Annotated in this window: 105 protein-coding genes and 1 pseudogene (2 of these 106 running past the window's edge); 49 read left to right on the forward strand and 57 right to left on the reverse strand. The window is 40.8% G+C overall.

The window, feature by feature from the left end; all coding sequences use genetic code 11:
- From QOL76_RS06420 to QOL76_RS06430, 3 genes and pseudogenes are all read right to left on the reverse strand, one after another.
- Positions 1-597, reverse strand: the 5' portion of a protein-coding gene (locus QOL76_RS06420) for a D-alanine--D-alanine ligase (protein WP_283412209.1). 393 nt of this gene lie to the left of the window's left edge; the window shows 597 of its 990 coding nt (coding positions 1-597); its start codon is at positions 595-597; its stop codon lies beyond the left edge, outside the window.
- Positions 598-806: 209 nt separating this feature from the next.
- Positions 807-1180 (reverse strand): annotated as a pseudogene (locus QOL76_RS06425) (GxxExxY protein).
- Between the two features lie 339 nt (positions 1181-1519).
- The gene (locus tag QOL76_RS06430; protein ID WP_283412210.1) at positions 1520-1759 is read right to left on the reverse strand and encodes a hypothetical protein; all 240 of its coding nucleotides are present in this window, start codon (positions 1757-1759) and stop codon (positions 1520-1522) included.
- A 105-nt stretch (positions 1760-1864) separates the two neighbouring features.
- Between QOL76_RS06430 and QOL76_RS06435 the strand changes: the two genes are divergently transcribed.
- A complete protein-coding gene (locus tag QOL76_RS06435) occupies positions 1865-2344 on the forward strand; it encodes a C40 family peptidase (protein ID WP_283412211.1) in 480 nt (159 codons plus the stop codon).
- Between the two features lie 353 nt (positions 2345-2697).
- Here QOL76_RS06435 and QOL76_RS06440 read toward each other — a convergent pair whose 3' ends face one another.
- From QOL76_RS06440 to QOL76_RS06465, 6 genes are all read right to left on the reverse strand, one after another.
- Positions 2698-3759, reverse strand: a complete 1062-nt coding sequence (locus tag QOL76_RS06440) for an HmuY family protein (protein ID WP_283412212.1) — start codon at positions 3757-3759, stop codon at positions 2698-2700.
- A 23-nt stretch (positions 3760-3782) separates the two neighbouring features.
- Positions 3783-6047 (reverse strand): TonB-dependent receptor, encoded by a 2265-nt coding sequence (locus QOL76_RS06445; RefSeq protein WP_283412213.1) that lies wholly within the window; start codon positions 6045-6047, stop codon positions 3783-3785.
- 53 nt (positions 6048-6100) lie between these two features.
- The gene (locus tag QOL76_RS06450; RefSeq protein ID WP_283412214.1) at positions 6101-7147 is read right to left on the reverse strand and encodes a hemin-degrading factor; all 1047 of its coding nucleotides are present in this window, start codon (positions 7145-7147) and stop codon (positions 6101-6103) included.
- A gap of 2 nt (positions 7148-7149) precedes the next feature.
- Entirely contained in the window at positions 7150-7959 is an 810-nt protein-coding gene (locus QOL76_RS06455) for a heme ABC transporter ATP-binding protein (protein WP_283412215.1), read from the reverse strand.
- Complete coding sequence (locus QOL76_RS06460; RefSeq protein WP_283412216.1) at positions 7959-9017, reverse strand: FecCD family ABC transporter permease; 1059 nt, start codon at positions 9015-9017, stop codon at positions 7959-7961. Before QOL76_RS06460 ends, QOL76_RS06455 begins: the two co-directional genes overlap by 1 nt.
- A gap of 97 nt (positions 9018-9114) precedes the next feature.
- Positions 9115-9966, reverse strand: a complete 852-nt coding sequence (locus QOL76_RS06465; protein WP_283412217.1) for a heme/hemin ABC transporter substrate-binding protein — start codon at positions 9964-9966, stop codon at positions 9115-9117.
- A gap of 298 nt (positions 9967-10264) precedes the next feature.
- Here QOL76_RS06465 and atpD point away from each other — a divergent pair, with 298 nt between their 5' ends.
- Together atpD and atpC are read left to right on the forward strand one after the other, a co-directional pair.
- Entirely contained in the window at positions 10265-11767 is a 1503-nt protein-coding gene (atpD, locus tag QOL76_RS06470; protein ID WP_283412218.1) for a F0F1 ATP synthase subunit beta, read from the forward strand.
- A 116-nt stretch (positions 11768-11883) separates the two neighbouring features.
- Positions 11884-12129 (forward strand): ATP synthase F1 subunit epsilon, encoded by a 246-nt coding sequence (gene atpC / locus QOL76_RS06475; protein ID WP_057936785.1) that lies wholly within the window; start codon positions 11884-11886, stop codon positions 12127-12129.
- A gap of 168 nt (positions 12130-12297) precedes the next feature.
- On the opposite strand, the gene QOL76_RS06480 is transcribed toward atpC, so the two are convergent.
- A complete protein-coding gene (locus QOL76_RS06480; protein WP_283412219.1) occupies positions 12298-13680 on the reverse strand; it encodes an alpha-L-fucosidase in 1383 nt (460 codons plus the stop codon).
- A 104-nt stretch (positions 13681-13784) separates the two neighbouring features.
- Here QOL76_RS06480 and rpsU point away from each other — a divergent pair, with 104 nt between their 5' ends.
- From rpsU to QOL76_RS06500, 4 genes are all read left to right on the forward strand, one after another.
- On the forward strand, positions 13785-13979 hold the full coding sequence (gene rpsU, locus QOL76_RS06485; protein ID WP_091692504.1) for a 30S ribosomal protein S21: 195 nt from the start codon (positions 13785-13787) through the stop codon (positions 13977-13979).
- Positions 13980-14108: 129 nt separating this feature from the next.
- Entirely contained in the window at positions 14109-14993 is an 885-nt protein-coding gene (locus tag QOL76_RS06490; RefSeq protein ID WP_283412220.1) for a tyrosine-type recombinase/integrase, read from the forward strand.
- Between the two features lie 36 nt (positions 14994-15029).
- A complete protein-coding gene (hpf, locus tag QOL76_RS06495) occupies positions 15030-15335 on the forward strand; it encodes a ribosome hibernation-promoting factor, HPF/YfiA family (protein WP_283412221.1) in 306 nt (101 codons plus the stop codon).
- Between the two features lie 71 nt (positions 15336-15406).
- Complete coding sequence (locus QOL76_RS06500) at positions 15407-16915, forward strand: ArnT family glycosyltransferase (protein WP_283412222.1); 1509 nt, start codon at positions 15407-15409, stop codon at positions 16913-16915.
- A 1-nt stretch (position 16916) separates the two neighbouring features.
- On the opposite strand, the gene QOL76_RS06505 is transcribed toward QOL76_RS06500, so the two are convergent.
- The gene (locus QOL76_RS06505; protein ID WP_283412223.1) at positions 16917-18587 is read right to left on the reverse strand and encodes an ArnT family glycosyltransferase; all 1671 of its coding nucleotides are present in this window, start codon (positions 18585-18587) and stop codon (positions 16917-16919) included.
- A gap of 119 nt (positions 18588-18706) precedes the next feature.
- On the opposite strand from QOL76_RS06505, the gene QOL76_RS06510 reads away from it, so the two are divergent.
- The 3 genes from QOL76_RS06510 to QOL76_RS06520 all read left to right on the forward strand — a co-directional run bounded on the left by QOL76_RS06510 (position 18707) and on the right by QOL76_RS06520 (position 21848).
- Positions 18707-19693 carry a glycosyltransferase family 2 protein gene (locus QOL76_RS06510; RefSeq protein WP_283412224.1) on the forward strand — a complete coding sequence of 329 codons (987 nt, stop codon included), beginning with the start codon at positions 18707-18709 and terminating at the stop codon, positions 19691-19693.
- 22 nt (positions 19694-19715) lie between these two features.
- Positions 19716-20597: a lysylphosphatidylglycerol synthase transmembrane domain-containing protein gene (locus tag QOL76_RS06515; RefSeq protein WP_283412225.1), complete on the forward strand. Its 882-nt coding sequence runs from the start codon at positions 19716-19718 to the stop codon at positions 20595-20597.
- A 75-nt stretch (positions 20598-20672) separates the two neighbouring features.
- Positions 20673-21848 (forward strand): ATP-binding protein, encoded by a 1176-nt coding sequence (locus QOL76_RS06520; protein WP_283412226.1) that lies wholly within the window; start codon positions 20673-20675, stop codon positions 21846-21848.
- A gap of 21 nt (positions 21849-21869) precedes the next feature.
- Here the strand turns inward: QOL76_RS06520 and QOL76_RS06525 are convergent, their stop codons facing one another.
- Both QOL76_RS06525 and QOL76_RS06530 read right to left on the reverse strand, forming a co-directional pair.
- Positions 21870-22316, reverse strand: a complete 447-nt coding sequence (locus tag QOL76_RS06525; protein ID WP_283412227.1) for a hypothetical protein — start codon at positions 22314-22316, stop codon at positions 21870-21872.
- A complete protein-coding gene (locus tag QOL76_RS06530) occupies positions 22313-22897 on the reverse strand; it encodes a hypothetical protein (protein WP_283412228.1) in 585 nt (194 codons plus the stop codon). Before QOL76_RS06530 ends, QOL76_RS06525 begins: the two co-directional genes overlap by 4 nt.
- 371 nt (positions 22898-23268) lie before the next feature.
- Between QOL76_RS06530 and pyrF the strand changes: the two genes are divergently transcribed.
- The 5 genes from pyrF to QOL76_RS06555 all read left to right on the forward strand — a co-directional run bounded on the left by pyrF (position 23269) and on the right by QOL76_RS06555 (position 28061).
- Complete coding sequence (gene pyrF / locus QOL76_RS06535; protein WP_283412229.1) at positions 23269-24084, forward strand: orotidine-5'-phosphate decarboxylase; 816 nt, start codon at positions 23269-23271, stop codon at positions 24082-24084.
- 99 nt (positions 24085-24183) lie between these two features.
- Positions 24184-25479, forward strand: a complete 1296-nt coding sequence (locus tag QOL76_RS06540) for a DUF2851 family protein (RefSeq protein ID WP_283412230.1) — start codon at positions 24184-24186, stop codon at positions 25477-25479.
- A gap of 55 nt (positions 25480-25534) precedes the next feature.
- The gene (locus QOL76_RS06545; RefSeq protein ID WP_283412231.1) at positions 25535-26170 is read left to right on the forward strand and encodes an acetyltransferase; all 636 of its coding nucleotides are present in this window, start codon (positions 25535-25537) and stop codon (positions 26168-26170) included.
- Positions 26171-26226: 56 nt separating this feature from the next.
- The gene (gene trhO / locus QOL76_RS06550; protein WP_283412232.1) at positions 26227-27195 is read left to right on the forward strand and encodes an oxygen-dependent tRNA uridine(34) hydroxylase TrhO; all 969 of its coding nucleotides are present in this window, start codon (positions 26227-26229) and stop codon (positions 27193-27195) included.
- A gap of 8 nt (positions 27196-27203) precedes the next feature.
- Positions 27204-28061: a nucleoside phosphorylase gene (locus tag QOL76_RS06555; RefSeq protein ID WP_283412233.1), complete on the forward strand. Its 858-nt coding sequence runs from the start codon at positions 27204-27206 to the stop codon at positions 28059-28061.
- Between the two features lie 12 nt (positions 28062-28073).
- On the opposite strand, the gene QOL76_RS06560 is transcribed toward QOL76_RS06555, so the two are convergent.
- The 3 genes from QOL76_RS06560 to QOL76_RS06570 form a co-directional block, all read right to left on the reverse strand.
- Positions 28074-28349: a hypothetical protein gene (locus QOL76_RS06560; RefSeq protein WP_283412234.1), complete on the reverse strand. Its 276-nt coding sequence runs from the start codon at positions 28347-28349 to the stop codon at positions 28074-28076.
- Between the two features lie 110 nt (positions 28350-28459).
- On the reverse strand, positions 28460-29095 hold the full coding sequence (locus tag QOL76_RS06565; RefSeq protein ID WP_283412235.1) for a response regulator: 636 nt from the start codon (positions 29093-29095) through the stop codon (positions 28460-28462).
- On the reverse strand, positions 29088-31079 hold the full coding sequence (locus tag QOL76_RS06570) for a tetratricopeptide repeat-containing sensor histidine kinase (RefSeq protein WP_283412236.1): 1992 nt from the start codon (positions 31077-31079) through the stop codon (positions 29088-29090). Before QOL76_RS06570 ends, QOL76_RS06565 begins: the two co-directional genes overlap by 8 nt.
- Positions 31080-31352: 273 nt before the next feature.
- Between QOL76_RS06570 and QOL76_RS06575 the strand changes: the two genes are divergently transcribed.
- The 3 genes from QOL76_RS06575 to QOL76_RS06585 all read left to right on the forward strand — a co-directional run bounded on the left by QOL76_RS06575 (position 31353) and on the right by QOL76_RS06585 (position 35234).
- Positions 31353-33791: a TonB-dependent receptor gene (locus QOL76_RS06575; RefSeq protein WP_283412237.1), complete on the forward strand. Its 2439-nt coding sequence runs from the start codon at positions 31353-31355 to the stop codon at positions 33789-33791.
- A 28-nt stretch (positions 33792-33819) separates the two neighbouring features.
- Entirely contained in the window at positions 33820-34536 is a 717-nt protein-coding gene (locus tag QOL76_RS06580; RefSeq protein WP_283412238.1) for a DNA alkylation repair protein, read from the forward strand.
- A gap of 95 nt (positions 34537-34631) precedes the next feature.
- Positions 34632-35234 carry a nitroreductase family protein gene (locus tag QOL76_RS06585; protein WP_283412239.1) on the forward strand — a complete coding sequence of 201 codons (603 nt, stop codon included), beginning with the start codon at positions 34632-34634 and terminating at the stop codon, positions 35232-35234.
- A gap of 68 nt (positions 35235-35302) precedes the next feature.
- On the opposite strand, the gene QOL76_RS06590 is transcribed toward QOL76_RS06585, so the two are convergent.
- On the reverse strand, positions 35303-35833 hold the full coding sequence (locus QOL76_RS06590) for a DinB family protein (RefSeq protein WP_283412240.1): 531 nt from the start codon (positions 35831-35833) through the stop codon (positions 35303-35305).
- A 75-nt stretch (positions 35834-35908) separates the two neighbouring features.
- Between QOL76_RS06590 and gldD the strand changes: the two genes are divergently transcribed.
- Positions 35909-36484, forward strand: a complete 576-nt coding sequence (gene gldD / locus QOL76_RS06595) for a gliding motility lipoprotein GldD (RefSeq protein ID WP_283412241.1) — start codon at positions 35909-35911, stop codon at positions 36482-36484.
- Here gldD and QOL76_RS06600 read toward each other — a convergent pair.
- Positions 36481-38256, reverse strand: a complete 1776-nt coding sequence (locus QOL76_RS06600) for a sodium:solute symporter family protein (RefSeq protein ID WP_283412242.1) — start codon at positions 38254-38256, stop codon at positions 36481-36483. The genes gldD and QOL76_RS06600 overlap by 4 nt on opposite strands.
- Positions 38257-38543: 287 nt before the next feature.
- Here QOL76_RS06600 and QOL76_RS06605 point away from each other — a divergent pair, with 287 nt between their 5' ends.
- Positions 38544-39608, forward strand: a complete 1065-nt coding sequence (locus tag QOL76_RS06605) for a phosphotransferase enzyme family protein (protein WP_283412243.1) — start codon at positions 38544-38546, stop codon at positions 39606-39608.
- A gap of 86 nt (positions 39609-39694) precedes the next feature.
- Positions 39695-41788 (forward strand): ATP-dependent DNA helicase RecG, encoded by a 2094-nt coding sequence (gene recG / locus QOL76_RS06610; RefSeq protein WP_283412244.1) that lies wholly within the window; start codon positions 39695-39697, stop codon positions 41786-41788.
- A gap of 8 nt (positions 41789-41796) precedes the next feature.
- On the opposite strand, the gene QOL76_RS06615 is transcribed toward recG, so the two are convergent.
- From QOL76_RS06615 to pdhA, 7 genes are all read right to left on the reverse strand, one after another.
- A complete protein-coding gene (locus tag QOL76_RS06615) occupies positions 41797-42099 on the reverse strand; it encodes a HigA family addiction module antitoxin (protein ID WP_283412245.1) in 303 nt (100 codons plus the stop codon).
- A gap of 4 nt (positions 42100-42103) precedes the next feature.
- Positions 42104-42385 (reverse strand): type II toxin-antitoxin system RelE/ParE family toxin, encoded by a 282-nt coding sequence (locus QOL76_RS06620; protein WP_283412246.1) that lies wholly within the window; start codon positions 42383-42385, stop codon positions 42104-42106.
- A gap of 49 nt (positions 42386-42434) precedes the next feature.
- Positions 42435-42761 (reverse strand): DUF6787 family protein, encoded by a 327-nt coding sequence (locus QOL76_RS06625; RefSeq protein ID WP_283412247.1) that lies wholly within the window; start codon positions 42759-42761, stop codon positions 42435-42437.
- 61 nt (positions 42762-42822) lie between these two features.
- Positions 42823-44142 carry an aspartate kinase gene (locus QOL76_RS06630; protein ID WP_283412248.1) on the reverse strand — a complete coding sequence of 440 codons (1320 nt, stop codon included), beginning with the start codon at positions 44140-44142 and terminating at the stop codon, positions 42823-42825.
- A gap of 28 nt (positions 44143-44170) precedes the next feature.
- The gene (gene ribH, locus QOL76_RS06635; RefSeq protein WP_283412249.1) at positions 44171-44647 is read right to left on the reverse strand and encodes a 6,7-dimethyl-8-ribityllumazine synthase; all 477 of its coding nucleotides are present in this window, start codon (positions 44645-44647) and stop codon (positions 44171-44173) included.
- 231 nt (positions 44648-44878) lie between these two features.
- A complete protein-coding gene (locus QOL76_RS06640) occupies positions 44879-45592 on the reverse strand; it encodes a tetratricopeptide repeat protein (protein WP_283412250.1) in 714 nt (237 codons plus the stop codon).
- Between the two features lie 115 nt (positions 45593-45707).
- The gene (gene pdhA, locus QOL76_RS06645) at positions 45708-46727 is read right to left on the reverse strand and encodes a pyruvate dehydrogenase (acetyl-transferring) E1 component subunit alpha (RefSeq protein ID WP_283412251.1); all 1020 of its coding nucleotides are present in this window, start codon (positions 46725-46727) and stop codon (positions 45708-45710) included.
- Positions 46728-46819: 92 nt separating this feature from the next.
- Between pdhA and recF the strand changes: the two genes are divergently transcribed.
- A complete protein-coding gene (gene recF, locus QOL76_RS06650; RefSeq protein ID WP_283412252.1) occupies positions 46820-47929 on the forward strand; it encodes a DNA replication/repair protein RecF in 1110 nt (369 codons plus the stop codon).
- 29 nt (positions 47930-47958) lie between these two features.
- On the opposite strand, the gene QOL76_RS06655 is transcribed toward recF, so the two are convergent.
- Complete coding sequence (locus tag QOL76_RS06655) at positions 47959-48864, reverse strand: sugar phosphate nucleotidyltransferase (protein WP_283412253.1); 906 nt, start codon at positions 48862-48864, stop codon at positions 47959-47961.
- Between the two features lie 276 nt (positions 48865-49140).
- Here QOL76_RS06655 and QOL76_RS06660 point away from each other — a divergent pair, with 276 nt between their 5' ends.
- The 5 genes from QOL76_RS06660 (at position 49141) to QOL76_RS06685 (ending at position 54981) form a co-directional block, all read left to right on the forward strand.
- Positions 49141-49479: a P-II family nitrogen regulator gene (locus QOL76_RS06660; RefSeq protein WP_283412254.1), complete on the forward strand. Its 339-nt coding sequence runs from the start codon at positions 49141-49143 to the stop codon at positions 49477-49479.
- 35 nt (positions 49480-49514) lie between these two features.
- Complete coding sequence (locus QOL76_RS06665; RefSeq protein WP_283412255.1) at positions 49515-50744, forward strand: ammonium transporter; 1230 nt, start codon at positions 49515-49517, stop codon at positions 50742-50744.
- Between the two features lie 364 nt (positions 50745-51108).
- Positions 51109-52557, forward strand: coding sequence for a BatD family protein (locus QOL76_RS06675; RefSeq protein ID WP_283412257.1), 1449 nt, complete (start codon positions 51109-51111; stop codon positions 52555-52557).
- Positions 52557-53642, forward strand: a complete 1086-nt coding sequence (gene aroC / locus QOL76_RS06680) for a chorismate synthase (RefSeq protein ID WP_283412258.1) — start codon at positions 52557-52559, stop codon at positions 53640-53642. The genes QOL76_RS06675 and aroC overlap by 1 nt, the downstream gene beginning before the upstream one ends.
- 10 nt (positions 53643-53652) lie before the next feature.
- Positions 53653-54981 carry a dicarboxylate/amino acid:cation symporter gene (locus tag QOL76_RS06685; RefSeq protein WP_283412259.1) on the forward strand — a complete coding sequence of 443 codons (1329 nt, stop codon included), beginning with the start codon at positions 53653-53655 and terminating at the stop codon, positions 54979-54981.
- A gap of 77 nt (positions 54982-55058) precedes the next feature.
- Here QOL76_RS06685 and fumC read toward each other — a convergent pair whose 3' ends face one another.
- From fumC to mazG, 4 genes are all read right to left on the reverse strand, one after another.
- A complete protein-coding gene (gene fumC / locus QOL76_RS06690) occupies positions 55059-56459 on the reverse strand; it encodes a class II fumarate hydratase (protein ID WP_283412260.1) in 1401 nt (466 codons plus the stop codon).
- 74 nt (positions 56460-56533) lie between these two features.
- The gene (locus QOL76_RS06695) at positions 56534-57019 is read right to left on the reverse strand and encodes a hypothetical protein (RefSeq protein ID WP_283412261.1); all 486 of its coding nucleotides are present in this window, start codon (positions 57017-57019) and stop codon (positions 56534-56536) included.
- A gap of 6 nt (positions 57020-57025) precedes the next feature.
- Positions 57026-57406 (reverse strand): RidA family protein, encoded by a 381-nt coding sequence (locus tag QOL76_RS06700; protein ID WP_283412262.1) that lies wholly within the window; start codon positions 57404-57406, stop codon positions 57026-57028.
- Positions 57407-57488: 82 nt separating this feature from the next.
- Entirely contained in the window at positions 57489-58292 is an 804-nt protein-coding gene (gene mazG / locus QOL76_RS06705; RefSeq protein ID WP_283412263.1) for a nucleoside triphosphate pyrophosphohydrolase, read from the reverse strand.
- 72 nt (positions 58293-58364) lie between these two features.
- Between mazG and QOL76_RS06710 the strand changes: the two genes are divergently transcribed.
- The 3 genes from QOL76_RS06710 (at position 58365) to QOL76_RS06720 (ending at position 61354) form a co-directional block, all read left to right on the forward strand.
- A complete protein-coding gene (locus QOL76_RS06710) occupies positions 58365-58595 on the forward strand; it encodes a hypothetical protein (RefSeq protein WP_111609983.1) in 231 nt (76 codons plus the stop codon).
- Positions 58596-58653: 58 nt separating this feature from the next.
- Positions 58654-60048, forward strand: a complete 1395-nt coding sequence (gene glmM, locus QOL76_RS06715; protein WP_283412264.1) for a phosphoglucosamine mutase — start codon at positions 58654-58656, stop codon at positions 60046-60048.
- Between the two features lie 163 nt (positions 60049-60211).
- Positions 60212-61354 carry a cysteine desulfurase family protein gene (locus QOL76_RS06720; protein ID WP_283412265.1) on the forward strand — a complete coding sequence of 381 codons (1143 nt, stop codon included), beginning with the start codon at positions 60212-60214 and terminating at the stop codon, positions 61352-61354.
- A 59-nt stretch (positions 61355-61413) separates the two neighbouring features.
- On the opposite strand, the gene QOL76_RS06725 is transcribed toward QOL76_RS06720, so the two are convergent.
- Positions 61414-62157, reverse strand: a complete 744-nt coding sequence (locus tag QOL76_RS06725) for a DUF4488 domain-containing protein (protein WP_283412266.1) — start codon at positions 62155-62157, stop codon at positions 61414-61416.
- Between the two features lie 129 nt (positions 62158-62286).
- Between QOL76_RS06725 and QOL76_RS06730 the strand changes: the two genes are divergently transcribed.
- The 3 genes from QOL76_RS06730 (at position 62287) to QOL76_RS06740 (ending at position 66235) form a co-directional block, all read left to right on the forward strand.
- Entirely contained in the window at positions 62287-62613 is a 327-nt protein-coding gene (locus tag QOL76_RS06730; RefSeq protein ID WP_283412267.1) for a Rieske (2Fe-2S) protein, read from the forward strand.
- Positions 62614-62714: 101 nt separating this feature from the next.
- A complete protein-coding gene (locus tag QOL76_RS06735) occupies positions 62715-63983 on the forward strand; it encodes an APC family permease (RefSeq protein ID WP_283412268.1) in 1269 nt (422 codons plus the stop codon).
- Between the two features lie 134 nt (positions 63984-64117).
- Positions 64118-66235, forward strand: coding sequence for an outer membrane protein assembly factor BamB family protein (locus tag QOL76_RS06740; RefSeq protein WP_283412269.1), 2118 nt, complete (start codon positions 64118-64120; stop codon positions 66233-66235).
- A gap of 10 nt (positions 66236-66245) precedes the next feature.
- Here the strand turns inward: QOL76_RS06740 and QOL76_RS06745 are convergent, their stop codons facing one another.
- The 10 genes from QOL76_RS06745 to QOL76_RS06790 form a co-directional block, all read right to left on the reverse strand.
- On the reverse strand, positions 66246-66656 hold the full coding sequence (locus QOL76_RS06745) for a DoxX family protein (protein WP_283412270.1): 411 nt from the start codon (positions 66654-66656) through the stop codon (positions 66246-66248).
- A 155-nt stretch (positions 66657-66811) separates the two neighbouring features.
- On the reverse strand, positions 66812-67531 hold the full coding sequence (locus QOL76_RS06750) for a sugar transferase (protein ID WP_283412271.1): 720 nt from the start codon (positions 67529-67531) through the stop codon (positions 66812-66814).
- A gap of 167 nt (positions 67532-67698) precedes the next feature.
- Positions 67699-68616, reverse strand: a complete 918-nt coding sequence (locus QOL76_RS06755; protein ID WP_283412272.1) for a glycosyltransferase family 2 protein — start codon at positions 68614-68616, stop codon at positions 67699-67701.
- 3 nt (positions 68617-68619) lie between these two features.
- Positions 68620-70320 carry a right-handed parallel beta-helix repeat-containing protein gene (locus QOL76_RS06760; RefSeq protein ID WP_283412273.1) on the reverse strand — a complete coding sequence of 567 codons (1701 nt, stop codon included), beginning with the start codon at positions 70318-70320 and terminating at the stop codon, positions 68620-68622.
- 8 nt (positions 70321-70328) lie between these two features.
- Positions 70329-71321 carry a glycosyltransferase family 4 protein gene (locus QOL76_RS06765; protein WP_283412274.1) on the reverse strand — a complete coding sequence of 331 codons (993 nt, stop codon included), beginning with the start codon at positions 71319-71321 and terminating at the stop codon, positions 70329-70331.
- Positions 71318-72535, reverse strand: coding sequence for an O-antigen ligase family protein (locus tag QOL76_RS06770; protein WP_283412275.1), 1218 nt, complete (start codon positions 72533-72535; stop codon positions 71318-71320). Before QOL76_RS06770 ends, QOL76_RS06765 begins: the two co-directional genes overlap by 4 nt.
- Complete coding sequence (locus QOL76_RS06775) at positions 72532-73743, reverse strand: glycosyltransferase family 4 protein (RefSeq protein WP_283412276.1); 1212 nt, start codon at positions 73741-73743, stop codon at positions 72532-72534. The genes QOL76_RS06770 and QOL76_RS06775 overlap by 4 nt, the downstream gene beginning before the upstream one ends.
- 27 nt (positions 73744-73770) lie before the next feature.
- Positions 73771-74847: a glycosyltransferase gene (locus QOL76_RS06780; RefSeq protein ID WP_283412277.1), complete on the reverse strand. Its 1077-nt coding sequence runs from the start codon at positions 74845-74847 to the stop codon at positions 73771-73773.
- A complete protein-coding gene (locus tag QOL76_RS06785; RefSeq protein ID WP_283412278.1) occupies positions 74847-75791 on the reverse strand; it encodes a glycosyltransferase family 2 protein in 945 nt (314 codons plus the stop codon). The genes QOL76_RS06780 and QOL76_RS06785 overlap by 1 nt, the downstream gene beginning before the upstream one ends.
- A complete protein-coding gene (locus QOL76_RS06790; protein WP_283412279.1) occupies positions 75778-77325 on the reverse strand; it encodes a lipopolysaccharide biosynthesis protein in 1548 nt (515 codons plus the stop codon). The genes QOL76_RS06785 and QOL76_RS06790 overlap by 14 nt, the downstream gene beginning before the upstream one ends.
- A 226-nt stretch (positions 77326-77551) precedes the next feature.
- Between QOL76_RS06790 and QOL76_RS06795 the strand changes: the two genes are divergently transcribed.
- The 6 genes from QOL76_RS06795 (at position 77552) to argJ (ending at position 84711) form a co-directional block, all read left to right on the forward strand.
- The gene (locus QOL76_RS06795; protein WP_283412280.1) at positions 77552-78745 is read left to right on the forward strand and encodes a polysaccharide pyruvyl transferase family protein; all 1194 of its coding nucleotides are present in this window, start codon (positions 77552-77554) and stop codon (positions 78743-78745) included.
- Positions 78746-78882: 137 nt separating this feature from the next.
- Entirely contained in the window at positions 78883-80028 is a 1146-nt protein-coding gene (locus QOL76_RS06800) for an ATP-binding protein (protein WP_283412281.1), read from the forward strand.
- A gap of 294 nt (positions 80029-80322) precedes the next feature.
- On the forward strand, positions 80323-81135 hold the full coding sequence (argB, locus tag QOL76_RS06805) for an acetylglutamate kinase (protein WP_283412282.1): 813 nt from the start codon (positions 80323-80325) through the stop codon (positions 81133-81135).
- Positions 81136-81141: 6 nt separating this feature from the next.
- Positions 81142-82335, forward strand: a complete 1194-nt coding sequence (locus QOL76_RS06810; RefSeq protein ID WP_283412283.1) for an aspartate aminotransferase family protein — start codon at positions 81142-81144, stop codon at positions 82333-82335.
- Between the two features lies 1 nt (position 82336).
- Entirely contained in the window at positions 82337-83380 is a 1044-nt protein-coding gene (gene argC / locus QOL76_RS06815; RefSeq protein WP_283412284.1) for an N-acetyl-gamma-glutamyl-phosphate reductase, read from the forward strand.
- Positions 83381-83499: 119 nt separating this feature from the next.
- Positions 83500-84711: a bifunctional glutamate N-acetyltransferase/amino-acid acetyltransferase ArgJ gene (gene argJ / locus QOL76_RS06820; RefSeq protein ID WP_283412285.1), complete on the forward strand. Its 1212-nt coding sequence runs from the start codon at positions 83500-83502 to the stop codon at positions 84709-84711.
- A 66-nt stretch (positions 84712-84777) separates the two neighbouring features.
- Here argJ and QOL76_RS06825 read toward each other — a convergent pair whose 3' ends face one another.
- The 5 genes from QOL76_RS06825 to QOL76_RS06845 form a co-directional block, all read right to left on the reverse strand.
- Positions 84778-85386 carry a Uma2 family endonuclease gene (locus tag QOL76_RS06825; RefSeq protein WP_283412286.1) on the reverse strand — a complete coding sequence of 203 codons (609 nt, stop codon included), beginning with the start codon at positions 85384-85386 and terminating at the stop codon, positions 84778-84780.
- Positions 85387-85462: 76 nt separating this feature from the next.
- On the reverse strand, positions 85463-86710 hold the full coding sequence (locus tag QOL76_RS06830; protein ID WP_283412287.1) for an NAD(P)/FAD-dependent oxidoreductase: 1248 nt from the start codon (positions 86708-86710) through the stop codon (positions 85463-85465).
- Positions 86711-86791: 81 nt separating this feature from the next.
- A complete protein-coding gene (locus QOL76_RS06835) occupies positions 86792-87796 on the reverse strand; it encodes a 4-hydroxyproline epimerase (RefSeq protein ID WP_283412288.1) in 1005 nt (334 codons plus the stop codon).
- Between the two features lie 167 nt (positions 87797-87963).
- On the reverse strand, positions 87964-89418 hold the full coding sequence (locus QOL76_RS06840) for an aldehyde dehydrogenase (NADP(+)) (RefSeq protein ID WP_283412289.1): 1455 nt from the start codon (positions 89416-89418) through the stop codon (positions 87964-87966).
- Positions 89419-89538: 120 nt separating this feature from the next.
- Complete coding sequence (locus QOL76_RS06845) at positions 89539-90429, reverse strand: dihydrodipicolinate synthase family protein (protein WP_283412290.1); 891 nt, start codon at positions 90427-90429, stop codon at positions 89539-89541.
- 130 nt (positions 90430-90559) lie between these two features.
- Here QOL76_RS06845 and QOL76_RS06850 point away from each other — a divergent pair, with 130 nt between their 5' ends.
- From QOL76_RS06850 to QOL76_RS06860, 3 genes are all read left to right on the forward strand, one after another.
- Positions 90560-91426 carry an AraC family transcriptional regulator gene (locus tag QOL76_RS06850; RefSeq protein WP_283412291.1) on the forward strand — a complete coding sequence of 289 codons (867 nt, stop codon included), beginning with the start codon at positions 90560-90562 and terminating at the stop codon, positions 91424-91426.
- 210 nt (positions 91427-91636) lie between these two features.
- Entirely contained in the window at positions 91637-92170 is a 534-nt protein-coding gene (locus QOL76_RS06855; protein ID WP_283412292.1) for a hypothetical protein, read from the forward strand.
- Between the two features lie 13 nt (positions 92171-92183).
- A complete protein-coding gene (locus QOL76_RS06860; RefSeq protein ID WP_283412293.1) occupies positions 92184-92393 on the forward strand; it encodes a hypothetical protein in 210 nt (69 codons plus the stop codon).
- Between the two features lie 39 nt (positions 92394-92432).
- Here the strand turns inward: QOL76_RS06860 and QOL76_RS06865 are convergent, their stop codons facing one another.
- Positions 92433-96077 carry an ABC transporter permease/M1 family aminopeptidase gene (locus QOL76_RS06865; protein ID WP_283412294.1) on the reverse strand — a complete coding sequence of 1215 codons (3645 nt, stop codon included), beginning with the start codon at positions 96075-96077 and terminating at the stop codon, positions 92433-92435.
- A gap of 9 nt (positions 96078-96086) precedes the next feature.
- Entirely contained in the window at positions 96087-96974 is an 888-nt protein-coding gene (locus tag QOL76_RS06870) for an ABC transporter ATP-binding protein (RefSeq protein WP_283412295.1), read from the reverse strand.
- A 408-nt stretch (positions 96975-97382) separates the two neighbouring features.
- On the opposite strand from QOL76_RS06870, the gene QOL76_RS06875 reads away from it, so the two are divergent.
- Complete coding sequence (locus tag QOL76_RS06875; RefSeq protein ID WP_283412296.1) at positions 97383-99065, forward strand: DUF885 family protein; 1683 nt, start codon at positions 97383-97385, stop codon at positions 99063-99065.
- Positions 99066-99153: 88 nt separating this feature from the next.
- On the opposite strand, the gene QOL76_RS06880 is transcribed toward QOL76_RS06875, so the two are convergent.
- From QOL76_RS06880 to gltX, 6 genes are all read right to left on the reverse strand, one after another.
- The gene (locus tag QOL76_RS06880; protein ID WP_283412297.1) at positions 99154-99909 is read right to left on the reverse strand and encodes a Spy/CpxP family protein refolding chaperone; all 756 of its coding nucleotides are present in this window, start codon (positions 99907-99909) and stop codon (positions 99154-99156) included.
- Between the two features lie 10 nt (positions 99910-99919).
- On the reverse strand, positions 99920-100231 hold the full coding sequence (locus tag QOL76_RS06885; protein WP_283412298.1) for a hypothetical protein: 312 nt from the start codon (positions 100229-100231) through the stop codon (positions 99920-99922).
- Positions 100221-100715: an RNA polymerase sigma factor gene (locus tag QOL76_RS06890; protein ID WP_283412299.1), complete on the reverse strand. Its 495-nt coding sequence runs from the start codon at positions 100713-100715 to the stop codon at positions 100221-100223. The genes QOL76_RS06885 and QOL76_RS06890 overlap by 11 nt, the downstream gene beginning before the upstream one ends.
- Before the next feature lie 101 nt (positions 100716-100816).
- On the reverse strand, positions 100817-101494 hold the full coding sequence (locus tag QOL76_RS06895) for an outer membrane beta-barrel protein (RefSeq protein ID WP_283412300.1): 678 nt from the start codon (positions 101492-101494) through the stop codon (positions 100817-100819).
- Between the two features lie 136 nt (positions 101495-101630).
- Positions 101631-101834 (reverse strand): hypothetical protein, encoded by a 204-nt coding sequence (locus QOL76_RS06900; RefSeq protein WP_283412301.1) that lies wholly within the window; start codon positions 101832-101834, stop codon positions 101631-101633.
- Positions 101835-101845: 11 nt separating this feature from the next.
- Complete coding sequence (gene gltX, locus QOL76_RS06905) at positions 101846-103384, reverse strand: glutamate--tRNA ligase (RefSeq protein ID WP_283412302.1); 1539 nt, start codon at positions 103382-103384, stop codon at positions 101846-101848.
- Between the two features lie 289 nt (positions 103385-103673).
- Here gltX and QOL76_RS06910 point away from each other — a divergent pair, with 289 nt between their 5' ends.
- The 3 genes from QOL76_RS06910 (at position 103674) to gldJ (ending at position 109124) form a co-directional block, all read left to right on the forward strand.
- A complete protein-coding gene (locus QOL76_RS06910) occupies positions 103674-104216 on the forward strand; it encodes a hypothetical protein (protein ID WP_283412303.1) in 543 nt (180 codons plus the stop codon).
- A 150-nt stretch (positions 104217-104366) separates the two neighbouring features.
- Positions 104367-107720 carry a transcription-repair coupling factor gene (gene mfd / locus QOL76_RS06915; RefSeq protein ID WP_283412304.1) on the forward strand — a complete coding sequence of 1118 codons (3354 nt, stop codon included), beginning with the start codon at positions 104367-104369 and terminating at the stop codon, positions 107718-107720.
- A 177-nt stretch (positions 107721-107897) separates the two neighbouring features.
- Positions 107898-109124, forward strand: a complete 1227-nt coding sequence (gldJ, locus tag QOL76_RS06920; RefSeq protein ID WP_283412305.1) for a gliding motility lipoprotein GldJ — start codon at positions 107898-107900, stop codon at positions 109122-109124.
- 73 nt (positions 109125-109197) lie between these two features.
- Here gldJ and QOL76_RS06925 read toward each other — a convergent pair whose 3' ends face one another.
- Positions 109198-109803, reverse strand: a complete 606-nt coding sequence (locus QOL76_RS06925; RefSeq protein WP_283412306.1) for a DUF1684 domain-containing protein — start codon at positions 109801-109803, stop codon at positions 109198-109200.
- 196 nt (positions 109804-109999) lie between these two features.
- Here QOL76_RS06925 and QOL76_RS06930 point away from each other — a divergent pair, with 196 nt between their 5' ends.
- The 3 genes from QOL76_RS06930 (at position 110000) to QOL76_RS06940 (ending at position 113812) form a co-directional block, all read left to right on the forward strand.
- The gene (locus QOL76_RS06930) at positions 110000-110989 is read left to right on the forward strand and encodes an N-acetylmuramoyl-L-alanine amidase (protein WP_283412307.1); all 990 of its coding nucleotides are present in this window, start codon (positions 110000-110002) and stop codon (positions 110987-110989) included.
- Positions 110990-111200: 211 nt separating this feature from the next.
- Positions 111201-111761: a type 1 glutamine amidotransferase domain-containing protein gene (locus tag QOL76_RS06935; RefSeq protein WP_283412308.1), complete on the forward strand. Its 561-nt coding sequence runs from the start codon at positions 111201-111203 to the stop codon at positions 111759-111761.
- A gap of 167 nt (positions 111762-111928) precedes the next feature.
- Positions 111929-113812 (forward strand): DUF4139 domain-containing protein, encoded by a 1884-nt coding sequence (locus QOL76_RS06940; RefSeq protein ID WP_283412309.1) that lies wholly within the window; start codon positions 111929-111931, stop codon positions 113810-113812.
- 84 nt (positions 113813-113896) lie between these two features.
- On the opposite strand, the gene QOL76_RS06945 is transcribed toward QOL76_RS06940, so the two are convergent.
- Together QOL76_RS06945 and QOL76_RS06950 are read right to left on the reverse strand one after the other, a co-directional pair.
- Complete coding sequence (locus QOL76_RS06945; protein WP_283412310.1) at positions 113897-115120, reverse strand: alkaline phosphatase family protein; 1224 nt, start codon at positions 115118-115120, stop codon at positions 113897-113899.
- 77 nt (positions 115121-115197) lie between these two features.
- Positions 115198-115343 carry the 3' end of a hypothetical protein gene (locus QOL76_RS06950; RefSeq protein WP_283412311.1) on the reverse strand. Its footprint extends 364 nt past the window's final position, so the window shows 146 of its 510 coding nt (coding positions 365-510); its start codon lies off the right edge, out of view; the stop codon is at positions 115198-115200.

A 115343-nucleotide genomic window follows, 5' to 3' on the forward strand; every position in this document is an offset into this window, starting at 1 on the left:
GACAAACTCTTCTACCAGCACCTGTTTATCTTCCGCAAAAGCCTTATCCAAAGCCTCAGGCAATTCTTCCCAGGTTTTTACTTTACTCATACCGATAGAGCTTCCTCCATTATTTGGTTTGATAAAAAGAGGCAAAGTCAGCTCATCTTGTACCCGCTTTAGGTTTTTAGCAGAGTTTTCAAAGAGCTGAAGTGATTTAGCAATATGCAGCTCCTCGATGTCGTCTACAATTGCTTTTGTATAGCCCTTGTTCATTGTAATGGCAGAGCTCAGCTGATCACAAGTAGTGTATGGAATACCGATCATGTCGAAATAGCCCGCAAGCTTTCCATCTTCTCCCGGAGAGCCATGAAGAATGTTGAACACTCCGTCAAAGGTGATTTTGTCATCACCGATTCTTATACTGAAGTCGTTTAAGTCCACTGGAATTTTTTCTCCTGAGGCAGACAGAAAATGCCAATCTCCAGGATAAATCAGGATTTTGTAAACGTCGTAAAGATTGCGGTCAATGGTTTTTTCTACCACAGCAGCACTTTTTAAAGAAATGACAGATTCTCCGGTATATCCACCTGTAACCAGGGCAATTTTTCTCTTCATGGTATCAGAATTAACGATACGAATTACTCGAATTTTTGGGAATTTCCCGCAAAGCTACTTCCTTTCCTACTAACTTTCGGGGCTATTTCCCGCAGATGTTCGCAGATAACTAACGCAGATTGTAGCGGATCTTTAAAACAAAAAACAATTATGTCAATCAAAAATCTGCGCAACTCAGCGTTTTTTTTCTGCGAACATCTGCGGGAAACCTAAAGGTTATTGACTTTCCTGATAATTCCTTCAGTAATATCTTCCACATTGAAATTAACCAATAGTCCGAGTTTTAATCCTGATAGTCTTAGATAAGTAATGATTTGCTTATGGTGTACCTCCAAAAGGTTTTCAATTGATTTAATTTCGACTATGACCTTTCAACTATTAAGTCAATCCTATAGCCAACATCTAACTTAATCGTATCATAAACTAACGGAAGACCTACTTGACGTCTTACATTTAGCCCGTCTTTTTCTAATTCATGAGTTAAAGCGAGTTCATAAGCAGATTCCAATAATCCTGGCCCTAGGCGGTTGTATACTTTAAAAATACATCCTCGTATTCTATAAGAAATATCGTTTTCAGTCATTTTGTCTGATTTAAAAAGTGTGTCTAATTTACTGAATATCAGTCGAATTTAGTTCATATTTCCCGGAGATGATTGTTGATATTTCCCGCAGATCTACGCAGATAATTAACGCAGATTGTCGAGGATCTTGAACTATCAAAAGAATCTCTGCTCCTAAAAAAGCTCTGTATATCATCGAGAGGCTTATTTGATGCAGTTTGTTTTCCCGAAAATAACCTCAAATTCAATCCGAGATAATCTATAGTACAACATCAAAAATTTGCGCAACTCAGCGTGTTTTTTCTGCGTCAATCTGCGGGAAATTATTCTATGCAAATTGGTTTTAATCTGCGGGAAATATCATGCTAACTTTATCTGATCCAAATAGAACTTCATTCGAGTATGATCTCGTGGCAAAAAGTCAATTTTATCAATTTTATCCTGTTTGTGATTATAGAAAACTTCGATGTATTCGTTTTCGAGAAGATAAAGATTCACCTTATGCTTGTAATAGCGTATACCCACCACAAATGTACCCTCGGTGTAGAGGGTATTTATTTTTTTGTGGAAAGGGAGGTTGGTGAATTCTTCTTTACTCATAATCTTCAAATGCACTCGTTAAGTTACTAAAATGAATTCCTTTTTGATCAAAAAAGGTTGATTCCTGATTGGCTTCGTCTTATACTTGAGAGAACAAAAACCACTATGCTGCTCAAACAATTCCGTTTTACCGCTTTTTTTCTCGTTTTGGGATTGATGCTCGGTACTTCTTGCGCATCCAAAAAGAAAGTTGCCAGCGAGCCATTCAATACTGTCATTCAGACTGCTAGAAGTTATACAGGAACACCTTATCGTTATGGAGGAACCACTCGTGCTGGAATAGATTGTTCAGCCTTGGTTTATCATTCGTTTTATTCTGTGGGAATTACGATGCCGAGAATCTCAACGGATCAAAGTAAAATGGGTAAGAGTATCCGGACTAATGAGATCAAGCCTGGTGATGTACTGTTTTTTGCCACAGGTAAAAGAAGAAAGCAGGTGACTCACTCGGGTATAGTGACAGAGACCTCACGGGGAGATGTTCGTTTTATTCATTCTTCTACCTCGCTTGGCGTGTCGGAAGATTACCTGAGTAATAATTACTGGTCAAAGGCATTTTTGTTTGCACGACGGATACTGGATTGAGTGGTTTTAACCGCTAAGGGCACAGAGTTTTCTGCAGAGGACGCAAACTGTAATTGAACGTTATATTGCAGATCAAACCCTTTTGATTTTGGCATTTAGAATTTTCAGTCGGCTGCGCAACGGCGCAGCATTCGACTTCGCTATTTCTTGGTGCTCTTTGTGGCTAAAAAATCAACGTTGAATCCAGTTTACACACGCTTTTAGATCCAGCTTCTCCAGAAGTAGGACAGTATATAAAATTGTGCACTCCGCGCAAACCTCCGCGACCTCTTTGCGGTAAAAAATATGGCATAAAAAAACCAAGAACAGCTTTCGCTATCCCTGGCCTTTCCGAAATAATTGAACCTAATAGTTTATAGATCTTCTGATACAAGTTCAAACTCTAAGCTCGGCTTTCCTCTTTCTCCGTCTTTGGTCAAAGAAAGGAATCTAACTTTGTAAATGTTTTCATCAGCATCTTTGATGATATAATAGATATCATCTTTCACCGCTGGTGAGCTGGTTGGGCCACCACCGTTTCTCCAAGTTGACCCGATAGCCAGTCTATCGCTTGAATCAAATGTAAGTGAATTAACATCCTGTTCGGTGAAATCAGCATAAGCTATATCTGCCTCTAATACTGATGCCGCTCCAACCCCACCATAGATATTTTGGTAAACTAAATCCTGGAAGAAGTAAGCCAAAATTCCAGTAGTCGCGGCTGGATACGGTGTAGATGATGTGCCAGCAGTCCACGAGATATCCCAGGAATCTTTCGCTGGCTCCACGTCCACAATTCCATTTTCAAAACTGAAATAAACAAAATTATGATCATTGTCTTTGACTACGTCCACAGAGATAAAATCAGCAGCGTCGGCATCAGCATGCTGAAGCGTATAACCTTCACCATTTCTGGTGATTCTGATTTTCTTAAGAGACTTTGCTTCGACACCACTAGCACCTCGGGAAAGAATATAAACTTCATTACTTGCTTCAGTGGAGTTAACGGCTGCAATTGCAGGCTTAGAAAGTGGCATAGAAGGATCATCTACATGTAGAATACCTTCAAGATTTGTAAAGCTTAAAACCAAAGCTGCAGAGTCAGCTGCACTCATATCTGCTGAAGAAACCACATTGATATCAGTTTCTCCGGTAGCAGAAGCCATGGCGCCCGTGGTGCCGTTAATCAGGACTTTGAATTCAGATCCTGTAGCGAAGGCAAGATCCCATGATTCTCTGGCCACTGCTGTCTGAGTGCCAGTTCGGAATTGGATGTATGCGGTATTCGGATAAGTGGCCCCGCCACCATCTACTTCGATGATTCCTGATTCTGTAGGCGGTACTACTACCGGCTCTGGATCGTCATCACTGCAGGATGAGAAAAGTGTCACGCCAGCCATTAAGGCTGTAAGAGTTAGAAAACGATACTGTTGCATTGTGTTTAAATTTGGGGGAATAGTTATTTATTTAATTGATAAGTGAGACCGAGGAAGTAGGATCTTCCATAGCCTACGGGTCTTTGGGTTCCACCTCCATGGGCATCTCCACCTCCGGAAGTACTACTGATTTGCTTTACGTCTAGGATATTTCTAGCTCCGGCATTCACAGATAGATGCTTGCCAAAATCCTTCTTGAAAGAAATATCAATCCAGTGGTAGCCGTCCAGCATTATTTCAGTTGCGGAAGGGTTTCCCTCAGAATCAGTGATTGTTTCATAGCCGGGCAGCGCTCCAGTCCATTTGTAGAAGAGCGTCGCAGTAGTTCTCCATGGCAAAATCAGATAAGTAAGATTTGTATTCACCTCTGGAGTCCAGCTCATATCGGGAACTATAGTCTGCTCTTCAGAAAGTAGGTTGTAGCGTCCGATGTAAGAGAACCCAACATTTGCAGTCAGGTTTTTGAAGGAATGGCTATTGTTCAGCGTAAGACCAGCCGTTTTGTATCGCTCCACATTGAACAAGGTAGTCACCTGAATGTCGCTTGGATCTTGACCGTAAGCGATTCTGTCTTTTACATCATTGTAAAAAGCGCCCAGCACAGTTGAAATTTTCCAGGTTGGGTTAACTTGAGCTTTCCAATCCAATGATCCATTGAAACTATTGGAAGTTTCCGCTTTCAAGTCTGGGTTTCCAGTGATACTGTGACTTGCGTCAAAGAAGTTGAAATACAATTCACGGATAGAAGGAGCTCTGAATCCGTTGGCATAGGCCAATCTCAGATCCAAGTTTTCATTCAAGGCAAATTTTGTGTTCAACGAAGGAATCAAAGCAGGTGTTTCGTAAGCAGAATTCCAGCTTTTGCGTAGTCCCGGTTTGATTTTAATGGTAGAAACTGGAGACCATTCTCCGGAAAGGAAAATTGCATAATCCTGAATTCCTTCATTCTCGTCTATTCTCTCGCCAGAACCTTGCTCCAGATTCAGGTCGATTCCGGGTTGCAATTTGAATTTATCAGCAATCTTCCAATCGCCGATCATTCTCCAGCTAAATCCAGTGTAATCGATGGTAGAATTAGCTCCGGGAGCTTGGGATTGATAATGCTCACCTGTCCGCACATTGGTCACCCAAGTCTGGCTTTCTCTGGCATAATCTGTAAATGCTCCTTGCCAGGTAAACCCGAATTTGGAATTGGTATCCCATCTACCGCTCAGCCTATGCATCCAGCGGGAAGTGATGAATTCCTGATCCAGCATCTCCAAACGTGCTTCTGGCCCATAGGAGAAAACAGTCTCATCCAAGAAATCTAGCTGATATTCCAGATTTAGAGATTCATTGCCCCAACCTGCTTTGAGGTTTAGGAAATTCTGATCTTTAGGAAGCCATTCGTACTCTCTGCCTGTTTCTTCGCCTTTCCAACCTCCGAAGTTGTTCTGAGAAAATGAAGCTCCAAAATCCCAATTTTTCAAGCGGTAACTTCCAGTCACACTTCTTATATGAGTGCCTTTTCCATCAAAGGGGCTGTATTCATTCCCTACAGTTTCCTCCTGCACCCGAGCTTTCACATCGAATTTTTCTGATGCGTCAGATTTGGTGATAATATTGATTACACCAGCAAGTGCATCTGCTCCGTATACAACTGACATCGGTCCCTCGACGATCTCCACCCGCTCGATCCGGTTGATATCGATCTGGTTGATGTTAATTTCATTGGAGGTTCCCTGACGACCGACCATCGGAATGCCGTCAATTAAGATCTTCACATTTTGGCCAGACATACCCAGCAGCTCCATATTGCTTGAGCCTAAGGCGTTGTCCTGCGAAAAGCGAATTCCCAGCTCCGTGCTCAAAACCTCCTGAATATTACTTGGTGCTCGATTTTTAATGACTTCAGCACCGATGGTCCGCACCTGATAGACAGACTGCCTGGCAGACTGAGGCTCGAAATTCCCTGTGACCACAACAGTTTCCAAATCAGAAGTCGAGGAAGTCAAAACGAATGTTTCTGTAGTTTTTCCCGACGGCCAAGTTGCCCAGATCGTCTCAAATCCCACCGCTGAAATTTTGAGTTTCCCTTCTGATGGCAATTCGGCAAGTGAGAAAACACCCTGTTCGTCGGCTACTTCTCCCTTAAGGTCTGCCAGCCAGATCGTAGCATGAGACACCGCATTGCCATGGGAATCCACCACTTTTCCTTGCAACACAGCTTGAGCTTGCGCCATAATTGGCATAGCCAGAAATAGCAAAGAGCAAATGATGAAGTATTTATTTAGATCAAATCTATGCATGTGCATAAAAATTTTTGAGATGGCGGGAGGTAAAGCTCCCGCCGAAATTTGTATTAAAGGCTATCTACCAAAGCTTTCCACTCAGGTTTCTGAGGAAGTCCCGGCTTTCTCAATCCGAAGAACTGAGCGACCATTTCGCCTTCTTTATCGAAAAGCTCAACAGCAGATACCAACCCATCTTCCGTGTTTTTATGAACTACATAGGCTTTGTCAACCACATTTTCATTCAAATGCATGTTGAAATCAGGATCAAGTACATTGAGCCAATCACCCATCTGGCGAATGGTCTGCACCTTACCTTGGTGGATTTGGATGTTGCCTTTATTCCCAGCGAAAATCATGATAGGAAGCTTGGTCTCAGCGGCAGTTTCTACGATTTTACGTGCAGAAAGCCTGTCGATCTCATAAGCCCATTTGTCGTCAATCCACTTCACCGCATCTTGTCTGTTTAGCTTGTATTTGCGAAGCATACCAAAGAAATCATGCGTATCCTTCATCGTTTCCCAGTCTTTGGAGAATCCTTCGAAGTCCAATTCTTCTCGGGACACATATTCCGGAGTTGGAAAAGCTTCAAGCTCCAACTCAGCAGACTGGTCTTCTGCTGTATTATTATTTACCAATTCCTCGTAAGCTTCTGGATTTGATTTCTCCTGCAAATAGACTTTCATTACAGCTTCACCAGCTTTGTCGAAGTATTGCAAGCTTTTCATAGTGCCACGAGGAGTCTCGGTAGTCACTGCAAAACCAAATTTCCAACCTGCGAAAAATACTCGCTGCTCGATTGGGCCAATCACAGTAGCGATTTTGTGCGGTCCGGCAGCATGCATTTCAATTTTCTGAAAGGGTCCCTTGTGCTCCAATACACAGCCTTCGCTTCTTGTCAATGACATCACGCGGCCTAGTTTTGGGAATTCTTCCAGTTGCTCGGTAAAATTGTCAGTCAGACGAATCACGTTTGCGCCGATTCCAGTGGCTAAAAGTTGAGCTTCAGTCACACCAAGTTTAGCGGCAGCATCACGGATTCTAAGTTGAGGCTCAGATTCTTTCAGATTCTCCCATGCTTGCTTCAGGGATTGTGCGGATTCTTGAATAGTTTCCATTGTTACGCTTGTTTAAATGTGGGTATGGATGTTTGTACCTGTGCCTGTGCGGTTGCTGATATGAGGAGTCCACCTGTAACAGGGTTTTGAATTAATTGAATCGGGTGATCAAAAACGTATTCTAGGATTTCTTCCTCTAATACTTCTTTTACCGTTCCTGCTTTTGCGATCATGCCATTTTTCAGTAAGGCAATTTTATCTGCGTATTGTGCCGCAAGGTTCAGCTCATGAAGAATTACCAAGATTCCAATATTTCTTGATTTCAGCGTTTGAAGGATTTTCAATACTGCATGCTGCTGCGCAATATCCAAGCTGGAAGTTGGTTCGTCAAGGAGCAAATACCTTGGAAAAGGCTTTGTCTCCCAGATTTGTACCAGTACTCTTGCGAGTTGCACGCGCTGCTTTTCTCCGCCGGAAAGGTGATTGAAAACCTGATCCTTCAAGTGGGAAGTATTGGTAGCTTCCAAAACTTCTTGAATGAGTTTTGCTGGTTGCATTACTTTGGTGCTGATCAGCCCAAGCTCCGCAACTTCCTGCACGGTAAATGGAAAATTAACTTGTGTATGCTGAGGCATTACAGCTCTCACCGCAGCCAAATCACGGGCTTTTAGTTTATGAATATCGTGGCCATTGTAGCCCACAGCACCATGTTTGCATTTGATCTCTCCAGAGAGGATTTTGAAGAAAGTGGATTTCCCAGCGCCATTTGGGCCTAGAACCGCCAAGATTTCTCCTGGATTCAATTCCAAACTAACCTCATCTACGATAGGTCTTTGGCGAATGCAAAAATGTACTTGTGAAGCTTGAAGCATTAGTTTTTGGATTTATTCAGGTTGAAAATAAGCCAGATAAAAAATGGTGCACCGAGGAGTGCGGTGATCACGCCTATAGGCATTTCGGCGGGAATTACGATCACTCTTGCGATGAGATCGGCAAAATTTAACAAAATCGCACCTAGAAGAAATGATCCAGGCAACACCAGTCTATGATCCGCTCCAAACAGAATTCGAATCAAATGCGGTACTACCAAACCTACAAATCCGATCATTCCCACCATGGAAACTCCAACTCCAACGACCAAAGCACTACAAATAAGCAGTCGGATTTTGACTTGCTGCACGTTTACACCCATGTGGAAAGCTTCTTGCTCTCCTAACGCTAGCGCATTCAATTGTCTGGAATTTAATAATAGTAGAACTGATGGAACACCTATAAGCATCAGGCTTACTGGGACTTTTGCCCAAGTAGCACCACCCAGATCTCCTAAACTCCAGAAAGTGAAGCTTCGCAAAGCGGAATCATCTGCAAAGAACAGCACCAAACCAATTAGTGCTGCTGCCAATGCATTGATCGCTACACCCGCCAAAATCAAAGTTGCGGTATCTGTCCTTCCTTGGGATTTTGACAGTTGATAGACAGCCGTCACACAAATCAAACCTCCAATAAATGCAAAAAGAGGCAAGCCGAGAGTTTTGATCCAAGCCAAAGAGGAAACTGTAGGCACCAATACCATGAAAATCACAGCAAATAAGGCGGATCCTGTACTTACACCGATCAACCCTGGTTCTACCAAGGGATTTCTAAACATGCCTTGCAATGCTGCCCCGGCTATGCCTAATCCTCCTCCTACTAGCATGGCCATCAGCACACGCGGCATGCGGATTTGGAGAAGCACATTGGCTTGTTGCACTTCAAAAGTTCCTAGTTGAATACCGATTTGGTCAAATAAGATCGCAAGCGTCTGAGGAAATGGTATGCTAAAGGCGCCCAAAGAAAGGGAAGCTAGCACTACCAAAACCAACACAAACCCAAACCCGAGGAGGGTGAGGTTTTGACTCTGGATCTTAGTATGATTCAATGCGGTGATCATTTATTTATATGGCTGGAAGACCGAAGACGGGAGACCGAAGCGGCTTCAATGCTTGATTTTAACTTTACTTTCTAAGCTTTATCTTATACTTATTTAATTATTGCCTTACGGCTTTGGCTAGTTCTAATGCTGCTTTTCCCACTCTTGGTCCAAAACCGGAAAGGTATTGGCCATCTAAAGCAACGATTTGATTTTCTTTAAAAGCTGTGGTTTGGTCGATTCCTTGTATCGCTATCAAGCCATCTTTTCCACCTACACTTTGGATTCCTGATTCGAAAAACACCAAATACTCAGGATTCATAGACACCAAGGATTCTGGAGTCATAGGAGCAAATTCGTCAAAGCCTGTAGCTGTTCCTTCGATCTCAGCCAATTCAAACATTTCTGCTGCAAAGGTTTTGTCTCCAGCGATAAATACTGTCTCCGGGCCGCGGGCCATTACGAAGATTGCTTTTGGCTTAGATTCCTCAGATTCCAAATAGCTGTTCAGTGCAGCTATATCAGCATCAATTGCGGCATTTACTTCCTTTCCTTTATCCTCTTCCTCAAAGAAAGTTGCCAACTCCGTGACCAATTTCTTGGTGCCTTCTACTGTAGTTGGTTTCGTGAAAACCTCAATATTAACTTGAGCTGCTTTCAATTGAGTCACTACATCAGGATTGAGGTAACCTTCTTCTATAAGCACCAAATCAGGACCTAGCGCAAGAATCCCTTCTGCTTTGATCTGGTTTCTATACCCAATGGAAGGAAGATCCTGCATGGATGCCGGGAAAGTCGAGGTTATGTCGGTTGCGATGATAAGATCGCCATATCCTAGTGCATCCACGACTTCTGTAATGGTACCGCCAGCAGTAATGATCTTACGCTCGGCGGTTGTTTCTTCCTCTTTAGAAGGAGCGGAACATGCAGCCAAAACTACAAGGATAAGAGGTAGATAGCGTGTTAACATTATTTAGATTAAGTTTAGATAAAGAACAAATGTAATCTTAATTAGATTAATTCCAAATAAAGAATTCTAAGAACTAGGTAAAAATTTCTCGAATTCAAAAATGTAAGAAAGAAGAAAACATGTGCTACATTCTTGTTTATATAGTTGACTGCTAAACAAAAAGATTGTTTAGACGGAAGTCATTAAAAATTGGGGGTTTAGGATATTAATTTCCCAAATATCCTTTGGGTTTAGGCATTATTGGTTAATTTTGCGGTCGAATTCAAAAAGCACATCCTTTTTACATTTCAATTATCAAATGGCAAATATTGGAAAGATAACTCAAGTGATCGGGCCCGTAGTGGACGTTTCCTTTGAAGGCGGCAAGCTGCCAAACATCCTTGACGCGGTAGAAGTTACCAAAGAAAATGGCCAAGTGGTCGTAATGGAAGTTCAACAGCACTTGGGTGAAGATCGAGTGAGAACTATTGCAATGGACTCATCTGAAGGGATGGTTCGTGGCATGGAAGTAAGAGACCTTGGTGAACCTATTTCTGTTCCAACAGGTGAGGGCATCAAAGGCCGTCTTTTCAATGTAGTTGGAGAGCCTATCGATGGTTTGCCTGCTATTCCAGTTGGTAAGAGACTTCCTATCCACAGATCTGCTCCTCGTTTTGAGGATCTTTCTACAGCTACAGAAGTACTTTTCACAGGTATCAAAGTAATTGACTTGATCGAGCCGTATGCAAAAGGTGGTAAGATTGGTTTGTTTGGTGGTGCTGGTGTTGGTAAGACTGTATTGATTCAGGAATTGATCAACAACATTGCGAAAGCATATGCTGGTTTATCTGTATTTGCAGGTGTAGGTGAAAGAACAAGAGAAGGAAATGACTTGTTGAGAGAAATGATCGAGTCAGGCATCGTTACTTACGGTGATGACTTCATCCACAGCCTTGAAGAAGAAGGTGGGTGGGATCTTTCTAAAGTTGATTTGAAAAAATTAGAAGACTCTAAAGCAACCTTTGTTTTCGGTCAGATGAACGAGCCTCCAGGGGCACGTGCTCGAGTTGCCTTGACAGGATTGACTTTGGCAGAATATTATAGAGATGGTGACGGCGAAGGAGCAGGTAAGGATATCCTATTCTTTATCGATAACATCTTCCGATTCACTCAGGCAGGTTCCGAAGTGTCCGCACTTTTGGGTCGTATGCCATCTGCAGTAGGTTACCAGCCAACTTTGGCTACTGAAATGGGAGCAATGCAAGAACGTATTACTTCTACAAAGCGTGGTTCAATTACTTCTGTTCAGGCTGTTTATGTACCTGCTGATGATTTAACTGATCCGGCTCCAGCGACGACTTTCGCTCACTTGGATGCTACGACTTCACTTTCACGTAAGATTGCAGAATTAGGAATTTATCCAGCAGTGGATCCTTTGGAATCTTCTTCTAGAATCATGTCTGCGGACATTATTGGAGACGAACATTACAATTGCGCACAGCGTGTGAAAGAGATTCTTCAGCGTTACAAAGAATTGCAGGATATCATTGCGATTTTGGGTATGGAAGAACTTTCTGAAGAAGATAAGCAAGTCGTACACAGAGCGAGACGTGTACAGCGTTTCTTATCTCAGCCATTCTTCGTAGCAGAGCAATTTACAGGCTTAAAGGGAGTATTGGTAGATATCAAAGACACCATCAAAGGCTTCAACATGATCATGGACGGTGAGTTGGATCATCTTCCTGAGGGAGCTTTCAACTTGGTAGGTAGCATCGAAGATGCAATCGCTAAGGGAGAGAAAATGATGGCAGAAGTTAGATAAATTTTAGTTGTCGGTTTTCGGTTGTCAGTTTTGATAACCGAAAACCTGTAACATTTAATAGTTTAACGGAGAGCTTCACTTTTTCTAAGAGAAGTCTCCAAATGATATAAAATTCCATGCATTTAGAAATCGTCACACCGGACAAAAAAGTATTTCAGGGTGAAGTATCCGAAGCCAGTTTCCCTGGCGCCAATGGATCATTTCAGGTGCTGAATAATCACGCTCCGATCGTTTCGGCTTTGGCAAAGGGAACTGTTTCCTTTACCACTCCTGAAGGGAAGCAATCCATGATCGTGGATGGCGGAGTAGTAGAAGTAAAAGATAATGTGATAGTATTGCTAGCTGAGAAAGTAGTGGCTTAAGCAATTCATCAAATCAAAGTGAAAAAGGTCTCCTGTGCAAATGGGAGACCTTTTTTGGTTTATTGCTTAGTCAGGAAGATTTTAAAGAAAGCTCGAAGTAGTTGATTTATTTTCCAATTAAGAATATCGAATGATGAATATTGAACTCAACTTTCAGGAAAGAATATCTTAATTACTCTCTATCACCTGACCTTTTTCCCGATACAGATCCACAGGACCATCAAGCAAGACCGCCAAAACAGTGATGTCCTTGTCATAGACGTTGTCTGGAATGTCAATGTATTTCATTCCTGGGACAGCGCTCCAGTACATTTTGCCCACTTCCCTGGATTGGAGTTTAGTACCATTTCCTACTACCCAGACCCGTTGGATTTTATTTTTTAGTCCTTTGATGGCTAGAGACTCATTTACCTTATAATCCAAATAGATATAAAGGATTGTCTTATCCTTCGAAAGAGTAGTAGGAGCATATACATGGCCATCTGGGATGCCCGCTTGAGTGTCATAGATCGCTGACTCATGCTTGGATGTCCAGCGCCCAAATTCATTCAAAATGTTTTCAGCTTCCTCTGGGATAGTACCATCTGGCTTTGGCCCGAAATCCATCAGGAGATTTCCGCCCATGTGAAGGCAATCCACAAAGATTCGAAGCAATTCACTTGGACTTTTGTACTGATCATCATTGCCTTGGTACCCCCAGCTGTTGTTCATAGTCATACATAATTCCCAGAACTCACTGCTCGGTCTCGTTACTGGAACTCCTTGCTCTGGGGTGTCGTAGTCACCAAAGCCTTTACCTAATCGGGAGTTGATGATCACATTTGGATTGTAGTTCTGCAGTTTCTTTTTAAGTTCTGCACTTCTCCATTCCTCTGGCTTATGTTCCCAATCCCCATCAAACCAATATAAATCTGGATTGTATTGTTCGGATAGTTCACTTAGTTGAGCAAAGTTGAAATCTGTGAACTTTCTGAATCTCTCTGGATCATTCTTGTATCGAAAAGTCTCTCTCGTGTTTCTGTCGTAATCTGGGTGTGACCAATCCAATACAGAAAAGTAGATTCCTTTTTTAATTCCTTCTTTCTCCAAAGCATTCATCAATGGCCCTACCAAATCTTTTCCGGCAGGAGTTTTCTTCACGACAGAAAGATCAGAAGCTTTTGTATCCCAAAGAGCCACCCCATCGTGATGCTTGGCTGTAAGTACAGCATATTTTGCACCGCTGGATTTAATCAGCTTTGCCCACTTAACTGGATCGTATTTGGAAGCAGTAAAACCTGAAAGCTGTTTCATGTAGTCATCGTAGCTAATGTAATCATTGAAAAATGACCAGGATTCGTCAATTCCATTGACTGAATAAATGCCCCAATGAATGAAAATGCCCAATTTGGCATCAGCAAACCATTCCATTCTCTCAGGGGTTTCCTGAGAAAATGCTGCAGTAGATTGAGTGAAAAATATAGTTAGAATGCCTAGTGCTAGTAGGTAGCTTTTGAAGGAAGTGCTGATGTTCACGTCGTAATTAGTAAGATTTAGGATAAAATTAGGCAAAACGCCCTATATATCAAGCGGTAGAAAAGAGTTTATTACGAGTGGAGATATTGTATTCTGAATATTATCCCTACCTTTGTGCCCACGAAAGGGGGTGTATAGATATGATCATAGTTAACGTAAAAGAGAACGAATCAATCGAGAAAGCGCTAAAGCGTTTCAAAAAGAAGTTTGACAAGACTGGTGCAGTCCGTGAACTTCGTGCGAGACAAGCTTTCACTAAGCCTTCCGTAGTAAGAAGAGCACAAGTCATCAAAGCAGCTTACAAGCAGCATCTTCAAGAAGAAGCAGCGAAGTAATCAGTTTTGACTTCCAATATCAAACGCACTTGCCATCAGGCAGGTGCGTTTTTTTTATGACCATTTACGATTTTGCTCAGCGATAATTCACATTTTTTCGTCTAACTTATCTTCCGAGTTACGTGATATATGATCGATTCTTTCATCAATTATTTAGAGTTTGAGAAAAAAGCCAGTCCGCATACAGTAGAGGCATATCGTCGGGATTTGACCCAGTTTGAGGAGTTTTTGGCGCTTTCTTTCGAAATAAATGAAATTTCTGAAGCCCAGCATCCAGAGCTCCGGGCATGGGTGATTGACTTGGTAGATAGCGGGTTAAGTACTACCTCGGTAAACCGTAAAATCGCCACTCTGAGGTCTTATTACAAGTTTTTACTCAGATCACAGATCATTTCTAGCGATCCAACGTATAAGTTAAAAGGTCTTAAAAACCCGAAGAAACTTCCTGAGTTTGTACAGGAAGAGACGATTCTTGCCGTTTTAGACGAAAGTGTTTACGAACTGGATTTCGATGGGCAGCGTGACAAGATGGTGATGGAATTTCTTTACCTCACCGGAGTCAGGCTTTCAGAGTTGATAGGATTAAAATGGTCGGATGTCAATCTCATCGATGATTCGGTCAAGGTACTTGGAAAAAGAAAAAAGGAAAGAATTATTCCTATCACAAAAGGCTTAAAACAGAATATTTTGCTGTATAAAAAAGTATTTGAGGAAAGGTTTTCTAAAGTTGGTCAAAGTGACTATTTTATTGTCAGCAATCAACAAAAGCAAAGTTACCCTATGATGATTTTTCGCATCGTCAGGCACTACCTAGATCTTTTTGCGCAGACATCCAAGCGCAGTCCTCATGTATTGCGACATACTTTTGCCACCCATTTACTCAACAAAGGTGCTGACCTGAACGCAGTAAAAGATTTGCTAGGTCATGCCAATCTTGCGGCCACTCAGGTGTACACGCACAATTCCATGGAAAAACTTAAGGCTGTGTTTGAACAGGCACATCCGAAAGCATAAAATAAACTATTTGTTCACCACTAAATGCAAATGAATATGAAACTGCAGATGCACTCCATCCATTTTGACGCTGATCGAAAACTGATCGACTTTATTCAGAAAAAAGCTGATAAACTGGATACTTACTATGACCAAATCATAGACGGAGAGGTTTTTTTGAGGCTTGACAAAAACGACAATAACTCGAATAAAATTGTAGAAATCAAGATGAATGTACCAGGAAAGCAATTTTTCAGTAAAAGCCAATCTGACTCATTCGAGGCGGCTTCTGATGATGCCATCGAAGGATTGAGACGTCAAATCAAAAAACACAAAGAAAAAGTAGTGTTGGCTAAGCAGTAATAAGCTAGCCTAGCTAAATTTGCGGCATCTCTCAGTAATGGGAGATGCCTTTTTTATTCAAACCAAACTCAATGCAAAGGTCTACAAGCTATACTATCTATTTCTGGGTTATTTCACTCTCGCTTGTAGTTGCTAAAATACTATTTGCCCTAAGGCCAGAAATTGACCTGTTTACTGAGGAGGCGCAATACTGGCTTTGGTCACAGAATATGGCTTGGCATTATTATTCCAAGCCCCCGCTAGTAGCTGTTCTAAATTACATTAGCACAGGTTTTCTGGGAAATACTGAGCTGGGAGTGCGTATAAATGCGATTTTATGTGGTGTAGGAATGTCTTGGGTGACGTTTTTATTTGGCCGACATCTATATTCAGCTAAAGTTGGATTTTGGGCTGCGATGATACTTCAGGCCATGCCTATGTGGTGGCTTGCCTCTACTTTTCACATGACTGACAGTTCCCTTACCTTCTTCTGGGCGCTGAGCATTTATCTGGCTTATCGAGGTATGGAAGATGGGAAGAAATCCTGGTGGATTGGGGCTGGGCTGGCTGCTGCATTTGGGTTGATGGCTAAGATGGTCATGATTCTGATCTTTCCACTTCTTCTTTTGTATCTTATTTATACTAAAAGCTGGAAGGCACAGAGTCAGAATTATATTCTCTTTGTGTTAATCACTTTATTAGGTTTCATCCCTGCTTTGATCTGGAATTGGCAGAATGACTTTGACACGTTTAAGCACTTGGCTGCCCTCAGCGGTGGTGGAGGCGGTGAATCCAAAGCTTTTGATGTAGGAAAGTCTTTCGGGCAATTCTTCGAATACCTAGGAGGTCAACTGGCGATGATTTCCATATTTCTTCTTCCTCTATTTGTGGGAGCTTTTAGAAAAGTGATTCAAAACCAAGACCGAGCAAAGGTCTATTTGCTTTTACCTGCTTTGATGTCTTGGGCTGCTTTCGCAGGATTGAGTTTCTTGACTTCCATAGAAGTGAATTGGCCGGTATTTGCCTACGGAAGTTTGGCCATTCTGATGGCGGCTTGGGTGTGCGAGCAAAGTCTGAGATGGCAGAGAATCAGGAATTGGGGTGTAGGCTTAAGTATCGGTTTACCGCTGTTTTTTCTGCTTCCTGATTTTACTTTGATGAAAAGTATTACTCCTATCAAAAAGGCTGAGAAATCTGCTTTCAGAAGAATGGCAGGCTACGAGCCTTTAGCCGAAAGACTCGTCACATTACGAGATAGTTTGGGTATTGAAGATGCGTATATCTTTTCAGAAACCTATCACATGGCCTCCGAGCTTTCCTTTTACCTTCCAGATCATCCACAAACGTATATGTTAAACATGGGGGCAAGAAAGAATCAATTTGATCTTTGGCCAGGCTTGGAGCAGTTTGTAGGAAAAAATGAAGTGGGGATTTTCGTGAGTTGGAATTATGATTCTCCAGGAGAATTTGCAGATTTTCAGGAATTGATTTATGAAGAGCAGTTGCCAATTACATTTCGAGAGGAATCACTTCGTGTAGCGACAATTCAGGTTTGGAGAAAGCTAGAGCGGTTTAATCCATATTTGCCAGATACGTATTAATTCACCTTTTCTCCAGCCAATAGTATATCTTCCCATTTTCCTTCACCAATGAATCAAAGGCTGGGTTGCTGAGATTTTGAAGGAGAAAAGGAATTTGTTTGGAATTCCAGTTGACCGAACCCACAGAGATTTCGTACTGGTTTTTTGGAATTAGTTCTAAAAATTTATCCTCGACTATTAAATAAGTATAATGGGCAGCTTCACGGAGTAACTCTTGATCGGTGAGTTTTTTCTCGCCGGATATATCAGTCATGTAATAATCAGGTCCTAAAAACACCCTAATTTTACTGCTGGTGTGGATATTTCCGATAAATCCGATTTCCCCTTTTGGATCTATGTCATTAGCTGCTACAAATGCTTCAATTTGCTCACCTTGCTCTGGCAGAGATATTTTTGCAGTGACAGTGGATAGGAGGAAAAACAACAATAGAAATGAATAAGAAAGTGCTTTCGGAAGTTTCTCGCTTCTAATAGTCAGCATGAAGAGGTAGGACAAAATGGCGAATCCCGCTGCTAGCTGAAGATAAACCCATGCTGTACTACCTAATTGAAAGTTTATCCAAAAGCCAAAAACACCAACAATAAGACACAGGAAAAGGAAAAACCAAGTACTGATTTTTAGACCCAATTTCCTGAATTCAAATTCTCCTTTTACAAGTAGCCACCCAAGCAATACGGCTAATACTGGAGCTACGGGCAATAAATATCGCTCATAAAACTTAGCCGTCATCGCTCCCATTCCCAAAATTGCCAAGCCCCATAAAATTGCAAATCCGAAAAAAACTGCATTCTCAGACCATGCTTTTCTTGTACTTTCCTTGATTTTAGGAAGAACCAGCAGAATCCAGGGAATAAATATGGCAATCAAAATCCCAACTGCAAGCATCCCATTTTTCAGGATTAATAAATAACGTGAAGTAACTCTACCTCCTACTTGATCTTCAACAAAACTGTCTAAATAAGTAGGGCCATGTATTTGCCACATGGCGACAAACCAGAAGAGTGCAATAAAAATGGCTAATGCAAGGGACGGAAAATGGAGAAAGGTTTTAAATGAGACTTTTTTCCATGGATTAAACAGTAGATAAAATACTCCAAGTCCCCCTAAAGCCAGAGCAGGAAGGCCTTTGGTTTCAAATGCAAGCGCCAAACTTAGGTAAAGAATCCAAAGATATTTTTTGGGGGCTTGGTCACCAAAGCGGATTAAACCAGCGAAACCAACTGCGCTCGCAGTCATCGTGAGGCCGAGTAGCACATCCGGTATTGAGCGGGTTGCGGATAAAATCAAAACAGGATTGGCGGCAATTATCAATGCAGAGATTCCAGCTGTTTTTTTGTCTTCAAAAAGTAGCTTTGCAAGCCAATACGTGGCACCTACAGTCAATGCTCCAGCGAGTAAAAAGAAGATTCTTGAAGATAGTGCGCTAACTCCAAAAAGCTTGAATCCGGCCAGCACCACCCAATAAGTGCCAATTGGCTTACGAAAACGCAGTTCCCCATTCCCTAAATAGGTTGTGAGGTAATCTCCATTTTGGAGCATTTTCACAGCAGCGTCGGTATAATACATTTCGTCAGGGAAATGCATGTGGAAGCTCAGTGCAAACGGGCCAACTAAGACGGCAAATGCTGCCATGACCACCCATGGATTAATTTGGGAATCTTTTAAAGACATGGTGCAAAGATAATCCTATTGAACTTTGTAGTGCCAAATTTTCGTTGGCTTCCGAAAGCGAATCCTAGCTTTTTTGTCCTAGGAAGTATTTTACCGTATTTTTGACAAAATTTTATCGCATGTCCAAGCCACAGATTTCCGTAGTAATCACTGTTTATAACGAAGAGGATAATATCCAACCGCTTTTAGAACAAACGTATGCAGCGCTAGAGTCCATCGATTATGAAGTGCTTTTGATTGAAGATGGATCAACTGATAGGACTGTGGCTGAGGTAAAAAAGTATGCGAATAGCCGAACTAAGCTGATTATTTTCAATAGGAATTTTGGCCAAACCACAGCTTTGGCAGCAGGTATTGACATGGCTGCTGGTGAATACATCTGCACCATGGATGGGGATTTGCAAAATGATCCAACCGACATTCCTGTGATGCTTCAAAAGGCAATCGATGAAGAATGGGATGTGGTAGCAGGCCGTAGAGCGAATAGAAAAGATGGATTTGTGCTTCGCAAAATCCCAAGTAAGATCGCCAACTGGGTGATCAGGAATACAACCAAAGTTTACTTGAAAGACTACGGATGTACACTTCGTGTGTATAAAGCGGAGATTGCGCAGGGAATGGGGTTGTATGGAGAATTGCACCGTTTTATTCCTGTTCTGGCGAAGCAGCAAGGAGCTAAAATGACCGAAATGGATGTGAAGCATCATCCACGGATTCATGGCGAATCGAAATATGGCCTGAGCCGAACCTTCAAAGTGATGTCGGATTTGATTCTGATGTTATTTTTCCAAAAGTATTTTCAGCGACCAATTCATTTATTTGGCGGGATAGGGATCATCGCATTTTTGATTGGTTTGCTGATCAATTTTTATCTGCTCATCCTGAAAATAATGGGCGAAGACATCTGGGGAAGACCAATTATGATCCTTGGTTTTATTTTAGTGCTGGGAGGTATTCAGTTTATCACCACCGGAATTATTGCGGAGATCATTGTTCGGACCTATTTTGAGTCTCAGGATAAGACGACCTATTCCATCAAGTCTGTCTATCAAGGTGTATTGGAGCCTGTTATTGCAGTGCATCAAGGAATTGACAGCGCTAAGTAGGTTTTCAAATATCAATTGAATTTTGGCGAAAACAGAAAGTTCCCTTAAAAAGAAATTAACGACTGTCCTAAAACTGGTTTTAACTGGTTTGGCACTCTTTCTGGTTTTTCGAAAAATTGACACAGATCAGCTTTGGCAAATTACAAAAACCATCCATTGGCTTTGGCTGATTCCTGCGATTCTGACTTTTGTGTTAAGCAAGCTTTTCACAGCCTTTCGCCTCAATCTCTACTTCAAAAATATCGGTGTGCAAATCTCCGAAAAGCTCAATATCAAGCTTTACCTCATCGGTATGTTCTACAATCTCTTTCTACCTGGCGGGATTGGTGGTGATGGGTATAAAGTTTACTTACTGAATAAACACTATCAAACTCCCGTAAAGCCACTGGTGCAAGCTTCGCTGCTGGATCGTTTGGGAGGTTTGGTCGCGATTGTGTTTTTACTGTTGGCATTGGTTCTTCCTGTGGATTTGACCTTGCCATTTGCTTCGCAAATTCCCTGGGAGCTCTTGGTGGTAATTGCTGCCTTGCTGGTATTTCCAGCTTTTTGGCTGATGCAAAAGTTACTCTTCAAAGCATTTCTACCCTCTTTTTGGAAAGCAAATGGCTGGTCGATGGCTGGCCAGTTAGCACAATTGATATGCGCTTGGTTTATACTGAAAAGCCTTGGCGTAACTGAGAATTTCCTAGCTTATCAACTGGTTTTCTTGCTTTCTTCTATAGTCGCAGTGCTGCCATTGACTATCGGTGGCGTAGGTGCTAGAGAATTAGTTTTCGTCTATGCGCACACGTATGCAGGTATTGATGAGGCGATTGCAGTCGCTTTCAGTTTGATCTTTTTCCTGATCACCGCGATGGTTTCACTGACAGGATCAATGATTACCATTAATTTTGAAGAAAATTAGTTAAATCGTTGTTTTTCAATGAAATAATAAAAATTAATCCTTGCAAATTTAAAATCAAATTTTAAATTTGCAAGGATGATTGTGCGAGATTTGTTTTTGAAACTGCAAGAATTGATGCCTGATTTTCCGGCTATAGCGATTCTGGGTCCACGGCAAGTAGGTAAAACTACCTTAGCGCAAGAGCTCGTGGAAACCATCGATCCTCAGTCTATTTACCTCGATCTTGAAAGTCCCTCAGACCGTAGTAAGCTTGCTGAGCCAGAGCAATATTTTGACCTGCATGAAGGTCGTTTGATTATTTTGGATGAGATCCAGCGCATGCCTGACCTCTTTCCGCTTTTGCGGGGCGTGATAGATCGAAGGAGAAAGAAAGGCTTTAGATCTTGCCAATTTCTGATTTTAGGCTCTGCTTCTTTGGACCTGATCCGGCAATCCTCCGAATCACTGGCAGGAAGAATTGCCTATGAAGAACTCCCCGGATTCAATGTGATGGAAGTGGATTCGATAGAAGGACATGTAGAAAAACTATGGATGCGTGGAGGTTTTCCCGACAGTTTTCTTGCGAGTTCCGATAGATCAAGCATGACTTGGCGTGGTAATTTCATCACTACCTATTTGGAAAGAGATATTACACAGATTGCTCAGTTTGTGCCAGCCAACCGTCTGCGTCGACTCTGGACTATGCTCGCTCATCAGCAAGGTCAGCTGATCAATCTATCCAAACTTGGTGGAAGTCTAGATTTGACTTCTCCGACTGTGAAAAGTTATGTGGAAATGCTTGAAGATCTTCTGCTGATTCGTTCTGTCAGACCTTGGCTAGTGAATGTGGGCAAGCGACTGGTGAAGTCTCCCAAAATCTACATCAGGGATTCTGGAATTACACATGCTTTATTGAACTTAACCAAACTGGATGATCTGCTGGGACATCCTGTGGTAGGCGGAAGTTGGGAAGGATTTATCATCGAAAATATTATTTCAGTTTTGCCTAAAGGAGCTGAATATGGCTTTTATCGGACAACGGGTGGAGCAGAACTTGATTTGGTATTGAGTCTGAACGGAGAAGTTTGGGCGATAGCAATCAAGCGGACCTTAAGCCCGAAGCTTTCAAAAGGCTTCCTGAACGCTGTGGAGGATATATCAGCAGACCATCGCTATTTTATCTATGCAGGTAAGGATGAATTTCCCTTGGGCGAAAGGACTAGCGCTATAGGATTAGCTGGATTTATGAAAAAACTAAAGGAAGGCTTTTGAGGTTTTCCTTTAGTTTTGCTATTACTGCATCATCACATCGAGCGGAAAGTAATTTGGTAGATGGTTTTTTCCCACACCCTCTTTTGTTACTTCCCATCTTATTTCCTTACTGCTGGGAAAGTAGGTTATTCTGATTTCGCTGACAGCGAGAGAATATGCACTTAGAATCGTTCCTGTGAATACATTTTCGGAGATTCTGTTTAGAGAAATAGAATATTCCTCGTAGCTACAGTCCATTCTGCCCCCATTATAATACACTCCGCAATGCTCTCCTATTAAATCATATGACCCCATAACGTCATCATCAAGCTCGGGCTTATATAGTTGGATTGTGAATGCTCTATCTTCAAATTCGAACCATCGCCAAGAACCTGTAATATCTTGAGAGTTGGAATCATAGGAAAAAAGAAAAAGCAGTACGAACAGAATAGGGAGCCCTCTTTTATATCTATTGAAATATAAAATCATATATTTATTTTTGTAATATTTCCTGTCTTCAGGTCAACAATTACACTTATCGGTTCGTCCACCACAACGCCATGATAGGATAAGGGTATTATTATTATTCCATAATCTGTTTCAATTTCCAGTTCATAGGGTGGAAATAGCTTTGATACCGATGAATGAGAGTCTCCTATTTTTATAAAATCTTTACCATTTCCAATTGAGAATTTGGAGTCTATTAGATGAAATGCATCCATTTTTTCACCTAGGAAATAGAATTCATTTTGCCCATAGGTGATTAGTCGCGCCATCTTTTCATCCATCTCATAATAAAAGTCTTCATTCTTGTCGGGATTTGGGAATTCTTCTAAAAATGACGATAAGGTGTTTTTAAGAAAACTGAACTCTTTGTCAATTGATTCAATTGATTTGATAATGAGGTAGTTAGTGTCAAATGTCGGGATAAATGTGTTAGGATTATACCCTTGGATTTGACCATATGAATTTGAGTGGAAGGAGAAAACCAGAACTATAAAAATCAAGAAATACTTTCTTCCTGAACCCCAGTAATTTTTGGTTTGTGACTCTCTTATTTGATGCCTCATAATTCATCCGTTTGATTTTTGAACATATTTATTGAAAAAATGTGCTAACCCAATAACTATAACCCCTGACGAAAAGAATGAACCAATGAACTGAAACCAAATGGGTTCCGAACTAGGAAATACCAAAGCATACATGAAGTCGAAGATCAAGAGGAAAATAAAGGTTACAATTAGCCGTACTTTAAATCTTTTGTCAAGCCGTTTAAACATATCAATAATTTGTTTAAGATTCTAAAGTAGTTTATTCGCTGTTTAGTTCAAACTATTTAAATGGGTAAAGTAAGTTTTGTTCCAACCATCTTTTCTGAGAAGATTCTCATGTCTTTTCTAAGCCATTTTCGTTCCCTACCTTTGCCAAAATCCCAATCTCCATGACCAGAGCAGAGCTTTTCTCCCAAATCCAGAAAAAATCATCCTTTTTGTGCGTAGGACTTGATGCAGATATCCATAAAATCCCTAAACACCTGAAACATGAGCCCGATCCTATTTTTAGTTTTTGCAGGGAGATTATAGAAGAAACTGCCGACTATGCAGTGGCCTATAAGCCGAATATTGCATTCTTCGAAGCATTGGGGCCAAAGGGTTGGGAGACTCTTGAAAAGGTAAATGAACTTATCCCAGAGGAAATTTTCACTATTGCAGACGCAAAACGAGGTGATATTGGAAATACCTCGAAGCTTTATGCCAAAGCATTCTTCGAGAAAATGGACTTTGATTCGGTGACAGTTGCACCCTATATGGGAGCGGATAGCGTGACGCCATTTTTGGATTTTGAGGATAAATGGGTGATTCTCTTGGCCTTGACATCGAATGCGGGTTCCATGGATTTCCAGTTGATCAAAGACGAAAATGGCAAACCTTTATATCAAACGGTTTTGGAAAAAAGTCAGGAATGGGGCACTCCTGAAAACCTCATGTATGTGGTTGGCGCCACACGCGGAGAGCTAATCGGAGAGGTCAGAAAGGTTGTTCCTGAAAATTTCTTTTTAGTTCCTGGAGTAGGTGCCCAGGGCGGAAGCTTAGCGGATGTTGCAAAGTATGGCATGAATTCCACTTGTGGGCTTTTGGTGAACTCAAGTAGAGGGATCATATATGCTTCCGGAGAAAAAGACTTCGGAATAGCAGCGAGAAGGGAGGCAAAGAAGCTGCAGGAGGAAATGGCTGGTTTGCTTGATAAATATCTTTGAAACTAAAGTATGTCGCTAATATTTTGAAAGTCAGGGTTTCCTGACTTTTTTGTTTTTTAGTTTTTGGTTAAATTCACTTGACTTTTAATCGATACTTTTATGACTTTTAAGGAAGACTTTTTACAGCTAGTCTGGAAATACCAATACTTCGAAAAGGCGAAACTACATACTACAGCTGGCGATGAGTTGAAAATAATCCAAGTTGGATTTCACAATCAGAGCGAAGGACCGGACTTCCGAGATTCTGTTGTAGTTATTGAAAACGTGATCCTTCACGGACATGTGGAGGTACACCGGTTGGCAAGCGAATGGAAGCAGCATTCCCATGGTGGAAATCCAGCTTATAATTCCGTAGTGTTACACGTAGTTTGGGAGGATGATCTTGAAGTGCTTCGAAATGATGGAACTGCAATGCCCACTTTAGAGCTGAAAGGATTGATTTATTTGGATATCTGGAGAAATTATGAGCGGATGCTGGATTTCAAATCGGACCTCCCTTGTGCACATGGGTTACGTGAGGCTCCAGAAATTGTCAGGTTTTCTACACTAGAAAAAGCTTTGGTAGAAAGACTCCAAGAAAAATCTACGTTGATTCTGCAAATTCTCAAGTCTACAACTGACAATTGGGAAGAAACAGCTTATCGATGGCTATTCACCTGCTTTGGCTTTAAGAAGAATAATGAAGCCATGAGTGAATTAGCTAGGTTGGTACCTTATAAAATTCTCCAAAAGCACAGGGATCAATTGCCAGTATTGGAAGCTTTATTGTTAGGCCAATCAGGTTTGCTTCCTTCAGAATCGGAAGAGCCCTATGTACAATTTTTGATTCGTGAATATGATTTTTATTGTAAAAAGTATGGATGGGATTCTCCAATGAAGCGTCAACATTGGACCTTTATGGGAGTGCGTCCAAGTAATTTCCCCACACTCAGAATCGCTCAGTTAGCAGCGATTTTATCTAAGGCTCCAAATTTACTTCAGTCTGTGATGCTGGGTTCTCATGATTTCGCAGGTTTTAAAAAATTGCTAAAAGTGAAATCGAGCGATTATTGGCAGTATCATTACAGTTTTGGTAAACCTTCAGAAAGGCAGACAAGCTCCGGAATTTCCACTCCAGCTTTAGAGCTTTTGGTGATCAATTATGTAATTCCGCTTTGGTTTGCTTATGGACGATATTTCGAAGAGCCAGACTGGCAAGAGCGCTGTTTCGATCTCCTACAGGAGGTTTCTGCGGAGAATAATCATATCATTCGAAGATTTCAATCGCATGGCTGGCCGGCCCAGAATTCCTTTGATTCCCAGGGAATGATAGGGCTGTACAAGAATTATTGCCAGCCAAAGAAATGCCTCCAGTGTAAAATTGCCCAAGTGCTGATCAAATCAGAATCCAAATGATTTTTGGGTAAGCCAGTGAATTCCTGTATTTTTGCAGCCTGAATTGCAGAAAACTATGGAAAAACCAGTTATAATTTTTGGTGCTAAAGGCATCGCACATCCAGCACTTGAGATTTTCAACAGTAACAATGTAGTTGTGTATGGATTTTTGGATGAGGACGAAAAAATCCATGGAGCAGAGATCAATACGGTTTCAGTTCTTGGCAATCCTGAGGATGACGGTTTCTTAAAGTTAATCGGTCAGAAGACAGAAGCATTTGTAGCCGAAGAGAATCCGAAATACCGCAAATTCTTAGTGGAATTGTTGAATGATCGTCGCAAGGTGCAGCCTGTGAATGCGATCCATCAGCGCTCTTATATTTCCACTGACGCTATCATTGGTCATGGTAATTTCATCAATGCCAATGTAAATATCGGAGCCGGGGTTGAAATTGGAAGCCACTGTATTATCAATTCGGCGGCAGTGATTGAACATAAAGCTAAATTAGGCGACTTCGTCCAAATTGGTGCTGGATCGGTGATCAATTCTGATGTGATAATAGAAGAAGGAGCTTTCATTGGCTCAGGAGCTACTATTGTGTCTGGAGTCACGATTGGTAAAAATGCCAGAGTAGGCGCTGGATCAGTAGTAATAGCTACGGTTGGCTCGAATGAAACTGTTTTTGGTAACCCAGCAGCAAAAGTTAAATAAATTAGAAATTTCAAATTATAAATCCCTAAACACCCTGCCGCAACAGGGCTACAGTTATGGAAAACAAAAACTATCAAATTCTCCTTTATTACTGCTACGCAAAGATTGAAAATCCTGAAGAATACCGCGAGCAGCATCACCTATTTTGTATCGAAAACAACATTCGAGGCCGCATCATTATCTCTGATGAAGGGTTGAACGGTACAGTTTCCGGCTTGGAAGATGACTGTGAGAAATACATGGCTTATATCCATGCTGATCCGCGTTTCGCAAAAACTGAGTTCAAAATAGATTCTCATAATACCCATGCATTTACCAAAATTCATGTGCGCTACAAACCTGAGATTGTCCATAGTGCACTAAGACATCTGGATCCTAATGTGAGAACAGGCAAGCATCTTGATCCGGAGGAATTCAAGAAACTAAAGGATCAGGAAGATGTGGTAATCTTGGATGTACGCTCTAATTACGAACATGAGCTTGGACGCTTTAAAAATGCCTTGACCCTTGATATTGATAACTTCCGTGATTTCCCTGAGAAAGTGAAAGAACTGGAGCATCTGAAAAACAAGAAAGTATTGACTTATTGCACCGGAGGAATCAAGTGCGAAAAAGCTTCTGCTTTTCTTTTAGAGCAGGGTTTTGAAGATGTGTACCAACTTCATGGAGGGATCATCAAATACGGCATGGAAGCTGGAGGCGAAGATTTTGAAGGCAAATGCTACGTGTTTGACAATCGAATAGCTGTAGATGTGAATAAGGTAAATCCCAAAGTTGTGTCTAAATGCCACGTGTGCGGCACACCTTCGGATCGAATGGTCAACTGTGCCAATCAGACTTGTAATGCACACGTCCCGATGTGTGAAGAATGTGGCTGGGAAATGGAAGGAGCCTGTTCTACAGAATGCAAAGAAAACCCGGAAAAAAGAGCCTATGACGGTACTGGGTATTACCAAAAAAATACCAATGGTTACAATCCATATAAAGGGCTTGTCCGTAAAGCCAAAGAAAAATCAAATGCTTAACTTGTAGTGTGAGCAGACAAATTCCAGAATCCGAATTGATATTAAATGCTGATGGAAGCATTTATCATTTGCATTTGAAGCCAGAGAACCTGGCTTCTCTTGTTTTTACAGTTGGTGATCCCGACCGGGTTTCACTTGTGTCCAAATACTTCGATCAGATTGATTTCAAAGGGAGTAAGCGTGAATTTGTGACGCATACCGGGAGACTGAATGGTAAAAGAGTGACTGTGATGAGCACGGGTATGGGGACTGACAATGTCGAGATTCTGATGACTGAATTGGATTCTTTAGTCAATGTAGATCTGAAAACACATACTGTAAAGCCAACGGAGACCAGTCTCGAAATTATCCGCTTAGGTACTTCTGGAAGCATGCAGGCAGATTTGCCAGTTGGAAGTCTGCTGGCATCTGAGATTGCAATAGGTTTAGATACATTGATGCAGTTTTATCCAAAACTTGAGGGTAATCAAGATTGGGCATTAGTAGTGAAACAGACGCTCGATCTGGCTTTTTTACCTTATCAAGCTTCCGCTTCGAGTGAGCTTGTGCAAAAATTACCCACTGAATTTCATCGTGGTGTCACGCTCACTGCACCTGGGTTTTATGCTCCACAGGGCAGGGAAATTAGGCTTAAGCCAAAGATGGAAAATATGATCGAACGACTGGCCGATCTGAAAGTAGATGGATTGAAAATGACCAATTTCGAGATGGAGACTGCTGGCTACTATGCTATGGGGCAACTACTTAACCACCGAATGCTAAGCTTAAATGCCATAGTAGCAAATCGGCCAAGTGGGGAGTTTGATAAAGAAGCTGAAAAAACCGTGGATCGTATGATCCGCGCAGCCCTAAAAGTTTATTGTTGAAAAAATCACCCTTTACGCTTGGAATTGATTGTTGAAAATGGGCTTTTCTAATTTAAAGTCCTCCCATTCATGGTAATCAATATCCTGAATTATTTTGTTCATAAATTCTGCACATTCTTGCTTGCATAGGTAGATGCCAAAAAGTGATTCATTTCTATTGACAAGAAATGTTCTGCCGCTGTCAAAAATACGTACGAGGTCTTTCCAGGAACCTAAAACGAGTAGCTCATCACGATTTTTTATGGTTTGGATTACTTTAAAATCCCCTAAAACGCTTGATATTTTCATCTTAAAAAAATCTTTGTGAAGAATTATTTAACCAAACTTACCCAATAAAACAGCGTAGCTCAATACGTGGTAATACGTATTTTTTTTATTTGGATTATAGCAAAAAGCTATTAGTCAATAATTTCACGATTCTTTTGAGCCCATATCAGCAAAGAATTGTGCTTTTTTTCAAGTTGAAGCTTTGCAATCATATTGCTCCTGTGCTTTTCAACTGTTCGTTCAGAAATAAAAAGTTTGTCAGCGATATCTTTGGTAGAAATCCCTTCGGCGATTAATCTTAGTATTTTTACTTCAGATGGAGTTAGTGGATTCTCATCTCTGGCGAATTTGTTTTCTTTTATCCCTTCAAAAATTTTCTCGCTAAAAAAATGCCCTCCTTCCAAAACGATAGAGATAGCTTTGGAAAGATCTTCTAAAGCGAATTCCTTCAAAATATAAGCCGATAGGTTTAGCTCTTTTGCCTGATGATAAAGATATAGTTCCTTATGAAGGGTGAGTAAAATGACTTTCGTATCAATCCCTAATGTTTTGCAATCCGAAGCAATTTCAAGCCCAGTTTTAAAGGGCATTTCCATGTCTATAATGGCAAGTTGTGGCTTCATTTTCATAATCAAGTCAAATGCTGCTTGTCCATCTTTTGCTATCCCAACAACATCCAATCCAAATTCACCCAGAAATTCCTGCAATCCTTTTAATAAGATCGGGTGATCATCTGCGATAACGACGGTGGGTTTTTGATTAGACATAAACAATAAAACTTAAGCTGGTTCCGACTCCCTTCTCACTGTTGATTTTCATACTTCCATTTAGCGCAGCAATACGTTCTTTAAGGGTTTTTAGTCCGAGACTTTGAAAATCATTGAATTTCTCAGAAAAATCAAAACCTTTTCCATTGTCTTCAATTTTCAACTCTACTCTGTTTTCAATTTTATTAAGTAATACGCGCAATGCACTTGCTTGAGAGTGCTTCAGGACATTATTAATCGATTCTTGCAAGATTCTATAGAGTTGAAGTTCCTCATCTTTGTGCAGGACACCCTTCAACTCTTCAATTTCAGAAGATACAAAGATGTCGGTTTCATTATCGATCTGATCAAGTAAATGTTCGGCTGCTTTGCTTAGTCCAAGCTTTTCTAATTGCATAGGGTGCAGCGATCTGGCTATTGATCTTAATTCGCTGATCGCCGTATCCAGCAACTCACCTGTTGTATTGTCTTTTGACAGCGCAACTTTGTTTTTTATCAAAAGTAGGCTTTGGCCTAAGCCATCGTGAAGATCCTTTGATATACGAACCCGTTCGGCTTCTTGATTCTTGAGTAGCTCCTGGGAAAATCTTGATTGCATTTCTTTCTTTTTCTTCTCGTGCTGCAAATTTTTCCACAGAAAAATGACTACCCCTGCTATGATCAGTATAAAAACCATAATACTAATCAGCCTTAGTCTGGCCTGATTTTTCCGGCTGATAGATTCTATCTCTTGAGTTTTTGTTAGAATTTCTTTTTCCTTTCTCTCCGTCTCATAAAGCGTTTGGAAATAGGAAAAAGTAGTGGCTTGATTGGAAGCGAAAATTGAATCGGTGTAATGCGTTAATTTTTGCCTGATTTCAAAGGCTTTCTCTGATTGGCCCAATTCATTGTAAGTATCACCCAAAAGCTTGTAGGCTTTTATCAAATGATCCATATTTTTTGATTCTCTGGCGGCATCTAAAGAGACATTGGCTAGTTGATTTGCGGTTAGAAAATTACCCTGAGAATATTCTAACAGCGCTTTTGCATTGAGGTAAACAGGGTTGGTAGTCGCTAGTTCAGGAACTTGGGATACCATATCTTGGGCTTGGGAAAAGAATTCTTTTTGCTTTACCAAATTTCCTTGCTCTCCATAGAAATTGCTGAGGGAAAGTTTGATTATACTTTCAGTGTAGAAATCCCGCGGATCAAACGGTATCAAGGAATCTGCTCGGAGGAGATAGGTTTCTTGATCTTTTAATTTCCCCTGTTTTCCATAATCTTCGGCTTGATTGTATATCTGGATCGCTACATTAAAAATGCTTTCTTCTTCTTGATACGTTGAGATCAAAGCGGTTCTGATTTTTTCAGCTTCATTAAAAATCGAAAATTTGCTAAAAAGAATAGCCATGCCTCCATCTACGTAGTTTACATATTCCTTATCTCCAAGTTTGGAATAGATATCTCTCGCCTGCTGATAATCTTGCATACTACGAAGTAGCTCCCCCTTGTAATCCCTCGCTTGACCTCTAAAAAAATAAGAGTCTGCGATAAAAATGGAATCCTCTTCAGTAAATCTATCTATGGCATGTCCATATTCCACAATCGCAGAGTCAAATTGCTCGTATCCAAAATATTCGCCGGCTAATTTTAGGTGGAGGTTTCCTTTATCTTCGGATTTACTTAGCTCGTTTTCATGGGTAATGGCCTTTTTCAGCATTCCTCTTTTCAGCTCAGGATCCTGAACAGAAGGTGAAGGATGATGGACCATCTTAAGCACATAATCTGCCATCAGGTCAAACTTTCCTAGTTTCTCACTTTGAATGATTAGCTTCTTTAGATAGACACCGGCTATGGAATCTCCGGGTTCGGTAGCTTCAAATAAAGTTGCTAAATGTGAGAGGTCTGTTTGCTGAATGGAGTCTTGAGTAGCTTGGGCTATAGAGCGAGTGCTAACTAGTATACAGGCTAGCACACAGCTCATTAAGAAAAACAATCTAATCATTTTTAAAGATAGGTAAATGATTCACTAGCTGGTCAATAATATCCAAGGGAATAAAAAAATCCTAACGCATGAGAAAATCCTTACCGTTTGAACTGATAATTTTCTCATTATACAGACATTTTTCCATATAACATGTTTTGTCTTAAAAGTAAAACCTTAGTGCTTTTTAGAAGTTAATACATGTGTGTTCAATTGTAAGATATTGACCTTAAAGGTTTTAAAAATCAGCCTCTAGACTCGCAAATTTTAAACTTCTATTTTCTATCTATTCTTATGAATAAATATTCACCGTTAGTTATTCTTTTTATTTTCATAGTAGCCTCCTCTAGTGTATTCGCTCAGGAAATCCGCATCAAAGGAAAAGTTATGGATGGCAAACGTGAATCTGCCTTGGAGTTTGCAAATGTTGCTTTACTTTCCCCCAATGATTCCGCACTTGTCACGGGAGGAATGAGTGAGCTTGATGGAAGCTTTGATTTTACAAGCCCTGCAGGAGAGTATATTTTGAGGGTGGGTTTTATTGGTTACTTGGAGTTCTATGAGAAAATCACTCTTAGTGAAAACAAAAACTCAGTAAACTTGGGAACGATCACGCTGGAAGAAGATGCTCAAAATCTCGATGAAGTGGTGGTAGAAGGTGTGACCTCCATGTTTGAATCTGACATAGATAAACGAACCTATAATGTGGAAAACAGTATCGTGGCAGAGGGTCAAACTGCGTCACAGCTGCTGAGTACACTCCCCTCGATTCAAGTAGATGATGAAGGTGGTATCACCATGCGAGGAAGCGGAAATATATTGATTTACATCAACGGACGCCCGTCCAATCTTTCCGGTGATGATACCGAAAGTATTTTGTCACAATTTCCTGCAAATAGTATAAAATCGGTAGAACTGATAACCAATCCATCTTCTCGGTACGATGCTACTGGTGTTGGCGGGATTATAAATATCGTGTTGAAAAAGAACGAAAAGACAGGATTTAATGGACAGTTGAATGCTTCCATCGGCACAAGAGAAAAATATCAAGCCGGTGTTAATCTGAATTATGGGACAGAGAAGGCTAATTTCTACGCTTCATATAACTGGCAAGATCGCCGTCAGATAGAAACTGGAGAGGGCTCACGAACAAATTACCTAGAGGGATTTTCTCCAAGTTTGGAGCAAGATCAGGATGGATATGAATTGGAAAAGACGCATCTGATACGGACAGGTGTAGATTACAATGTTTCAGAAAGAGGATTGTTAGGAGTTTATTTTCAGGGCAATTTCGATGATGAAGTTGAGTATTCAGATGTAACCCAACTCAATATCAGTCAGACTGGCTCAGTAGATTCGAGTTTTGTTCGGCAAAACAATGAATGGAGCTCCAGCGGAAATTACGAAGGGGGGATTAATTATACTTTAAATTTTGATAGCCTTGGTCAAAAGCTCTATACCTCGTTTTCATACTCTTACGACAACCGCTCACAGACTGACTACTCCAATCAAGAATATTTTGATGCTGACGGCAATTCTGACCCGGTTAAGAGGCTGATTCAGACAAATGATAGACCTAGAACCAGTAATCTCTATGTGGCGCAATTGGATTATGAGAAGCCTTTTCAAAATGGAGCTTCCATAGAAACAGGGCTAAAAGCTACATTGGGCAATTGGCAATGGAGTCAGGAATTTGCCCAAGGCGATCAGTTTACAGATTTTGATCCAGTTGTGGTAGATACGTTGTCGGATACCTTTGATTTTGATGAGTATGTATACGCTGGATATTTCACCTACAGAAATACCAAGGGGAAATTTGGTTATCAGCTAGGTCTGAGAGGGGAATACACCGAGACCCAAGGAGAAACAGTGAGAACTAATGAAAGCATTCCAAATAATTATTTCAATGTATTTCCTAGTGCATTTTTTAGCTACACAATAGCTCCAGAAAATGAATTGACTCTGAACTATACCCGGAGAATCTCCCGGCCGAGCATTTGGGATTTGGCACCTATTTACAGAGTGAGGGATCAGTATAACTTTAGCATAGGTAATCCTTACTTGCAGCCGGAATTTACCGACAGCTATGAAGTTGGCTATATGAAGGGTTGGGAAAAATATCTCCTTAACGCCACCGTTTACCATCGCTACAGCACTGATGTAGAAACTAGGATTACCATTTTGACCGACGATAATGTGGCAATACAAAGTCGGCAAAATGCAGATACCAGGTCCAGTACGGGTTTTGAGTTGATCAATCAGATTCAGGTATCCAATAATCTGGATGCTACCTTGACGGGGAATTTATTTTATTCTCGAATCAACGCGGAGAATATTGAGGAAAGTTTCAGTAATGAAAATTTCAGTTGGACTTTAAACCTGCTTGCCAACTGGTTGATCCCAAATTGGTTTAATGTACAGTTTCAAGGAAATTACCGTGGTCCGATTGTATTACCTCAAGGTCAAATAGAACCTCAGTATAGTTTGAATGTTGGTTTGCGAAAAGATATTTTTGATGGCAAAGCGACGATTTCTGCTAATGTTAGCGATATTTTCAATACTCGGAATTTTAGGATTACTACTAATAACCCCCGTTTTGATGAGAAGCGTGTTTTTCAGCGGGAAACTCGAGTGGGTACCTTGGCTTTTACTTATAGATTCGGTGGTTTTAAAGAAAAACCAGGTCAAAATGAAAGCCGCAGAGAAGGCGGTGATGGTGGAGATGACTTTTAGAAAAGCATAAGGTTTTCTATTTTTAACAATGAGTGAATTAACAGCGCAAGTAATTGCAGCTCTTTCTGACAAAGCAAATCCCGTAAAAGCCGCATTCTTTCCTAGATTTTTCAAATCAAAGCCAGGAGGATACGGCGAGGGAGATCAGTTTCTTGGAGTAATTGTGCCCGAACAGCGTAAAGTGGCTAAGGCGGTCTTCAAAGAAATCAGTTTTGAGGAAATAACTGTGCTCTTGCAAAATAAATATCACGAGGTCAGGTTGACGGCTATATACATTTTGGTATATCGATATCAAAAATTAAAGACAAATTCCGAGCAGAAACAGTTGGTTGAATTTTATTTGAGCAAACTTGATTATGTGAACAATTGGGACTTGGTTGACAGCTCTTGCCATCATATTTTAGGTCATTACTATTTAAGTAAAGACAAGTCTCTTTTCTACGAATTAGCTGATTCAGGCCATCTTTGGAAGCAAAGAGTAGCAATGATAAGCTGTTATTATTGGATCAAGAGAGGGCATTTTGAAGATGCGTTAGCACTGGCCGAGAAACTCCTCCATCATGAGCATGATTTGATCCATAAAGCTGTTGGCTGGATGCTTCGGGAAATAGGAAATGTTGATTTTGAAGTCGAAATGGAGTTTTTGAGAAAGTATTACAAGACGATGCCACGAATGGCTTTGCGGTACGCTATTGAAAAGTTTGATCCGGAATTGAGAAGACAATTCCTAAAAGGTGAACTCTAGCCTAAGTTTTTATCAAAACAAATTTTCTGTACGCAGAACCAATTTCCTTTCTTTGCACTTAGAAATACGAATACTCATAAAAAAGTAAAAAATACATGCAAAAGCCCGATTTCAACATCGAAGAAGTAAATAAAATCATCCGAGGACGTAGATCCATGTTTGCGGCACAGTTCAAAGAAAATGATCCAATAGATGATAGCATCATCGAAGAAATCCTGGAAAATGCGCGTTGGGCTCCTACTCACAAATTAACTCAACCATGGAGATTTATAGTGTACACAGGTGAGGGGCTAAAGAAGTTTGCGGATTATCAAGCCGATATGTACAAAATGCGAGCTGAGAAGAACGGTACGCCATTTTTGGAAGGAACTTATGAAAAGTTCAAACAGCAGCCATTGAAAGCTTCACACATGATTGCTATAATTTTGAAAAGATCAGCAGGAATTCCACTGATGGAAGAGATTGCTGCAGTTTCTATGGCTGTTCAGAATATGTATTTAACAGCTTCAGCTCATGGTTTGGCGGCTTATTGGGGGACTGGTGGGCCTACTTTCTGGCAGGAAGCAAGAGAAGATTACGGACTCGAAGGTGAAGACACGCTTATGGGCTTTTTCTACATAGCTAAGCCAGCTACGGATAATTGGCCAGAGGGCAAACGAGATTCCCTCGAAGAAAAAGTAGCTTGGGTAAGAGGATAATCTACTTATAAATGTAAAAGCGGCTATGAAATTAATCATAGCCGCTTTTTTATGCATCTAACTTGTTTCTAGAAACCCACAAAAGCTGGAGGCTCTGCTCCTTGGACTCTTAAGTAAGCAATTGCAGATCCTCTGTGATGTGTGGAATGATCCATAAGTAAAGCCATCACTTGGCGCCTTGTTACTTTGTTGCCAAAAACTTCAATAGCTTCACCCGCATCGGCATCAGAAAGTGCCTTCATTGTAGTAGTTCCATAGTCATAGCATTTTGCAACGTAAGCGGCCAAATCAGCCTTTGAAGCAGTAGCTAGATCAATTGTAAATCCAGGATCGCCTCCTTTTAGGAAGCCCTGAGAGATTCCTACGATTGCATTTCCAATGTGATGGATTTGCTCTTTGAAAGACATAGCCTCTGGATCAGTTTTGTAATCCATGCCAGAGTCAGGCATTTTGTTAAGCACATCAATAGTGAATTGCTTACTATTTTGCCATTTGCTCATAAACTCGTCCTTTGTCGTTTGCGCTGTGGCTGCTGAGGCAACCAACAGAAAAATGGCAAGTATCAAACTGCCGGAGATGGTTTTTATTGATTTTTCCATTTGAATTGGGATTGGTTGTTTGGTTAAATTTCATTTATTCCCCAGCCAAATCAAACACTTTCTCTAATTTTAAGCATGAGGAAATATCTAGGGCTAGTTTTGATATTAGTAGGTACAGTTGCCTGTGAGCAAACTTACCTACCCAAACCGCCGGGCTATAATCGAATTGATTTGCCTGACCATTCATTTGAAAGGCTAACTACAGGGTATCCGTATCAAATTGATTATTCCATTTATTCGAAGGTGGAAGCAGATACTTTCAATTTGGCTGAAGAAGATTGGGTCAATTTAAATTATGAGGAGTTTGGGGCAAAGGTGCACTTAACTTATAAGCGAATAGATGGAGACAAGGTTAATTTTAAAAAATTATCCAACGATGCCTTTCGACTGACAGCACAGCATCAAGTGAAGGCTTATGGAATAGAGGAAGCAGTACTTTTAACGCCTGAGGGGTATACAGGAGTAGTTGCTGAGCTCACTGGAGAGGTGCCTACGCAGTTTCAGTTTTTTGTAACTGATTCTACGCAGAATTTTCTGAGAGGTGCCCTGTACTTTAATACGGCTATGAAAAATGATTCTCTTGCTCCGGTAATAGAATTCATCAAGGAGGACATGGCCCACTTGATGAATTCAGTAAAATTTGTGGATTAACTCAATTTTTTCCAGGATCTGATGATAATGACACCACCAGCTAGAGCAATTGCTCCGGCGATAAATCCTCCCAGCAAATTGCCGTAAATAAAGAAACCAGTGGAAAATAAGGCTGCATAAACCATCACGGAACCAATCATCATTAGTCCGATTTCTTTTGGTAGTTGTCCGATAACTTGCTTCTCAGCAGGATATCTATCCAATACTTTTTTCCAGCCAAATGCAGCTGGAGTGACTTTTCTATAAAAGGAAAGTAGTACTTCATCCTTCTCTGGAGCAGTCATGAACGTTACGATCAACCATCCAATAGTGGTAATACTTACACTATAGATTAGCTTCAGGTAAGCTTGATTTTCAGGGATCATGATCCAGTTTACTTTTGGGTTGATAACCTCAAAGAAGATCGCTACTACAAAGGAAATCGCCATGGCGGAGATCTCGGTATAAGCGTTAATTCTCCACCAGAACCATCTCAGAATAAAAATCAGACCAGTTCCTGCGCCAATTTGAAGTAATATGTTGAATGCATCTAAAGCACTGGAAAGGGCCAAAGCTAGTATTGCTGACAGCATCATGAGCACCACAGTGGAGATTCTACCTACAGCCACCAACTCTTTGTCGGATGCTTCTGGCTTCATAAATCTCAGGTAGAAATCATTGACGATGTACGAAGATCCCCAGTTCAAATGCGTCGAAAGGGTAGACATCACCGCAGCAATTAAGGATGCTAGAACAATACCTATTAGACCTGTTGGCAGGTAAGTCAACATAGCCGAATATGCTAAATCATCTCCCAATTTATCTGCTGGGATATTTGGAAAAGCTGTTTGTAGATCTGAGATATTTGGGAATATAATCAAGGATGCTAGTGCAATCAGAATCCACGGCCATGGTCGCATGGCGTAGTGGGCGATATTGAAAAACAACGTAGCACCTATTGCATTTTTTTCATCTTTGGCAGAAAGCATACGCTGAGCGATGTATCCTCCTCCTCCAGGCTCAGCGCCTGGATACCATGTTGCCCACCATTGGATAGCGATTGGCATCAAGAAAAGTGGGATGTATGCATTCGGATTAGAGAAATCAGGAAGGAAATCAAGTTTACCAGCTACATTTTCGTGGGTTAACAGATTGTTCAAACTACCAATCTCCGGAAGGTCAATGATAAAATATGCTGCTCCGAACGAGCCTATCATTGCGATAAAAAACTGGAAGAAATCTGTGAGCAATACGCCCTTCAAACCACCAAGAGAGCTATATACTACGGTTACAATAGATGCAATCAACAAAGTTTGAATAGGGGTAAGTCCAAGCATTACTCCGCCTATTTTAATAGCGGCAAGTGAAACGGTTGCCATGATTACCACATTGAAGAAAACGCCAAGATAGATTGCTCGGAATGCTCTCAAGAAAGCTGCGCCTTTCCCAGAATATCGTAATTCGTAGAATTCTAAGTCAGTAGTAACTTCAGATCGTCTCCACAGTTTAGCATAGACAAATACTGTCAGCATGCCAGTAAGTAAGAATGCCCACCATGCCCAGTTACCGGCAACACCGTTTTTTCTCACGATGTCAGTCACCAAATTTGGTGTATCTGCTGAGAAAGTAGTTGCTACCATTGATACGCCCAGCAACCACCACGGCATGTTTCTCCCCGATAGAAAAAATTCTTTGGCAGAAGACCCTGCCTTTTTCGATGTGTAAAGCCCTATTAGGAGGGAAATGACAAAGAAAGCAGCAATGATCGACCAGTCTATGGCGGTAACATTCATAGTATATTGGATTAAGGAGTTCTTTAAATTTTTTCGAAAATAACTTTCTACTTAAATGATAAATTTTGCTAATGTATTTATTTTCTATCAAACAGGAAAAGACTTTACCGAAGATTACACAGAATTTTGGCAAGTCGGCTCTTCTGCAATATAAAATGTGCTTTTACTTTTAGTAAGAAAATCCATTTTTGTCAACAATGAGGTATAGATGGGTATAATCTCACTTTTGGAGAGATTTTTCTCTTTCTGATAATTCTGAATTGGATACGATACTATAGCTTTGGGCCATGATTAAGGAAGACATCGCCGATATTCTGGCACATTATACTTTTAACTCTTTTGAGAATTTTGAATTTCAGGCATTTGGTGCAGGTTTGATTCATGGTACTTATTTGATTGAGACCGGAGATGCGAAATTCATTTTGCAGGAATTTAACAACGGGGTGTTCCAATATCCTGAGCGTATTTCTCACAATCAAAGATTAGTTAAATCTCAGGGAAATGATACTTTTCTGCCATTTCAGTTGCCTCTGCCTATCCTAAACTCAAATAATAAGTTAATCACAACGGTGCACGGCCGTCTTTTCCGGCTGTTTGAATTCGTTTCAGGGCAGACTATCCAAGAAATCTCCGAGCTAGATCAGGCCTACCTGGCTGCAAAGGCTTATGGAGTATTTGCGGAATGGGGAAAGGAAATAGATACCACCCAGCTGCAGGAATGCATCCCAAATTTCCATCGCTTGGATCTGCGCTTTGCAAAGCTGCAGGAAGTCGCTGCAGGGAAAGCTGCGCTTTCAAAAGAGGATCAGGCAATTTTGGATTTCTATTTGAATCAGAAGGATTTGATTTCGGCCTATCTGGAATTCCAGGCTATTCTTCCAAATCGACTAACCCACAACGATACAAAAATCAACAATCTGATTTTTTCACATGATCTTCAAAAAGTGGAAGCTGTAGTCGATTTGGATACCTTGATGAGCGGATTCTTGATGTATGATTTTGGGGATTTGGTACGAACCGTGGCTTGCTCCGTATCTGAGACCAGTCAGAGTTGGGAGGAGATCAAAGTGGAAATCCCTGTCTTCGAACAATTGCTCAAAGGCTACTGGGGAGGAATTAAAACTTTGGCTACCGAAGAGGAAGCTAAATCCTTGCTTCTGGCAGGGGAAGTAATGATATGCATTATGGGCCTTCGCTTTTTCACTGACCACCTCCAAGGTAACGTATATTATAAAGTGGAATATCCTGAACAGAATTTTCACCGGGCAAAAAACCAAATGCTTTTACTGCAAAGTCTTCAGGAAAATAAGGTTGAAATAGAGAAAATCTGGAAGGCTGTCACACAATCCTAAAATTGTATTCTGACAATTCCGGTCATTTTTTATTGGCAATTGGACTGAGTGGGTTTAATTTGTCCTAACCCAAAAATCAATTTTCCTTGTCCGGATTTTTTGACACCAAGATAGAATTTCTCAAAGGAGTTGGCCCGCAGCGTGCCGCTCTGATCAATAAGGAGTTGAATATTTTCACCTTCGGGGAATTGCTGCAGCATTATCCTTTTCGCTACGAGGACAGGACGAAGTTTTTCAAGATTCGGGAGTTGCATTCTGAGATGGAATCTGTGCAGGTGATCGCCAAAATCCGAAACCTTGAGCTCGTAGGAATGGGTAATAAAAAGCGACTTGTGGCGCATGTGGCGGATGAAACTGGGGAAATGGAAATGACCTGGTTCAAAGGGATTGCATGGGTTCAAAAGAATATTGTACCAGGCGCAGCTTATGTTTTTTTGGGTAAACCGGCGCAGTTTGGAAGAAAGTGGAGTATAGCACATCCAGAGATGGAGCCACTTACCTCAGCTAACGAAAAAAGAAATAACTTCCAGCCTGTTTACTCTACCACAGAAAAGCTAAGAGCCAGATTTTTGGATTCCAAAGGGATTTCCAAAATCATGGAGCAGTTGGTTCAGGTTTGCTTTCCACATATTCAGGAGACGATTTCTGGGGAGATTTTGCAACAATATCAACTTATTGGTAAAAAGGAGGCTATTCGGCAGATTCATTTTCCTACTGAGCCAAACCTACTTCAGCGAGCTAGAAAGCGATTAAAATTCGAGGAGTTTTTCTATTTGCAACTTCGACTTTTAATGCTGAAGGTAGCCCGGACTGAGAAGTTTCGTGGACAGATACTGAACAACACAGAGTTGCTCACGGAGTTTTACACCAATCACATTCCTTTCGAGCTCACCAATGCGCAGAAACGGGTAATTCGTGAGTCTTACGGCGACATGAAATCGGGCAAGCAGATGAATCGCCTTATTCAGGGAGACGTGGGAAGTGGTAAAACGATGGTAGCGTTTATTTGCGCATTGATAGCGATCAGTTCTGGGGCTCAGGCTTGCTTGATGGCTCCCACGGAGATTCTGGCGACACAGCATTATGCTGGTTTGAAGGAATTCGCTGATATGATGGGGCTAAAAATTGCTTTGCTCACAGGCTCGACCAAGAAATCTGCCCGAAAAATCATTCACGAGGAACTGCTTTCAGGAGAACTGAAAATCCTGATCGGTACACATGCACTTTTAGAAGATATCGTTCAATTCCAAAACCTGGCTTTGGCAATAGTCGACGAGCAGCATCGTTTTGGTGTAGCGCAACGAGCTAAGCTTTGGGCTAAGAATGAAGAATTCATTCCTCATGTATTAGTCATGACAGCGACGCCAATTCCACGGACGCTAGCGATGACGCTATATGGAGATCTGGATGTGTCAGTGATCGATGAAATGCCTGCAGGAAGAAAGCCGATTCAAACAGTGCATCGCTATGATAAGGATCGCTTGAAGGTTTTCGGTTTTATTAATCAAGAAATCAAAAAAGGAAGGCAAGTTTATATTGTTTACCCGCTGATCGAAGAGTCCGAAAAGATGGATTTGAAAAATGTCATGGATGGCTTTGAAAGTATCTCCCGTGCATTTCCCAATTATCCAATTAGCATCGTGAACGGAAGTATGAAGGCGGATGCGAAAGAATACGAGATGCAACGATTCGTGAAAGGTGAAACGAAGATCATGGTGGCGACTACTGTAATTGAGGTGGGAGTGAATGTGCCCAATGCTTCAGTGATGATCATAGAGAATGCGGAGCGTTTTGGGCTATCTCAGTTGCATCAGTTGCGCGGAAGAGTGGGAAGAGGTGCTGAGCAGAGTTATTGCATTCTGATGAGCAAGTATGAGCTTTCTAAAGATTCCCGCGTGCGATTAGAAACGATGGTTCGTACCAATGACGGGTTTGAGATCGCTGATGTGGATTTGCGATTACGCGGACCGGGAGATCTGATGGGAACGCAGCAAAGTGGAATCACCGATTTGTTGATCGCTGATCTAAGTAAAGATGCCCCGATTTTGACTTTGGCAAGGGATGCGGCCCAGCAGCTATTGGTTAATGACCCAGAATTGACTCAGCCAGAAAATGCTCCGATTCTTAGACAAATTAAGCAACAGAAGAAAACGGCTGTAAACTGGAGTAGGATTTCTTGATTTGCAAACTACGCGACATCCTTTTCTTCGAAGTGCTTTATGTTATTGAGGTCTTTCTCTTTTTGCAAACCTTCTTCTTCGATATCATAGTCGTTTTGTAGTCCAAGCCAGAATTTAGCTGAATTTCCAAAATATTTACTCAGTCTGAGAGCTGTATCTGCAGTGATCCGGCGATTGCCTTTTATAATCTCAGAAATTCTGGTTTGAGGGATGTTTAGATCTTTAGATAAACGATAAGCAGTAATATTTAACGGCTCCAAAAACTCCAAATTCAAAACTTCTCCCGGGTGTATGTTTGCTAATTTTTCCATGGTGTTAATGATAATCTACTATTTCTACTTGTGTTGAGTTTCCGTTTTCCCACTTAAAAATTATTCGCCATTGTATGTTTATTCGAATACTATAATACCCGGCTAAATTCCCCGCTAGTTTTTCTATCCGATTGGAAGGAGGTATAAGCAAATCTCCAATTTCTTGAGAGTTGTTCAGCATTCTTAATTTTCTACGACCAATTTGCTGAATGTCCGGAGGGGGTTTTTTCACTCTGATACCATCCCAAATCTTTTCAGTTTCTTTTGATCCAAATGATAGAATCATATGTGTTCGTTTTACTAACGTGATAAGTTAGTAAAAGTTATTTTGGCTTTTACTTCTTTTTAGAAAACAATCCACCTATTCTTCTAAAAATCTGCTTCTCTTTTTCCCAAAAGAATCTGAACTGGCCGAAAATAAATCCATAGATCAGTAGCAAGATTTGATAAAGGGGAAGAACTAAAAGTAAATAAAGAAGCGTATTTACAAATCCTCCTTTTTCTACGCCAAAGAAGTCAAGAATTGGATTCTTGATAAAAAGTATGGTGAATCCGGTGCAGGCAAAAACAACCAAAACCAACACGACCTGAAGCAGGCTATCCAATTTCCATTTAGATTGAAGGCGCTGAAGAAAGCCTGGTTTATCGTTTTCCGCTGACATTACCCAAAAGTAATAAGAATCAGTCTAAATAAAATAGCCGGCGCTAGGCCGGCTATCATTTTTACCAAGTAAATAAGTCTTGATTGAGACTTTGAAGTGCTTCTTTTTTGAATTTTGAGTCTACCAAAACTGAAACGTTATGGCGGCTACCACCAAAGGATACCATTCTAACAGGATATTCTATCAGCGAATCAATTACGGATTGGATAGCGCCTTTGCTTTCCGAAACCATATTGCCCACGATACAGATGATAGTCTGGTCTCTATCAACCTCCACGCTACAGAATGTACCCAGTTCTTCTAAAATATGGTCCAAGTGACTTAAATCGTCAATAGTTACCGATACTGCCACTTCAGATGTAGTGATCATATCGATTGGAGTTTTATATTTTTCAAAAATCTCAAATACCTTTCTCAGGAAACCATAAGCCAAAAGCATTCGGCTGGATTTAATTTTGATAGCTGTGATACCGTCTTTGGCTGCGATAGCTTTTACACCAACCGAATCCACTTCAGCTTTGATCAATGTTCCGTGAGCTTCCGGTTGCATGGTGTTGAGCAATTTCACCGGTACGTTAAATTGCTGCGCAGGCCAGATAGATGCCGGATGAAGAATTTTGGCTCCAAAATAAGCAAGCTCGGCAGCTTCGTCGAAGGACATTTCAGCGATTGGGCGCGTTTTATCAACAATCCTAGGATCGTTATTATGCATACCGTCGATATCTGTCCAGATCTCGCAGGCTGTAGCTTGAATTGCGGCAGCAACCAAAGAAGCAGTGTAATCCGATCCGCCACGCTTCAGGTTATCCACTTCATTCAGGTGGTTTTTGCAGATAAAACCTTGGGTGATGAAGATCGTGTCGTCTGGATGCTGGGCAAGTATCACCTTCAATCGGTCTGAGATTTTTTGAAGTTCTGGCTCTGCATTTTCATCAATACTCATGAAGTCAAGTGCAGAAAGGAAAACAGCAGGAATTTCCAGTTCTTCCAAAAGCGTATGAAATAGCTTCGTAGAAAGCAATTCGCCTTGTGCTAGAATGTCGCGATTGATTGCCTCATTAAAAGAGATTCTCAAAAGAATATTTAAAAACTCAAAATGCTCCTTGATAATTTCTTGAGCCTTTTCTCTTGCAACTTCAGTCTTTACCAGTTTTGGATAAAAGTCATTGTAATGTGCATGAAGCTCATCGATCCTTGATTTAGCCAGCACTTTATCAGCTGAAGCCAGAGCCTCTCCAATGCTAACCAACGAATTGGTTGTGCCGGAAAGAGCAGAAAGAACTACGATTTTTGATTCATCACCACGGGTGATCAGGTCTTTTACCTGGTGCATGCGTTCTGGACGGCCCACAGAGGTGCCACCAAATTTCATGATTTTCATATGCTTAAAAGGTTAATAGGTTTTTGTCTTAGAATCCAAGCATTTTAACAGCGGTGATAGCTGCTTCGTCGCCTTTGTTACCATGTTTTCCCCCGGCACGATCCATTGCTTGCTGCTGAGTATTAGGGGTCAATACTCCAAAAATCACTGGTTTATTATATTTCAAGGACACATTGGTAATACCATGAGCAACCGCGTCACAGATAAAATCAAAGTGCTTAGTCTCACCTTGGATTACGCATCCGAGACAGATTACTGCATCAATGCTTTCTTCCTGAGCTAGCCATTGAGCAGCAAGAGTAAGCTCAAATGAACCAGGTACATTCTTTCGAATGATATTTTCTTTCTTTGCACCATTTTCAATAAGGGTCTGGTAAGCACCAGAATAGAGCGCTTCTGTCACGTCTTCATTCCATTCGGATACGATGATTCCAAATGTTTTGTCGCTAATGTCCTGAACGTTTTTGGATGAATGCGCACTAAGGCTTTTAAGTGAAGTTGCCATATGAGATTGCTTTTAAAGTTTTTTATTAAAGTATCGAGAACTGAAAACCAAGAGCCAAGAATCAGGATTTTAAGTATCAAGTATCAAGTATTAAGATTTGAGAACCAAGAGCCTAGATTTTAGAGCCTGATGCTTTCTATATTTTGGCAAATGGTAATTTTGAAATTGGTTTAAACAAAAAAAGAGTAAGACCACAGGGCCTTACTCTTCTAGTATGCTATAGGAAAAGCATTACTTAGAGGCAAGACCTTCTAAGCGAGCTTTATGTTTTCGTGCAGCAGAAAATTCGAAAGATTCGAAATACTTTTCTTCGATCTCAGTATAGGCTGCAATTGCTTCAGATACATTACCTGCAGCTTCATGTGCGATAGCAAGCTTGGTCAAATACTTAGGAGTGAAATACTTGTTTTCATCATAGTCAGCCGCTTTTTTGTAATTAGAAATAGCCGCTTCTGTATTGCCAAGCTCCATATTTGCATCACCGATAAGTGAATAAGCTTTTGCTTGCACCAAGAAATCATCAGCGGAGAATTGCTCCAATTCATTGATTGCTTCTTCGTATTTTCTCTCAGAAAGATAGATAGACCCGATGTAGAAATGTGCAAGGTTTGCAGCATCTGTTCTTGGGTAATCCTCTACGATATTTAGTAACCCAGCATTGATTCCGTCGCCTTCCAAGGCAAGTTGAACACTGTCTTGCTCGTAGAAATACACAGCCTGGAACATTTCCTTCTGTGCTTCCTCATTTTGGTTCTGATTATTGATCTGGAAAAATAAAATCCCTCCGATCAAAACCACTGCTGCGATCAATACGCCAGCTAGTACCTTACTATTCTGCTTTAAAAAAGCCTCACCTCTGCCAAGTCTTGTTGCTATCTCGGAAGGATCTTCCAAAAGATCATTGTGATGTTCAGGGTGTACTCTTTTAGTTTGTTTCGTTGCCATGCTACTCAAATTTCAGCCGCAAATATACGGTTTTTATAATTTCTACAAAGCCCAATAAAAAAGCCATGAAAGCTTTCTGTCTTCATGGCTTTTAAGTGGTTATGTAATTATTGATTTATTCCATTACAAAAGGATAGTCTTCCTGGATGTAAACATCCTTGAAAGCATCCTGTCCGTCAGGCCAAGGGGATTCTTCAGCAAATTTCACCGCGTCCGTTACCTTTTGTTTTACGCCTTTTACGATTTCCTCAAGCTCTTCCTCGCTAAGAATATTATTTTCTTTGATAGTAGAAAGTACCTGTTCTACTGGATCACGCTGCTTGTATTCTTCTACTTCCTCTTTGGTTCTGTATTTCTGAGGATCAGACATCGAGTGTCCTTTGTATCTATAAGTTCTCATTTCAAGCAAAGTTGGTCCATCGCCTCTTCTTGCTCTATCAGCAGCTTCAGCTACTGCTTCGTGAACTGCTTCGACGTTCATTCCATCCACTGCGAATGATGGCATGTCGTAAGATTCTCCCAAGGTAGAAAGATCTTCAACGTTCGAAGATCTTTTTACGGCAGTACCCATTGCGTAGCCATTATTTTCAATGACGAAAATCACAGGAGTCTTGTAAAGCATAGCCAAGTTTAATGCTTCGTGAAAAGCACCTTGACGTACAGCACCATCGCCCATGTAGCAAATTGCTAGGTTTTTGGTGCCTTTATATTTTTCCGCGAAGCCCATTCCAAGCCCCATAGGAATTTGTGCTCCTACGATTCCGTGACCTCCCATAAAGTTTTTCTCTTTATCGAAAATGTGCATGGAACCACCTTTTCCTTTGGTAGTACCCGTTGCTTTACCGAAAAGCTCAGCCATTACAGCACCTGGATCAGTACCCAATCCAAGTGGGTGAGCGTGACAACGATAAGCTGTGATCCACTTGTCGTCTGGGGTCAAAGCCGAAATAGCTCCAGAAGCACATGCTTCCTGACCGATATATAAATGACAGAATCCTCTGATTTTTTGCTGACCGTAAAGTTGTCCAGCTTTCTCCTCGAACCTCCTCATTAAGAGCATGCTCTCGTACCAAAAGGTGTAAGTTTCTTTTGAATATTTTACTTTAGACTTAGTCGCTGCAGTTTTCTTTGCCATATCGTAATGATGAAAATATGCTAATTTTAGGATCCAAATATAATCATCCCGCCCTAAATAACAGGCTCCCTTCGAAATAATTACCCAATCTCATGCACCTGAAGTCTCTCGAACTCTTACAATTTAAAAATCATGAGAAGACCCGACTCCAATTTTCCAACGAGATTAATTGCTTTGTAGGTTTAAATGGAAGTGGAAAAACCAATGTGCTGGATGGGATTCACTATCTGTCTTTGACTAAAAGCGCCGTGCAATCCAGTGACAGTCTGAATGTTCAGCATGAGAAGGATTTCTTTGCGATCAAGGGGCAATTTGAACTGGTAGGAGAAAAGCAACTGGAGGTGAGATGCACGGTAGAATTAGGTAAGAAGAAGCAGATTTATCAAAATGGAAAGGCACTTGCCAAAACTTCGGAGCATGTAGGCTTGATTCCTTTGGTCCTCATTGCGCCTAATGACACGGAGTTGATTAAAGGTGGAAGCGATGGAAGAAGAAAATTTTTTGATGGGTTGATTTCCCAGCTTGATCATGCGTACCTCGATCAATTGATTCGATACCATCATTTTTTGAAGCAGCGAAATGCATTGCTGAAGAAGTTCGCCGAAACTGGCAGACGTGATTTGACACTTTTGGATAATTACGATTCTGAGTTAATTGAACTGAGTGGTGTCCTAGCTGCTAGAAGAAATGAGCTGTTGACAGAAATGGCTCCATTATTACAAAGTCACTATTCAGAGATTTCTCAAGGACAGGAGCTGGTCAGTGTGATTTATGAAACTGAGGCTTTGCGCCCGGACTTTGAAGAGTATTTCAAAAGCCTTCGCAAAAAAGACCTGATCACCAAAAACAGTAATGCAGGAATTCACAAAGATGATTTTGGCTTCATGATAGTTGATCATCCCATTCGGAAGATTGGAAGTCAAGGACAGCAGAAATCATACATTATAGCCCTGAAGCTAGCTCAATTCCAGATTTTTGAAAGAGAGAAGGGCGAAAAGCCAATTCTATTGCTGGACGATATTTTTGATAAGCTAGATGATCTGAGAATTGCTCAAATGATGCAGCTGATCTCGCAACACACCTTTGGACAGATATTTTTGACCGATGCGAGACCTGAGCGATCAAAGAAGATTTTATCCGAGTTAGATTCAGATGTGGTTTTCTTCTCAATCAAAGATGGCGTCATTGGAAAAATAGAGTAATAATAAAAAAGGAGCCGAAGCTCCTTATCTTATTTCCATAGATCAGCCGGATATTCTCCAGCATTATGTAGTTTTTTCAGTGAATCTATGACTACAGGCTTATCTTCTGTATAAGTGACCCCAAACCAAGTCTTACCACCTTCCAAAATATCAAATGCAGCCTCATCTGCTTTAATCAGGTTATTGGCAACAGTTGGGATGTAGAATTCTGATTTCAGGTTTTCAAGATTAGCTGGAAGGAATTCATTCCACATTTTCTCTACATCAGCAAAGACATCTTGATGAAAGCCCCAGAAATTCATACTTACTGGTGTGCCTTCGGCGATTTCTAAAATTTCGCCTTCTCCTTTGCTAATGATTTTTCCATCCTCTCGTGCGATAGAAGTTCTTTCTACCATTCCGATCAGGTGGCCTTTTTCATTTGTTTCACATACTCCTCGGCTAACTGTGCCATGGTCCGAAAGTACATTCTGGATGGCATAGCCTACCATTGCGTGTAGGTCTGATTTGACTTCAGTTGTTAAGAATTTGCCGATAGCATCAAAAGCTTCTTTTCCATAAAAATCATCTGCGTTGATCACCGCAAAAGGCTCTTTAATTACATCTTTTGCACAGAGCATAGCATGTGCTGTTCCGAATGGCTTTTTACGATCCGCTTGCTTCAATTCTGCAGGCACAAAGCTGTCAAGTGACTGAATCACAAAGTCGACTTCAATTTTGCCTTCAAGCTTTGGAAGAAATTTCTCTTTCGCCACTTCTAGAATTTCTTCCCGCACAATAAAGACAACCTTACCGAAACCAGCTCTGATAGCATCAAAAATGGAATATTCAAGAATAGTTTCTCCGTTAGGGCCAAATCCATCGATTTGCTTATTTCCGCCATATCGGCTTCCAATTCCTGCGGCCAATAATAAAAGTGTAGGTTTTTGGTTCATAGTAGGTTTAATAAATCGATGGCAAAAATAAGTTTTTATGTCAGGACGACAAGAGAACTAATGAATTTTGAAAATAGTAGGTGGTTTACAAATTACCCAATGTGAACAAAATATCGGCCTATATTTCTATAATAGGTATAAAAATTACTGTTGAAGCAAATAAATAAGCTGATAAAACTAAACTATGGCTAAAAATTTACCCTATGTATCAATTATTTTAATTTTCTGTTTAGTTTTATGCCATAATCTCAAAAAACCATTAGACCCATTGAAAAAATGAAAAAAATTGAAGCAATTATCAGGACTTCACGTTTTGACCAGATTCACACCTGTGTGGCTGCTCTCGGAGTGAAGTTTCTCACCTTTTATGAGGTGAAAGGGATGGGCCTGGAGCATGCCAGGCTTGAAATGTACCGCGGAGTGCCTTATGAGCCGGCATATATTCCTAGGACTAAAATTGAAATAGTCACTGTAGAAGAATTGGTGGAACCCGTGATTAACTGCATTCTTACTGAAGGCAAGACGGGGCAGGTAGGTGATGGAAAAATCTTCGTCTACGACGTATTGGAAGCCTATCGTGTTAGAAATACAGATACTGGCGAGCAGGCACTTTAATTTAATTCATTTATCTACCGAACCTATTTTATCAAATGCAAGAATTATTTACCGTAAATAACTTATGGATGATGATTGCCACCACCATGGTATTCCTCATGCATTTGGGCTTTGCCAGCTTGGAAGCTGGTTTGACTCGCTCAAAAAACACCGTTAACATTCTATTCAAAAACACTATTATCCCTGCAATTGGCCTGTTGACTTACGCCTTTGTAGGTTTCAACTTAATGTATCCAGGTGCAGAATATGCAGGTTCCTTCTTTGGATTTGCAGGTTTTGGTCTTAGCCTTCCAGAAGGCTGGGATACTAGTGAGTACAACGCAGGTTATACTTTCTTTACAGATTTTATTTTCCAGGCCATGTTTGCTGCCACCGCTGCTACTATCGTATCTGGAGCCGTAGCAGAGCGTGTGAAGCTAGGTCCGTTTATCTTTTTCTCCTTTTTATATGTAGGGATTTGTTATCCTATCGTAGGAATGTGGAAATGGGGTGGAGGATTCCTTAATACATTGGAAACACCGTTCTATGATTTTGCAGGTTCTACGATTGTCCACTCTGTAGGAGGCTGGGGTGCCTTGATTGGAGCTGCACTTTTAGGTCCTAGAATTGGAAAATATACTTCTAGAGGCATGACAGCAATTCCTGGTCATAATATCCCATTAGCTACACTAGGCGTATTCTTGCTGTGGTTTGGATGGTTTGGCTTCAATGGCGGATCCGTGCTTAGCGCCGATCCTGGATTGGTTTCCAAAGTATTTGTAACTACTTCTATGGCTGCTGCCGCTGGTGCTTTTGGGGCATTGATCGTTTCCTACTTGATGTTTAAAACCTATGATATCACGATGGTATTAAACGGTATTCTGGCTGGTCTAGTAGGGATCACAGCAGGTGCTGATCAGATGGGTGTGAATTCTTCGATCATCATTGGTCTAGTAGGCGGTGGATTAATAGTCCTGGCTGTTGTTTTCTTTGATAAAATCAAAGTTGATGATCCAGTTGGAGCAATTTCAGTTCACCTAGTAGGTGGTATCTGGGGTACTTTAGCAGTTGGTATTTTCGGAGATCTTGCTGGCGTAGGTCAGTTTGTTTCTCAATTGATCGGAGTGGTTGCAGTGGGAGTGTTCTGTGTGATTTTCGCTGGAGTGATATTTTTCGTAATGAAAAAGACCATTGGAATCCGAGTAGATGAAGCTGAAGAAACGGAAGGTTTGGATATCAACGAACACAGTATGCGTGCGTATCCGGATTTTGCGACAAAAGATTAATTAAAGACAACCAACTACCATAAATGAAAAAGCCCCGGTCCAATTTGGTCGGGGCTTTAAATTTAATATGCTGGCTCGAAATATCTATTTAAAATCACGTGGTGAATTTTACCAAACATCTGGTAACACCAGTCTTTGAATTCCTGAATTTCTGTGGGTGAAATTAATCTTAATCCTTTTCTCAGCTCACGTTCAAACAAATATTTTGAAAAGCTGACCTTTTGTAAGATAGTCTTCACATATTCGATCATAGTCTAAAGAGTTTAAGGTTTTAACTGATTTTAAGTTTCAATACGGAGGCATTTCTCCATATGTTGCGTTATTTTAGAAATCAAAGAGTAGAATATTCCCTATTTTCGCAACCATGATTAAAACGCTTGCCCGATTCATTTTCGTATATGGCCTCTTCCTGATTTCTGGATTGGCTGTGGCTCAAGATGTACAGATTGAGCTTGGACCTGCTGAGATCGGCTTGAATGAAACATTCACTATCAAAGTAACGCTCAGCAACGAGAAAATCAAGTCTTACGATCAATTTCCCGAGATCCCAAGTTTCCAAAAACAAGGAATCTCTCAGTCTTCCTCGATGAACCTCATCAATGGTCAGATGAGCAGTTCAAACAGCATCATACAATATTATAAGCCAAGCCGAAAAGGAGATTTTACTTTACCGTCCTTTGAGCTTTCCATTAATGGACAAGCCTATTCTTCCGCTGGTAAAAAAATCACTGTCGTAGACGCTTCGTCTTCTAATAGCGGTAGAAATCAGGCTTTAGATCCATTTGCTGATTTCTTTGGACGATCGGCTGTGGAAGATCCTGAATATGTAGAAGTAGAAGATGATGCGTTTTTTTCAGTAACTGTAGACAAAGAAGAGGTTTTTCAGGGAGAAGGGGTGAATATCAGTTTGGCTTTTTATATGTCTGAAGCAAATCAAGCCGCATTTAGTTTTCATGAAGCCGGCAGACAGTTGGATGATATTTTGAAGAAAATAAAACCTACAAATGCATGGGAGGAAAATTTCAACATTAGTAATATCGATCGGGAGCAGGTGACCATCAATGGAAAAAGATGGACAAAGTTTAAGGTATATGAGGCGACATTTTTCCCATTTTCTGAAGGAGAACTAGTCATCCCGAGAATTCCTTGGGAAATGATCAAATATAAAATCGCCAAGAATCCCACTTTCTTCGGAGCCAATAGACAGGAGGATTTTAAGACTTTTTACTCGAACCCAAAGACTATAAAAGTGAAGCCTCTTCCTCCACATCCACTTAAAAATGAAGTAAGCGTGGGGCAATTTCAACTTAGAGAAAATATCAAAAATATAGAGGTAGAGACTGGACAAGGATTTGACTATAATTTTGGGATTAGTGGCGTTGGGAATATTAATGCGATCTCAGCTCCTAAGAGAATCCCGATGGCAAATTTGAATACCTATGACCCAAATGTACGTCAGCAAATAAACCGAGGGTACGGGCGGGTTTCTGGTATTAAAGAATTCAATTATTACATCACGATCAACGAAGCAGGAGAAGTAGACCTTGCGAAGAATTTTGAATGGGTTTATTTTGATCCCGATCGTGCGGTGTATGATACACTTAGGCCGCAGGCAAAAATCACAGTAGTAGGAGAAAGTAAAGCAAATCAGGCGATTTCTTCTCAAAGATTAGGAGGGCTTTACGACCGCATTTCTACTGAAGACAATCGGTTTTTAAACGAGAAATATAAATACTATTTTACAATCGCAATCAACGTGTTGCTACTGATTTCGGTGGCTTTATTGGCTGTATTGATAATTAGAAAGAGATAATGGGTAATTCATTTGGAAAGCTATTCAAGATCACCACTTATGGTGAATCGCATGGTTTAGCTTTGGGGGTAATCATCGAAGGGTGCCCAGCAGGACTAAAAATAAATGAGGCTAAGCTTATTGCAGAGATGCAACGCAGGAAGCCAGGACAGTCCAAAATCACCACACAACGTAAGGAAGAGGACGAGTTTGAGATTAAATCCGGGGTTTTTGAAGGAGTAACGACAGGAACTCCAATTGGGATAGTGATCAATAATTCGGATCAAAAGAGTAAGGATTATTCTCATATCTCAGATAAGTTTCGCCCTTCCCATGCAGATTTCACTTATTTCGAAAAATACGGATTACGGGATTATCGGGGCGGCGGAAGAAGTTCAGCAAGAGAAACAGCTGCCCGTGTAGTGGCTGGTGCTTTGGCTAAGCAACTTTTGGAAACTAAAGGGATCAGTGTGCAAGCATTTGTATCACAGGTTGGTGAGTTGAAACTGGACAAAACTTATACTGAATTAGATCTTAGCAAAGCTGAAGAGAACATTCTGAGGTGCCCTGATCCAAAAAAGGCAGAGGAAATGATCGAGCTGATTGATACAGTCAGAAAAGACCGTGATACCATTGGCGGAGTCGTGACCTGTGTGATTAAGAACACACCTGCAGGGATTGGAGAACCTGTTTTTGATCGATTGCACGCCGAGCTTGGAAAAGCTATGCTCAGTATCAATGCGGTGAAAGGCTTCGAATATGGAAGCGGTTTTGAAGGTGTGAAAATGCGTGGATCAGCTCATAACGATACGTTTGTGCAGGACGGCGATAAAGTGCGTACCCTGACCAATCATTCTGGCGGAATCCAAGGTGGCATTTCCAATGGAGAGGATATCTATTTCAATGTTGCATTCAAACCTGTCGCAACGATCATGATGGATCAGGATTCTGTAAATGAAGCCGGAGATTCAGTAATAGTTTCCGGAAAAGGTCGCCATGATCCTTGTGTAGTACCTAGAGCTGTACCGATCGTGGAAGCAATGGCCGCTTTGGTCATAGCTGATTATATTTTGTTGTCAAAAAGTAATAAACTAGAAGACTTCTAAACCCTTATATATGCTTAAAAAGATACCCTTACATACCCAAATAATCATCGGACTTGTTCTGGGGTTGATTTTTGGTTTAGTAGTAATCAAGACTTCCATCCCCAATTCCTTTACTATAGATTACATTAAGCCTTTTGGGACAATTTTCATTAACGGGTTAAAGATGATTGCAGTGCCTTTGGTACTAGCTTCATTGATTGTTGGTGTTTCTAATTTGGGCGATGTTTCCAAACTGAGTCGGATTGGCGGAAAAACAATCGGGACTTACTTGGTTACTACGGTTCTTGCTGTGACTATTGGTCTTGTAATGGTAAATGTTTTTAAGCCAGGAAAAAGTTTGCCTCCTGAGACTCGGGAAAATCTTATGAGCTTGTATGAAGGAGATGCTGGCTCACGTGTGGGTCAAGCAGCTGAGCTTCAGAAGCAAAGTCCCTTACAGCCCTTGGTGGATATAGTTCCGGATAACGTTTTTAGTGCTACTACAGATAACGCTGCGATGCTCCAAGTGGTGTTTTTTGCAATTCTAGTTGGTATTGCTTTGCTGAAAATCCCAAAAGCCAAGGCTGCTCCAGTTATCGCATTCTTTGACGGGATGAATGATGTAATTATTCAAATTGTCAATTTTATCATGATGATTGCTCCTTTTGGAGTTTTTGCACTCATGGCTTCCTTAATCGTGGAGATTGCTGGTGAAAACCCAGATTCTGCAGTGCAGTTATTAATGGCTTTGTTGAAATATAGCTTGGTAGTACTGGGAGGGTTATTTACCATGATTTTGGTGGTTTATCCAGCTATCTTGATGGCCTTCACTAAGGTGAAATATAGAGACTTTTTCCGAGCAATCAGACCAGCCCAATTGCTTGCATTCTCTACAAGTTCAAGTTCTGCAACGCTTCCTGTTACGATGAAACAAGTGGAGGAAGAATTAGGGGTCTCTGAGGAGATATCGAGTTTTGTACTTCCATTAGGAGCCACCGTGAATATGGATGGGACTAGCCTTTACCAAGGTGTTGCAGCGGTATTCATTGCGCAGGCCTTGGGAATGGAATTGAGTTTAACGCAACAACTGATGATTGTTTTGACAGCAACACTTGCCTCAATCGGTTCTGCTGGTGTTCCGGGTGCTGGATTGATTATGTTAATTATTGTACTGGAATCAATTGGTGTTCCTGCGGCTGGTATTGCATTAATTATTGCTCCTGATCGAATTTTGGATATGTTCCGTACAGTAGTGAATGTCACTGGGGATGCGACAGTTTGTACTATTGTAGCAAGTACTGAAGGGGAGTTGCCAGATGGATTGATTAGGAAATCAAACCCATTGACCCCAAACGAATAGAAATTAACTTTTGGTCTTACATAAAAAATGGTCCCATCTTATGAAGGGACCATTTTTATTTTAGACTACAGAGATTTTTATTTCAAACTTCCCGTCATTTCTTCAGGCCTCACCCACTCATCAAACTGCTCAGAAGTCAATAAGTTAAGCGCAATCGCAGCTTCTCTTAAACTTGTACCTTCCTTATGCGCTTTCTTAGCGATAGCTGCTGCGTTTTCATATCCGATATGTGGATTCAATGCAGTCACCAGCATCAATGAATTCTCCAAATGTCTTTGGATCATAGCTGTGTTTGGCTCGATGCCAACAGCACAATGGTCATTGAATGACACGCATGCATCACCAATTAGTCTAGCTGAAGTAAGGAAATTAGAAGCGATTAATGGCTTGAATACGTTCAATTCAAAATGACCGTTTGATCCGCCTATAGAAATAGCTACATCATTTCCCATCACTTGAGCAGCTACCATCGTCAAGGCTTCAACTTGTGTTGGGTTTACTTTGCCTGGCATGATGGAAGATCCTGGCTCATTTTCAGGGATCAAAATCTCACCGATTCCAGATCTAGGACCAGAGGAAAGCATTCTTACATCATTGGCGATTTTCATCAGGGAAACTGCCAATTGCTTCAATGCACCATGAGTTTCTACCATTGCATCGTGAGCAGCCAGCGCTTCAAATTTATTCTCAGCAGTGACAAAAGGCTGTCCTGAAAGTTCAGCAATTTTCTTAGCCACTAACTCGGAATATCCCTTTGGCGTATTAAGACCAGTTCCTACGGCGGTTCCTCCTAGCGCTAATTCAGATAAATGTGAAAGGGTGTTTCTCAAGGCTTTTAAGCCATGATTAAGCTGTGCCACATAACCACTGAACTCTTGACCCAAGGTAAGCGGTGTGGCATCCATAAAGTGTGTACGCCCGATTTTCACCACATCCTTGAATGCTTCTGCTTTCTCAGCAAGTGTATCTCTAAGTTTTTCAACTCCAGGAATCGTAGTCTCCATTACCATTTTGTATGCTGCGATATGCATAGCAGTAGGGTAGGTGTCGTTGGAAGATTGAGATTTGTTTACATCGTCATTTGGGTGGATTTTCTTTTTGGCATCTTCCAAAGAACCTCCGAGAAGTACATGAGCACGGTAAGCAATTACCTCGTTAGAGTTCATATTAGACTGCGTTCCTGAACCAGTTTGCCAGATTACCAAAGGAAATTGATCATCGTGCTGACCTGCCAAAATCTCATCACATACTTTTCCGATGATATCAGCTTTTTCTTGATCTAAAACTCCAAGTTCGGCATTGGTCTGTGCCGCCGCTTTTTTCAAAATCGCAAAAGCATGAGTGATTTCAACTGGCATGCGGTTTTTCTCACCGCCGATTTTGAAATTGTTGATTGAACGTTGGGTTTGTGCGCCCCAGTATTTGTCAGCAGGCACCTCTACAGGCCCCATGGTGTCTTTTTCTATGCGGATGCTCATATTGTATGTTTTATTGAATCTTTTTTGCGGCGCTAAATTAAGTCCAAAAGCCATTTTTCCCTAAGAAAGAAGCGCTAATCCTTCATCTGGAAGTTGATCAGCTGGTGAAATACTTTGCGTGAGGCCTTCACCTGTCTATTAAAAAAATACATCGCTACTACATAATTGATAATGCACAAGCCCAAACAAATGGTGGCATAGCTAAAATTGGGAATCATAAAGCAATAAAATGCAGTAAAGGCTAGTAAAATGACAGACCAAAAAGCAATGAAAAAAAGTGCTCCTGGAAATAATCTGTAATTAATAAACAGAATACATCCCCGGGGAGTTGTTTCGATTTTCCCCAAAATCAACGGCAGAAATGTGTCGGCTCTATCCACAACTTTGGAAATTCTGAATCCTTTTTGGCCGATCAAGCCATTGAAAAGGATATCTCCTTTGACCTGAGTTCTCGGATCCAAATAATTGACTTCTCTTGTCACACGATTCAAATGACTTAGCACCTCTTCTTTGGAAAGAGCGCTGACTAAGGTTTCAGTATCGTAGGGGAAAAGGTTCAATAATGGTTATTTAACAGCTATACAAGAAATTTCCACATTTACATTTTTGGGCAGTTTACTCACTTCTACAGTTTCGCGTGCGGGAGGATTTGATGTAAAGTACTGACTATAGGCTTCATTGATTGTGCCAAACTCATCCATGCTTTTGATAAAAATACTGCATTTGACGATATCGCTGAAAGTGAAATTCGCCGCTCTAAGTACAGCCTCTAGGTTTTTCATCACCGCATGAGTTTCCTCAGTGATATTCTCATTGATCAATTCGCCAGTCTCTGCATCCAAAGCGATCTGTCCGGAAACATAAAGCGTATTGCCTGCTAAAACTGCCTGAGAATAGGGTCCAATTGGTGCTGGAGCCTCATTGGTGAAGATAATGTGATTTGCCATTTATTTTTAATTTTCAAATTTGGGTACTATGTCCAAAATAATCTTGTGGGTATGTCGAGCTTTTAGGTTTTTAATATTTGCCTTAAGCCTTTAATTTCGCTTCATTCCAATAAACATCCATCTCGGCCAAGGTCATCTCGCTGAGGGTTTTACCAGATTCCTTTGCAGCAGCTTCCAGGTATTGAAATCGTTTGATGAATTTCTTATTTGTTCGTTCTAAAGCTTCTTCCGGATTTATGTCTATAAATCGTGCATAGTTAATCAAAGAAAAGAGTAAGTCACCAAATTCTCCACTGGCTTTTTCGGTATCTATTTCTTTATCATCTGCTACATTGAATTCTTCCTTGAATTCTTGCATTTCCTCTTCAACTTTCTCCCAAACTTGGCTTTTTTCTTCCCAATCGAACCCAACACCACGAGCTTTTTCCTGAATCCGCATCGCTTTGATTAGCGCAGGTAGGGATTTTGGTACACCGCCAAGGACGGATTTATTTCCTTTCTCAGTGAGTTTTATTTTTTCCCAGTTTTGCTTCACTGCTTCCTCGTCTTCAGCTTTAGTATCTCCATAGATATGCGGATGACGACGGATTAGCTTTTCGCATAGCGCATCTATCATTGACGTAATATCGAAGTTGCCTTCTTCCGAACCTATTCTCGCATAAAAGACGATGTGAAGGAGAATGTCTCCCAATTCTTTTTTGACCTCGTCAGGATCTCCTTCGAGAATTGCATCAGAAAGCTCAAAAGTTTCTTCGATTGTCAAATGTCTTAGACTTTCTGTCGTTTGTTTTTTATCCCAAGGACATTGTTCCCTGAGTTCATCCATGATGGTAAGTAATCTATCAAAAGCTGCCAATTTCTCGGCTCGGGTACTCAAATTTGTCATGGGTGAGGAAACTATGCTAGGTTTGTGGACGTTTTCGAAGTAAAGCCTTAAATTTGCGCAAATTTATCCGTTATGACAACCGTATTTCTTACCCTTGGTTTCGTTGCTTTATTCTTCATTATGATGTCTGTAAGGCTAATATTCCTCAAAAACGGCGAATTCAAGGGCACTTGTGCCTCCCAAAGTCCCTTTCTCAATAAAGAAGGAGCAACCTGCGGATTTTGCGGAAAGACCATGGATGGTGATACCTCTTGTGGAAATCCCGACAATGAAGTGGACAAGGTCATGGCCAAATTCAAATAAAGTTAATCCTGTCGCCTGACGGGATTTATTAGTTTTTAATCAAATCAAATTACCATACGTGTCACTAATTAAATCAATCTCTGGCATCAGAGGTACCATCGGAGGAAAAGCTGGCGATGGACTTACTCCCATAGATATAGTCAAATTTGCTTCTGCATATGGAGCTTGGGTACTCGAAAAAACAAATAATCCTAAGGTGATTATCGGTAGAGATGCACGTCTTTCCGGTGAGATGGTTTCTGGATTGGTTTCGGCTACGCTCCAAGGAATGGGAATCAATGTGATCGATCTTGGATTGAGTACTACGCCTACTGTCGAATTTGCAGTTCCTTTGGAAAAAGCCGGTGGAGGAATCATCCTAACTGCAAGCCATAACCCAGTGCAGTGGAATGCCCTAAAGCTTCTTAATGCGAAGGGTGAATTCATATCAGACGCAGAAGGAAAAGACATTTTAGAGAAAGCTGATAAGGAGGATTTTTCTTTTGCGGAAGTAAAAAAACTTGGAAGCTATACTCAAATCAATGATTACATCGAGCGGCATATTCAGCATGTGTTGGATCTGGATCTAGTAGATGTAGAAGCGATCAAGGCCAGAAATTTCAAAGTAGTAGTAGATGCGGTGAATTCCACAGGAGGAATTGCAGTTCCTATGCTTTTGAGAGCTTTGGGAGTCACGGAAATAGAGGAAATGTACTGTACGCCAGATGGCCATTTTCCTCACAACCCAGAGCCACTTCCTGAAAATTTAAGAGATATTTCTCAGAAGCTCGAAAGAGGAAGTTTCGATTTAGGAATTGTAGTTGATCCAGATGTAGATCGCTTGGCATTTATCAATGAGGACGGATCAGCCTTTGGAGAAGAATATACGTTGGTTGCAGTTGCTGATTATGTGCTTTCAAAGACTCCAGGGAATACTGTTTCTAATTTGAGTTCTACTCGCGCACTTCGAGATGTGACCGAAAAAAGAGGAGGAACTTACAATGCTTCAGCAGTAGGGGAAGTGAATGTTGTCAACCAAATGAAAGCGGTAGATGCAATCATTGGCGGTGAAGGAAATGGTGGTATCATCTACCCTACTTCTCATTATGGCCGTGATGCTTTAGTGGGAATCGGATTATTTTTGACTCACTTGGCTAATTTCGGAAAAAGCATTTCCAGACTAAGAGCAACTTACCCAAGCTATCATATTTCAAAAAATAAAATCGAACTTACTCCAGAGATTGATGTTGATAATATTTTGCTTGAGATCAAAAAGAAGTATAAAAACCATCCAATCAACGACATAGACGGAGTAAAAATCGAATTTGAAAAGGAATGGGTACATTTGCGGAAGTCAAATACAGAGCCGATTATACGGATTTACTCTGAATCTGAATCAGAAGCTACCGCAGAGCACTTAGCGAAAAAGCTTATTGCTGATATCAAAGAAGTGGTCAACGCTTCCATGATTTAAGCTCCACAGAATTAAAAATATATAAATTCAAAGTGAGAAGGTAACTCTAGCATTGAGGCTACTTCGGTCACCGGTCATCGGTCGAGCCAACCAAAAGTAAATACGATTATTGGCATACCTCCAGGTTATCGCCGTAAAGAATATACAACCCAACACGAGTACGATGAAAGTTTATTTAGACAATGCAGCCACCACTGCCATGGACGATCGAGTGATCGATGCCATGCTTCCTTTTATGAGAAATCATTATGGCAATCCTTCTTCTGTCCATAGTTTTGGTAGAGAAGTGAGGACTGCAATAGAAAGATCGAGAAAGAAGGTAGCTGAATTGTTAAATGTAACTCCTGCAGAAATTTTCTTCACTTCAGGAGGGACCGAAGCTGATAATACAGCGATTGTTTGCGGGATCGAAAGTCATGGAATCACTCATGCGATCACTTCTCCACTAGAGCATCATGCTGTTTTGCACACCTTAGAAATGTGTGAGAAAAAGGGCCATATCAAGCTTAGCATTTTAGATGTAAATGAAAAAGGTGAGTTGGATATAAATCAGCTGGAAGAATTGCTGAAAGCAAATCCAAAAAGCCTGGTTTCTCTGATGCATGCAAACAATGAGATAGGAAACCTGAACGACTTGAATCGTATCGGTTCTCTTGCCAAAGAGTATGGTGCGTTTTTCCATTCTGACACAGTGCAGACGATGGGACATTATGTTCATGATTTAAAATCCCTTCCAGTAGATTCCATAGTCGCAGGTGGACATAAATTCCATGGGCCAAAAGGTTCAGGATTTCTTTATGTAAAAAAAGATAAGAAAATTCATCCTTTGATTCACGGCGGAGCTCAGGAGAGAAATATGCGTGGTGGAACGGAGAATGTGATTGGAATTATCGGAATCGCAAAAGCTTTGGAGATTGCCTATGAAGATATGGCTGAACATCAAGTTCATGTTGAAGCAATCAAAAAGCATTTTATCCAAAGCCTGACTCAGGAAATTCCTGGAGTAGAATTCAATGGACTTTCAGGAGATTTGGATAAGAGTTTATACACTGTTCTCAGCGTAAGCTTACCTCCATCCGAAGCGAACAGTGGTATGTTGCTTTTTAATCTTGATTTGGAAGGTGTATCTGCTTCAGGAGGGTCTGCTTGTAGTTCTGGAGCTACAGTTGGTTCGCATGTGCTAAGAGCAATCAATCACACACCAGAACGGGATGCGGTTAGATTTTCGTTCAGCCGATTTAATACAATAGAAGAAGTTGACTATACAGTCGGAAAGTTGAAAGAACTTTACGCCGTCGAAGCATAATAAAAAAAGGAGCTCAGAAGGCTCCTTTTTTTAATTTCAGCTTTTAGAATTTTAAATTCCTATTTGCCTTGATATCCAATAGCATAAGGAGTCCATATCTCATAAATAGGGTCGCCTTTGGAACTTAGACCGCTATGATGCCATTCTCCGTCGATTACCTCATAATTGAAGTCTAAGTTGGCACCGACCCGGCTATCATCCCGGGAAAAGAAAGTGATGCTTTCCACATATTTACCATCCTTAGCAGTGTAAGTGCCTCCCCCCGTTCCGGAAAATTCTTTTGTTTCAGAGTTGAAAGCAATCCATTGAAATCTACCCCCGCTAAGGATTTTCACAGTTCTTCTAGCTCCCGGAGTTGATCTGGATATTTCTTCTCCTCTTTTTCTACCTGTTATCACCCAGTTTCCCGTAAGATCGTCTTCCGTGTCAGACACTTTTTCCCAAATTTCCACGAGCATTTTCCCATTGATATCCGATGAAATCACCATTTTCTCATTCACCCAATCCAGTTTGTATTTATTTGAAGTTCCAACTTGAAAAGGATCTAGGGTAAAGAAATCTAAAGTCTCCACATAATTACCATCATTATAGGTAAATGGGCCTCCACCAGCACTGATAAAGTGATTGTCAGCGACCTGCTTAGCTCCAAATGCGAAATAATCATCTTGATAAATCTTGATGTATTCAATATCCTTTACTTCTTGACCATCTTGATGGGTAAGTTTCCAAGCGCCTTGCAGGCTTTGAGCCTCTGCCCAACTGAAGAATATTAAGGCTGTAAAAAAAAGTATAGTTGCTTTCATGGACTTAACGGGTTTTATTCACCTATTAAATTCAACAAGATTCGGCAGAAAACCAATGCTTTATATATGTGATGGCGTGATTTCCTGATAAATGAGAGTTTTCGCCTTTGAAATTCATAGTTTAATAAAATGAAAGTTTTCTTGATTGGGGCATCTAAAAGTCAAGCGGAGCAAATGATTGCCGAAGACACCATTCACCAGATTGATTTGGACGGTCAAATTATCGCCTTGGTAAGGCAAAAGGATGAGTTTTTCGCATTTCAAAGTACCTGTCCGCATCGTGGAGCTTCCTTGCTACGGGGAGATCTGGATGCCGGGATAATCAGGTGTTCTTTGCACGGTTATTCTTTTGACTTGAAATCTGGAGAGGTCCAGCTCGGTTTATGCTCGGCTTTGGAAACCTATTCAGTGGAACTGACAGAGGAAGGCTTAAAGATCTCCGTTCCAAATGAATAGCATATCACCAATTATCAAGTTTTAAACTTGATAATTGAATTTGCACATTGACAATTGATTTTTCTAGCTACTTTAAGAATTCATTCACCCAAGTTCAAACTATGTTAAAGCGCGGAATTCGCAGATGGGATCTGGTTTTTTTGATTATTAATTCTGTGATTGGAGCAGGTATTTTTGGCCTTCCGGCAAAAGCATTTGCGCTTTCTGGACCTTATTCATTGTTGGCTTTTGGTGTTTGTGCAGTAGTAATGCTGGTGCTCATCTTAGTCTTTATGGAAGTCAGTTCTAGGTTTGACAGAACTGGAGGACCCTACCTTTACATCAAAGAAGCATTTGGCAACCTTCCGGCTTTCGCTGTAGGTTGGGTTTTGATGCTAACCCGGCTTTTTAGCTATGCTACTTTGGTCAATTTGCTGGTCATTTACATGTCTTTTTTCTCTCCGGTTTTTCAGGAAGAATGGATGAGAATTCTAATGATTGTGGGGATTACAGCAGTGTTAACAGGGATTAATCTACTTGGAATCAAAGATTCTACCCGCACCACAAATATCCTGACAATTTCAAAATTGGTTCCGTTGACGCTCTTTATTGTGATTGGACTTTTCTTTTTAAATGCTGATGCTTTTGATTTCAGTTCGCCTCCGCCAATGCCTGAGTTTGCAAACTCTGCTTTGTTGCTAATTTTTGCTTTCGGTGGTTTTGAAGCAGGTTTGGTAATCTCTGGGGAGGTTCAAAATCCTAGAAAAAATCTGCCTTTTGCTTTGATGACTGGAGCGCTGATTATTACTGTTTTTTATGTGTTGATTCAGATAGTTGCTATCGGAACTTTGCCAGATTTGGCTACTTCAGACAAGCCGCTTGCTGACGCAGCTTCCCGAATCATGGGATATGGTGGAGGCTTGTTTATTACGATTGGAGCTATAGTTTCTATTTTGGGAACCTTGAATGTTCAAATCCTTAGCGGATCCAGGTTGCCTTTTGCGCTTAGCGAATCGCGGCAATTCCCTCAAATATTTTCCTTTGTTCATCCCCGATTTCGCACGCCAACAGTTGCAGTTTTATTCTTTTCTATTCTGATTATTATCGTCGCAACGGTCTGGGATTTTATGGGGTCACTGGCGATCTCTGTCATAGCCAGATTGCTGATTTACCTATTGGTATGCGGAGCTTTGATTCGCTTGCGCAAAAGCCAACCAGATGCAGATTACTACAAGTTAAAATTTGGAATACCCTTGGCAGTCGCGGGAATAGCTGCTACGATCTGGCTTCTCAGTAGCACTCAAATAGAGGAGATTACAGATATGGCCCTCTGGACAGCGTTGGGTTTTGTGATTTATGGAGTTCACAAGATTTTTTCAAGAAAAGATTAAGGTGGCTTTTTAACAACAAAGATCACAAAGCACACGCAAAGTTCTTGTCAGTTTTCCTCTTGTTTATTGAATTTGAGAATTGTTACATGAATTTTTCTGGATATTTTGCTTTCAAACCCAACTCAACCTATTCCATGAAAGCTTTCCTCCCTATTGCTGTTGGCTCTATATTACTTTTTTCTGCCTGCCAACAGAAAGTTTCAGAAATTGACTATACCGATTGGTCGCACTATGGAGGCCCAGAAGATGGTTCGAGGTATTCTTCTTTATCCCAAATCACTAAGGAAAATGTATCCCAGCTGGAAGTTGCTTGGACATACCATACTGGAGATGCAACCGAGCGCTCGCAAATTCAATGTCAGCCGATAGTAGTAAATGGTTTACTTTATGGCTCGACGCCTACGTTAAATGTGTTCGCAGTAAATGCAGCCACAGGGCAGGAAGTTTGGAGATTTGATCCTTTTGAGGTGCTGGGAGGAGAAAATTCCTGGGCAGGAACAAATCGTGGTGTAAGCTATTGGGAGGATGGTGATGATAAAAGAATTCTTTTTGGAGCGGGAAATTGGTTGATGGCAGTAAATGCAGAGACTGGTGAGCCAATTCTTGGTTTTGGAGATCAGGGTAAAGTTGATCTTCGAAAAGAATTAGATACAGAACGCGAGGATTTCCTGATAGTAGCTAATGCTCCTGGAGTGGTGTATGGTGATTTGTTGATTATTGGGATGCGACTTTCCGAAGGGTTGGATGCTGCACCAGGTCACATTCGTGCCTACAATATCAGAACTGGTGAGCGGGAATGGATTTTCCATACTATTCCTCAGGAAGGAGAACCTGGCTTTGAGACTTGGGATCCAGCGAATATAAAACAGATTGGTGGAGCAAATAACTGGGCTGGAATGACGGTGGATCATGAGAGAGGAATCGTATTTGTGCCAACCGGCTCGGCTACCTATGATTTTTGGGGAGGCTATCGCAAAGGAGATAATCTTTATGCCAATTCTCTGATTGCATTGAATGCCCAAACAGGTGAAAGAATTTGGCATTTTCAGGCGGTACATCATGATGTCTGGGATCGAGATTTTCCTGCAAATCCAAACTTAATTCGAATTCAGAAGGACGGAAAGTGGATAGATGCAGTCGCGCAGATTTCCAAACAAGGGATGACCTATGTGTTTGATCGGGAGACAGGGGAGCCGGTTTGGCCCATTGAAGAAACGCCTATGACTCAGTCTTCGATGCCGGGGGAATTTACTTCTCCGACTCAACCTATTCCATCTTTGCCTGAGCCGTTTATGACTATGGTTTTTGAGGACAAAAATATTTTAAATCTAAAGCCTGAGTGGGAAGCAGATATCAGAAGTCAGTTGAAAAATGCGATTTATGGTGATACTTGGGCTCCTCCTCATCCGACCAAACCTCTGGTTCTTTTCCCAGGAATGGATGGTGGTGGAGAATGGGGCGGTGCTTCTTTTGATCCAACAAATCAAACGTTATACGTGAATGCAAATCAAATTCCTTGGATAATAGGAATGACTCCGAATGCGGATTTTGAAAATATTGGTAAATCCGTTTACACAAACTTTTGTGGGAATTGCCATGGGTTAGATAGAAAAGGAAACCCTCCGGCAATCCCAAGTTTATTGGGAGTGAAGGAGAAATATACCTATGATTCCTTGGCTATTTTGCTTCAAAAAGGAAGGGGAGCGATGCCTTCTTTTGTTCATATCGCTGATGAAAATAAGAAGGTTCTCTTAAACTATCTCTTGGATAAAGCCCCAGATGAAGGTGATAAGAAAGAAATGGAAGGTGCAGCTACACAGCTTTTCCCTCGCTATTATATGGATGGCTATAAAAAGTTGGTCACTAAAGATGGAATGTACGGGTCAAACCCGCCTTGGGGGCTTTTAACCGCAATCGATATGAATACAGGCAAGAAAAAGTGGCAAGTTCCGCTGGGAGAAATTGATTCACTGAGCGCCCAGGGATTTGCTCCTACTGGCACTGAAAATTACGGTGGACCAGTGGTCACTGCTGGTGGTGTCCTTTTTATTGCTGCTACAAAGGATGAGAAAATCAGAGCTTTCGATAAGGAAACTGGTGAAATTCTTTGGGAAGCAAAACTTCCTGCGTCGGGACACGCTACCCCGGCAGTATACGAAATGAATGGAAAGCAATTTCTAGTAATTGCCTGTGGAGGTGGGAAAGGAACTAGAAGTGGTGACGCTTATGTGGCTTATGCTTTACCAAAGTAATCTTTTGAGACTACCCTTTGTAATACATTGATTTGCGATTCGTCATTCCATCAATGGAAAACTTACCTGCCCCGAAAATTAAAATACAGAAGAAAACTATAAAATACAGGAGAGGTAATTCTTTTCTCCCAAATGGGTCTGAAGCGTGTGCCACAAAAACTGCAATCAGCATAGTAATCATAAGTGGGATTGTGGCTAGACGAATTTTGAATCCAATGATCACTAAAATGCCACAAAGTAGTTCAGCAAATACTGCAAGTGACAAAGAAACCACTGGACCCAAACCTAGAAAATCCATGAATTTGATGGGATCGTCACCAAATAGCCGTAGCAATTTAGGATAACCATGTGTTATAATCATACCGCCGGCTCCTAATCTAAGCGCTAAAAGGCCTATGTCTTCTAATACAGTCTTCTTCATTTCTCTGGGTGAATTTTAAGATTGCAATCCAAATTATGATTTGCTCTCAATAATCAAAGGCCTTTTTATACAACTTGCTGCATGATGTTATAGTAAGGCATAAAAAAAAAGGCAGCCAGTAAGGCTGCCTTTTAATGTTTGGGTTAACTGTTAAATTACTTCCCTTTTTTATTGATCATTGTCATGACTGTCTGCCCGATGACTTTCAGATCAGTTAATAGATTTACTTGGGAAAGGTATTTTAAGTCCAAGATTACTCGTTGACACATTTCTTCTACGGTCTCTGCATAGCCAAAATCAACTTGGCCAATAGAAGTAATCCCTGGACGCAAAGTCAATAGCTGGGCATATTGAGGCTGTCTAGCGACAATCTGCTTAATAAAGTGGGCACGCTCGGGTCTAGGCCCAACGACTGACATATCACCCATCAGCACATTGAAGAATTGAGGTAGCTCATCTAAGTGAGTTTTTCTCATGAAGTTACCCCATTTGGTAATTCTAGGATCATTGTCCGTAGTCAGCTGTGGTCCATTCACCTCAGAGTCTACAATCATACTTCTATACTTAAGAATGTAGAATGGTTCGCCATTTCTACCAATTCTTTCCTGCTTATAAAATACAGGACCTTTAGAGGTTAGCTTAGTAATAAATGTCAAAGCAATAAATACAGGAAGGCCTGCAAGAATGGCGATGGTGGAAAACAAGATATCGAAAGATCTTTTTACAAATCTTGTAGTAAGTTCTATTCCCTCATTAACAGTCTGTGAAACAGAGTTTCTGGAAATATTTGTTAAGGCAAAAAGGTCAGGGATAATCCTTCCCGACTGATAGCCTTTAAAAACAATTTCTTGTTGGTTTGATTGATTACGTATCATTGGTTTAGTCTTTTAAGTCAATTACTGTGGTACTTTGTCTTATCCAATAGGGATGCCAAGCGTAAACATGCCTATTTTGATGAATAGGGTGCTTTTTGGGAAATCGTTAACATTATTTATGTGGAGGCTATCCACAAATCGAGCGTTTTTTTCCTAGTGGGTTAAGGTTAGGAATGGCTCCAATAAGCCTTTGTCATAGATAGGGACTTGGAAAGTCCAAGTGGAAGGGAGCGGTAGTGCAGCCCCAGTTTATACCCAGCCAATTTCGCCCCAGTTGCAATCAGACATTTTGGGATCAGTAATGGATTATGCTTAAGTGTGTAGGTGAGTTCTGATTTGAGATATTTGAATCCTTCACTTTCTGCTCTGCCAAATTTCTCGAAGATCCAGCGGTTGTTGATATGAAATACTCCAATATCAAAATATCGCTTAAATTCTTCAATGGCTGAATAATCATGTGAATGGTATATTTTGGAATGCGAAAGGTATGCCAATTTCCATCCATTCAATAACATTTTCCCCGCAATCAATACATCTTCGCCTAAAATGGATCCTATTGGGAATCCATTGACTTCAAAAAAAGCTGTCTTACGATATGCAGCGAAGGAATTGGAGCAAGAGATAGTCCTAATTCCGTAGCGATCAGCATCTTCCAAACTTCTAACCTTGGATTCAGAGGGATAATTAAACAGGCGTGCGTGGGTCTCTAAAACCTTGGCATTCTTATGGGGAAGCTGACGGCCATAGACCATCCCGAGCTCAGGGTTATTTGCTAAACTCTCTACCATCACGCGAATGGCATCTGGCTCTGCTAGAATTGCATCTTGGGTAAGAAATACAAAAATATCTGCATCGGGAAAAGTCTCAGCAGCCATTTGCCTAGTGCCGCCATGGTCAAAATTCTTTTTGTCGATTTGAATTAAATCGCAAGTTTCCTCATTGATCAGATCCAAAGTACCATCAGTACTACCCGAATCGATGATTACCAATCTTGAAATAGGATAGGTTTGCATTGCCACACCTGCAAGTACATCTTTCCAGATTTTGCCAGCATTCAGGGTGGGGATAAAAATATTGACTTGCATAGCTTAAAAATAAATTTCTGTGATTTCTACTCCACCATAATTGGCAGTGCCCGATACGAGTTTTTCCTTTCCGACCGACGCTTTTCCTTTTCCCACGAAAAGTACCGTTTCTGTATTTTTAATTCCTCTATACTCATTGCCTTCCAAAGTCAGTTGATTAGGATAATGACTTCGAAATGCTTGATTTTCCGCGCCTCCTAGGATTGATGTGATTTTGTTGTTTTTCACGACTAATTCCTTGGAGCTGTCGTCAAAAATAGCGGTGTTATACGATTTGATCTGATTGCCGATGAGCTGTACATTTTTAGCGGTTTTCCTGAGAATGATCGCTGATGCATTTTGACTGACAATTTCATTATTTTCAATTATTGCCCCATCAGCCTGCGTAATTAAAATAGCTGGGTTATTCGATTTATTCTCAATCTTATTGTCTTTCAATTCAACTTCCCCTTTCAAGTTTAGATTGAAGTTAGCATGTGAAAAGCTGTTGTTTTCTATGAAGAACTTATCGACACGAATACCATTTGGAAGGGAAAGAGAACCCAGCTCATTGTCCCGAAGATGAATTTTCTGAGCTTTTGTATTTGCGATCAAATTAATGCTGCTGAATCTATTTTTCTCTAGAAGCAATTCCTCTAAATCCAGCGTTATTTCAACTTGATTATCTGCCCAGTTTTCTTTCCCCAATATGACTCCACAGCTTTCCACGTAAATAGCAGGTCGGTTATTTCGGTATGCTTCATTTTTATAAATCAACACATTGGATACATTGATCAATGTAACGATTCCAGAGCCATCCGGAGTAGACTCACCCTTCACAAAACCATTTCCACACGTGATGTTTTTTGTAATCACACATTCTATATCCTTTGCTTTTTCTTTGGATCGGTTGTTAATGTCAATCGCATCGGAGGCATTTTCTTCCAAGATATTATAGGAGAAATTGTAATCTTTTTCTTTGCCGGTCTCGCCGAAGGCCACTTGTATACCCGACATTCCATTGTGGCGGATGACATTGTTGATGACTTCTACTTTGCGGCTACCGTGAATAAATACACCATTCTCACCGTTTTGATAAATCTCAGAATCATGTATGGAAATTGTATTACTGGACAGTATTCGAATACCTGTTCCCGGCTGATAGGTGTGAGTTTCGGTCCTAGGCATACCAAAATGATGAATCTTCGAATTGACTATCTCAATACCACTAGACTCAAAAGTCATAATGCCAGGATACGCTCTTAGCTTTGTTGAATCGCCAATTAGCTCGGTGTTATAAATTCGGATTTGATGGCTTTTTAATAGGTAAATGCCTTCATTTTTGGATTCGCCCCTCAAAGAAATTCTCACATCAATCACGCCTTGTCCGAGAATCAAGGGATTTGGTGAGTTTTGTTTCTCGATGGAATATTCACCCACTTTAACTGAAGGGTGATGTTTTAGAATTCCATCTGCAAGAATATTCACGCCGGACTTAAGTAGGATGGTGCGAATCTGGTATTCACCTTCAGGGAAAAAAATAGTCTCACCTTCTTTTGCCTGATTAATCAGGGTCTGAATTGCCTCTGTCTGGTCTTTTTCGGAATCAGCCAATATACCTAAGTCAAGAACATTGGTGTACCCTCCAACTTGCAAAGAATCCGATTGGCAGATTCCTGTTAATGGAGAAATAAAAAGCAGAAATAATGAAAGGTAGTTAAGCATGGTTTGATTTAGGAAAGAATAGTGTCCCAAGTGGCTTTGGCAGTTTTTTCCCAGCTAAACTCCGGCGCCCGTTTCAATCCATTTACAACACATTCTACATAGAAATTCTCATCGTTGACCAATTTTTCTATGCCTTTTTGTATCGCAGAAACATCTTCAGGATCTACACAAAGTGCAGCTCCGCCAGCGACCTCAGGAAGGGAGCTAGTGTTTGAAGTCAAAACAGGAGTGCCGGAAGCCATGGATTCAATGATAGGTAAGCCAAAGCCTTCCATTAGTGAAACAAATAAGGTAGCATGTGCGCCTTTGTATAGTTTCGGTAAGTCTTCTTCCTCTATAAAACCCAAAAACCGAACCCTTTTTTGGATACCGAGACTGTTGATCAATGCCTCGAGCTCCGGATCCTCGTTGCCAGAAAGAAAAAACATAAAGTCGTTCGGGATCCTTGCCTTTGCAAAAGCAGTTAGCATGGCCGGTACATTTTTGTTTTTGCGCCGGTTTCCCACATATAAAAAATAGGGGCGGGCGCTTTCGTATTCCTCTTCGTTTTGAAGAAAGTGGTTATCCACTCCATTATAAATCACTTGAATCAAGCTTTCGGGAATTCCAAGAATTTCTACCAGCTGCTTTTTGCTGAAATGAGAAACAGTAATGATTTTCTTAGCTTTTGGCGCCAGCCTAGCTATCACCTGCTCGTAATAAATCTTGTGCAGCTTTGAATAGTAAAATAAATGCATCAAATCATGCACGGTGAAAATAAATGGCGTTTTAGAGAAAGCAGGAGGCATAAAGGAAGGACTGTAGAAAACATCAGCATTTGATTTCTTTATTTCCTCACCTAGCATCAAAGGGGAAAGTAAACTCCCCAAGCCCATTTTGCTCTTTACAAATTCACAGTTGGCTTCCACTGGAGCAAGCTTCATTACCTCGTGATACAGTCTACCGATGCCAGTATTTCCCGCCCAGCGACTATCAATCAATATCTTTTGTTGTCGATTCATAGGCTTATTTGGACTTTTTTGAAATTGATTTCCTTGAAGGAGCCGATGAGAAATATTAGGCAGAAGTACATCGCCAGGTCGTTGTCATAGCCGGAATACAAAATCATCATAATGGCTAGAACAGGTAGAAAAAGAGCAACCCACAGTTTAGAATTGTCCATTTTGCGCCAGCACTCCCGTATAAACCAGAATATATAGGCGGAGAAGGAAATAAACCCAACCACACCTAACTCCAGATATGCGGACATAAATGTATTGTGAATGTGAGGTTCACCTCTGTAAAATTCCGCATATTCTCCAAGGAATTCTGGAGCGCTTAGAAATCCATTTCCAAAGGGTGAGATAGAGTTAAAATTCTGGATGAAGGCCTTCCAATAGACTAACCGGATGCCCATGCCGTCATTGGATGAGGTCAAAGAATCTATTCGGATTACTTTCTGAAGTACAAAAGGAAGGGCAAATGCCACTAAAACGAGCATAGCGATTTTCCATTTTTTTCCTATGGAAATCCAAATCAGAAAGAAAACTCCAAAAATTAGAGCAACTATAGGCGTGCGGGAAAGGCTTAGAAAGGCAACTAGGAATACAAAAAGGATTCTCCAGGCCGACAGCTTATTTTTCAAAACTACTGGAATACAGATAAATACAAATCCTATAAGGGCGATGCGCGCACCGAACATGTTTTTATCGTCCAATCCCCAATAATATAGCGAGTCTCGATAAAGGGTGCTCGCTTGTCCAGATGATTCACTCCCGGTGATTAATTTGAAATCGTATGCCTGATGATAAATGAGAAGTTGCACAAGTGATAGTGCTAAAACAGCCAGCAAAACTGTATCTAACCTTTTTATTATTGATTCATTGTCTTGAGAGCTCAGCCAATTGATAGCAAAAAAGAGGAAAGAGAAATTGATCAGTAGCTTTATAATATTGGTAAAAGCTAGTGGCTGCCCTGGATATGTTATCAAATAGCTGATTACTGCGTAGGAGCTGAAAACGGCCAGAGCGATTGACCAATTTGGGAATTTAATCTGAGGCGTTTCTCTGTAAAAAAAGAAGCAACTCACCAGAAAAAATACCGGGTAAACTTTTACCGGAAGGAACATGGAGATCAGCGATAGCAAAAAAAGGGTTTCCGCAATGGAAATTGCTTTCCAAGGATGTCCTTCAAAGGTCGAAGTCTGATTTTTCAATGAAATTTCCGGTGTGCTCATTTTGAAAAAACAGTTAGTGGTTTTTTCAATGCTTCTTTCAAAACAGTCTCATATTCCCCGATCAAGCGATCCGCATCCAAAATAGAAGCTACAGATTCCCGAGCAGCTTGACTGAACTGATTATAAAGCTGTGGCTCAAAATAAATCTGACGCATCACCGCGCTCAAAGAACCCGGCTCACTGTCATAACAATAAAGGCCATTGATTCCGTCCTTTACCGTTTCTTGAAGTCCTCCTCTTTTGTTTGCGATCACCGGAACATGGTTTGCCAAGGCCTCGATAGCCACCATGCCGAGCGGTTCTTCCCAGAGTGATGGGACTATCAATACATCGATTTCTGCTAGAAATTCGGTGGAATTCATATAACCTACAAACTCAATATTCGCTCCGGAGGTAATTTCTTTCAGATGTTTTTCGTATTCCGAGTCCCCTTTTCCAGCAATGCTCAACTTAGCATCGAAGTCTAAGGTCTTGAATTGTTCGATTAGCCATTCCAATCCCTTGACTTTAGATAGAGTGCCTAAGTAGCCGTATCGAATTGGTTGCTCAGATTTTCTAGGAGCTTTTGCAGATGGGTTTGGAATTGTTCGTGTGTTGTAAATAATGTTTTTATAAGCACGCGAGAAGTAGCCGAAATCAATAAAACGCTGCAAAATGCTATTGCTGATACCTACTACTGCGGACACTTGGGTCGACTTTTCAGCGTGATTGCTTCGCAAAAGTTTACAGCTCAAACACTGATTTTCGCAGGTTTGCTCATTCTTGAACATGTTACTATTCGGACAAAGCAAATACAGATCGTGTAGCACCTGAACGATTGGGATTCCGGCATGATGTATTGGTTCCCAGACTGCCGCAGACCAACCTGCGAGGTTGTGACAGGAGACAATATCTGGTTTTTCACCATCTAGAATCGTTTTTACTACCCTAGCCATTTTTTCGTTGGACTGGTCCTGATAGTGCCAATTAAGCTTTACTAACTTGTTTTTCTTCGTTTTGGAATAGGGCCAATACCCGTTTTGCAAACCAGCCCTATATACTTTTACTCCATCAACATGCTCCTTTTTCAGACCTGGTTCAGGCATTAGACTCAGCACTAGGACTTCATGGCCAAGAGATTTCATTCCCTCCACAATCAGCTTTAGGGAAATCTCCGCTCCTCCTTCGATGAGTGGGCTATAGAGAGAGTTGATGTATAGTATTTTCATTGAGTTCGACTAGCTGAAAAAAGTGTTTTAATTTAGAAGGCTTTCATATAGCTTGATTAAGCTATCCGTTACGACTTGTTTACTGTTTTTCTTTAAAACCAAATCTCTCATTCTATGGCCTTTTTCGATCAGAGAATTGGGGTTAGTTTGATGAAGTGTTACTGCTTTGAGAATCTGCTTTTCCAGAGCTTTCAAGTGCTCCGACTCCTGCTCGTAACTATAATCAAAAACATCATCTCCTGCATTCAAGTCAGCAATAGTGCCAATTCTGGGACAGATGACGGTTCTTCCATAAGAAAAAGCTAGAATGACAGTTCCGGAGTTCAGGCTACTTTCCAAGGAATAAGGAAGTATCAATAAATCGGATTGATGAATATAGCTTGGTAATTCAGCGTCCGGAATGAATTTCAAATCCAGGGAAATATTGGGCACTTTCTCTGCCAACTTCTGCAGTTCCACCCGATAAGCTTCAGAATTTGGATTGCCGGCAATGGTCAAGTGAACTGAATCTGAAAAACCCTTTACCACTTCGGTCAGCAACTCTATATTTTTATAAGGTTTGATCGCACCGATGAAAAGCAGCTTCAACTTTTCATTCTTATTCTCATTACTTTCTGGCAGCATTTGACCATATACATCGACAAAATCAGGATGCGGAATATGGATAACCCTAGCTTTCAAATTTGGGTATTGACTGCGCAAAATATCTCTGCTTACCTCAGAATGTATTACAATGGCATCTGCTTGTGAGACGATTTTTCCGGTTAATGCCCGACTTAGCTCCCCGGATTTCTTCTCGTGAGAAAGTCTATTGTGCATCGTCCAAACCAATTTTTTCTTCCCAAATTTTACAGCAGCTAGCACTACTAATTTTCGAAAGTAACTTTTCCACATACTGGTAGCACTGCTATCATCCAGATTTTCAAACCAATTCAGATGAAGTAATTTGATAGATTGGAAATGCTTCATCGAAGAAAGAAAATCATCCAGTCTGTTCACGTCATACCCATGCTTTTCCAGTCCATTGACCAGAATGGCGATATATTGATTTTCCTTGTTTTCGCAGGGATTGAAGATGATTTTGGAAGGTGAATCCATAGCCATTAAGAGCGGTTGGAATTCATGCTTTTCGCCAGCGCTAATCCTATGTCCTTGATCGACAAACCGAATTTGTCCCGTGAATTCATCCAGGTTTTGGCTTTTTCGAATGGATTACTACGCATGGAAAGCATCATTGTGTACAATTTCTTGTCATGCATGTATTTGTCCTTTTCCTTCAGTAAATGCTGATAAATCACTTTTTCTGAGGGATGTGGAGGATTATCTTTCATGAATTCGCTAAGCCACTCTGAATAATCCACGTCCGCCATCATCTTGTGCAGGTCATTCCCTGTGGAAGTGATGGAAAGTCGGTTGCTTCTGTATTCAAAAACAGGTTTGTTGCTATGAGCGATGCCCTTTTCAGCAGAAGCGACGAAGGCGGTGATATCATCCGAACCCCAGGCGAGTGGAAGTTTGTAAAAACCGCCTTGGGATTTTAGCGTGGAAGAATTATATAGATAATCTGAAATGTAATTTGAGCGCAACTGGCGCAAGCGATGCCATATCGAGTCATAGACATATTCGAAAGCAGGCAGGGCGGGTGTCAGCAGCACGTCATTTCCATCATCATCGATGATTTTGCTTCGACAATGGTACACGTTTAAGTTTGGGTACTGTGATATCAACATTTCAAACTCAGCCAAATAATCTGCCGCTAAACGGTCATCATCACCCATTATGACGATATATTCCCCAGTGGCAAGGGCTAGGCATTTATTCCAATTGTCCACCAAATCATAAGCACCAACATTCTTTTCGTTCTTGAAATAGCGGATTCTAGGATCCTGATTTTTCAGCGAAATTTCTTCTATTGGCTCCGGTGAGCAATCATTTAAAATGATCAGTTCGAAGTCCTCAACAGTCTGCGCAAGTATGCTGTCAATGCATTCTTGCAGGTATTTGCTCTTGTAAGCAGGAATACAAATCGAAAATTTATTCTTGCTCATTGGATACTTTTCTTTTCAAAAGTTTGGTGCGGAGAAATTCAATATCCGCGGATTTGATGATAAACAGAAAATGGAATGCGGCAAAAACCGTAGTGAAAATAGCCGATCTGATGATCATTCCCAGAATTCCTACCGGCATCTCTATCCATTTTTCCAATCCAAATGCAACTGCAAATGCGATCACAGCTCCTAGGACCGAAGGGGAAAAAGCACTGAGAAATATTTTCTTACTATCTAGCTTTAGCACTTTAGGAATATAATAAATATAGAAGAAACCGATCTGTATTAGCATGTAAGCTAAGTAACCGATTACTGCAGCGCCGACATTCAGGGTGGGTGCGAGGATAATGGTAATCGGCAAAGAAAGTATGCAGGCAGTTGCGGAAGAGTAAATAAGGAAGCGGGTTTTACCTGAGGATAGGACCAGACTCGCCACCGGAGTATTGTGCATATTGAGCAGCACAGTGAGTAACCAAATGTTCAGCCATACCGCCAAATGGAGGTAATCTTTCCCCATATAGAGGAGAAGAATAGCTTCAGAATTCAGCACAAGGAGAAAAACAATAAAACTTAGAAAAATTGAAATAAAGCGAGTGGCTGTAAAGACCATTTTCTCCATTTTAGGATGATTTCCCTCTTGGTAGACTTTGGAAGCCGAAGGTAGAAGCACCTGCAAGAAAATTGTTCCAAAGGAAATAATCAGCATCGCAATCGTCTGAATTACACGATAATCTGTCAACACATCGATGCCCGAAGCAAATTTGGCTAGCAAAATAGGTCGAAGTTCATTTGCAGTGAGTTGGAATAAACCCATCAAAAAGATCGCGGAACTGTAGCCAATAATCTCCCTGAAAATTTTTCCATCCCATTTCGGAGTAAGTAATTGTCCTAAGGGAATTGGGAAAACTCTCAGTTTTAAAATATTAAGCGGAATCGGGACAAGGGTAGAAATGGTATAGAACAGAAAATACACCGGCAGCGACCATTTGAACTGTATGGCTGCGATAGCTACAAGGAAATTCAAAACACTACTAACTACTGTCACCCGATTCACATATCCCAGCTCATCCTTCGCACTGAGCAGCTGAATGATCACATTCGAAAGCCAGTTTAAAACTGTACTTGCTGAAAGTATGTACATCATGATCCTGTAAGTCGGAATCTGATCAGGTTTGAGGTTGAAGAAAAACTGGCCGTAATTGGCCATAAACATGAAAATCAGGGCATTAATGAGGCCAATAGTTCCATAGAAAATTATGCTGGAGCGTGATGCTTTCCCAATATTTTCCCAGTCGGATTTCGCTTCCCACATGGAGAAAAAACGGACTGATCCCACATTCATCCCCAAATCCATTAATCTTAGATAAGCATTGAGCGAGAAAGCCAAGGCAATCAATCCGTAGTCGGCTTTGCCATAATAGCCCACCAACAGAGGGATGGTCACGAACTTGGCAGCGGCATCGAGAATTTTGGCTAAAATCCCCCAGACTGAACCTGAAAAAATACGATGGACTGCAACTGGTTTGGAGCTCAAAATAGTCTTTTAATGATTTTGTACTGAATTTACGTCCATCTTACCAAAAATAGTTCCTCAGCTTAATTTCTCTGGATTTAAAATCAAGTATCTTTTTTGCAAGTAGTTCGTCGAACTTCTTCAAGAGACCTTGGGCAGATGAAAAATTCAATGCGCCTAAGCGCTCGAGATTCAGCTTTATCGGCTGTGGACTATGGTCTATGGACAATTGACTAAAATGAAAAACATGACAAAAGTCTTAATTATAGGTGCCTTCGACCGCTACAACTATGGGGATTTGCTTTTCCCTTTGGTGATCGAGCGGCAATTGAGCTCATATGGCAAGGATTTCGAATTTGAATATTTTGGTTTGGTGGAGAGTGATCTTTCCAATGTGGGAGGATTGCCTACTAAAGGGCTACAGGAATTTTATAAGAAATGTAGTGATCCTTCCAATCCGGTTCACGTGATTATCGCAGGTGGCGAGGCATTGGGCGTGACGTGGAATTCCCTATTTGCAGCGCTTAATCCTTTATTTCAGCGCATCAATAAAAGACATGTGCGAGTCAATAAATTGTTGGATTTAAATGCCTGGACAAAAAAAATTCTGAAGGGAAAGACTACGCTTCCTTTTGTTTTTGATAAATCTGATTTTGCTGGAGTGCAGTCGGTGACCTTGAATTCTTTGGGCGGATCTGGTTTAAGTGCCGCTACCTTTGAAAAGTATGATTTCTTAAAAGAGAAATTGCAGAATGCAGATTATTTCGCTGTGCGAGATCAATTAACGGTGGATAACTTGAAGAAAAACGGTCTGAGTGCTAATCTTTTTCCAGATTCTGCGATTTTGATGTCTGAGTTTTATCCTTTGAATTTTCTCCATAAGAATGTGACTCAGAACGTCGCTGGGTATGTGGCAGAGCACTCTGGAAAGTATGTTTTTGCTCAAATAAATAAGAAAACTACCAGAGGTCATGAACAGGCTATCACGGATGGTTTGGATGAGATTTATCAAAAAGGGAATACTGAAATCTGCCTATGTCCAATAGGAAAAGCTTTGGATCATGACGATCATGAGGCGTTGCAGGAAATAGGAGCACTTTTGAAAAGCCCATACACCTATTTTGATGCGGATAATATCTGGGACATTATGTACCTGATCGCAAACTCAAAGTGTTATGTTGGTACGAGTTTGCATGGGGCGATTACGGCGTTGAGCTATGCTGTACCGCATGTAGGCTTAAAAGTAGAAAAGCTAGGTGCATATTTGGCAACCTGGGGTTTGAAGGGGAATCAGCGCTCCGTAGAATTTTCGGAGATTTATGAGCAATTCAAAGTGGCGACAAATGCCGCTAAGGAAGAACTGGAAACATCAAGAGCTCTTCAACTCGCAGAGATCAAAAAGGGATTTGATAAGATGGTGAAGGTATTGGAGTCAAATTAAGAGCGTTTATACAGATTTTAGATGATTTCAAACTAAATGTTATCCGTGATTTTTGTGATTACAATCACAAATAATAGCTATATTTTGTGATTGTAATCACAAAAAATATATTAAATTTGTGATTCATATTCTTAACTATGTCACAAACTGCGATAAATAGAAACATTCTCCCTTCCATTAAAGAGCGTTTGTTCCGAAACAAAGCGATCCTGATTTTGGGGCCTAGGCAGGTTGGGAAAAGCACGCTTTGTGAAAAGTTATTGGAGGGAACCGGCCATACTTGGCTGTATCTAAATGGAGATGAGGCGGATGTGAGGTCTGAACTAACAGACACTACTGCTTCTCGGTTAAAAAATTTGTTGGGGGATCATAAGATCCTGTTTATTGATGAAGCGCAGCGAATTCCCGGCATAGGTATAACACTGAAAATAGTCGTAGATCAGCTCAAAGATGTGCAAGTTATTGCTACAGGTTCATCGGCATTTGACTTGGTGAATTTGTCGAATGAGCCTTTGACCGGCAGAAAATTTGAATTCTTTCTATTCCCTCTAAGTTTTGGAGAAATGGTAAATCATCATGGCTTATTGGCTGAAAAACGCCTGATCGAGCATCGTATGATTTATGGGTATTATCCAGAAATTGTGACGCATGCTGGTGAAGAAAAGGAGTTATTAAAACTTCTGGCGGGAAGCTATCTCTACAAAGATTTGTTGATGCTGGAACAAATCAAAAAGCCAATTTTACTTGAGAAATTGCTTAAAGCTCTGGCGCTTCAGCTTGGCAGTGAAGTTAATTACCATGAGTTAGGGCAATTAGTCGAAGCTGATAAGACCACCGTAGAAAAATATATAGATCTGCTGGAAAAGGCCTATGTCATCTTTAGAGTTCCCGCGTACAATAGAAATATAAGAACTGAATTAAAGAAGGGGAAGAAAATTTACTTCTATGATTGCGGGATCAGAAATGCGATTTTAGGGAACTTCAATCCTTTTATAAACAGGACAGATGTGGGGCCGCTATGGGAAAATTACTATATCGTAGAACGGATGAAGTATCAGGCATATAACAACTCGGATGCTAACTATTATTTCTGGAGAACTACGGCACAGCAGGAAATTGATTTTATAGAAGAGTCAGAAGAAGGTATGAAAGCCATAGAATGTAAGTGGAGCGAAAAATCCAAAGCCAGATTTCCCTCTACATTTACAGCTGCATACCCTGAGTCAACCCTAGGCCTAGTTACTCCTAAAAATATTGAAGAGATGTTAGGGTTTGAAAGATAGGTTTTTACTGCAAACCTGCCAGCTTGTCACCCTTTCGTACCAAAGAATTATTTGTCGTTTGACTTTTAAGAGTTTTAAGTTTCATTATTCTAACAACATTCCGCCAATCTGCGAAATATCCTCTTTCGGTACGAAGGTTGTTTTAAAAATGTCAGGTTAACTAAGTTAAACCTGTATTTATCAAGTTATCAACATTAAAAAGCTGTAATTCAATTCTGATTTGTTTCCATTTCTGTCCCTCCACACGGGAGAGCCAGCTTCGGAAAAAATCAATTTAATATAAAAATAGTAGAAATGTCTAAGCAAAGAATTCTCATCAAATATGGTGGGAATGCGATGATCAATCCCCAGTTGCAGCAAGAAATTGCAGCACAGATTTTTAAACTTCAGGAAGCGGGATTTGAAGTCATCATGGTACACGGCGGTGGACCATTTATTAATAAAGCACTGGAAAAAGCAGCCATCAAATCACAATTCGTGGATGGCCTCAGAGTGACGGAAGCCATTGCTTTCGCAGAAATCCAAAAAGCTCTGATCGGAGAAGTCAATGCAGACTTAATCTCCACACTAAATCAAAATAACCTAAAAGCTGTCGGTCTTTCCGGTAAAGACGGTGGAATGGTGCTGGCAAAAAAATATCAGCACAAAACTGCTGATGGAAGCACTGTGGACTTGGGTTTGGTAGGTGAGATCACACATATAGATGATAAACTTATCAATTTGCTTTGCGAAGCTGGCTATGTTCCCGTGGTTGCTTGTGTGGCTGATGGCCTAGATGGAAATTCTTATAATATTAACGCAGATACCTTTGCCGGGAAACTTGCGGCAGCGGTAGACGCTGATCAGCTTATTGTCCTCACTGACGTGGATGGACTTTTCCTCAATTATCCTGATCCTGCATCGATCATCCGCGAACTCAATGAAAGCGCTGTAAATGAACACATGGGATCGACGATTCAAGGCGGAATGATCCCTAAAATTCAATCTTGTATGCTGGCTTTGCAGGAAGGAGTGAAAAAAGCAATCATTCTAAATGGCACCAAGCCTGAGCAGATTGCACAGTATGTGATTGAAAATAAGCAAATTGGAACCACTTTGACCCTATAAAACACTATGACAAATCAAGATTTATACACCAAAGACAGAGAGAATTACTTACCCACCTTTAATCGCTTTCCATTAGCTTTTATCAAAGGCAAAGGAAGTCGGCTTTGGGATGCAGATGGGAAAGAGTACATTGATTTATTGGCTGGTATAGCCGTGAATAACGTTGGACATTGCCATCCTAAAGTCGTGAAAGCGATTCAGGAGCAAGCAGCTCAATTGATGCATATTTCTAATTTTTTCGTGAGTCCTCAGCAAGTTGCGCTGAGCGAATTGCTGGTGAAAATCTCAGGATTGGATCGGGTTTTCCTGACCAACTCGGGAGCGGAATCTGTGGAAGGCGCGATCAAAATTGCCCGCAGATATGCCCATAAACATGGAAAAGGCGGGAAAGTGATTTCCATGCATAATTCATTTCACGGTAGAACTTTAGCTACTATCGCTACAGGTCAGGAGAAATATCAACAAGGATTTGGGCCTATTCCAACTGGATTTGCTCAAGTTCCTTTTAATGATCTTGCAGCTGTGGAAGCTGCGATTGATAACGAAACTGCGGCAGTGATTGTTGAGCCTATCCAAGGTGAGGGAGGAGTTGTTCCTGCGGAAAAAGCGTATCTGCAAGGGTTGAGAAAGCTTTGTGACGAGAAGGGAATACTCTTGATTTTTGATGAGATTCAATGTGGCATTGGCCGAACAGGAAAATGGTTTGCCAAAGACCATTTTGGAGTACAACCAGATATCATGACTTTGGCCAAAGGCCTAGGTGGAGGAGCTCCAATTGGAGCAGTTCTATGTAATGAGAAGGTGGCAAGTGCTATTGAGTTTGGCGATCACGGAACGACTTTCGGAGGAAATCCACTGGTTGCAGCTTCAGCGATAGCGACTATTGAGGTGATCAATGAGGAGCAGCTTTGCAAAAGAGCGAGTGAAACAAGCGAATGGTTGCAAGGGAAGCTGGCTGAATTGATAGCGAAGCATGAGGAGCTGGAGTCTGTAAGAGGATTAGGTCTCATGCTCGGAGTGAAAATGAAATCCGAAGCTAAGCCATATGTTTTGAGATTACTCGAAGAAGGAATTGTCGCCAATGCTACCGCAGGAAATATTTTGAGACTCGTACCGGCATTGAATATCAGCAGAGAGGAGCTGAATATTTTCTTAGAGAAACTTGACGAAATTTTAACCGAAACCCCTGTATCCGCCTAATATGAGCACGCAAAAATTAAAAGTAGCCATAGTTGGAGCATCTGGATTTACAGGTTCTGAGTTGGCGAGATTACTCCTGAATCACGAAGGAGTTTCTATAGAAATGATCACTTCTGAATCACACGTGGGCAAGCCATTTTCTGATTTGCACCCGCAATTTGTGGATAGATTAGATATTCCTTTGGTAAGTGCAGAGGAAGTGAGTAATAAAAATTTGGATGTGATTTACCTGGCTTTGCCTCATGGGGTTTCCATGGATTTTGTGGCAAAATGGAAGGATTCAGGAGCGAAGATTATTGACCTTTCGGGTGATTTTAGACTTTCAACCAAGGAAGTTTACGAAGAATGGTACAATAAAAAGCATAGCTATCCAGAAGGATTTGCTACAGCAGTATATGGTTTGCCAGAGCTTTTCGCAGATAAAATAAAGTCAGCAAGCCTCGTTGCAAATCCAGGTTGCTATCCAACTGCTTCTATATTGAGTATGGCTCCGCTTTTTGCGAAGCAGCTGGTCGAAGAAAAATCTCTGATCATCGATGCAAAGTCGGGTCTAACGGGAGCCGGGATTAAGGCGAGTGCTACGACACATTTTTCTAATGTCAATGAGAATTTCAAGGCTTACGGCATCGCTGGTCACAGGCATACAATAGAGATTGAAGAGCAATTGGGTGGATTGGCAGGTAGCCAAACTGCGGTTCAGTTTACTCCGCATTTATTACCTGTGGATAGAGGTATTTTGGTGACAGCTTATGCCAAAATCAAAGGCGAAATGAATCAGGCAAAATTGACGGAGATCTACCGTGATTTTTACCAAGACAAGCCATTTGTAAGATTGAGGAATCAAGCTCCAGGGATCAAAGATGTGCGCGGAAGTCATTTTTGCGATGTGTTTCCAGTATGGGATGCTAGGACTGAGCGTGTGATTGTGATCTCGGTAATTGATAACTTGCTAAAAGGCGCAGCTAGTCAGGCGGTTCACAATATGAATTTAATGTTTGGTTTGTCAGAGGCAGAAGGGTTGAACCAAGTGCCATTAAAACCCTAAGGAGACGGAAGACCGATATAGGTGACCGAAGTCGCCCAGATGCTAGCGTTAAGCTGCTTTTATGATTAGTTAGTTTGCTGGCAATAAAGAGGATGTAAATAATCTTAATTTAAAAATAGATGATCAAAAATATAACAAACGTACGCGGCATTAAATGCTGGGGTGCGCATACTGGGGTAAAATCCATGAAAAGGGATTTGGCTATTATTTATTCAGAGGTTCCAGCAGCTGCTGCTGGTACATTGACACAGAATAAAGTGCGTGCAGAGCCTATCAAAATAACAGAGAAAAACCTTGAAAACAACCGAGCTCAGGTAATCATCTGTAATGCAGGTAATGCCAATGCCTGTACAGGAGACCAAGGACGCGAAGGCGCAGAGGCAATGGTTCGCACGACTGCTGAGGCTCTGGGGATTCCTGAAGAAGATGTGATTGTAGCCTCTACAGGTATTATCGGAGTGGAATTTCCTACCGAAGATGTAGTGGAAGGTCTGAAAGTCAATATTCCAAAACTAAGTGGAGAAATTAAGGCTGGGTCCTTTGTGGCTAATGCCATTTTGACGACAGATACTTTCGCAAAGGAAGGATTTATTGAGTTTGAATATGAGGGAGTAAAGATCAATATGGGTGGTGTCGCCAAGGGGTCAGGAATGATTCATCCAAATATGGCAACCATGCTGGCTTTCGTGGTAACGGATTTTAATATTGATGAAAAACTATTGCAAGAGGCTGTTTCCTATTGTGTGGATAGGTCTTTCAATATGATCACCGTAGATGGAGATACTTCTACAAATGATATGGTGGCTGTGATGGCAAATGGACTAGCCGGTAATAGAAAGGTGAATAGTAAAGACGATCCAGGGTATGAGATTTTCTTGGAGAAATTATTGGAAATCTTAACTCACCTAGCAAAGCTCATCGTGTCCGATGGTGAAGGAGCTTCCAAGTTTATCGAATATAGAGTGACTAATGCTAGAACTGAGGCGATTGCCAGAACTATAATTCGAGCCATATCGGATTCCACTTTGGTGAAAACTGCCATGTTTGGACGTGACCCGAACTGGGGTAGAATTATAGCAGCAGCTGGTAATGCAGGTGTTTCATTTAACTATAAGAAGGTGAATCTGTTCATTGGTGATCAAAACCATCTGGTTCAGGTCTTGGATAAAGGGAATCCTGTAAATTTTGAGAAGTCTTACATGAAAAAGCTTCTTCGGGAATCTCACATACGAGTTAAACTAGAACTCAATACTGGTGATGAAGAAGGTATAGGTTGGGGCTCTGATTTAACCACGGATTACGTGATGTTCAATTCAGTTTATACGACTTGATAAGTATTTTTCCTCAGGGGTAAAAGTTATCCTGCTTCACCAGAAGCAGGATTTTTTTATGTGCTTCTAATCAATTCTCTCAAAAAACGCTTCTAGGTCTAGCTCAAAACCGGGGATGCAGGCTGAGCTTATTATATCACCATGAGAAAAGAGTCGCGAAGGCTGATATCTTCCATCTATTAAACTGTAAATTATCATGGTCTCTTCAGATGGATGAATAATCCAGTATTCCTTGACACCGGACTCTTCATACACTTCATATTTGTTTCTTAACTCCTTCTTATTATTTCCTGGGGAAAGCACTTCTACTATCAGATCCGGCGCCCCGACACATCCTACTTCATCCAATTTGGAACGGTCACAAACCACACAGACATCTGGCTGGACTACTGTGAATATGTCTTCATTCTTTATGGACTTAATGGGTAGGCGCACATCAAAAGGAGCGATAAATACTTCGCATGATTTCTTCTCCAGGAAGTTTAAAAGCTCTGAGCCTAATCGAAGCACAATTTTCTGATGCTTCATTCTTGGCGCAGCTGCAGCAGAACGAAACACTTTACCCTTGATGAGTTCGACCATTTCATCAGTCTCCCAAGTCAGATAGTCTGCATAGGAATATATGCCGTATTCTGTAAATGGCTCTTTTACAAGATCTTTCTCCTCAGAATCCATAGGAGCAATTTAATGAAATGGCTTGAAAAAAACAGTAACTATAAAAGTCCATTGAGATTCTTAAAACTCAAAGGACTCACGCATATCTGCCCACTTCAAACCCTTTCAATTCCAAAGTGGTGTCTTTTTGCTGGTGCAATTCACTGATGATTTTTCCGGAAGCTGGAGCTAAACTTACACCCATCATCGAGTGCCCTGAGTTCACCATGACATTGGAGTAGCCAGGAGCAAAACCTATATAGGGAAGTCCATCAGGCGAGCAGGGTCTTAAACCTTTCCAAATTTTATTTTCTTCAGGGAATTTGGCTTCAAACCCAGGGTAATAGCGATTGATGGATTCGAAGATTCCCTTCACACGATTCAGATTTATTTTTTGATTAGTGCCAGCAATTTCCATCGTTCCACCAAAACGAATTTGCTCGCCATAAGGGCTGACAGCGACTTTCATCTCAGTGAGAATTGAGGACTGCATGATCTCAGGCTTGTTTTCTTGTAGAAAAGAATACCCCTTTCCTCCCATCATAGGAAGAGTAAAACCTAACAAATCAGCTAGTTCACCAGACCAAGAACCTCCACAAAGAATTACTTTCTCTACTTCAATTTTTCCTTGATCTGTAAGTACAGCATTCACTGAGTTTCCACTTTTTTCAAAACCAGTGACTTGTGTATTTGGGAGAAATTTGACTCCTTTTTGTAGTAAGTAACTTTTCAGGAACCCATACAATTTCCCTGGGTCTAAATGTGCATCGCCGGGAAATCGTACGGCACCACGTGCTTTTACTTCTAGGTTTGGTTCGAAGGTGCGAATGTCATCTGGAGTTAAAATATCAGCCTGTAAGCCATTTGCATTTGCCAGGTGTGCAAATTCAATTTCCTCCTTCTCAACTGCCTCAGTCTGATAGATCATCATCAATCCTTTCTCTTGCAAAGCAATCTGAGAGTCTGGATGCTCATCACGAAACTCCTGGTAAAGCGCCTTACTGAGTAAACTTAGATTTTTCAATACAGGAACAGATCGCTCCACATGCGCAGGACTAGAAGCTTTATAAAACTGGTAGCACCATTTCAGCAGTTTAGCATCAAGTCGAGGATGAATATAGAATGGGCTTTTGGAAGAAAACATCCAGGAAATACCCTTGCTAATCATGCCTGGAGCGGCCAAAGGAATTATATGGCTAGGTACGATCATGCCAGCATTGCCAGTGGAGCAATTCACCTGCATGTCGCCTTGATCAATTACCTGTACTTCTATTCCTTCTTTTTGAAGAAAATAGGCTGTAAAAAGGCCGATTACTCCGCCGCCGATGATGATTGTTGGTTTCATATTTTTGTACCAGGTACCATGTACAAAGTACCAAGTCAAGTCACAAAGACATTGTACTTGGGACATTGTACTTTGTACAATTTAAATCACTTGGAATCCATGTACATAGGGATCATCGTCATCAAGAATGATGGTGTTATATCCGTAAACTTTTGCCCAGCCTTCTATACTTGGAATAATGGCTGGTTTACCAGCTATTTCTGTTTCTTCTTCTATTCTTCCGATGAATTTGGAACCAATGAAGCTCTCGTGAATGAAATCTTCTCCCGGTTTCAATAATCCTTTTGCATACCATTGAGCTAGACGAGCTGAAGTTCCCGTGCCGCAAGGCGAGCGGTCGATTGCCTTGTCACCGTAAAAGACCGCATTGCGAGCTGTACTCGTAGGATCGAGGGTTTTTCCAGTCCAAAGCACATGGGAAAGTCCTTTGATCGCGGGATGCTCAGGATGGACAAACTCGTATTTCTCATTCATCTTCTTTCGAAGAGAGCGAGCCATGGAGATCAATTGTTCTGCTTTGAAATGCTCCAGTCCAGGAAAATTCTCCTGTGGATCCACGATGCAATAAAAGTTGCCACCATAAGAAACATCCACTGTCAATTTTCCCAATTCGTCAGATTCTATTTCCAAACCCTCATTTGCAAGGAAGCTTTTGACATTCGTCAGCTTGACGGACTTGACTTTTCTGCCGTCTTGCTTGTACTCCACGAGAACTAATCCGGCGGGAGTCTCCAGTCTAAGCTTCCCTGGAGTTTTAGGGTAAATCAATCCTTCCTCAATAGCAATCGTCACCGTGCCGATCGTACCATGTCCACACATGGGTAGGCAACCGCTGGTCTCAATAAATAGCACTGCTACGTCATTCTCAGGATTGTGTGGAGGGAAAAGCATCGACCCAGACATCATATCATGACCTCGAGGTTCAAACATCAATCCCGTCCTGATCCAGTCTAAATTGTCTAGAAAATACTGGCGCTTTTCCAGCATATTGTCTCCTTTCAAAAAGGGAACTCCGCCCGAAACTACCCGCACCGGATTGCCACAAGTATGGGCATCGATGCAGGAGAAAGTGTGTCGTGTTGACATTTATTAATTCAAAATTTGAATATTGAAATTACTTGTCCGCCGTGGCGGATTGGAAAATTAGAGCTCAAAGAGCTCCCGACAGTACTTAAAATCCCGAAGGGGAATTTTTTGAATAGAAGATGAAGTTCCGGAAGACCTGTAAATCAAACTTCGTAACTCGTAATCCCTTAGATTTTCTCAACCGTGAACTTCCCGTTTACTTGTCTTGTGATTCCCAATGGATTCCCGTCTTTCAATGCGTCTGGAAGCAAATCGGCTGGCATATCCTGGAAAGCAATTGGTCTGGCGAAACGCTTAATAGCATGAGCCCCAACAGAAGTACTATTAGCACTCGTAGTAGAAGGGAAAGGTCCCCCGTGTTGCATCGCATATCCAACTTCTACGCCTGTAGGAACCCCAGTAAATAGCAATCGACCACATTTCTCCTCCAATAGATTGATCAGCTCCGGGTTTGCTTTTAGCTCAGATGAATCAGCCCAAATCGTAATCGTAAGTTGTCCATGAAGTTTTTTGGCTACTTCTATTAGTTGCGCTTCATTTTCATAGACTACCATCAAAGCAAATGAACCGAATACTTCCTGCTGGAATAGATCATCCGCAATCCAATCAGCAGCTTTGATCTCAGCCAAAGCTGGACTTACGTTTATCAAATGCTGAGCATCTGGCACTTTCACCCAATTCAGTTCTGAACGTGTTTTAAGATTATCTATCGCAGAATAATATGAGCTCGCGATCCCTTCATGCAGCATTGGTGAGCCAGCAGCTCCTTGCAAAGCTTCAGCTACTGCATTCTCAAATCGACCTGCTAATTCTTTTGGTACAAAGATCAGCCCTGGGTTAGTACAAAACTGTCCCGCACCCAAAGTCAGGGAGCTCACATAGCTTTGGGCCAAAGGAACGAGTTCATTGGCTAAGCGCTGAGGGAAAGTGAAAACCGGATTGACAGAACCCATTTCAGCATATACTGGAATAGGCTCGTCACGGTCGTTTGCTATATTAAAGAGAGATTTACCAGCACCGTATGAACCTGTAAATGCTACTGCTTTTGCCACTGGATGCTTAACGAGATCTTGTCCCATTTTCACTCCACCTTCTACATGTGTGAAGATCCCGTCAGGCAAACCAGATTTTTTGACTGCCTGAGAAATGCAATCGCCTACAAATTTTGAAGTATCTGGATGTGCTGGGTGACCTTTGTAGATCACTGGACATCCTGCCGCCAAAGCTGAAATAGTGTCTCCGCCAGCTGTTGAAAATGCCAAAGGGAAATTACTCGCGCCAAACACTACTACCGGTCCGATAGGGATCAGCATTCTACGGATATCCGCTTTTGGCAAAGGAGTTCTTGTTGGATCTGCTGGATCAATGGTTGCTTCCACCCAAGATCCTTCTCTCAGCTGGTTAGCGAAAAGCTTAATCTGACCGGTTGTCCGGCCTAATTCTCCATTAATTCTTCCCTCTGGAAGATTAGATTCTTTTACCGCCATCATGACAATCGCGCTTCGATTCTCTTCAAGTATTTCAGCAATTTTTTCTAGAAAATCCGCTTTTTTACTTCCTGAGAGATTTTTATACGATAAAAAGGCTTCTTGAGCAGCTGAGAAAATAAGATCGAGGTTCATAGGTTTGTAAGGTTGATTGTTAAAAGATTAAAATGAATTAGACTGAATTGGGAAATGAAAGCTCACAATATCAATTGATTGACCCATGCGTTAACCTTCCCAAATGCCTAACACTATAATCTACAATTTAGGTCGTTTAGCCAAACCATCGGTAATGATTTTCTCAACTCTTGCTCTTTCTTCTCCGATCAAGGTCAATCTTGGTGCACGTACGTGTTCAGATCCAATGCCGCAATGCTGCTCCGCAAGCTTTATGTATTGTACTAGTTTTGGATAGATATCAAGTTCCAACAGAGGGAGGAACCAACGATAGATTTCTCTCGCCTCTTCGTTTTTACCTTCGTTGATTAGGTTAAAAATTGTCACTGTTTCCTTCGGAAAAGCGCAAACTAAACCAGCAACCCAACCGTCTGCTCCCATTACCAATTCTTCCATCGCAAGCGTATCCACTCCACAAAGCAATTTGAAACGATCGCCAAAACGATTGCGCATCCGAGTCACATTAGAAATGTCACGAGTTGATTCTTTGATCGCCTCAATATTTTTACATTCTGCAAGCTCAGCAAACATGTCTATGGTTACCAGTGTTTTATAATCCACAGGATTGTTATAAATCATTATTGGAAGATCCGTAGAATTCGCTACAGTTTTAAAATACGTAACTACTTCCCGAGCGTCAGCAGCATATCTCATTGGAGGAAGTATCATCAAACCAGCAGCTCCCAACTCTTTAGCTTTTGCCGCCCAGAAAAGTGCCTCTTGAGTTGCTCCTTCTGCTATATTCAAAATCACCGGTACTTTGCTATCAAGGTAATTAACTGTTTCTCGGGTTAGGGTAATCTTTTCCTCCTGAGTTAGTACAGAACTTTCACCGAGGGTTCCGCCTAGAATAATTCCGTGAACTCCGGAGTCCAGTTGGAAATCAATGTTTTTGAAAAATAGATCCATATCCAAACTTCCGTCAGCATGGAATTTAGTCGTTACAGCGGGGAATACACCTTTCCAGTTCATAGCTTTTTTCTTTCAAAATTAGAGCATGAGTTAAAAGCATGAAAGTGGTCTATTAGTAAATAATGACTCTATTTTGATCAAATATTGATTAATTCTCAGTTTATTTACTAATTCAAGCCTATTATGACAAATGAGTAAAGTTATTTCCTTTCAGATTCCTAAATCTGAAAATTCATTTATACAATATCAGGAAGACCGTGGAAAGCACTTCTACGACAGTCTCCACCAACATCCACAGGCTCAATTAACACTAATTGTAGAAGGGCGTGGCCAATTACTGGTTGGAGATTATGTTGGAAGGTTTGAGCCTGGGGATGTGTATTTGCTTGCCGAAAGTATCCCACATGTTTTCAGGAGCGATTCGGATTACTATCAGGAGGAAAGCAGTCTTAAGATAGGCGGAAACACTCTTTTCTTTGATTTCAAAGCTATGAATAAGGCATTCTCTGAGGTCGAAGACTTTCGAGACCTCATCCATCTCAATGAAAAAATAGCCGGATGTTTTAAGATTATTGGAGATACTAAAAACGAAATAGCAGCATTACTTGCTCGATTCGGTGAGTTTTCAGGATTGACTAGGCTAGGACATTGTATCCATATTTTATCATTGCTAGATTTTACGTCTCCGGATATAGAGGCTTTGAATCAAATCCCCATTATGAAAACAATGACTGAGCGAGATGGGCGTAGAATGGATCAAGTGATGCGTTATATCCTGGATAACAGCAAAAGACAGATAACTTTGGAGGAAGTCGCTGAGCAGGCATATATGAGTAAGGAGGCATTTTGTAGATTTTTCAAACTTAGGACGAGAAAGACTTTTACTCAATATGTGCAGCAGCTTAGAATTACCGAAGCCAAGAAATTACTCTTAGAAACAGATTTAAGTATCTCCCAAGTCTCTTTTCAAGTGGGTTTCCAGACTTTATCCCATTTCAATAAAACATTCAAAGGTCTCACTGCAATGACTCCTAAAGACTGGAGAAAATTGGAATAAAAGAGCTATCCAAAAGGCTCTATTGAGAAGAATATTCCCCAAAATAGGGTGATTCATTTGATTTTTTAATTGGTTATCTAACCTCGAAAATGGTTTGTTAAATCCTGTTAACAGGTTAATAAGAGGCTTTTAGAGCGTTATTGGGGTGCTCTATTTTTTTAGTGGCATTTGCTTTGGCAATACTGATGAAAAAACAAACCAACATCAACAATGAAAAAGTTATTATTATCACTCACGCTCATGATGGCAGTTTTCGCTTCTTATGCACAGACTACCAGAGAAATCGAAGATATCAATGAAGATAATTCCTGGCTAAAACTTGGGCTTAATCTAGGTGTTCCAGTCGGAGACCTTGGAGATTATTCGTCTTTCGCTTTCGGGCTTGATGTAGCCGGACAGTTTATGAGAACAGATAATTTTGGATTAGGTATCGTATCGGGGTACACGCAGTATTTTAAAAAATCAGATGTTGCAGGAGCTCAGGATTTCGGAGCCATTCCTTTAGGATTGATGCTAAGATATTATCCTCAGCCTTCAGGATTCTTTGCAGGGACTGATGTAGGATATACCTTTTTGACAGGTGATATTGCGAGTGACGGAGGGTTTTACATCCGTCCACAGGTAGGTTACCATAATTACGATTGGAATATTTTTGCTTTTTATAATCAAGTCTTCACTTCAGCTCCTTCGGTTGATATTCAGACTATTGGAGTAGCGGCGACTTATAATATTAGATTCAAATAAAAATAAAATGACCATGAAAAATCAACTTAAAAAGTACTCGCAGAGTGTGTTTTTATTTCTAATGACCATGTTCTTTTCTGTAGCTGCCTTTGCTCAGGATGGTGGATTAGATATCGATGTGAATATCGGTAAGGAAGAATGGTACCAACAGCCTTGGGCTTGGGTAGTAGGTGGAGCTATATTCGTTTTAATACTTGTAGCCTTGCTTAGAAAAAGGAAATAACAAAAAGGGTCGTTTCAACTTGAAACGACCCTTTTTGCATTACTCTACTTCTACACTTATGGTGTTGTCGTCAGGGATTCGATCGATGAGTTTGTTATATGGATCAATTCCTGCTTTTACAGGTTCACCTTTTACTCTTATAGTAAGGGTGGTTTCACCTGGTTTGAGCTTGTATTTTTGAACAAAAAGTGGATTAACCCGATCTTTTCCATTCTCATCAGTATCGTCAGCTGCGAAGATTCCCACATCGATGTAATCACCTTCGTATTGAGCATCTGATTCTTGCCCTCCTGAATCCGCATAAAGTTTTTGGGACTTCAATTTCAGGGTTACATCATATTCTCCATCAGCTATTTTTGTCGCAGTCACTTCTTCTGCTTTGTTGTCATAAAGCGTGATTTTGTTCCATGTGTCGTCCAAATAGTACATTAGACTATCGGGCGTCTTGGCTGCGAGGTGCCTATATAAGTCGGAACTTCCAGGGAAAGGTGGTGCTTGACGCAATCCAAATTCCTTGTTGAAATTGTACAGAGCTGAGTCAATTGCTTCTTCTCCTATAAGGTCCCGAAGACCATAGAGGATCAGACTTCCTTTATTATACCATTGGTAGGCCCGATTACAATTGATGAAGACATTTTCTTTTTTACCCTCATTTGCCCTACCGCTGAGATAGTCATCCAATTCGTCTTTCAGGAATCGCTTCATGTTTTCTTTGCCATACTTACGTTCTGAAAGAATCAATGCTGAGAATTCTGCTAAAGCTTCCGAAATTAAATTGGCTCCTCGAGTATAATTTGGAGTAATCTGATGCCCCCACCACTGATGTGCAAGTTCGTGCGCTGTCACGTAATAGACGTAGTCAAAACTATTTGGATCAGAGAAATCTGCTACCCAACCAAAGCTTTCTGCAAAAGGGACTGTATTTGGGAATGATTGAGCAAAACCTGCATAGCGAGGAAATTCCAAAATTCGCATTTGGCGGAATTGGAAGTCTCCATAAGTATCAGAGAAATACTTAAGCCCATCCTTATATGAGGTTACAAAGCGATCCAGGTTGTATTCATGACCCTTCTGATAATAAATCTCAATATCCACTTCCTTTCCTGAGGTCAAAGTTGCCTTATCACGAAGGACTTCATATTCGGCAGAAAGAACTGAGAAAAATGACTGAATAGGGGTATCCTGAATGTAATGGAAATAGCGACGATCACCTTCGATCCATTCCTTTTGCAAATAACCGGGTGCGATTGCAATTTGACTCGGTATGGTGCTGACTGTGGCCTCGAATTGTATCAAATCGGCTTCATCAGAGAATAAGAGTGTGTTTTTGCCATAAGGATCGTCATGAGGAGGTAGATCTTCCAGCTTTTCAGGAAGATCATATTCTCTTCTTTTTTCATCACTGTTAAGTTCGCCATCAGCTGAATAACCAATTTCAGGCATTCCGCCAGCGATAAAGCTTCCGTTATAAACCAATTCACGCCCAAAGCCAGAATTAGGGAATCCATCATTAGTCACTTTACTTTTGATCACAAGGTCCAGCGTGTCTCCTGGCATCATGGTCTCTGGTAAAGCAGTGATTTTATACCATTCTCGGTCCGGCTTTTTACCGAAAATCTGAAATTTGGCAGGTTCATAGACCAAAGGGAAACGGTATGGCAGACTTGTTCCTTGGTAAAGAATTTCAAAATCCGTCAAGCTGGTGCTATTAAAATGTACTGAGTCAATTGGTTCATTGGTTTTATTTACCATTTGAACAGCAGCTTCAAAATAGGCATCCCGCTCCATTGGAAAAAGGTCTGCTTTGAGGTTGACTTTGGTTATTTTAGGTTGAGCCATAAACTCATATTGCTTCAACTGCTTTTCATAGGCCACCTGTCGTAACTCACCCTCATCGCTGGTTCGGTAGCTATTTTCATAAACTACAGCATTGAAAATATAGGCGCCAGAGGCGATTCCTATCAGTAGGAAAATGTATGCTGCTATGGAAGTTTTCTGAGTCAGGCGACTTTTGGCAGTTCTCCAGGTGTTTTTCCAGGAATTCTCTGTTCCTCTGCTGTAGAAAATGCTGAAGAAAAGAATTAGGAATAAGCCGATTGCTGTCCAATAGAGGTTAAACCAAAATAGTGGTTCTCCAAAATGCCCTAGTCCATTCATATCGCTCCAGCGATAGCCAGGCTTATAAGAAAAGAAGAATGGGTTGAAATCATATCCTGCGAAGTCGCGCAACACGATCATCACCATCCAAATACCAATAGCTGCCGCGTGACCTGCAAATTTATTATTGACCACCAAGTGCACCGCAAATACCAGCATCACCATTTGTAGGTAATCAGGAAGGGAAATCAAGTAACTATCGACGAGATAAACTCCCAAATCGTAATTGAAATATCCCTTAAGTGTTTGAACTAGTAATCCCACAATTATTGGAATGGTTGCCAGCATTAAGCAGATAAATGCCATTCCTGCAAATTTGGAAGCGATTACGGTTCCGTCTTGGACTGGGAAAGTGTCATTGATTACTGAATATCCGGATGACTTGTCGCGATGCAAACTTTCTCCGGTGAAAAACACAATGATAATGAATACAAAGAGGTTGTAATCAAAGGTTTTATACTCCATTAAAAAGGAAGTAGATGGAAAATTAGGTACACTGTACAGTGTGTTTCCAATCCAGAAATCCAGAATCAAAAACACCAAACCACCTAGTAGAATTGATTTGAAATAAATATCCTTGAAGATGTTTTGAAACTCTATTTTGGATAGGGTTTTGAAACTGTTCCACTGATAGTTTCCTGCGAAATTTACTTTTGCAAGCACATTTTGTAGGATTGGAGTTTTCTCTTCCTGCTTTTCTGATTTCGTTTTTTTCTGTTGAGTTTGAAAGAAATAGGTAAAACTAAATCTCGAATATGCAGCTACGAAAAAGAGAATACCGACCCCGATCCAAAGCAATCTGTTGATCAACAGGTTTCCAACCACGGGTAGGATAAAGTTGTTCTGCTCAAATGGAGTGAGGTAACGAGTTTGGAAATTGAATGTGTTTATCCCAAAAGGATCCATAATTTCCACTAAATCTTTGTTCTCAATATCCTGAGAAAGAAAATTTGCGAGCAGATAAATGATGAAGACTACTATTCCTCCGGAATAAATGGATTTGATATTTCTGGTAAATACAATTAATGCAAAGAATAAAGAACCTGCCAACCATAAGTTGGGAAGAGAAAGTGTAATCCATGGATGGAGGTAATTTATAAGTAAGTTTGGGCCATAGCGTAGCTCATCTGTGCCGAATAATGGGCCTAAAAGCGTTCCTAAATAAAACCCGACGAGGCTACCAAAAGAGATGAAAACCAAAGTGGCAAAAGAGCCCCAAAATCTTCCCATGAAATAGGCAAATTTAGAGATTGGGTAACTAAAGAGGAAAGTGCCAGTCTTATGCTCAAGGTCACGATAAATGGGCACCCCCATAACTGCGGAGGCAATCAAAATCCCAAATATCGAAAGTAAGAGTTGAAGGTTTGCAATCACAATAGGGGCATTGTGATAAACCTTCTCCGAAGCAGGTGTGTTGCCGAATCCGACCAAAAGGAGCGGGACGATTAGCAACATCATAAAATAGATGTATGTCGCCGGACGACTGAATCTATATTTCAGTTCAAAAATGAAAATATCTAAAAACATGGCTATAGATTATATGGTGATCGGATCCACTTTTTTAGAAATATGGCTGAAATACACATCTTCCAAATCCGCTGGAACTGCTTCAAATCCATTTCCAGGGGTTTCGTTACTCTCTATTCTTAAGCTTAATTTTCCTTCTAGAAGTTTGGTGGAAATCACAGAATACTTCTCCCGGTATTCACCTAGATCAGATTTCTCTATAGATTTTTGGTAAATCTTTCCATTTACTGAAGCAATCCCTTCAGCAGGCTTTCCTTGCATCAGCACTTCGCCTTGACAGATAATCGCCATGTTTGAGCACAGGGTATTCACATCTTCAACAATGTGCGTAGAAAGTATCACAACTGTGTTTTCACCAATTTCTGAAAGGAGATTATAGAAGCGATTTCGCTCAGAAGGATCAAGACCAGCTGTAGGTTCGTCGACTATAATAAGTGATGGACTTCCTACCAAAGCCTGAGCGATCCCAAATCGCTGGCGCATACCACCAGAATAAGTACCTAATCCTTTTTTACGATGCGTGTATAGATTTACTTTTTGAAGTAGGCTTTCCACTAATACTTTACGTTCTGACCTGTTTCCAATTCCCTTCATTTGAGCGATATGATCTAGCATCACTTCCGCACTGATCCTTGGGTAGAGACCGAAATCCTGAGGTAAATAACCTAATCGTTCACGTACGGCCTGTTTATCCTCCAAAACATTAATATTGTCCAACATGATACTTCCTGAATCTGGATCCTGAAGTGTCGCAATAGTTCGCATTAGGGTAGATTTTCCTGCTCCATTTGGCCCAAGCAGTCCAAACATCCCTTGAGGGATAGTCAAAGAAATGTCATTCAAAGCCTTTACTCCATTAGGATAGGTCTTTGAAAGATTAGTGATTTTTAATTCCATAGTAAATGGGGTTTGGTGGGCTTGCTTTTTCTAGGGCTAAAAAATTGCCTTAAAAAGAAAAAGCAATGGTTAAAAATAATTACATAAATCACTTGTCGACGACCTTCAAGTAATTGCTGTTTGGGTCAATTCATGAAGTGCCTAAACTCCTGATTTGCTTCAATATAAGTATTTGAGTACAAATTATTTGTCGCTTAATGCTAAAAATCAATTTTACCGCTAATCAAAGATTTGCTATTCTAAAGGTTTATAGAGAAGTCATTTGGAGGATTTAGACGCAAAAGATTTAATTTAAGGCTTCACATTATCATTGATATAAGAAATCGAGCCTGCCCCTAGCCGCACAAATGGGATGAAAGAAACCTATGCGAGATTCTATATGAACTTTGACAAGCAACTTACATGCAGATGAAAAAAATCTATCTACTCCTGATTTTCTGTTTAATTTCCACTTTGGGGTTTTCGACCGAACTTGCTGAAACCATTCAGACCTATCAAGCTGATTATGGAGCATTGAGGAGACTTTATTCCAACCCTTTTTCTGAGGAATATTTTTCCAGAATTCAGAAATTCAACCAGGAGTATTTAAGCAATTTGGGTAAAGTGAATTACAATTCTCTGTCAGAAGATGGTAAAATAGATTATGTGCTTTTCCGGAATTATTTAGAAAAGGAGCTGGCTGAGCTGGCCATTGAAAAAGCCTCTTTTGATGAAATAGCTGGAGTTTTGGCATTTTCAAAACCCCTTGAAGAATTCTATCAAGGAAGAAGAAGAGCCAAGAAGCCGGAGCCTCAAAAGCTTGCAGCTACTTGGAATGAAGTTGCAAAACAGGTAGATGCACAATTGAAAAATCTTTCCTCGACACCGAAATACAATAGCTGGCAGAAAGCAGATCTTGCAGCGACAGCAGTAGAGGCGATGGACAGAGCTACCGGAGAAGCATACAATTATTACTTCGACTATGACCCCATGTTCACTTGGTGGATGCCCGAGCCTTGGAAAAAGCTCGATGCAAGCATGAAAGCTTACGCTAAAGCTTTGCGCGAGCATTATACCAATTCGGTGAAGGATGATGGAAGTGGAATTATCGGAAGGCCTATAGGCAGAGATGCTTTGGAGAAGCAGTTGGCATTTGAGATGATTGCTTATAGTCCAGAAGAATTGATAGCGGAAGCGGAGAAGCAATTTGCTTGGTGTGAGAAAGAAATGCTGAAAGCATCAAATGAACTCGGCTTTGGTGATGACTGGAAAGCTGCACTGGAAATGGTAAAAGAGGCTTATTTCCCAGCCGGAGAATGGCCTGCAGAAGTGATCCGATTGGCTGAGGAAGCTACAGACTATGTAGAATCAAATGACTTGGTTACCGTACCACCCTTGGCAAAGGAAACTTGGAGAACTATCATGATTTCTGCAGAGCGCCAGCGCGTAAGCCCATTTTTTCTCGGTGGCGAATCTATACAGATTGCATATCCTACCTCAGAAATGAGTCATGAGGACAAGATGATGAGTATGCGAGGGAATAATCCGCATTTTTCAAGAGCCACTGTTCAGCACGAGCTGATTCCGGGTCATCATTTACAGCAGTTTATGAACCAGCGAAATATGACTCATCGACGTATGTTCGGAACTCCGTTTTGGACGGAAGGCTGGGCACTTTATTGGGAGTTTGTGCTATGGGACAAAGACTTTCCGAGGGATGCAAAGGACAAAGTAGGGATGCTTTTCTGGAGAATGCACCGCTGCGCACGGATCATTTTCTCTCTGAATTATCATTTGGAGAAAATGACTCCACAAGAGTGTATTGACCTTCTTGTGGACAAAGTAGGGCATGAGCGCGCCAATGCCGAAGCTGAGGTAAGGAGATCATTTGAAGGTGGATATGGTCCTCTCTATCAAATAGCCTACATGATAGGTGCATTAGAATTCTATTCGTTAAGAGATGAAGTAGTCAATTCTGGAAAAATGACCGAGAAGGAATACCATGATTTGGTGTTAAGCCAAAATGCGATGCCTGTGGAGATCTTAAGAGCAAAAGTCACTGGCCAGCCACTCAAAAAGGATCACAAGGCGAGTTGGAAGTTTTTGGATTAAAGAAAATATAAGTTTCAGATTGTGCGTGAAACCAAAAAAGGAGTCCGAATTTTCGGACTCCTTTTTCATATTAAAACCAAGAATCAAATTACTTTTTGGGATTTTCTTTCAACTTAATAATGATAACGCCATTCTTACCCTTTTCTCCGTAAGTGTCTTTTGCAGATTTGTTTTTCAGTACGTTGATACTTTCGATATCATCGGGATTGATTTTACTGAAGTCTGTGAATTCCTTCATTCCACCTTTGGTTTCCAGTATGTAAAGAGGCGCATTTTCTTGATTGGAGCTTAATCCTTGGACTATTACTTTCGGGCTTGAAGAGTTGGAGCCAATACCTGCAACTCCAAAAAGTGGCTTACCTACTCTGTAGTTAGTGGCATAACCCTGACCAGATGTTGATGAGCTAACTGAGTTTTTACCATAACCTATGACACTTACCCCATTCACGGTTTCTATCCTTGGAGACTGCAATATTCCCTGCTGCTCTGGACTAAGTTCATTTTTGATAGAGACCATTGTGCTAAGCTGTTGCTTTTTCAGTGAGTTTTCAAGCGCTAAAACCTTGTCCATTTGCTTTTGAACCGCAACCGCATCGACTTTGGATTCATCCAAAAGCGCTTTTAGTTTTTCTGTGGCATCATCTAGATCCCACTTCATAGCACTGAATTTGCCGGCATTCTCGCTATGGATTTTTTTGATATTCAAAGCCTGCGAATCGGTAAGTTCTAGTACCTTTCGCATTTCCATTACTCTATCAGCAGAGTATAGATTTTTCTGAAATAGGTCTTGTGCAGTTGCAAAATTTGCTGACAGCATAAGACATAGGAAGAGTATATTTTTCATTTTAGTGTGATTAATATTCAGTCAATAATGAAGCAGTAGGTGATTCCCAGGTATCCAGGAATGTACTTTCTTCAATGGTGAAATGTTGATTTTGATTTTCATCCTCAACTAGCGTAATAATTACTACTTCAGGAGTTGTACTTTCGATAGGAGCAGGCTCTTGGATGAATAGAAATGCGAAGATCATAGACGCAGCAATTCCTGCAGGAATCCAAAACCCGAATTTCCGTGTTTTGACTTCTGGGAAAGCTGGGATTTCAATTCTCTCATCCTGCTTTTTCATCTGATCAAAAAAACGTTCTAATTGTTCGTCATTTTCCATATTCTTCTTGGATTTGAACTTTCGTAATTAATTCCTTGAGTTTCTTTTTCCCGCGATCGTAATGCGTTCTCGCGGTCCCTAGGCCGATCTGAAGGATTTCGGCACTTTGAGCGATGGTCATCTGATGATAAAAAACCATCAAAATCACTTCTCGCTGCATCTCTGGTAAGTGCTTGATTATTCCTTGATAATCAGTGGCGTCCACTTCCTCAGTAAGCTCTACTGGATCGTAGGAATCGGAAAGTGAAACTACTTTTCCAGCTTTTCGAAATTCGTTAATCGCCGTATATCTGATGATTGAAAAAAGCCAAGTTTTAGCTTTTGATGCATCCTTAAGCTTTGCCTGTCCCTCCAAAATCTTCAAATATGCCTGCTGAAGCACATCCTTTGCCATCTCATCCTCAAAAGAGCAACATTGCCTAGCCCAGAGGTATGCATCCCTATGGTGGGCTTTTAAGATATGATCAAGCTGGCTGCGATTCATTTACATCCATTAGTCGGGGAATGAATCTAATATATGACAAGTAGGTTGAAAAGTTTTAATGTTAGTTGGAAGGTTGGAAAGTTGATAACCTTACAACTTTCTTACTTTACAACATTTGAGGTCTTTGAATCTCTAACTCTAAACAAATACGCCAAAGTAAATTCCAGATTAGTGGAGTTCATGTCGAAAATACGTTCTTGTCCTTCTGGATTGGTGAAGTCATAGGCAAATCGCACCTCTCCAGTCAAAGTGCTTTTACCAAAAAGTTTGGAAATCCCTGCTCCTGCAGTAAGTCCGTACATGATTTTTCGAGGCTTATCATCCAAACCTCCATATGTTGGGATTTCTGCAGGAGAGGCGTTAGAAAATTCCCGGCTGATATCTTTTGCCTGAAGTAGATAGCCTAAATGTGGGCCAAGTTTGATCTGAAATCTCCCTGATTTTCCAAGAAAAAAGCTGGAAAGCATGGGGATTTTTAGGTAATCAAACTGAGTTTCATTGACTAATTCCGGTTCTATATCTTCATCAGAAACCTGCATGAAACCTAAGCGCAAAAACTGAAGATTGACTTCGATTCCGGCATTTTTTGCATTGAAATGTTCAAAAACCAAGGCAAATGTAGGGGTTCCGATTCCATCAACTGAAATCCCTCGGGTGCTGGGTGTGGGCCGATAGGAATAGGTGGAGGTAGTATAGCCTCCACGGATTCCGACACTTGTTTGCGCAAGTGCAGCTAAAGAGGATAAAATGAAAATGCCCGTCAGCAAAACTCTGTTCATGTCCAAAAGTAACTAATTATCGATTTTGTCAGGTTTTATTTAACGTTTTCTCGGATTCACGTGCTGGGAGGAGATAGAGCTAAACAAAAGAGCTCCATATGGGAGCTCTTTGTGCATTTGGTTAAGAAATTTGACCTTAGGATTTCTTCTCCTTTTCATCAGATTTTAAATCGTCTCTGTCCTTTAATTTTTTGTCCTCCACATTCTTATTGAGAAACTCATTGATTTTGTCAATAGAAAAGGAAGAGGAAATCTCACCAAAGGAATTTATGTTCATCTTAAAGCCGTTCAAGTCTTCATGAACCTTAGGGTCTTCGTTTTTCTTTTTCTTCTTTGTCATAGCTTATGTATTTAGCCGATTACTTCTAGAGTAGCTAACGCAAATCTGATTCGCTTGGCCACTTCTTCAGTCCCTAAAATAGCAAAAATCTCCATCAAATCAGGCCCTGCACCTACACCAGTCACAGCCAAGCGAACCGCTTGCATTGATTTTCCTAATTTTAGTTCTTTTGCTTCGGCAGTTTCTCCAAGCAAAGCTTTAGCTTTTTCTGCATCGAAATCACCAGTGTACCCTTCTAGTGTCTCTGCATACGCAGTAAGGATTGTCACCGCATCAGCATTCCATCTTTTGCCTGCAATATCCTGATCAAATTCCGTAGGAGCTTCTACCACGAATCTACTTCCTTGCCAAATTTCGGCAGGGAAAGTCACGCGCTCCTTCATTAATGCTACCAAAGCTTCGGCTGTGTCTTGAATAATAGTTACTCCTTCTTTAGCGGCATCTGCGATCACATAGGGTGCTAATTCTGCATTTGATTTTGCTCTCAAATATTGCTCATTGAACCACTTTGCTTTCGCGATATCAAACTTAGTCCCTGACTTACCGATTCGCTCTACTGAGAAAGCTTCGATCAATTCTTCCAAAGAGAAAATTTCCCGCTCATCGCCTGGGTTCCAGCCAAGGAATGCCAAGAAATTCAAAAAGGCATCTGACAAATAACCTTGCTCACGGAAGCCAGCTGCCGTATCGCCATCTACCTTGTTTTCCCAATTCAGTGGGAAGACAGGAAATCCTAGCTTATCACCATCACGCTTGGAAAGCTTTCCATTTCCGTCTGGCTTTAGCAAAAGAGGTAAGTGAGCAAACTCAGGCATCGTATCTTCCCAGCCAAAGAATTTATAGAGCAATACGTGTAAAGGAGCTGAAGGAAGCCATTCTTCACCGCGGATTACATGGGTGATATTCATCAAATGATCATCGACGATATTTGCCAAATGGTACGTTGGCATCCCGTCAGATTTCATCAATACTTTGTCATCTAGCGTAGCAGACTGCACCATCACCCAGCCACGGATCATGTCATTCAGGCGTACTTCCTCCTTGCGTGGGATCTTTACACGGATCACATAGGGTTCTCCTGATGCCAATCTTGCCTTCACTTCTTCTTCAGGAAGTGTCAGCGAGTTTTTCATCTGCGTTCTTGTGATACTATTGTATTGTGGTTGAACTACGCGCGCAGCGGTCAATCGCTCACGCATGGCTTCAAGTTCCTCGGAAGTATCAAAAGCATAATAAGCGTGTCCAGCTTCTACTAGATCAAGCGCATATTGCATGTAGCTTGGCTTGCGCTCAGACTGGCGATAAGGAGCGCAGTCGCCGGGATTCCATGGGCTTTCGTCCGGAGAAATTCCCAGCCATTCCAGTGATTCTTTGATGTAATCTTCCGCTCCAGGTACAAAGCGAGTTTGATCTGTGTCTTCTATTCTTAGGAGAAACTTACCGCCCATTTTTCGGGCAAAAAGGTAATTGTAAAGCGCGGTACGTACACCGCCAATATGTAAAGGCCCCGTCGGTGATGGAGCGAATCTTACGCGAACTTCTCTACTCATGGATGTTTAGGTCGATACCCTCGCCAGTAAAGGTTAGGGCATGTTTTGATTTTGTGATCAGGGGGCAAAGATAGGAAAATGTTTGTGTATGAAGGGAAGTGTAGAATGGGCTGTGGAACAATTCATTTTGAAAGTCGAGGGATGCTTATAACTTAAATTTTGTGAATAGTTTTTAGCTTATCCAACCAAAACAGCAAATTAGATCCATTAAAATTAGTTAGCCAGGGTTAATTTGAGGTGCTTTTCCGAGCGCTATCAATGGTCTTTTGATATCAAATAAGATGATTATATGTCTAATTTTCAATCCATAAGTGTAGTAATTGGACTTCTTGTTTTTACCTCATTTTCCAAGGCAGAAAAAGAGAAGGTTTTTGTTATCATCGACGATTGTCAACAATGGGGAAAGCGTAGACCAATTGACGAGCAGTACTTCTCTATAACTACTAATAAAGTATGGCTTTCTTCCTCCTATTATTCTTATGATGAACAGGATACGTTGGCATCGGTTCACCTCTTTAATGGGGATATTGACTTGAATCCTCCTGAACTTTTGGAAATGTCTCTTGCTGAAATGTTAAATTCCGGTGTTCAGTTTTCGTCTGAAATTGGCGTCGAAGATTGGAGTACTTTTAATTCTGAAGGCTCAGAGCTTTATATTATTCTACCGGAGGATTTTTGTTCTGAAAAGAAATTCTTGCATTCCACTAATTTTACCCTTTATAAAACCAGAGTTAGAGTAGATTATCCCGGTCCTGAATGTATTCTTATTGATGACCCCATGCGGTTTTTCCCTAAAGATACAAGTCGGAGAAATAGGGACCCTAAAAAATGATTGGGTGCCTTTTTTGTACCAAAGCATTTATTCTGAACTCTTATTGACTTCAGATGTTAATTAGCAGGGAAAAGCTGCTTAATATCAATCGTTGGAAATCATAAAGCACTAACTTTACCCCACCAACCTAAGTATTAAAACCACACGCTTTTGGATCGTCAGGACTTTCTTTCCATTTACCAATCAGACCCTATTTTTCAAACTATCGCACATGAGATATCAAGTGGCGAAAAGCTTACCTATCAGATAAAAGGGCTATCTGGAAGTTTGGATATGGTGTTGTTTTCAGCGCTTTATCAGGCCAAGGGTGGTTTTCATTTGATCGTGGCTCAGGATAAAGAGGAAGCTGCATACCTCAATTCGGATCTTCAGAATTTGCTGAATACGGAAGAGCATATGATCTTTCCTTCCAGTTTCAAGCGCGCATATCAATACGAGGAAATCGACAATGCCAATGTGCTGATGCGCTCGGAGATTCTGAATCTGGTGTTGGAGGAAAAGGGAAAATCACGCATCATTATCACTTACCCGGAAGCAATCTACGAGCGGGTGATTAACAAGAGATCACTCTTGGAGAACACCTTTTCTGCTAAAGTTGGGGAGCAAGTCGATATGGAATTCGTATCAGAAATTCTTGCGAGCTATGATTTTGAGCGGACTGAGTTTGTCTATGAACCTGGGCAATTTGCTATCCGGGGTGGGATTTTGGATGTTTTTTCATTCTCAAATGAAAATCCATACCGCTTGGAGCTTTTTGGAAAAGAGATAGAAAGCATACGAACTTTTGACCCGGAATCCCAACTCTCCATTGCCAGCGTAGATCAAATTGCTTTGATTCCAAATGTTCAAACGAAACTTCTTCAGGAAGTAAGGCAGTCCTTTTTGGGATTTTTGCCTGAGGATACGATTATCTGGATTAAAGATTATCAACTGACACTTGATGTAATGGACGAATGTTTTCACAAAGCTTCTCTGGCTTTTGATCAAATCGTCAAAAAAACAAATAATACAAAAACCGTCCTCGGTCCTGGGGATTTGTTTGATAAAGGATCTGACTTTGCTACGCTTTCCACCAATTTTTCAAGAGTAGAATTTGGCAAGCAGTTTTATCTGAAAAATGCTAAGCAATCCTCTTGGGAGTCTCAGCCGCAGGCTTCTTTCAATAAGAATTTTGACTTGCTGGTTACACAGCTTTCAGAAAATGAAAAGAAGGGTTTTGTCAATGTTTTGACCGCTGAAAATGCTAAGCAAATCGATAGGTTGCTGGGTATTTTCAAAGAGTTAGATCCGACTTTACAAGTCCAAAGTATGCTTCTTGGCTTGCGCGAGGGATTTGATGATAAGCAGTCAAAAATTGCTTGCTTCACAGATCATCAGCTTTTTGAGCGTTTTCATCGCTATAAAACCCGAGATAAAGCCAGTAAATCCAAAGCCCTTACTATCAAAGAGCTGAAAGCACTACATCCTGGAGACTACATTGTTCATGTTGATTATGGTGTAGGTCGATTTGCTGGTTTGGAGAAAGTGGATGTAGCAGGCAAAATGCAGGAAGCGGTTCGCTTGATCTTCAGAGATGATGATTTGCTTTATGTGAATATTCACTCTTTGCACAAAATCTCAAAGTTTTCCGGGCAAGAGGGTACAGTACCTTCTATGTCTAAGCTTGGATCTCCGGATTGGGAAAACAAGAAATCCAGAGCCAAAAAGCAGGTCAAAGACATTGCAAAGGACCTGATTGCGCTTTATGCCAAAAGAAGGTCAGCGGCAGGATTTGCTTTTAGTCAAGATTCTGTTCTGCAAATTGAGTTGGAATCTTCTTTTATCTATGAGGATACACCTGATCAGGCTTCCGCTACACAAGATGTAAAATCGGATATGGAAAAATCTTATCCTATGGATCGCTTGGTTTGTGGAGATGTGGGATTTGGAAAAACTGAAGTAGCTATAAGAGCAGCTTTCAAAGCTGTCAATGATAGAAAGCAAGTGGCCATTTTGGTCCCAACGACCATTCTTGCCATGCAGCATTATCAAACTTTTAGTGAGCGATTGGAGAATTTCCCTGTGAAAGTGGAGTATATCAACCGCTTTCGCACTGCAAAAGAAATCAAGGAAATCATCGCTCAAGTAAAAACCGGAGAGATTGACATCCTCGTAGGTACCCATAGGATTGTCAATAAGGATATTGAGTTCAAGGATTTGGGATTGTTGGTGATTGATGAAGAGCAGAAGTTTGGAGTGAAAGTGAAAGATCAGTTGAAAAATCTACGCCTGAATGTGGATGTTTTGACTTTAACTGCCACACCAATTCCTAGGACATTACATTTTTCCCTCATGGGAGCCAGAGATTTGTCTGTGATCGCTACACCTCCCCCAAACCGTCAACCCGTCACCACCGAAGTTCAAACCTTCCAGGAAGAAGTGATACGGGATGCAGTTTCTTATGAGCTGAGACGTGGTGGGCAAGTTTTCTTTGTTCATAATCGAGTGGGAGAAATTGATTCCATTGCCAATCTGATCATGAAATTAGTGCCTGATTCCAGAGTAGTTGGTGCTCATGGTCAGATGGATGGGAAAAAACTGGAAAAGGTCATGGTGGATTTTATTCACCACGAATACGATGTGCTGGTGTCTACTAACATCATCGAATCAGGTCTGGATATCCCGAATGCCAATACCATTATTATCAACCGCGCCCATATGTTTGGAATGAGTGATTTACACCAGATGCGCGGACGAGTTGGACGTAGTAATAAGAAAGCATTCTGCTATCTGCTAACGCAGCCTATGTCTGGCTTGACCGCAGAAGCAAGGAAACGTATGCAAACGCTGGAAGAATTCTCGGATCTTGGAGATGGATTTAAGGTGGCTATGAAGGATTTGGATATTCGAGGAGCAGGTAATTTACTTGGAGCTGAGCAAAGTGGATTTATCACTGATTTGGGCTTTGAAATGTATCATAAAATTCTCGACGAAGCAGTTCAGGAATTAAAGGAAAATGAATTTGCAGCATTATTTGAGACTGATTTAGCTGAAAAAGTGAAGGTGCTAGTTCAGGATTGCACGATTGAGACAGATCTTGAATTGTTGATTCCGGAAGAATACGTGGGAAATATCAGTGAGAGATTAGGCCTGTATTCAAAACTGGATGCCATCAAGAACGAGGAGGAGTTGAATAAATTTTCTGCCATGTTGCTGGATAGATTTGGTCCTTTACCAGAATCGGTGACCGATTTGATGGAAACGGTACGCTTGCGATGGAAAGCAGAAAAGCTTGGAATTGAAAAACTTGTATTGAAAGGCAATCTTATGAAATGCCATTTACTACCTTCCAGCCGAGATGATTACTATTCCTCCGATATTTTCCAAAAAGTTATGCGATTTGCGCAGATGAATAGTAAACTTTGCAAAATAAAGGAGTACAAGAATCGTTTGATTCTTACATTATCGAATGTTTCTACGATTTCCAAAGCGCAGATCAAGCTAAAAGAAATGAATGAAGCCTAATTTTGAAATATTTTAATGGCATAAAAATTGCAGATTTGCCTACCGATTTTGTTGATTTTCTGGGATTTTGGTGGTTTTTTGCCAAATGGAATAAAAGGACTTCAACTCAAATCATTGGAAGTGCTTTACATTGCAATTATATTAGCACACTGAAAAAGACCTAAAACAATTACAAATATGCGTCTGAGTAACAAATCTTGGGGAATGTGGGTAGCAGCTTTGGCAATAGTCGGAAGCTCTATTTTAACCTCTTGTAACAAAACTCCTGGGTACGGCAGAAGAACTGCGAATAAGCCTGGTAAAAAAAGTGCTACGACCGGAGCAGAGTTCAGTTTTGATGAAAATGATTCTACCCAATTTTTTGTAGCTAAAAATGCCGAGCAAATCCCAGGTCCAAACTTGAAATTCATCCAAGGTGGTAGAGCTGTTTTAGGCTCTCAGGAAGAAGATGTGATGGCGTTCCGTGATAATCAGGAAAGAACTGTAACACTTTCAAACTTCTACCTTGATGAAACTGAAGTCACTAATAATGATTTTAGAGAGTTTCTTTTCGATATGAAGAAAAAAGTGAGTGCAGATTCACTTCTAAAACTTGAGCCAAAGGATAATGTATGGGCAGGAGGGGAAATGTCATTCAACGACATGTACCAGTCTTATTATTTCAGATTTCCAGGTTTCAATTTCTATCCTGTAGCTGGTGTTTCTTGGACTCAGGCTAATGCTTACTCAAAATGGAGAACAGAATATGTTCAGGAGATTATCAGAAAAGAAAGAGAAATAGATTCAACTTTCACTAAAAATCAACTGATAGAAAGAGGCGTTGCTCTGGCTGACTATAGATTGCCTACTGAGGCTGAGTGGGAGTATGCTGCTAAAGCAATGATTGGTACCCAATACCTTGACGAAAATCAAGAATACGGTAGAATCTATCCTTGGGATGGGAGAGGTGTTCGTAACCCATATAATGTAAAAAGAAAAGGTAAGCAGGGTGATTTCCTTGCCAACTTCAAAAGAGGTAGAGGTGATTACGGTGGAATCTCAGGTGGTCAGAGAAATGATGGAGATATCATTCCTACTAACGTTTATGATATGGCTCCAAATGATTTCGGACTGTACCACATGGCAGGAAATATGAACGAATGGGTTCAAGATATTTACCGACCACTTTCTTACCAAGATTTTGATGACCTTAACCCAGTTAGAAGTAACGGCTTAGGGGATGAGGAAGATACTTATATGACTTCCATGCTTACAGATGAGCTTAGAGTTTATAAAGGAGGTTCTTGGAGAGATGTAGCTTATTGGTTAGCTCCAGGCACCAGAAGGTTTATGCATCAAGATTCAGCTACCAATCATATTGGTTTTAGATGTGCCATGATCTCTATCGGCGAGAAAGGCAACTAAGAAATAACGAATTCACGAAAAGCCTCACCAATTGATTTTGGTGGGGCTTTTTTCATGTAAATTCATTAATGCTCTATTTCGCTGGCTTCATCACACCAGCATTGATTGCCACAGAAATGTCATTTTCCTTAGGAGGAATAGGGCAGGCATATCCAGCCACATAGGCGCAATAAGGATTGTAGGCTTTGTTGAAATCCAATTCAATGGTGTCTCCATTAGGAATGCTCAAGCCCATGTATCTTCCACCTCCATACGTTTCAATTCCGTTTGTCAGATCAGTAAAAGGTAAAAAGAGATAGTCTTTGTATTTTTCCTGAGTTCGTAGTTGGTGGCTTTGGTAGATATTCAATTGATATTCTTTACCATCTAAGGTAAACGTCGCAATCCCGTAGATGTCATAGTCTTTTATCGAGTTTGCAGTAGTTTTCATTTGAAATAAACTATGAGGAGGAAGCTTTTCAAATTTGGCTATTACATGAAATTTTTCATCAATTGGATAATAATCATGTCCTGTAAAGGCAAGTTGTTGCTTCTCAGATAATGGCGATACATCAGGATTTTTAAATTCTTCATTCAGTTCACGCTGAAATTCTAGAATTGAAGCTTTGTAGTCATTTTGAGCATATAGTTTATTTGAAAGCCCGATAAATGCTAGAGAGAAAATCAGTAGTGCTTTCATAGGGAGTTTATTCTAAATTCAGTTTGACTTGGTAATTTTTATATAAGCCAAATTAGAATCTAAAAGTGAATTTTAGAAGATTTTTCCATTCGACCCGAATAAAAGGGAAGTAAAATTCTAAGCGCTTCATTTTCAATGCTTAGGCAAATCTCATTAAATTGATAATCTGATAGTAAACTTTTAACCTATACAAATTATGGAAAGCAAAAATGGATTTTTGAAAATGAGTATTGCTGAATTTATTCCTTGGATACATGCCCAGCGCATAGCTCGCACCATTATCACTATTCAACAGCATCACACATGGAGCCCTAACTACACCCATTTCAACGGTAGAAATCATTTCGACAGACAATCAGCCATGAAAAATCATCATGTTCGAAATAATGGCTGGAGTGATATAGGGCAGCATTTTACGACCTTTCCAGATGGGACCATAGTTACCGGAAGGTCTTTAGAAGCCACTCCAGCATGTATTTTTGGTGCCAATAGAGACTCCATTTGTATCGAACATCTAGGTAATTTTGATAAAGATGGTGATGCAATGACAAACGAGCACAGAGATACCATAATTCAGATGACTGCAGTTCTTTGTGATAAATTTAGACTGCCAGTGAATACGTTTAGTATCATTTATCACCATTGGTTTGAACTCAGTACTGGGAAGAGGAATAATGGAACCGGCGGCAATAAGTCTTGTCCAGGTTCAAATTTCTTTGGTGGAAATAAAGTTGAGGATTGTAAGTCTTTCTTTCTTCCGTTTGTAGAACAAGCTATTCAAGGATCCCATCTGACCATTGCTCCTCCTGCTATTGAAAAATATGTAGCAGTGACAGCTAATCTACTTAATGTACGTACCGCACCAAATGGGTCTTCTGCAAAAGCTCCAGATAGACAGGCTGCTCAATTAGGAGCAATTTTGAGAATCTACGATGAATCCAATGGATGGCTTAAAATATCAAATAGTCAATCACACTGGGTTTATGGAAGATACACAACTGAGGTTCAAAGAGCTACTATCAATGCAAATGTGCTTCGAGTAAGGAGTGGTCCTGGGACAGCATATCCAATCGTAGATAACCTGATGAAGTCAGAAGAAGTATTCATATCCAAAGAATCAGATGGCTGGTGCAAAATGAGTTTGGAGGAAAAATGGTTAAGTAAAAGCTATTTGGATTTCAAATAATCTTGGAAAAAGATTTACCTAATTTACCCGATATGTGAGTTGATTTCTCATTTCGTGGAACTTCTCTAATTCCTTTTGCTACTTAAACCCGTCTATCTAACCGTTAGACGGGTTTCCCTTTTTTGGAATATTCTTCGCTTTATTAAAAGTGCTTCCAAACCGAAGCTGCTTTCTGGCAAAGAGAGTAATTGCCAACTTAACCACTAAAACTATGAGTTTATTAAAAGATGTAAGAGTAGCAATATTAGCTACGAATGGATTTGAAGAATCAGAATTAGTAGAGCCAAAACGTGCCCTTGAAAAAGAAGGTGCTGAAGTATTAATTATCTCACCGGAAAATGATGAAATCAAAGGCTGGAAGAATGGAAATTGGAGTGATGCCATAAAAGTAGATGCAAGAGTAGATCAAGTAAGTTCGACTGACTTTGATTCCTTACTGATTCCTGGAGGCGTGATCAATCCTGACCTATTAAGGAGAGATATGACTTCTGTGAATTTTGTCAAAAGCTTTTTCGAAGATCATAAACCGGTGGCGGCTATTTGCCATGGCCCTCAAATGCTTATAGAAGCTGAAGTGACCAACGGCCGTACCTTGACATCCTTTGCGTCAATAAGAAAGGATCTTGAAAATTCTGGGGCACATTGGGTAGATGAAGAAGTAGTCGTGGATAGCGGCTTAGTCACATCACGAAGCCCGAAAGACTTACCAGCATTCAATAAGAAGATGGTGGAGGAATTCCGGGAAGGAAAACATGCTGGACAAACAGCTTAATATAGAAGAGCCCGATTTATCGGGCTTTTTTTATTTGATGCTTATCGTATTCAGTTAACATAAAACTATTAATACATACTGTTTTGAAATCTTAACATCGGTATTGTGAACACAGCATTTCAGAAAGCGTACTATTATTACGTTATTCATAGTTAAACTGCATTTATATGAAAAGACTTTCCATTGCCTTACTGTTTTCTTTGTTAACCATACTTGCTTATTCGCAGGAGATCAAGGAAACTTCTTTTAAATCCGAAATCCAAGAAGTCACGGTTTTCCTATCCGGAGCCCAAGTATTTGAAACTTCCAGCGGACAGATCTCTGCTGGGGAGTCATTTATCCTGATCAAGGGACTTTCTCCTTATGTGGATGAAAAGAGTATTCAGGTCAAAGGTATGGGTGATTTTACGATTCAGGCAGTTAATAAGCGCTTAGATTACCTCTCTGAGCAAAAAACTGGGGAGAAAGTTAAAATGCTACAGGATTCTATTTTGGCAATCCAAAGAAACCAAAGTATAGAAAAAGGGCGCCTGGAAGTGCTAAAGGAAAAAACCAGTTTGCTTAATGCCAATAAGAATATCGGCGGAACTCAGAATGGAGCTAGTCTGACAGAATTGAAACAGGCGATGGATTTTTACGATGCTGAGCTGATGAAAATCAAAGCTGAGGAACTGAAAATACAAGCGAATCTTCAAAAGGAAAATGAGGAGATGAATAAGCTCAGCAATCAAATTGCTGCAATGCAGGAATCCGGTAATGAATCAACCACCGAAATCAGAATCAGAGTGAAAGCAGAACGAGCAGGTGCTGCCAATTTTGAAATCAATTACCTGGTTGCTAATGCAGGATGGTACCCAAAATACGATGTGCGTGTAAAAGATGTGAGTTCCCCACTTTCCTTGACGTATAAGGCAGAAGTTTATCAAAATACCGGAGTTGACTGGAAGGACGTGAAACTGAGATTTTCCAACGGTAACCCAAACCAAGGCGGACAAATCCCTGATTTAGAAAAATGGGAATTGAATTTTGCCAGATTGACCACTTTCAATCCTAGGACTCAAAACTTCGGGTCAGTTTCTGGCAGAATTACAAGTGCTTCTGACGGTAGCCCTCTTCCGGGTGCAAATGTGGTAGTTTCTGGAACATCGTTAGGTACAGTTGCAGATATGGAGGGAAATTACTCGATAACTTTGCCTTCAGGGGCAAACCAATTGAGCGCACATTATATAGGTTATCTATCTCAAGAGGTTTTTGTGAATTCATCAAGAGTAAATATTTCTTTAATGGAAGATGCCGTCGCTTTGGATGAGGTGGTTGTGGTAGGGTATGGCACTCAAAGTAAGAAAGCTTTAGAAGGCAAGGTTTCTGGTGTTAAGATTAGAGGTACTAATTCCCTGAATTCTTCACCAGCTCAAGCGCTACAGATTTCCGTAGTAGAAAACCAAACCACAGTAGAAATCGAAGTTGCAGAGCCTTACTCTATCAAATCCAATGGGGAGAAAACCTTGGTTGATCTGAAAAATTATGAGGTAGATGCTGCCTACAGTTATTCGGTTGTACCTAAACTTGATAATGATGCATTCCTGATTGCTGAGATTGCCGATTGGAGTCAATACAGTTTGCTGGAAGGAGAAAGCAATCTATACTTCGAAGATGGCTTTGTAGGCAGATCAATATTGAATGGATCTTCATTGCAGGATACCTTGGAAATCTCCATGGGACGGGATAGAAGCATTGTGATCCAACGGGAGAAAAATGATGAATTTTCGAAAAAACGAGCTATTGGGTCAAACATTACAGAGAGTCGCGAGTACAAAATCACAGTGAAAAACAATAAATCTCAGCCCGTGACGATCAATGTGGAAGATCAGATTCCTGTTTCTGTGAATTCTGATATTACCGTCGAGGCATTAGGACTTTCTGGGGGTAAATTAGATCCGAATACTGGATTAGTCACTTGGACTATAACTTTGCAGCCGGGGGCTCAACAAGAGCTCAAACTTCAGTACGAAGTGAAATATCCAAAGCGGGAAAAAGTGATTTTGGATTAAGGTTGATACTATGGTAAATAGCTAAAAAGGGGGTAAACATAATTGTTTACCCCCTTTTTTAATGGTCAGAAATGAATGAACTCCTTATTTCACTATCCAATAATTCAGATAGCCAGATGGGGTTTCCAGTACCACTTTGAATATGTCAGACTGTGTTCCATTAAGGGAAAATGACTTCTTCTCATCGACTAAATTGACCTCACCGACTAGCCAATAATTATCTAAGCCACCAGTCTTGAAATTATTTGTTGTTGATACCCAAACTCTGCCTTTTTTGCCTTTGGAAAGAGATTTCCAGCTCATTGAGATTTCTCCATTTTTCGATTCAGCTTTCAGTCCACTTGCATCCACTGCTCCAATGAATGGAGTTCCATCTAATTCCATTGCGATCTTCTTAGGAATGCTGATTTCTAAATGATTCGCTATAGAAGGCAGAATGTCCACCATCTCTGGTGTTTCCTCAAAATGTGAATTGGTGTTTTTTGAATTGGTGACTATCCATGTGGCACGTTCTCTTGCGCTATGACCTCCGTGATCAAAACCATCATCAGTTCTTCCATGATCTGTAGTGATGACTATTAGCCAATCTTCTCCAAAAGTATCTTCTCGGTATTGAATTGCTTCCCAAACACGTCCGATTTGGATATCTGCTTTTTTGACTCCGTCCATCATTTCAGGACTATTGCCAAAGCCATGTCCCATATCATCGGAATATTCCAAATACATCCAGGATAACCCTGGAGCTTCCTCAGAAATATAGCGGGCAGCTTCTTTGGAAACTGCTTCGTCTATTCTATGGATGTAAAATTTATCATCGTCATGAGGGAAATTCAAGCTGTCCAGCTCCAATCCGTCAAAATAATAGTCAAAAACAAAGTTTCCAGTTTGCGGTAAATTCGCCCCCACCAGTTTAGTTCTATTGTCTAGCCAAGTAGAGAAAATGGCCGTTTTCTTAGTTGGGTTAGCTTCTTTTAGTATTCTGAAAATTGTCCAGTAGTTATAATTCGGCGCCTTGATACTGTTTCCCCATACATTATGCTTATTCGCCCAAACTCCAGTTAATAAGGAGTTATATCCCACTGCAGAAATAGTAGGCGTCTCAGAATATCCGCCCACTTCGCCGCCCATACTAGCTTTAGTAAATCCTCCAATTGCACTAATCTTGTCCATATTTGGAGTAGCAACTGAATCGATCACATCTGCAGGGATTCCATCTAGGATTACGAATAACACTTTTTTGGAGTTGGTTTGAGCAAAACTGTGAGATGCAAACAAGGCAACGGCTGCAAGCGTTAAAATTCTTTTCATTCTTGGCTATTTCTAAGAGATTCTAAAGGTACTCCCTAAAGTTAAAAATGAAATGGAATAGGTTTTTAGCTCCCCTGCTACTTCCGGTCCAATGTCATCTCCAAGAAGGTGTACCAGGTATCTCCTTGGTTGAATTCGCCGATTTCAAACCATTGACCTTTCTCATTTATTTTGATAATGTACCTGACCGATTCTGCAGGATACCAATAATATACATCCTCTT

Source organism: Algoriphagus winogradskyi, assembly GCF_900182815.1.
GTDB lineage: Bacteria > Bacteroidota > Bacteroidia > Cytophagales > Cyclobacteriaceae > Algoriphagus > Algoriphagus winogradskyi.

Coding starts and splice junctions, on each gene's coding strand:
- QOL76_RS06430 (WP_283412210.1), bottom strand. CDS start 1,759: ATGAGTAAAGAAGAATTCACCAACCTCCCTTTCCACAAAAAAATAAAT.
- QOL76_RS06435 (WP_283412211.1), top strand. CDS start 1,865: ATGCTGCTCAAACAATTCCGTTTTACCGCTTTTTTTCTCGTTTTGGGA.
- QOL76_RS06440 (WP_283412212.1), bottom strand. CDS start 3,759: ATGCAACAGTATCGTTTTCTAACTCTTACAGCCTTAATGGCTGGCGTG.
- QOL76_RS06445 (WP_283412213.1), bottom strand. CDS start 6,047: ATGCATAGATTTGATCTAAATAAATACTTCATCATTTGCTCTTTGCTA.
- QOL76_RS06450 (WP_283412214.1), bottom strand. CDS start 7,147: ATGGAAACTATTCAAGAATCCGCACAATCCCTGAAGCAAGCATGGGAG.
- QOL76_RS06455 (WP_283412215.1), bottom strand. CDS start 7,959: ATGCTTCAAGCTTCACAAGTACATTTTTGCATTCGCCAAAGACCTATC.
- QOL76_RS06460 (WP_283412216.1), bottom strand. CDS start 9,017: ATGATCACCGCATTGAATCATACTAAGATCCAGAGTCAAAACCTCACC.
- QOL76_RS06465 (WP_283412217.1), bottom strand. CDS start 9,966: ATGTTAACACGCTATCTACCTCTTATCCTTGTAGTTTTGGCTGCATGT.
- atpD (WP_283412218.1), top strand. CDS start 10,265: ATGGCAAATATTGGAAAGATAACTCAAGTGATCGGGCCCGTAGTGGAC.
- atpC (WP_057936785.1), top strand. CDS start 11,884: ATGCATTTAGAAATCGTCACACCGGACAAAAAAGTATTTCAGGGTGAA.
- rpsU (WP_091692504.1), top strand. CDS start 13,785: ATGATCATAGTTAACGTAAAAGAGAACGAATCAATCGAGAAAGCGCTA.
- QOL76_RS06490 (WP_283412220.1), top strand. CDS start 14,109: ATGATCGATTCTTTCATCAATTATTTAGAGTTTGAGAAAAAAGCCAGT.
- hpf (WP_283412221.1), top strand. CDS start 15,030: ATGAAACTGCAGATGCACTCCATCCATTTTGACGCTGATCGAAAACTG.
- QOL76_RS06500 (WP_283412222.1), top strand. CDS start 15,407: ATGCAAAGGTCTACAAGCTATACTATCTATTTCTGGGTTATTTCACTC.
- QOL76_RS06505 (WP_283412223.1), bottom strand. CDS start 18,587: ATGTCTTTAAAAGATTCCCAAATTAATCCATGGGTGGTCATGGCAGCA.
- QOL76_RS06510 (WP_283412224.1), top strand. CDS start 18,707: ATGTCCAAGCCACAGATTTCCGTAGTAATCACTGTTTATAACGAAGAG.
- QOL76_RS06520 (WP_283412226.1), top strand. CDS start 20,673: ATGATTGTGCGAGATTTGTTTTTGAAACTGCAAGAATTGATGCCTGAT.
- QOL76_RS06525 (WP_283412227.1), bottom strand. CDS start 22,316: ATGATTTTATATTTCAATAGATATAAAAGAGGGCTCCCTATTCTGTTC.
- QOL76_RS06530 (WP_283412228.1), bottom strand. CDS start 22,897: ATGAGGCATCAAATAAGAGAGTCACAAACCAAAAATTACTGGGGTTCA.
- pyrF (WP_283412229.1), top strand. CDS start 23,269: ATGACCAGAGCAGAGCTTTTCTCCCAAATCCAGAAAAAATCATCCTTT.
- QOL76_RS06540 (WP_283412230.1), top strand. CDS start 24,184: ATGACTTTTAAGGAAGACTTTTTACAGCTAGTCTGGAAATACCAATAC.
- QOL76_RS06545 (WP_283412231.1), top strand. CDS start 25,535: ATGGAAAAACCAGTTATAATTTTTGGTGCTAAAGGCATCGCACATCCA.
- trhO (WP_283412232.1), top strand. CDS start 26,227: ATGGAAAACAAAAACTATCAAATTCTCCTTTATTACTGCTACGCAAAG.
- QOL76_RS06560 (WP_283412234.1), bottom strand. CDS start 28,349: ATGAAAATATCAAGCGTTTTAGGGGATTTTAAAGTAATCCAAACCATA.
- QOL76_RS06565 (WP_283412235.1), bottom strand. CDS start 29,095: ATGTCTAATCAAAAACCCACCGTCGTTATCGCAGATGATCACCCGATC.
- QOL76_RS06570 (WP_283412236.1), bottom strand. CDS start 31,079: ATGATTAGATTGTTTTTCTTAATGAGCTGTGTGCTAGCCTGTATACTA.
- QOL76_RS06575 (WP_283412237.1), top strand. CDS start 31,353: ATGAATAAATATTCACCGTTAGTTATTCTTTTTATTTTCATAGTAGCC.
- QOL76_RS06580 (WP_283412238.1), top strand. CDS start 33,820: ATGAGTGAATTAACAGCGCAAGTAATTGCAGCTCTTTCTGACAAAGCA.
- QOL76_RS06585 (WP_283412239.1), top strand. CDS start 34,632: ATGCAAAAGCCCGATTTCAACATCGAAGAAGTAAATAAAATCATCCGA.
- QOL76_RS06590 (WP_283412240.1), bottom strand. CDS start 35,833: ATGGAAAAATCAATAAAAACCATCTCCGGCAGTTTGATACTTGCCATT.
- gldD (WP_283412241.1), top strand. CDS start 35,909: ATGAGGAAATATCTAGGGCTAGTTTTGATATTAGTAGGTACAGTTGCC.
- QOL76_RS06600 (WP_283412242.1), bottom strand. CDS start 38,256: ATGAATGTTACCGCCATAGACTGGTCGATCATTGCTGCTTTCTTTGTC.
- QOL76_RS06605 (WP_283412243.1), top strand. CDS start 38,544: ATGATTAAGGAAGACATCGCCGATATTCTGGCACATTATACTTTTAAC.
- QOL76_RS06615 (WP_283412245.1), bottom strand. CDS start 42,099: ATGGAAAAATTAGCAAACATACACCCGGGAGAAGTTTTGAATTTGGAG.
- QOL76_RS06620 (WP_283412246.1), bottom strand. CDS start 42,385: ATGATTCTATCATTTGGATCAAAAGAAACTGAAAAGATTTGGGATGGT.
- QOL76_RS06625 (WP_283412247.1), bottom strand. CDS start 42,761: ATGTCAGCGGAAAACGATAAACCAGGCTTTCTTCAGCGCCTTCAATCT.
- QOL76_RS06630 (WP_283412248.1), bottom strand. CDS start 44,142: ATGAAAATCATGAAATTTGGTGGCACCTCTGTGGGCCGTCCAGAACGC.
- ribH (WP_283412249.1), bottom strand. CDS start 44,647: ATGGCAACTTCACTTAAAAGCCTTAGTGCGCATTCATCCAAAAACGTT.
- QOL76_RS06640 (WP_283412250.1), bottom strand. CDS start 45,592: ATGGCAACGAAACAAACTAAAAGAGTACACCCTGAACATCACAATGAT.
- pdhA (WP_283412251.1), bottom strand. CDS start 46,727: ATGGCAAAGAAAACTGCAGCGACTAAGTCTAAAGTAAAATATTCAAAA.
- recF (WP_283412252.1), top strand. CDS start 46,820: ATGCACCTGAAGTCTCTCGAACTCTTACAATTTAAAAATCATGAGAAG.
- QOL76_RS06655 (WP_283412253.1), bottom strand. CDS start 48,864: ATGAACCAAAAACCTACACTTTTATTATTGGCCGCAGGAATTGGAAGC.
- QOL76_RS06660 (WP_283412254.1), top strand. CDS start 49,141: ATGAAAAAAATTGAAGCAATTATCAGGACTTCACGTTTTGACCAGATT.
- QOL76_RS06665 (WP_283412255.1), top strand. CDS start 49,515: ATGCAAGAATTATTTACCGTAAATAACTTATGGATGATGATTGCCACC.
- QOL76_RS06675 (WP_283412257.1), top strand. CDS start 51,109: ATGATTAAAACGCTTGCCCGATTCATTTTCGTATATGGCCTCTTCCTG.
- aroC (WP_283412258.1), top strand. CDS start 52,557: ATGGGTAATTCATTTGGAAAGCTATTCAAGATCACCACTTATGGTGAA.
- QOL76_RS06685 (WP_283412259.1), top strand. CDS start 53,653: ATGCTTAAAAAGATACCCTTACATACCCAAATAATCATCGGACTTGTT.
- fumC (WP_283412260.1), bottom strand. CDS start 56,459: ATGAGCATCCGCATAGAAAAAGACACCATGGGGCCTGTAGAGGTGCCT.
- QOL76_RS06700 (WP_283412262.1), bottom strand. CDS start 57,406: ATGGCAAATCACATTATCTTCACCAATGAGGCTCCAGCACCAATTGGA.
- mazG (WP_283412263.1), bottom strand. CDS start 58,292: ATGACAAATTTGAGTACCCGAGCCGAGAAATTGGCAGCTTTTGATAGA.
- QOL76_RS06710 (WP_111609983.1), top strand. CDS start 58,365: ATGACAACCGTATTTCTTACCCTTGGTTTCGTTGCTTTATTCTTCATT.
- QOL76_RS06720 (WP_283412265.1), top strand. CDS start 60,212: ATGAAAGTTTATTTAGACAATGCAGCCACCACTGCCATGGACGATCGA.
- QOL76_RS06725 (WP_283412266.1), bottom strand. CDS start 62,157: ATGAAAGCAACTATACTTTTTTTTACAGCCTTAATATTCTTCAGTTGG.
- QOL76_RS06730 (WP_283412267.1), top strand. CDS start 62,287: ATGAAAGTTTTCTTGATTGGGGCATCTAAAAGTCAAGCGGAGCAAATG.
- QOL76_RS06735 (WP_283412268.1), top strand. CDS start 62,715: ATGTTAAAGCGCGGAATTCGCAGATGGGATCTGGTTTTTTTGATTATT.
- QOL76_RS06740 (WP_283412269.1), top strand. CDS start 64,118: ATGAAAGCTTTCCTCCCTATTGCTGTTGGCTCTATATTACTTTTTTCT.
- QOL76_RS06745 (WP_283412270.1), bottom strand. CDS start 66,656: ATGAAGAAGACTGTATTAGAAGACATAGGCCTTTTAGCGCTTAGATTA.
- QOL76_RS06750 (WP_283412271.1), bottom strand. CDS start 67,531: ATGATACGTAATCAATCAAACCAACAAGAAATTGTTTTTAAAGGCTAT.
- QOL76_RS06755 (WP_283412272.1), bottom strand. CDS start 68,616: ATGCAAGTCAATATTTTTATCCCCACCCTGAATGCTGGCAAAATCTGG.
- QOL76_RS06760 (WP_283412273.1), bottom strand. CDS start 70,320: ATGCTTAACTACCTTTCATTATTTCTGCTTTTTATTTCTCCATTAACA.
- QOL76_RS06765 (WP_283412274.1), bottom strand. CDS start 71,321: ATGAATCGACAACAAAAGATATTGATTGATAGTCGCTGGGCGGGAAAT.
- QOL76_RS06770 (WP_283412275.1), bottom strand. CDS start 72,535: ATGAGCACACCGGAAATTTCATTGAAAAATCAGACTTCGACCTTTGAA.
- QOL76_RS06775 (WP_283412276.1), bottom strand. CDS start 73,743: ATGAAAATACTATACATCAACTCTCTCTATAGCCCACTCATCGAAGGA.
- QOL76_RS06780 (WP_283412277.1), bottom strand. CDS start 74,847: ATGGCTATGGATTCACCTTCCAAAATCATCTTCAATCCCTGCGAAAAC.
- QOL76_RS06785 (WP_283412278.1), bottom strand. CDS start 75,791: ATGAGCAAGAATAAATTTTCGATTTGTATTCCTGCTTACAAGAGCAAA.
- QOL76_RS06795 (WP_283412280.1), top strand. CDS start 77,552: ATGACAAAAGTCTTAATTATAGGTGCCTTCGACCGCTACAACTATGGG.
- QOL76_RS06800 (WP_283412281.1), top strand. CDS start 78,883: ATGTCACAAACTGCGATAAATAGAAACATTCTCCCTTCCATTAAAGAG.
- argB (WP_283412282.1), top strand. CDS start 80,323: ATGTCTAAGCAAAGAATTCTCATCAAATATGGTGGGAATGCGATGATC.
- QOL76_RS06810 (WP_283412283.1), top strand. CDS start 81,142: ATGACAAATCAAGATTTATACACCAAAGACAGAGAGAATTACTTACCC.
- argC (WP_283412284.1), top strand. CDS start 82,337: ATGAGCACGCAAAAATTAAAAGTAGCCATAGTTGGAGCATCTGGATTT.
- argJ (WP_283412285.1), top strand. CDS start 83,500: ATGATCAAAAATATAACAAACGTACGCGGCATTAAATGCTGGGGTGCG.
- QOL76_RS06825 (WP_283412286.1), bottom strand. CDS start 85,386: ATGGATTCTGAGGAGAAAGATCTTGTAAAAGAGCCATTTACAGAATAC.
- QOL76_RS06830 (WP_283412287.1), bottom strand. CDS start 86,710: ATGAAACCAACAATCATCATCGGCGGCGGAGTAATCGGCCTTTTTACA.
- QOL76_RS06835 (WP_283412288.1), bottom strand. CDS start 87,796: ATGTCAACACGACACACTTTCTCCTGCATCGATGCCCATACTTGTGGC.
- QOL76_RS06840 (WP_283412289.1), bottom strand. CDS start 89,418: ATGAACCTCGATCTTATTTTCTCAGCTGCTCAAGAAGCCTTTTTATCG.
- QOL76_RS06845 (WP_283412290.1), bottom strand. CDS start 90,429: ATGAACTGGAAAGGTGTATTCCCCGCTGTAACGACTAAATTCCATGCT.
- QOL76_RS06850 (WP_283412291.1), top strand. CDS start 90,560: ATGAGTAAAGTTATTTCCTTTCAGATTCCTAAATCTGAAAATTCATTT.
- QOL76_RS06855 (WP_283412292.1), top strand. CDS start 91,637: ATGAAAAAGTTATTATTATCACTCACGCTCATGATGGCAGTTTTCGCT.
- QOL76_RS06860 (WP_283412293.1), top strand. CDS start 92,184: ATGAAAAATCAACTTAAAAAGTACTCGCAGAGTGTGTTTTTATTTCTA.
- QOL76_RS06865 (WP_283412294.1), bottom strand. CDS start 96,077: ATGTTTTTAGATATTTTCATTTTTGAACTGAAATATAGATTCAGTCGT.
- QOL76_RS06870 (WP_283412295.1), bottom strand. CDS start 96,974: ATGGAATTAAAAATCACTAATCTTTCAAAGACCTATCCTAATGGAGTA.
- QOL76_RS06875 (WP_283412296.1), top strand. CDS start 97,383: ATGAAAAAAATCTATCTACTCCTGATTTTCTGTTTAATTTCCACTTTG.
- QOL76_RS06880 (WP_283412297.1), bottom strand. CDS start 99,909: ATGAAAAATATACTCTTCCTATGTCTTATGCTGTCAGCAAATTTTGCA.
- QOL76_RS06885 (WP_283412298.1), bottom strand. CDS start 100,231: ATGGAAAATGACGAACAATTAGAACGTTTTTTTGATCAGATGAAAAAG.
- QOL76_RS06890 (WP_283412299.1), bottom strand. CDS start 100,715: ATGAATCGCAGCCAGCTTGATCATATCTTAAAAGCCCACCATAGGGAT.
- QOL76_RS06895 (WP_283412300.1), bottom strand. CDS start 101,494: ATGAACAGAGTTTTGCTGACGGGCATTTTCATTTTATCCTCTTTAGCT.
- QOL76_RS06900 (WP_283412301.1), bottom strand. CDS start 101,834: ATGACAAAGAAGAAAAAGAAAAACGAAGACCCTAAGGTTCATGAAGAC.
- gltX (WP_283412302.1), bottom strand. CDS start 103,384: ATGAGTAGAGAAGTTCGCGTAAGATTCGCTCCATCACCGACGGGGCCT.
- QOL76_RS06910 (WP_283412303.1), top strand. CDS start 103,674: ATGTCTAATTTTCAATCCATAAGTGTAGTAATTGGACTTCTTGTTTTT.
- gldJ (WP_283412305.1), top strand. CDS start 107,898: ATGCGTCTGAGTAACAAATCTTGGGGAATGTGGGTAGCAGCTTTGGCA.
- QOL76_RS06925 (WP_283412306.1), bottom strand. CDS start 109,803: ATGAAAGCACTACTGATTTTCTCTCTAGCATTTATCGGGCTTTCAAAT.
- QOL76_RS06930 (WP_283412307.1), top strand. CDS start 110,000: ATGGAAAGCAAAAATGGATTTTTGAAAATGAGTATTGCTGAATTTATT.
- QOL76_RS06935 (WP_283412308.1), top strand. CDS start 111,201: ATGAGTTTATTAAAAGATGTAAGAGTAGCAATATTAGCTACGAATGGA.
- QOL76_RS06940 (WP_283412309.1), top strand. CDS start 111,929: ATGAAAAGACTTTCCATTGCCTTACTGTTTTCTTTGTTAACCATACTT.
- QOL76_RS06945 (WP_283412310.1), bottom strand. CDS start 115,120: ATGAAAAGAATTTTAACGCTTGCAGCCGTTGCCTTGTTTGCATCTCAC.